Genomic DNA, 112,788 nt, shown 5'->3' with positions numbered 1-112,788 from the left:
CGTGCGGGACTTCCCCACTCTGGCAACCTACAAGGCCAACGTCATTGGGCTCGCGAAGATGGCCAAGGCGCTCTCCATCCCCGTGCTGGTCAGCTCGTCCAACGCCCAGTGGCAGAACGGGGACACCCTCCCCGAGCTCAAGGAGATCTTCTCCGACGTGCCGATCATCCGCCGCACGGGCATCATCAACTGCTATGAGGACCCGACCTTCAGGAAGGCCCTCGAGGACCTCCTGAGCACCACCGGGCGCACGCACATCATCATCTCCGGTGTCACCATCGGGACGTGCTGCTCGATGCCGACTCTGGCGATGCTCAACGACGGCTACCGCGTCTTTCCCGTGGTCGACGCCTGCGGTGCTTGGGACGACTACGAGGCCCAGGCCGCATCGGCCCGGATGTCCCGGGCCGGGGCGGAACTCGTGACGGTCTTCGCGCTCGGCTGCGAGCTCCAGGCCGACTGGAAGCTCCCCACCGGCGACGCGATGTTCGGCCCGTTCACCAATGAGCTCCCCGAGTACGGCTTCATCGTCCAAGGGTTCTGGAACAACGCCAACCAGCGGGCGGTCGAAGATCCCTTCGGCACTGTGAAGTGACCTGCGGTCATCCCGTACGCGACCTACCCGTTCGACCGCCGGCTCGAGCGCACCGACGACCCCCGCGACATCACCTGGACCAGCGCCCAGTAGGGCAAGTGGCGGCCCGCGGCGCGTTGGAAACTGCATCACTGGCGGCTGAAACCGGCCGCTCGGGAGCTGAAATGGCTCTGAGATGTGCAGTTCGGAACGCCTCAGCCGTGCTGGTGCGAGCTTGGCGCCCCTGAGCCCGCAGTGCCGGCGTCCTCCACCAGGAACTGCCCCATCATTCCCTCGTCCTCGTGGGTGAGCAGGTGACAGTGGTACATGTACGGGTGCTCGGCGTCGGCGTACGGAGGCATGCGGAAGGCGATCCGGTTCCGCTCTCGCGGCAGCAGCGGGATCGTGTCCTTCCATCCCGCGCGCTCGGGTGGGGGCGGGTTGCCGTCGATGTCCAGCAGCCGGAACTGGACGCCATGGATGTGCAGGTTGTGCTGGTAGGCGTTGACGTTGTCCACAAACCACACCTCGGAGCCACCGGGTGCCGCGGTGAAGTCGACCCGGTTCATGTCCATGGTCTTGCCGTTGATCTGCCGGCCACTGAACGTGAGAGACCGCGCAGTCGCGTGCGTCGTGTCGGCGGGAGCCGGCAGTGCGGCGAGCATCGCCGGGAGGGTGGCCGACGGCGCGAGGCTGGCGGCCGCGTCGAGCCTCACCACGTCGAAGTCCTTGCCCCCGCCGAACGCGTCCGGTGGATTGACCCGGCCGAGGTCCGGAGCGAATGAGCGCAGCATCACGGACTCACCGGGCTTCATCTCCACGACGATCTCGGCGCGCTCGGCGGGGGAGAGCTGCACGGCGTCGAGCTGGAGCGGGGCGGCGAGCAGGCCGCCGTCGGACGCCACCATGTGGAACCGCCGGTGGTCCGCGAAGCCGAACTTGAACCAGCGGCCCGCGCTCGCGTTGAGGATCCGCAGGCGCACGCGGTCCGTTGTCACGGGCAGGACGGCCCCGAGAGTGCCATTGGCCGCGATCGAGTTGCCGAGGGTGCCGAGGGAGTTGCCGGCAGGGTCGAACGTGATCTTGCCGTCGGCGTCGAGGCGGCGGTCCTGGACGACGAGCGGAATGTCGTCCACACCGTAGGTGTGGGGGAGGGCGGCGGCCGGGCCGTCCGTGGCGGGCTCGTCCAGGATGAACAGGCCGGCGAGGCCGTATCCCACCTGCTTCTCCGTGCTCCCGTGCGGGTGCGGGTGGTACCAGAGGGTTGCGGCAGGCTGCTTGACGGTCCACTCGGGGGCCGTTGAGGCGCCAGGCTCGATCATGGCGTGCGGGCCGCCGTCCGTCGCGGCCGGCAGCACCATGCCGTGGAAGTGCACGGTGGTTGCGTCGGGGAGCCTGTTATCGATGGCGACCCGGACGCGCTCTCCCCGCGTGGCGCGAAGGGTAGGCCCGAGGTAGGCGCCGTTGTAGCCCATGGTCTGCGCCGGCTGGCCTGGCACGAACTCGTGCGTCCCGGCCTGCGTGGCGAGGCGGAAGGTGCGGATCCCGTCGTCCAGCGCGCCCTCGTCGAGCGGCGGGATGGGGAGCCGAGCGCCGAACTGTGTCTTGGGGACCACCTCGCCGGGCGCACAGCCCGCCACGGCGGGCACGAGGGGGGCGATGATGGCGGCGGCTGCGGTGGCGCGGAGGAGCTGTCGGCGGGTCAGGGGCACACCGTCAAGAGTAGGCCGCGGGGCGCCGCTGCCGGCCACGCGGCTACATTGGGCGGTATGGCAGCGCATGTGAAACCGGTACCGAACCCCCCGGTCGACGGGGAGGCCGCGACGGTTGTGGTGCTCCGGGACGGCGTCGCGGGGCTCGAGGTCCTGCTCCTCGAGCGGCTCTCCACGGGATCCTTCGGTGGCGCCTGGGCGTTCCCCGGCGGGCGCGTGGACCCCGAGGACTCGCTGCCGGGTGATCCGGAGGAGGGGGCGGACGACGTCGGCTCCTCCAGGGGCGCGGCGGTCACCGCTCCGGTGCGCGTGCGGCGCGCGGCCGTCCGCGAGACGCTCGAGGAGACCGGACTTGTGCTGAGCGACTCCGGTCTCGTGGCGTTCTCGCGCTGGGTCCCGCCGGCACAGGTGCCCAAGCGGCTCGTGACGTGGTTCTTCCTCGCGGCGGATCCCGGCGGAGAGCTCCTCATCAGCGCGCACGAGCATGTCGACTCCATCTGGATGGAGCCCGCAGCTGCACTCGAGCACCACGCCAAGGGCAGCCTCACCCTGTTCCCGCCGACGTGGATCACTCTGAACGCGCTGCGCGGCGCCTCCTCGGTGGCCAGCGCGCTCTCCGCCGCGCCGCAGCCACCCGCCATCTTCGCCAGCGTCCAGCTGCGCGATGAGAGCGGCAGGATGACTGCCGTCCTCTGGGAGGGGGACGCCCAGTACGGCGACCCGGAGGCGCTCGGCACAGCGCGCCACCGACTCACCGTGGCTCGTCTGCCGTGGGTGTACGAGCAGCCGAAACTTCGGTGACAAGTTCTGAAATGCGCCTTCCATCGCGTGACAAGCGCCACTAATCTTTTGACACGTCATGGAGGCCGTGCAGCCCAGTCCGTACGCCCCTCGACCCACCACGGCGACCGGCCTCGGTGGAGTTCAGGCCGGGGGCCTTCACCCGGACCCCGGCGGGATGAAAGGCACACGATGCGATCACGCTCACTTGCCAGACCCTTGCTCTGCGCCGGCATCGCCGTAGGCATTGCCACGGCCAGCGCCATACCCGCGGCGGTCGCGGAGACACCGACCGCCGCACCCCAGACCGTCCAAGGGCAGCAGGCCCAGAACTACCTGGTGCTCTACAAGTCCGGTGGCAAGGCCGCGGGCGCATCCCTCTCGGCGATCAAGGCATCGGGGGGCTCGGTCGTGGCTGACTACAGCGCCATCGGCGTCGCTGTGGTGAGCTCGTCGACGTCGGACTTCTCTGCGAAACTCCGCGCCGCAGACGCGAGCGTCGACGCGGCGTCCGCGACCGCATCATTCGGCGTGGCACTCGAGAACGATGCTGCTGACGGTCTCACCGCGGACCAGGGCGTCCCGGCCGCGCCGGCCCCGGGCAACGACGCCCTCTCCGGCCTCCAGTGGGACATGAAGCAGATCCACGCGCCGGAGGCGCGGGCGGTCAGCGGCGGCAGCCCATCGGTGACGGTCGGCGACATCGACACGGGCCTCGACTGGAGCCACCCGGACCTCGCCCCGAACGTCGACTTCGCGAAGTCTGCCTCGTGTGTCGGCGGTGTGCCGAATCAGGACCCTGCCACGTGGCTGGATGACAACGGACACGGCACCCACACCGCCGGCACAATCGCCGCGGCCAAGAACGGTCTCGGAATCGTCGGCGTGGCCCCCAACGCGAAGCTCGCCGGGATCAAGGCGGGCAACGCCGATGGGCTCTTCTTCCCCGAGGCCGTCGTGTGCTCGTTCATGTGGGCAGCAGACCACGGCATCCAGGTCACCAACAACTCGTACTATGCCGATCCGTGGCTATTCAACTGCAAGAACGATCCCCAGCAGAAGGCCATCTGGGAGGCGGAGCGGCGTGCCATCAGGTACGCGCAGTCCAGGGGCACCACAGTGGTGGCGGCCCTCGGCAACTTCAGTGACGATCTCGCCCACCCGACGCAGGACGTCACGAGCCCGGACAACACGGCACCGGTGACCCGCGAGGTGACCAACGCCTGCGCCGTGGTGCCCGCCGAGGTTGCCGGAGTGGTCGGCGTGACCGCTAACGGCAGCAAGGGCTTCAAGTCGTTCTATTCGAACTACGGTTCGGGTGTGGCGGATCTGATGGCACCCGGCGGCGACAGCCGGAACGTGGCGCCGGGCGTGGCCAACGGCCGTGTGCTCTCGACCTGGCCGGCCGCACTCATGGGCCATTGCTTCCGCAAGGTGATCGACCCCTCAGGGGCCACATACTGCAACATCCAGGGCACGTCCATGGCCTCTCCGCATGTCGCAGGGGTGGCCGCGCTCATCGTGAGCTCGGGCGTGACGAACCCGGGCGCGGTCGCCGCACGGCTCGCCAACACGGCGGACCCGGTGCCCTGCCCCGCAGATATGAGCCCGTACGTGAAATTCCCGTCCTTGGACAACGGCGCCCCTCAGACCTGCACCGGCGGCGCGGGCTACAACTCGTTTGCCGGCAAGGGCCGAGTCAACGCCTTGGCGGCGGTCGGCGGCTGAGCTGGCCTTAGCGAGCACGCCCTCGCCCTAATTGGTGGGCTGAGCAGGGTCGGGCGCGCCCACACCCTGCTCAGCCCACCATGTGCGGGACCCTCAGCCCGCGTTCGCCTCCACCGCCGCACGGATCACCGGACCCAGGCGCCGCACGCCCTCGCGGATCCGCTCGGGAGCCACGCCCGAGAACGCGAGCCGGAGCTTGCTGCTCCGCCCGTCCCATGGCGTGAACGCGGCCCCCGGGATGAACACGACCCCCGCCTCGATTGCCTGGTACAGGAGCGGGTAGGTGTCGATGCCCGCCGGGAGGGTGACCCAGACGAAGAAGCCTCCGCTCGGCGTCGTCCATACCGTCTCGGCAGGGAATTCCTCTGCGAGGGACTCGAGCATTGCCGTACAGCGCTCGGCATACACCCGGCGGGACTCGGCGAGGTAGCTGCGCCAGTCGAACGTGCGGAAGAACTCGGTGACGAGCATCTGGGTGAGCATCGAGGGGCACAGCACCACGGCCTCGGCCGCGAGGTAGAAGCGGCGGTAGAGGTGCTTGGGCACGAGGGCCCAGCCGAGCCGGACCCCGGGGGAGAAGATCTTGGAGAACGAGCCGCAGTAGACGACGTCGTCCGGATTGTCGGCGCGCAGCGGAGTGAGCGGGTGCCCGTCGAAGCGGAGCATGCCGTAGGGGTTGTCCTCGAGGATCAGGATGTTGTGCGCGCTGCAGATGTCGACCACGCGCTGGCGCCTCTCGGCGGCCAGGGTCACTCCAGAGGGGTTGTTGAAGCTCGGGATCGTGTAGAGGAGCTTGATCCGCTTGCCTGCGGCCTCGAGTTCAGTGATCCGTGCCTCGAGCTGCTCGGGGATGAGTCCGTTCTCGTCCATCAAGACCGGCTCGACCTGCACCTGGTACGCCTCAAACGTGTTGAGTGCGCCAACGTAGGTTGGGTCCTCGACGAGAACCACATCGCCCGGGTTGCAGAACACCTTGGCCGCGATGTCCTGCGCGGACTGGGAACCCGTAGTCACGACCACGTCCTCGGGCGATGCCCCGAGGATTCCCTCTTCCGCCATGATCTCGCAGACGAGCTCGCGCAGCTCGGGCGTGCCCTTGCCGCCGCCGTAGTGCAGCGCCTCCATGCCGTGCTTGGCGATGACCCGAGAGGCTGTGGCGGCGACGACATCGAGGGGCAGCTCGCTCAGGCTAGGGGAGCCGCCCGCGAGCGAGATGAGCCCGGGACGGATCGAGATGTCGAAGACGTCCCGTACCGCTGATTGCTTGATGTTGTGCGCGCGCTCTGAGAACAGGGCTTCGTGGCGGTGGCTGGCCTCGGCACGCTCGAGTGCGGTCTGCGTCTCGGCGCTGAGGGCGTCCTGCCGGGGCGCAATATCCTGCTCGGGTTCGATGTCCTGTGATGTCACGCACACATCGTAGCCCGGAAGTTGTCAGATATGCACCCGATGTTGATCGGTAGTGGCTCGGGGGCCAGACAGGCGACGGCGGCGAGTCACCCTGGTGGGTGACTCGCCGCCGTCGTAGATCCCCTCAGGGAGGGGGCTGTTGACTCAGCGGTCGGTGACGTCGCGAGCGGCGTCCTTGACGTGCTCGCCGGCCTGCTTGAAACCGGCCTTGGCCTGGTCGGTCTTGCCCTCGGCCTGGAGATCCCGGTTGTCCGTGGCGTCTCCGACCTTCTCCTTGGCCTTGCCCTTGAGCTCTTCGGCCTTGTTCTCCATCTTGTCTCCGGCACCCATGTTTCTTCCTCCTGCGGAAAACGGAAGGGCCGGTCATGCCCTCCCTGCTGGCAGGTCATTGCCCGGGTCCACGATCCCTAAACGTGGAACTGTGTGATCCGTCCCGCGAGGGGCAACAAGTATGAATGAGACTCGAGATGGACACCACGGCAGCGGCCGTCGAGGTCAGCGCCTCGGCCGACAGTACTCTGCTCTCCACGACGGCGCTCTCTGCGAGGGCTTCCTCTGGAACGGCCACCCTTCCGCCCGGACCCGGGCGCCCTGACCCCGGAACCCCGCAGCCGGACCCCGGTACGATCCCGCCCATAGACCCCAACCCTGACCCCTTCCCGATCCCCGGGGAGCCCTCGCCTGGCGGGCCCGTTCCGGGCGAGCCCCCGCCGACCCCAGGGGAGCCGTCCCCGCCCGGCGAACCTGCACCGCCGGGCCGCGAACCCCAGCCGGGCGGTCCCTTCGACCGCAATCCGGATCCGGAGCATGAGCGCGAGCGGGCATCGGAACCCGAACCGCCGGACGGGCCCCTGCGCGAGCCCTCTGATCCGGGGCCCGCTGAGGGCCGCCCCGCGGATCCCTATACGCCGGTGGCGCTGCCCCCGGACTCGCAGGAACCGCTGAGCCCCGCGCGGGACGAATAGGCACGCATTTGAGAAGTGCTGTTTCACGGCGTGCGATCGGCCAATGAGCACGGCATGAATTCACTTCTCGTGATCGCCGGCATTATTGCGATCATCCTTCTCCTGTGGGCGGCTTCTATTCGCCTCTCAACTTCCTGCTCTGGGTTGGGATCATGAGGCACTGGTCGTCAGGGCCACTTCGGCTTACAGACGGCAGAGGCGGGCGCGCACATCACTGCGCGCCCGCCTCTGCCGTCTTTGACGCTGGCGCGCCTAGCATGGCTGCATGGCCGCCTACACGATTTCCCGCAGCGCTTTCATTCCAGCTCCGCCGGAGGCGGTTTATCCGCATGTGGTGGATTTCCACAAATGGACCGAGTGGTCGCCTTGGGAGCCGCTCGATCCAGGGATGGAGCGGACGTACAGCGGGCCGGACGCGGGCGTCGGGGCGGCTTACGCGTGGCGTGGCAACAGGAAGGCGGGCGCAGGCAGCATGCAGATCCTCGAGGCGGTCGAGCCCAAGAGCATCCGGCTCCGCCTCGTGTTCGTCAAGCCGTTCAAGGCGGTGAACCCAACCGGCTTCACGTTCGAGCCCGATCACGACGGCACGCGCGTCACGTGGGTCATGAAGGGCGAGAACAGGGGCATTGCAGCCTTGGTCTTCAAGGTCCTGAAGATGGACAACTCGGTGGGCAGGGACTTCGAGAAGGGCCTCGCCAACCTCGCCAAGGTCGCAGGCGAGGCGCATTGAGCGCGCGTCTTCGCATTACGACACCGGGATGTGCTGCAATTTGGTTTAGGTAAGGCTTACCTCTTACGCTGAGCGGGATGACCGCACAGCCAGACCTCGCTGGCGTCTCCTTCGCCTCAGGCCTGGCCCGGCACGGAGACCGCCCCGCCGTCCTTCTCCCCCCGGGTGCAGGCGGCCGCACCCTCACCTATCGCGACCTCGCGCGGCGCGTCGACGATGTCGTCCACGCGCTGGGCGCCACCCCACGGCTCGTCGCACTCCCGGCGGGCAATGACGTCGCCACCCTCACCGCCTATCTCGGCGCGCTCGCCGGCGGCCATCCGCTCATCGTGCTCCCGAAAGGCAAAGACGGCGCCGCCCAGCAGATCATCGACGCCTATGACCCAGACGTGGTCATGGTGAGCCGGCCTGGAACCGACACGCCGTTCCTCGACGAACGCCGCCCCGGCACGCGTCACGAGCTGCACTCGGACCTTGCACTCCTGACGAGCACGTCCGGGTCCACGGGCTCGCCCAAGCTCGTGCGGCTCTCGGGCGGGAACCTCGAATCGAACGCCGCCGCGATCGCCGAGTACCTCCACCTGCGGCCAGAGGACCGCGCGGCCACCACGCTGCCCTTCTCCTACTGCTACGGCCTCTCGGTGGTGAACTCCCACCTCAGTGTCGGCGCCTCGCTCGCGCTCACTGACCTCTCGGTCGTGGACCCGTGCTTCTGGGACCTCGCGCGTGAGCACCGCATCACATCCTTCGCGGCCGTGCCCTACACGTTCGAACTCCTCGAGCGGACTGGCTTCGAGGACGTGGACCTCCCGCACCTGCGCCATGTCACCCAGGCCGGCGGCCGCCTCGGCGCGGACCGGGTGCAGCACTACGCCCGGCTGGGTCGGCGGCGCGGGTGGGACCTGTTCGTCATGTACGGGCAGACCGAGGCGACCGCCCGCATGGCCTACCTCCCGCCCGATCTCGCAGAGGAGCATCCGAGCGCGATCGGCGTGCCGATCCCCGGAGGGTCGTTCCGGCTCGAGCCCGTCATTGGCCTCGAGGGACCGGATGGCGAGCCCGCCCATGAACTCGTGTACTCCGGACCCAACGTCATGCTCGGCTACGCCGAGACCCCGGCCGATCTGGCCCTCGGCCGCACTGTCGAGGACCTTCGCACCGGCGACCTCGCCCGCCAGAGCCCCGAAGGCCTCTACGAGATCGTGGGCCGGCGCTCGCGGTTCGTGAAGATCGTGGGCCTTCGTGTCGATCTCGGCCGCGTCGAGCGAATGCTGGCGGACGACGGCGCCATCGCGGCCGCCGCCGGCACGGACCGTGGGCTGGTGGTTGCCATAGAGACCGGAGAGGACGACGACGCCCTCCGCCTCACGGCCAAGGATCTCGCCTCCCGCCTCGGCCTCCCGCGCGCAGCCGTGGTGCTCCACGCCGTCGAGTCGATCCCGCGCCTGCCCAACGGCAAGACCGACTACCGGGCGATCCTCGCACTGGCCCATCAGCCCGCGGCCGCCTTTTCCCCCGAGGGGATCCGCGCAGCCGCAGGCCCCGAGGACAAGTCTCCCGCCGACATCGCCGGGATCTACGCCGAGACACTTGAGATCGACGCGGTGGGAGGCGATGACTCGTTCGTCTCCCTCGGCGGCGACTCGCTCTCCTACGTTGCTGCGTCCCTGCGTCTCGAGGAGGCCTTGGGCCAGCTGCCCGCGAACTGGCACCTCATGACCGTCTCGGAGCTCTCAGTGCTCACCACGCGGACCGCACGGGCCACCGCCGACGGCCACTCTGAGGACACCACAGGCCCCGGCGACCCGGCCCGCCCGGGCGGGTGGCGGCGTCGTGCGCGCCGAGCGGTGACGAAGGCCCTCTCCACGGCCACCGTCCCCATGGAGACAGGGATCGTCGTCCGGGCGATCGCCATCGTCTTCATCGCCGGCACGCATATCGACCTGTTCGTCTGGCCCGGAACGGCGCACGTGCTGTTCGCCCTCGCAGGCTTCAACTTCGCGAGATTCCAGCTTTCCGGCGACCGGCGGGCGCGCCTGCGGAGCCAGACCCGTTCGCTCGTGCGCGTGCTGGTCCCAAGCCTTGCCGTCATCTGGTTCGCGTTCGTGGTGACGGGGGAGTACACGGTCAACAACCTGTTCCTCGTGAACTCGGTCTTCGGGCCCGAGGCCTGGAATACGACCTCGCGGTTCTGGTTCGTCGAGGAGCTCGTGTACGTCCTGCTCGCGGTCACCGCGCTCCTCGCAGTCCCGTGGGTGGACCGCCTCCAGCGCCGTTTCCCGTGGGCGTTCCCGATGGTCCTGTTCGCACTCGCGCTGCTCACCCGGTTCAAGGTCCTGCCCGTCATCCCGCATCAGGGCGCGGTGCTGTGGCTGTTCGCACTCGGCTGGGCCACGGCGGCCGCAACGTCTTCCTCACGCCGCTGGACGCTCACGATCCTCACAGTGATGACCGTGCCCGGGTTCTTCACTAATGAGTACCGCAACGCGACGATCATCGTGGGCATCCTGGCGCTCGTCTGGCTCCCCACGCTCCGCGTCCCCCGTGGCCTGACGCGGATTATCGCGATTCTCGCAAGCTCTTCGCTCTACATCTACGTCTCACACTGGCTCGTGTTCCCCTCCATGATCGAGTGGGCACAGGGCGCCGGGATCGACACCTCGCAGGGAGCATGGTTCCTTGCCGCCGCGCTCGTGGCCTCCCTTGCCGTGGGCGCGGGCTACTGGGCGGTGGCCTCCCGGGCGATGCATGGTGTGGAACGGCGTTGGGCACAACACCGTGCTCGGCGCAGCGCACCACGACCCATGCTCGTCGAGGGCGCTCGCCTCGGTGGCGCGACCGTGGCCGCCGCCCGCGGCTAGTCGTCGTCGGGGCCCTCCGCCGGCAGCTCGGAGTGCGCCCGGACCTCCGCCACGTCAAGGTCGGGATCGCCTTCGGCAGGTGCCTCGCTGTGTACGCGGTCCTCGTTGTCGGGCTCGAATCCTGACATGTGCTTCTCGCCTCGGTTTCCTGACTGGGGCCGTGCTCCGCAGAGCGGAGTCCTTTCCGGCCCCGCTTCCAGCGTAGGCCTGGGGGTGCCCGAAGGCGACGGCCACGGAGCCTACTTGAGGCTCAGCGCCTCCGCGAGCGGGCGCCCATTGACGATCACGGCCGCGTCCCGCGCGCCGGCAGCGGTGGCAGCGGTGAGGTTGATCTGGGCCTCGACCCGCGGGATGTCGCACACGCCGCCCAGGGCGAACGAGCCTGTCAGGTAGACCGTGATCGTGATGCCGTCGAAGGAGCCGCCCTGATAGGTCAGGTCTGAGCTGTGCAGTGCGTTGACGAGCCCGGACTGGCCGATCATCTCATTCTTGTTCGCGAAGAGCCTGCTCAGGCTCGGGCCTACCTTGTCGCGGAACGTGACCGGCTCCGTGAAGGTCGCCACGGCGCTGTCGCCGCACCCCACGGCTGGCCCCGAGATGCCGCCATCGTTGGGCGCGATGTAGTAGAGCGTGAGGGGCGCGGTCTGCTCCGGCAGCTGGGCCCCCGCCTCGGCTGACCGCGAGGGCTCGGGTGACTGGCTGGCCCTTGGAGTGGGAGGCTGCGCAGGAGTGGACGACGGCGCTGGGCTCGCCGGCGCCGTGGTGCTCGGCGGGGCGCTCGGGCTGGCGCTGGTCGAGACGCTCGGGGGAGCGCTCGGCGGGGCGCTCGGGCTGGCGCTGGTCGAGACGCTCGGGGAAGCGCTCGGCGGGGCTGAGCCGGACGGCGACGGTGCGGACGAGGGCTGCCCGAAGCAGCCCGCGAGGGCGAGCGATGCCGCAAATGCGGCAGAACCTACAGCCAGCCGGATGGCCCTCATGGCGCAAGCGTAGGTGTGCGCCCCCAGCGGCGACTATGGTCCAAAGACCTCGCGAGGGGACGCCAGAGACCCCGCAACCGTGGCGCCGGTTGCGGGGTCTCTGGCGTGCGTTGCGAACGTCGTTCCGCTAGGCCGCGACCACGTGGCGCCAGTCCTCGGTGAGCGGCAGGTTCAGGGCCTCGGAGACCGACCGGTGGGTGACGTTCCCCGCGGCGATGTTGAGGCCGGCGGCGAGGACGGGGTCCTTCTCGAGGGCGGCCTTGACCCCGAGGTCTGCGAGCAGGATGCCGTAGCGCAGGGTCACGTTGGTGAGGGCGTAGGTCGAGGTGTTCGGCACGGCGCCGGGCATATTCGCCACGCAGTAGAAGATCGAGTGGTGCACACGGAACGTAGGGTCCTGATGCGTGGTGGGGTGCGAGTCCTCGAAGCAGCCGCCCTGGTCGATCGCGATGTCCACGAGCACGCTGCCGGGCTTCATCCGGGCCACCAGCTCGTTGGTCACCAGCTTTGGCGCCTTGGCGCCCGGGATCAGGACTGAGCCGATCACGAGGTCCGCCTCGACAAGGGACTTCTCGATCTCGTACTTGTTCGACGCCACCGTCTTGAGGCGCCCGCCGTACAGGGCGTCAAGTTCGGTGAGCCGGGCGATGTCGATGTCGAGGATGGTGACATCGGCACCGAGGCCCATTGCGACGACTGCGGCGTTCGTGCCCGCCACGCCGGCCCCGAGGACCACGACGTCTGCCGGGCGCACGCCCGGCACCCCCCCGAGGAGGATGCCCTTGCCGCCGTTCGGGGCGAGGAGCGACTGCGCGCCCACCTGGACGGAGAGGCGCCCCGCTACCTCGGACATCGGGGCGAGGAGGGGAAGCCGGCGTCCGTCCTGGACCGTCTCGTAGGCGATCGCTGTGACGCCGGCGTCGAGCAGGGCGCGGGTGAGCTCCGGCTCGGCAGCCAGGTGGAGGTAGGTGAAGAGGATGAGGCCCTTGCGGAAGTAGCGGTACTCGGAGGCGATGGGCTCCTTGACCTTCATGACCATGTCGGCACGGGCCCACACGTCTGCGGCGTCGGTGACCAGCTCCGCGCCGGCCACGTGGTACTCGTCGTCGGTGATGCCCGAGGCGACGCCCGCGCCGCGCTCGATCAGCACGGTATGCCCGTGCGCCACGAATTCGTGGACGCCCGCGGCGGTCATGGCCACGCGGAACTCGTTGTTCTTGATTTCCTTGGGGACTCCGATGATCACTTTCGTCTCCGTTGCTAGGGGGCCTGTTGGCGTGCTTCAAGCGTAGGCCTGCCTGTGAGGCGTGTTACATGGCGTCGAGACGTGGGAACGTCAACTTCCCCGGAATTCCGCGGATCGCGCCATGCTTCCTTGAACACATGTCGGACGATAGGGAGTCATTTGTCTCCTGGTGTGGTTGCGGGCAACGTATGCTTGTGACCATGCGGCACGGCGTCGAAGATCTGGTGGAAGCGGCGGCGGCCAAGCTCGGGCGCGGGCTGAGCGTCGAAGACCTCGATGGACTGCTCATCGCGTACTCGTCCAACCAGTCCCAGGCAGACCCGGTGCGAGTGAACTTCCTCCTCTCCAAGCGACTTCCCGCGGACGTCCAGGCATGGCAGCTCTCACACGGCATCGCGACAGCCGTGCGACCCGTGACAGTGCCGGCCAACCCGGAACTCGGCATGTACGGGCGCGTGTGCGTCCCACTCCTGGTGCGTGGATTTCGGGTCGGGTACCTGTGGGTGCAGCAGGGGGCAGACGAGGCAAGCTCCGCGGACGTGCTCGCGGCCCTCCCCGGCATCCAGCTCGAGCTCGAGCTCATCGGCCAGCTGCTGCTCGAGTCCAACACGGCCGAGTCCGATCACCGGCGCCGGCGCGAGGCGGAGTTCTTGGCTGCGGCGTCGGGCGACAAGTCCGCCCTCGCAGCGATCTCCGGGTGGCGGGAGGTGCACGGGCATGCGCCATGGCAGATAGTGGTGCTGCTCGACCCCGAGGGCGTCACGCCGCAGGACCCACAAGCCGCGGTAGTGGCGACAAGCTCCGCCGCGATGCAGGCCACAGCGGGCATCGATCCGGCGCTCTTCACAGCGGGCACCGAGACGCACGCCGTGGTCCTCTTCGCCGCCACGACTGCGCGGGCCAGTCACGCTGCCGTCCTGACCCACTACGAGCGCGAGCTCGCCAAACGCTCTGGACGGCCCGCTGGACGCGTGCTCGTGGGCATCAGTCAGCCATTCTCCACCCTGCGCGAGCTCGGGGAGGCGTACGCGCAGGCGCGGACCGCGGCGCAGGCCGCCGCGGTGGACCCAGAGCTGGGCGAACTCGTCGACGTGCGGAGCGTGGGTGCCTACCAGCTGATGGGCGCTCTTGCGGCCGAGCCGTCGAGCGTCTTCTTCTCGCTCCTGACGGCCGAGGACCGAAACGACGAGCTGCTCCCTGTGCTCGAGATGCTCTACGACTCCGACGGCGCCGTGCAGACCGTGGCCGACCGCCTCCACGTGCACCGTTCCACGGTGTACCACCGCCTCGCACGGGTTCGCAATATCATCCGTGCCGAGCCGCTGTCCGGGCGGGTGCGGCAGGAGATTCATCTCGCACTCAAGGCCCGCCGCTGGGCGGGCCGCCCGCGGTTCTAGTCCTGACTGCTGCGAGGCCCCTTCTGGTCTGAGACCCAGGCGAGTACGTCCTCGCGCCGGATCCGCCGGTGTGTGCCGCGGTACTGCACGGGCCATACGCCATTGGTGGTCAGCTTGCGCACGTACGAGTGGCTGATCCCTGCGAGCTCGGCCGCCTGCGCAACCGTGAGCACGTCCTCGGCGCTGCTCACCGTTACGGCCTCACCGCGGGCCAGTCTCGCTAGTAGGTCCCGCACCGCCTCATCCGCGGCGCCCGTGAGCCGATGCGCCGTCCCGTCGACGAACAGCGAGACGTCCTTCGCCGCGAGTGCTTCGGCGAGGCTCTCGGCCTCCGCAGGCTCGAGGGCGGGGGTGGTGTGCGGCGCGAATCGGCTCATGTGCCCAGCGTACTGGCGGCGCCCGCTGCTGGTTTATGCACGGCCTAAGCACGACGGCGGGTGCCCGGCTCGTGTGAGCCGGCCACCCGCCGTCGTGCGCTGCCCGGAGGCAGAATCTGAAGCCGCGAGGTCAGACGTTGACTGTTGCTTCTTCGCGCAGGGTCTCGCGATGATTCGCGATGCGTGCCTGATGCAGGGGAGAGCGCTTCACGAACTGCCACGCGACGCCGAGGACGACGAACCAGAGGGGTGTCACGAGCAGCGCCACGAGCGTGTCCAACTGGGTGGTCAGCGCCCAGACGAGGAATGCGAAGAACGCGAACACAACCCACACCATCACACGGCCGCCGGGCATCTTGTACTTCGACGCAGCATGGAGCTCGGGGCGGCGCTTGAGGAACACGAGGTAGCTGGCGAGGATGATCGACCACACGAACATGAAGCACACGGCGGAGACCGTGGTCACCATGTCGAAGGCCTCGCCGATGCTCTTGCCCGCGTAGAGGAGCACGATCCCGGAGAGCAGCAGCACACACGAGAGGAACAGGGCGTTCTGCGGGACCTTGCGGGAGGACAGCTTGCCGAACGCGGCAGGCGCGTCGCCCTCCTGGGCCAGCCCGAACACCATGCGCGACGTCGAGTAGATGCCCGAGTTGGCACTGGACATGGCCGAGGTGAGGACCACGAGGTTGACGATCGTCGCGGCGGCGCCGAGGCCTGCGAGCGAGAACATGCCGATGAACGGCGAGTGGCCGGCCTTGAACTCCATCCACGGCGTGACCGCCATGAGGATCACGAGGGCGCCCACGTAGAAGAGGCCCACTCGAACCGGGATGGCGTTGATGGCGCGGGGCAGGTTGTGCTCCGGGTTCTTGGTCTCGGCGGCTGCGGTGCCGACGAGCTCGATCCCGACGAACGCGAAGACCGCGATCTGGAACCCTGCCACGAAGCCCATGAACTCCTTCGGGAAGAACCCGCCGAACTGCCACAGGTTCGCGAAGGACGCCGTGCCCGCGCTCGAGGAGAAGCCCGTGACGATCATCCAGAGGCCGGTGCCGATCAGGGCGAGGATTGCGACGATCTTGATGAGCGCGAACCAGAACTCGACCTCGCCGAACGCCTTGACGGTGGGCAGGTTGAGTGAGAGGAGGATGAGGATCGTGGCGAGTCCAGGGACCCACAGCGGGATGCCGGGCCAGAGCTCGTTCGAGTATCCCGCGATGGCGACGACGTCCGCCACACCGGTGACGACCCAGCAGAACCAGTAGGTCCAGCCGGTGAAGAAGCCGGCCCAGGGTCCTAGCAGGTCGCCCGCGAAGTCGGAGAACGACTTGTAGTTGAGGTTGCTCAGGAGCAGCTCCCCCATGGCTCGCATGACGAAGAAGAGCATGAAGCCGATGAGCATGTAGACGAAGATCACGGAGGGGCCGGCCACCGAGATGGTCTTGCCGGAGCCCATGAACAGGCCGGTGCCGATCGCGCCGCCGATGGCGAGCAGCTGGATATGGCGGTTGGACAGGCCGCGGGAGAGATGGGGCTCCTCGATGTGGCTCGACGCTGAACCAGACGGGACCCGGGACGGGTTTGGGGTTGTCATAATGCGCAGACCTTCGCAGTGATGCCGGAAATGTGATCCCTCTAACAGGGCCATTCCAGACTACAGCGCTCCTCGTGTGCTCTTGACCATACAGAGTGTCTGGATGATCACACCGGAGCTGCGACAAATGTCGCATCACACCAAGCGAAGGCCAGTGCACGGCAAATTGTGAAGGAGTTCGTGCATTTGTTGGAGATGCGCGCGCCGAGTAGTGTCCTCTGTCAGTCTGAAGATTCGAGGAGATCCCCGTGTCCCGTGGAAAGCACGCCCATGAGGCCCTGACCGTCGTCGTCCGTTCAGCACACGAGCTCGATTCGGCGCTCGGAAGCGCCATCGGAACCCTCCAGCAGCACGCGGTTGCCAGCCGCTGCTGCGGGATCCTCGTCACACGTGAGGATGCAGGCCAGTACACCGTGACGCTCGATGAGAGCGTCCCGTTCGGCCTTACCCAGGAGCGCTGCGCCTAGCTACCCGCGCCCTCAACCGCGTGAGGGCGCTTGAGAGGAGCGCGTCACGTGGCACTTGTCGTGACTGTGATCTCCTCGACGTTCGGCAGTGCGCGCGTCAGCCGTTCCGCGGCGTCGTGGCGCACGACGTCGGCGCCCGCCACCGGAGTCTGCGCACCGATTCGCACCAGCGCCGAGCCGTGGAGCCGGTGGCCGATCCAGCGCAGTTGGACGCGGTCCACTCCGAGCACGCCGGGGGTCTCCGCGAGGGCGTGTTCGGCGCGGTGGACGAGCTCGGGATCGATCCCGTCCAGGAGCCGCTGACCGAGACTCTTGACGGTGCCCCATAGAAGGATGAAGATCGCCGCGCTGATGAGCAGGCCCACGATCGGATCTGCGAGGGGAAAGCCGAGCATGACGCCGGCGGCACCCACCACGACAGCGAGGGACGTGAAGCCGTCCGTTCGGGCGTGGATGCCATCCGCCACAAGGGCGGCCGAGCCGATCCGCCGCCCCACACTGGTGCGGTAGACGGCCACGGCCTCGTTCCCCGCGAAGCCAATCACCCCCGCGGCCATGACCCACCACAGGTTCCCGAGCGGCTGTGGGTGGATGATGCGGTCGATCGACTGCCACGCCGCGACAACCGCTGAAAGTGCGACGACGGCGATGATGAACAGTCCCGCGAGGTCCTCGGTCCTGCCGAGGCCGTACGTGTAGCGCTTCGTGGCGGGCCGCCGTGCGAGCAGGAACGCGACCCACAGCGGGACGGCGGTCAAGGCGTCCGAGAAGTTGTGGACTGTGTCGGCGAGGAGGGCAACGGAACCGCTGACGAGCACGACGGCGAACTGCAGCACGGTCGTGGCGAGCAGCGCAAACAAGCTGATCTTGAGCGCGCGGACGCCCTCCGCGCTGGCCTCAAGGGCATCGTCGATCGAGTCCGACGAGTCGTGGGTGTGCGGCACGAAGAATTCCTTGAGGGTCCCGAGGAAACCATGTGCGTGGTGGTGGTCTTCGTGCCCGTGGTGGTCATGCCCGTGGTGGTGGTCGTGCTCGTCGTGCCCGTGGTGGTGGTCATGCCCATGGTGGGGTGCGGCGTCGTGCGTCACCGGGTCGGCGTGGGAGTGATGGTCGTGGCTCATGCCCCTGCCCTCTCTGCGTGATGGTGGCGGGGATTGGCGTCGAGCGCGTGCTCGGCCTGGAAGATCGCGTCTGCGACGAGCGTGCTCGCGTGTTCGTTCTCGAGCCTGTAGAAGACGCGGGTGCCGTCCTGACGGGTGGAGACGACGCGCGCGAGCCGCATCTTGGCGAGGTGCTGTGAGACGGCGGCGGGGGACTTGCCCACGGCGTCGGCCAGGTCGTTGACGCTGCGCTCGCTGTCTCGCAGGGCCAGGATGATCCGGACCCGCGTAGCGTCGGCGAGCATCGAGAAGATTTCGACGGCGAGTTCAACGTACCCGCTGTCGACGTCGAGGCCGCACCCCTGCTTGTCTGCATGCATACGCAGATTATTTCACAAGCTCGCTGAGCACCGGTCTAGCCATACTGAAGTATTGCCGTTAGGATCGAATATATCTTCGAATATCGGAATTGCTTGGTTGGATGTCTAGTTGGAGGTGGGTCATGGAGGAGGTTCCCGACGTTCCCCTGCCTGGCTCGGGCGCATTGACTCGCTCCACCCCGCCAACTGGTTCCGGCACCTCTCTCGTCTTCTGCGCTCCGAGCGGGTCCAGTCTCATGGGTGAGCTGCGGCTGCCTGACGTGAAGGCGCTTGATCGCGAGGAGGGTCTCGTGGTCGCGCAGGCGGCAGCGGCGCTGCGATGCTACGCCGCTGCGCTCGAGGCGGTGGGCGCGGAGCGGGTGCTGGTTGGATTCGAGGGTGAGGTTCGCTCGGCCCAGGCCAACCCAGCCGTTGCGCCGGGTGGAGGGCCCGCGAGGTTCGGGGGAGACGTGGCGCGGGCGCTCGCCGTCGCAGAGATCGCGACCGCGCAGAGTGTGTCCGAGTACGCCGCATTCCGGGTCGTTGCGCTCGCCGAATCGCTCGCTGGGCCGCTACGGCAGGTGCGGGACCTGCTCGCCGCGGGTGCACTATCAGAGGGGCACGCGCGGATCATCGCACAGCAGACCGAGGGGCTGGCCGCGCAGGACGTTGACGAATTCGTGAGGCTTGCGGTCGCACGCCTTCGGACTCGCTCGGGTCGAATGCGCACGGTTCAGGAGTTTCGCCCCGTCGCACAGCGGCTTCGCGAGAAGTCCGATCCGGAGTCCTGGGCGCGGCGGCGCAAGCAGGCTACGCGGGAGCGCGGGGTATGGTTTCGGCCTGAGGCCGATGGAATGTGCACTCTCACGGCGTTGCTGCCCGCCGAGGTCGGCGTCGGCCTGTACGCAGCGGTCGATACGGCCGCGCGCTCGCACCGCGCGGTGTTCCCGGACGACCCGCGGACCTGGGCCCAGCTGCGCGCCGACGTCCTGACCCACGCCAGTCTTTCGGGCACGTCACTTCCTCGAGCGGTCCCCGCTGACTTCGACCCGTCCTCATCCATCCGGATGCGCCTGGGGGCCACGAATCACTCGGCGCTGTCCCGGACTGCTCTAACCCGGAGGCCGTGGCCGGATCGGGACTGCGGGCGCAGGTCGTAGTGCTGATCCCGGCATCGACCCTGCTGGGTGCTGGCGATGAGCCGGCGACGCTCGATGGGTATGGTCCGATCGCCCGTGATGTTGCCCGTTGGCTCGCGGCTGGTGCTCCATCTTGGGAGCGGCTCGTGACAGATCTGGACGGGATCCCAATGATGCTCGGACGGACGTCATATAGGCCTAGCGCCGCATTGCGGAGGTTCGTGCAGTGGCGTGACGGGAGCTGCATGTTCCCCGAATGCACGAGCCCGACGGCCCGAGCGGACCTGGACCACACGATCGAGTGGGCCTGCGATGGTACTACAGAGGCGGGAAACCTTGCGTCCCTGTGCGCCAAGCACCATGCGCTCAAGAGTCTGGGCCACTGGACGGTCGAGCAGGTCCGGGACGAGGGCCGTGCCTCCGGCGTCCTCACCGCACTGCTCGCCGGCCGCGATTCCGCCGACGCTCTCGATGACCGGGTGACAGTGGCCGAAGGGACGGGCTTCATGACCTGGACGTCCCCGACGGGCCGCACCTACACGACCGCCTCGGCGGAGTACGCCCACGGCCCGGAAGACGAACTGCTGGCCGACGCCCTAGACCTTCCGCCGGACCCGGCTGCAGGAGTTCACGGAGCTGGCGACCATCGGGACCAGATACCGGAGCCGATCCCTCCCAATTGGATCCATGAGGACCTGCTTGCTCCATGGTCTGGAAGCCCCATCGGGCCGCCCATCGGCGAGGCGTCCGAACCTTCCCCGTGGCTCATGGCTGCGTGGGAGCACGTCGAGGCGCTCGCCTATGCCCGCTCCGCAGAGGGTGGGGACCCAGACGTGGCCCCGCCGCCCTTCTGACGGGCCTACTCTTCTCCCGCTTGGGTACTGCGGTGTTGGGTACTGCTGCGCTGAGCACCGACCTGCTTGCTGGACGCCTGCTTGGCGGACGCCTGCTCGCGGGGCAGTGCACGCCGCATCACCTGGGCGAGCGAGGCAAAGCGTGGGCTGCTGGCAAGGTCCTCGAGGAGCACGGCCTGGCCGTCTGGTCCTGTGAGGGGGATCCGCCAATTGGGGTGCTCACGGTGGGTGCCGGGCTGATTCTGCGTCTGCCTCTCACCGACAGCGTCCACGAGCGCGACACCGAGCAAGGACGACGGCGTGAGGGCCGTGAGCGCGTAGAGGGCCTCGATGACCTGCTGTTCGTCGGTGAGGCTCGCATCCTCTTCGAGGAGGCCACGCGCGCGCAGGAGCTCGAGGACACCAGCGATCTCTGTCTCGGCAGCGGCCAGTTCCTCCTCGACGGGGCGCTCCAGCAGGCCGAGGGCTTGGCGTAGCCGCACGTGCTCGCCCGCGAGGTACCCGGCAGTCGGCGGCAGGTCGTGCGTGTTGACACTGGTGAGGCACGCCTGCCGGTACCGTTCGGGCGGCAGTGGCCGGTCGCCGTCGCGCTCGAACCACACAATCGAGGTGCCGAACACTCCCCGCTCGGCCAAGTAGTCCCTCACCCACGGCTCGAACAAGCCGAGATCCTCGCCCACCACGATGGCGTCCGCGCGCTGCGCCTCGAGTGCGAGAATGCCCACCAGCGCCTCGTGATCGTAGTGCACGTAGGTGCCCTCGCCCGGAGAAGCTCCCTCGGGGATCCACCAGAGCCGGAACAGCCCGAGGATGTGGTCCACGCGGATCCCGCCCGAATGGCGCAGGATCGTGCGCAGCATGTCGCGGTAGGCGGCGTAGCCCGATTCGGCGAGACGCGCGGGGTGCCACGGCGGCTGGCTCCAGTTCTGCCCCTGCTGGTTGAACATGTCCGGCGGGGCGCCCACGGTCACGCCGCGGGCCAGGACGTCCGAGAGCGCCCACGCGTCGGCGCCGTCCGGCCGCACTCCCACCGCGAGGTCGTGGAGCAGGCCGAGCTCCATGCCCGCCGCCTTGGCAGCGCGCTGGGCGGCCTCGAGCTGCTGGTCGCAGACCCACTGGAGCCAGCGGTGGAAGTCGAGACGATCGGAGAGGCCATCGCCGAGCCGAGCCGCGTCGGGGCTCCCGGGCTGAGGCCACTCGCCCGTCCCGGATGGCTCGCCTGTGCGGGGCCGCTCGGCCAGCGCGCACCATAGCGCGAAGTCGTCGAGCCCCGGCCCAGCGGCGTCGCAGAAACGCCGGTAGGCGTCTTCGCGGGCCGGACCACGCCGCACGCGCCACACGAGGTCCAGCGCGGCGAGCTTCGCTGCGAACGCCGCGTCCCGGTCCAGGAGCTCCGAGGATGAGTTCGCCGGGTGGAGCTCCTGGGCCAACTCCTCGACGTGGGCCCGGTCCTCGGCGGTGAGGTACGCGTGTTCGGGAATGTCCTCGACGCGAAGGTAGAGCGGGTTGACGAACCGGCGCGTCGCGGGGAGGTACGGCGAGTCCTCGATGGGCGGCATCGGCTCGGCGGCGTGCAGGGGGTTGACGAGCACAAAGCTCGCGCCCTCGGCCGCGCCAATGGCCGCGAGGTCGGTGAGGTCCGCGAAGTCACCGACGCCCCACGAGCGCGAGGACCGGACGGAGTACAGCTGGGCCATGAGGCCCCACCGCTGATTGTCGGCGAGCCTCTCGGTGGTGCGGAGCCGATCCGGGGTGACCACCAGGGTCGCCTCGGCTGCGCGGTCCTCGCTGCGGACGTGCAGTGTGTGCCATCCGAGCGGAAGGTCCTCGGGGAGGAGGAACGCCGCGCGTCCCGTCAGCACGCCGTCGACCGTTCGGGATTCGTCCGAGTTCTCGACCTGCCGGGCCGCATAGTGGCCACCGTCCTCGGAGACCACCCAGAGCGAGGCACTGCTTCCATGGGGGAGGTGCACGTTCACTGCGGCGTCTTGCCCCTCGCGAATCACTGTGACCGGGGGCAGTATGTGACGCCACGGGGCCAGATCGGCCTCCTCTAGGGCAGCGCGGATCGCCTCCGGCGTTTCCACAGGGATGCCGAGGGCGCCGAGCACGGCCTTGAGCGTCGTCGCCGAGACGTCCAACCGGGCGCCGCCCCAGCCCGAGAACGATGTCGCCACTCCGTGCCGACCGGCCAGCTCGCGCAGGAGCTCCTCTGCATCCTCCATGTCGCCCACCCTATGCGGCCAGCTCCGTTCGGCGCACGGCGGCTCGCGGCGGACGACGCCGGTCACCCACCTTTCGCATCCACGCGCGGGTATGGTGCGTGGAGGGTCGGACAAGGATGTACTGCGGCACTGTACCGCATTGACGTCTATACCCCCTAGGGGTATGGTGGAACCGCGCTGCCAGCGATGCACGCGGTCCGGGACGTCCCGCTACCGCCGATCGCCCCACAGCCCGAACTAGCCCCCCATGCGACTCCGAGCGGGGGAACGGGAAGAGACGGGTGGAACGGTGAACGAGCACAGCCACACTTTGCACGCAGAGCACGGCACAGGCCACGATATGTCCGCGCAGCTCCACGCGGGCCACGGCGATCCCCACATGGTGCACACACACGGCGAACACGCCGGCCATTCCGTGGCCATGTTCCGCGACAAGTTCTGGCTCACGCTGGGCCTCTCGGTCGTCGTCGTGATCTTCAGCCCTATGTTCTGGCACCTCTTCGGGGCGATGCCACCCTCCTTCCCGGGCAGCGAGTGGATTGGTCCCGTGCTCGGAACGGTCATCTTCTTCTACGGCGGCATGCCGTTCCTCAAGGGCGGCCTCGGCGAGCTCAAGGCCCGGCAGCCGGGCATGATGCTGCTCATCGGGATGGCGATCACGGTCGCTTTCCTCGCCTCGTGGGCCACGAGCCTCAGGATCGGTGGCTTTGACCTCGACTTCTGGTGGGAGCTCGCGCTCCTCGTCACGATCATGCTGCTGGGTCACTGGCTCGAGATGCGGGCGCTTGGTGCCTCTCAGGGCGCCCTTGCCGCGCTCGCGGCGCTGCTTCCCGACGAGGCCGAGCGGGTTGCGCCCGGCGGCGGCACCGAGACGGTAGCCGCGGCTGACCTCGTCCCGGGCGACCTCGTGCTGGTACGCGCTGGTGGGCGCCTGCCCGCGGACGGACGCATCGAGGATGGCACAGCCGAACTCGATGAGTCGATGATCACCGGCGAGTCCAAGACGGTGTCGCGCGGACCGGGCAGCCCTGTCGTAGCGGGCACTGTCGCGACGGACACGAGCCTGCGGGTGCGGGTCGAGGCCGTGGGTGAGTCAACGGCGCTCGCCGGCATCCAGCGCATGGTCGCCGACGCGCAGGCCTCCTCTTCGCGCGCCCAGGCCCTTGCCGATCGGGCGGCCGCGTTCCTCTTCTACTTCGCGACGGGCGCCGGCATCCTCACGTTCATCGCCTGGGCGCTCCTCGGCGACCTTCCGACCGCAGTCACGGCCACAGTCACGGTCCTCGTGATCGCGTGCCCCCACGCCCTCGGCCTGGCGATCCCCCTCGTCATCGCGATCTCGACCGAGCGCGCTGCCAAGGGCGGCGTCCTCGTCAAGGACCGCCTCGCCCTCGAGCGGATGCGCACGGTCGGAGCGGTCCTCTTCGACAAGACGGGAACGCTCACCAAGGGTGAGCCGGACGTCGTCGGGATCGCTGCTGCCGGCGCCGGACAGGGCGGGGATGACGGCGCGCTGCTCGCTCTCGCGGCGGCCGCCGAGTCTGACAGCGAGCACCCCGTCGCGCGGGCGATCGTCCGCGCGGCCCGCGAGCGTGGCCTGAGCATTCCGGCCGCGACCGGATTCCAAGCCAGCTCCGGCCGCGGGGTCCAGGCCCGGGTGGCCACCCAGGATCAGGGTGCTGACACCAGCGCTGAACTCGTCCACGTGGGTGGGCCCGCCCTGCTGGCCGAGCTGGGACTCGAGACTCCCGCGGAGCTCAGTGCCGCGGTGGAGGGCTGGAAGGCCCGTGGCGCCTCGGTGCTCCACGTGGTCCGTAATGGTCGGATCGCGGGGGCGCTCGCGCTCGAGGACTCGGTCCGCGAGGAGTCCCGGACAGCAGTGAAGGCGCTCCAGGACCGAGGCATCCGCGTCGCCATGATCACCGGCGATGCACAGCAGGTCGCGGACGCAGTGGCCCAAGACCTGGGCATCGACGAGGTCTTCGCCCAAGTGCTTCCGCAGGACAAGGACCGTAAGGTCGCCGAGCTCCAGCAACGAGGCCAGAGCGTCGCGATGGTCGGCGACGGCGTCAACGATGCTCCCGCCCTCGCACGCGCGGATGTCGGCATCGCGATCGGCGCCGGAACGGATGTTGCCATCGAGTCCGCCGGAGTGGTGCTTGCGGGGAACGACCCGCGCTCAGTCGTCTCCGTGGTCGAGCTCTCCCGCGCGAGCTATCGCAAGATGTGGGAGAACCTGGTCTGGGCGACGGGCTACAACGTCATCGCGGTGCCTCTCGCGGCGGGCGTCCTGGCCTTCGCCGGCATCATGCTGTCCCCCGCCGCGGGGGCCATCCTCATGTCCCTGTCCACCATCGTCGTGGCGCTCAATGCCCAGCTGCTCCGGCGGCTGAACTTGGACCCACGGGATGTTCGGTAGCGTGGGAGGCATGCCAGTCTGCACAACTCGCACCGGAATCCGGGCCGGAGGCCCCGTTTCCGCCCGCGAGTTGTGCCGTTTGGCACGCTGGGCACTCCTCGTGGCGGCCCTTGTGGTGGGCCTGTTCGGAATGCACACGCCCGGAACGCACGCGCTCGGGGCACACATCGCGGGGCAGCCCGCGGGGCACGCAGTCCATCCGCACGAGGCAGTCTCGGGTGAAGGAGTTGTCTGCGCCCCCGAACAGCCAGGCGTGCCGGCCCACGCGGACCACTGCATCCCCGCACCCGGCGGAATTCCCCCGGCGCCGCCCGGCGTCGTCGCCCTTGAGCGTTCAGACGCCCTCCCTCTGCCGCCGGTGGCCCATGCACCCGGCGCCGTGCTCGCACGCCCACCGGCCATCGACCTGACACAGCTCTCGATCAGCAGGACGTGACGGGGCGCACGCCCCGATTCCCCTCCCTGATCGAAAGAAGACCATGAACCTCAAGACCTTTGCCCTGCCCTCTGTTGCCATAGCCGCGATCCTTGCCCTGGCCGGGTGCAGCGGGACAGCCCAGAGCACCACGCGGCCCGACGGCTCGGGCGACCACAGCGGGCATTCGATGCCCATGGGCGCGCCCTCGGCGTCCTCGGCGCAAGGCGTATTCAACGCCGCCGATGCCATGTTCGCGCAGATGATGATCCCGCATCACGAGCAAGCCGTGGAGATGAGCGGCATCGTCCTCTCCAAGCCCGGCCTCGACGCCCGGGTTGCCGCGCTCGCTGAGCAGATCAAGGCAGCCCAGGCGCCGGAGATCGCAACCCAGCGCGGCTGGCTCGCTGCGTGGGGCCAGCCCACGGCGATGGCCGCCGCCGCCGGCCACGGCATGGAGGGCATGATGACCGCAGACGACCTGGGCGGCCTCAAGGCCGCGGGCGCCTCGGATGCGGCAAAGCTGTTCCTGACGCGCATGATTGCCCACCACGAGGGTGCCGTCACCATGGCGCGGACCGAGCTGAGCTCCGGCTCGAACCCCGAAGCCGTGTCCATGGCCACCTCGATCATCGGCTCCCAGACTCAGGAGATCGAGCAGATGAAGTCCCTGCTGGGACAGCTGTGAAAGCCCGTGTGACGTCGGTCCTCGCAGCGGCCGCAGCCGTAGGGGTGGCACTCGCCGGATGCTCAGCCAGCCCGGCCGGTACCGCCGCGCCCGCTGGGCAGAGCGCGTCGTCATCGGCGCCCGGACGCCATGTCCACGGCGTGGCGGCCACGGCCGACGGCACGCGCGTGCTCGTGGGCACCCACGAGGGCGTCTACGACATGAGTGGGGACAAGCCCGAGCGGATCAGCATCCCCCACGACTTCATGGGCTTCGTGGGCGACCCGCAAGGGACTCTGTGGGCCTCTGGCCATCCTGGCGCCGGGACCTCGAAGCCCAACCCGCTCGGGCTCCTGCGCTCCACCGACGGCGGCCAGACCTGGGCCACCGTCTCCAACGAGGGAGTATCCGACTTCCATGCGCTCGCCGTGACGAAGTCGGGGCTCGTCGGATTTGACGGGAAGCTCAAGCGCACCGCGACTGGGGATGCTTGGACCACCGTTTCCTCGGCAATCCACCCCGCAGTGCTGGCTGGCCACGCAACCACGGACACCGTCCTCGCCACAACGGAGAAGGGGCTCTTCGCCTCTCCCGACGGCGGAGGCACCTGGTCTGCCGTTCCCGGTGCACCTGTCATCCAGTTCGCCGCGTTCGCGGATGCGCAGCGTGCCGTCGGAATCACGCCGGACGGCAAGGTCTATGCGAGCGCCGACGCTGGCCTTTCATGGACCCCCGTCGGCACGGTCTCGGGCGGGGTCGATGCCCTGACCGCGGCCGCTCCGGAGGCGAACAGCCCGGTGCGCGTGTGGGTTGCCACCGAAGAAGGCCTGCGCGAGTCGACCGACGGCGGCGTGACCTTCGCCGCCTACACGCCGCGGAAGCCGTGATGCCCGGGCCTCCTTCGTGAGGTCCTGTGGCCAGGGGCGGGACTTCCGCCCCTGGCCACGCCTCACCTGAGCCTGCCAGCGTGGAGCTATTGCCTACACGTTGACCACCCAGGTTCCCCTGTCCTACCCCGATGCCGTCGAGGCGATCCGCGCGGCGCTCGCCGAGCAGGGATTCGGCGTGCTCACCGAGATTGACATCAGGAAGACGTTCACGGGCAAGCTCGGACCAGATGCCGGCGACGCCGTTGGCGACTACGTGATCCTCGGGGCATGCAACCCCAACCTCGCAAGCCGCGCACTTGCCGCCGAGCCCCAGATGGGCGCGCTCCTGCCGTGCAATGTTGTGGTCCGCCGCGCCCAGGGGGCTGACGCGACGACCATCGAGGCGATCGATCCGGAGACCATGGCGCAGCTCAGCACGAGCGACGGGGTCAAGGCGGTGGCGGACGACGCCGGCACGCGCCTCCGCGCGGCCCTCGCCGCTGTTTCCCAGAACTCCTGAGCTAGCGGCGCAGGCGCCGGCGGGCCATGCTCGTCACGCCGAAGTACCCGCCGAGGCCGCCGAGCGCGGCCATGCCGGTCCGCAAGAGCGGCTCGCGCCAACCGCGCCACCGCCGATCCGAGGCCACGACCTCGCCGACCCCCCGGATGAAGGCAGCGGCAATGACTCCGGCGAGGACCTTGTTGCCGATCCGTTCGGCCCGGGCCACGATCGGCTCAAGCTCCGCGGCCCGTAAATGGACCTCGAAGCCGCCGGAATCAAGGATCCGGCTCAGGCTGTCCACGAGGTCCGGCACGTCAGCTGCCAGATCCAGCGCGGTCAGCCCGGCAGCCTTGAGCCCGCGCACGAGCGCGGCAGGGGAGTACTGCTCGAGCAGGAGCCGGCGCACGTGCGGCTCGAGGACCCTGGAGATGCGGAACCCGGGATCGAGCACCCGGCCGAGGCCCTCGGCCATGACCATCATCTTGATGATCATCGCCGCCTCGGCGGGCATGAGCAGGCGATGGCGCCGGATGACCCCTAGGAGCCTCTGCGCGAGCCGCGTCACGTTGACGTCGGCGAGGTCCACGCCGTCGTACAGCTGGATGAACTCGGCCACGTCCGCCGCGAGCCTGGCGGGGTCGGAGACGGGACCGGTGAGTGACATCGCCTCCAGCGCGCGTGCAAGGCGGCGCGGGTCCTTGCGTGCGAGCGCAATGAGGAGGTGGCCAAGGTCGCTGCGCAGCTGGTCGCTGATCTCGCCGACCATGCCGAAGTCGATGACCGAGATCCGTCCGCCCGGCTCCACGAACATGTTCCCCGGGTGGGGGTCTGCGTGGAAGAAGCCGTCCTCGAAGATCATCTGCGCGAGGGCCGCGGCAGCGTGGTCGGCGAGGGCACGCCGGTCGAGCCCCGCGGCGTCGAGCGCGGGGAGGTCGTTGATCTTCAGGCCCTCCATATACTCGAGGGTGAGCACTCGGGACGTCGTCGTGTGCCAGAACACGCGAGGGAACCGGTAGCGGGTGTCGCCGTCGAAGTTGGCGGCGAATCGCTCGGCATTGCGGCCCTCCTCGAGGTAGTCGAGTTCCTTGGTCAGTGTCCGGGAGAACTCGCCGACGAGGCCTACCACGTTGTAGTCATCGAGCACGGGCCAAGCGCGGCTTGCCGTCGCCGCGACGTTGCGGAGGATCTCAAGGTCCTCTCGGATCCGCTCGACCGCCCCGGGCTTGCGGACCTTGACCACCACCTTGGTCCCGCCGGCGTCGCCGGCGTCGCCCAAACCGTCTGCTAGCCGCGCCACGTGGACCTGGCCGATCGAGGCGCTCGCGAGCGGGACGTCGTCGAACTCCACGAAATCCGCGAACGCGTCCTCGCCGAGCTCTTCGCGGATCACCGCGCGGATCGCCTCGACGGGGACGGGCGGCGCCGCATCCTGGAGCTTCGCGAGCTCCGCCTGATACGCCTCGGGGATCAGGTCGGGGCGCGTCGAGAGGATCTGGCCGAGCTTCATGAACGTGGGCCCGAGCTCCTCGAGGGCGAGGCGCACGTGCACAGGCCCTCCGGTTGGGGCGCCCGGTGGCGTCTCCGCAGAGTTCCTTCCGCGGGGCAGGAGCCGTCCGAATCCGGCGCGGGCTAGGACCTGGCTCAGGCCGTGGCGGGCAAGGACGTCGGCGATCTCGCGGTATCGCCGTGCGTGGGCAGTCCAAGGGCTGGGGGCCATGGCACGAGCCTAGCCTGAAGATCCCCTCCGGCGACGAGCACTGCTCGAGAGGAACCGCTACTCCATGAGAACGCGTGCGAGCCCTTCGATGACTGGCTTGCGGCCAGCTTCGACGTGGGCCGCGGAGAGGGACTCCGCGAGATGCGCACGGCCCGTCAGGATGGCATCGGCGAGTTCGTCGTGCTCGTGGGCACTGACCGCGAGCGGACGGTTGACCGACAACCCGAAGATCCACCGGTTGAGGCCCCTGAGGGGCCGCATTGATCGTTCAAGGAGGGCGTTGCCCGTGAGCACCACGATCTGGTCATGGAACGCGGAGTTCAGCTCAGACGTGCGCGTGACATCGCCCGATTCGAGGGCGGCCTTGGCCTCTGCCAGCGTCTGGGTGAGGATCGAGCCGTCGGTGCCCTGCCGGACCTTCTCGGCCGCCCCCGCCGCGGCAAAGGACTCCAGGAGCACGCGCAGGTCGAAGAGCTCGTCGACGTCCTTGAGCGTCAGCTTCCGCACCACGGCACCGCGGCGGGGCGCGGTGACGAGGAACCCGTCCTGCTCGAGACGATGGATAGCCTCGCGGACCGGAATGCGGGATACGCCGAACTGTTCGGACAGCTCACGCTCGCGCAGGCGCTGGCCCGGGAGCACCTTCCCGGAGAAGATCTCGTTGCTGAGCTGTTGGTAGACCACCGCGGCCATCGCCTCATCGGGTGCCGACACCTTGCTTTCCACCCCTGCGACGATACCCTCCGGAATGCCCCACCACGGGGTACCTGGGCGAGTCACGTCGTGGTGCGCGCCGCCAAGGGCCCTGCACGCGTGGGAAGGGCTGAAACTTCTGCCCTGATTCGGGGATCTGCCGTAATCTGAGAGCACCAGTTCCGCCCCCAGCCGGAGGTCCTTTTGGCGCTGCCCGATCGCTCTGCCGCGCCCAGTGACGCGCCTGCTTCCCTCGCCGTGCCCACAGCCCCTGTGCGGTTCCCCTGGGTCATGGGCGTGATCCTCGTCAACGTCGGCATCAACGTCGCCTTCTTCGGCCCGATCCAGGTCCTTCTCGCACAGCAGGCCGCCCACTTCGAGCCTGGTCAGAAGGAGGCCATCCTCGCGCTCGTCACGGGTGCGGGGGCCGCGGTATCGGTGGTGGCGAACCCGCTCTTCGGGGCGTTCTCCGACCGCACGGGCAGCCGCCTCGGCAGGCGGCGCCTGTGGGTCCTCGTGGGAGTGATCCTTGCAGCGACAGCGCTGATGGGTCTTGCCGGGGCGCCGAACATCGCGGTCATGACGGTCCTGTGGTGCCTCGTGCAGGCAGGGTGCAACGCCGCCTACGCCGCGATCACTGCCGCCGTCCCGGACAGGGTGCCGGTTGCCCAGCGGGGCACTGTGGGCGGACTCGCAGCGATGGGCGTCAACGTCGGGATCCTCATCGGTGCGGTGATCGGGGCGGTCGTGGCGGGCAACTTCTCCCTCGGCTACGTGCTCTGCGCGGCGGCGCTCGTGGTCGGCATGGTCGTCTACCTGTTCAGGGCTGACGACGATCCGCTGCCGCGCTATGCGCTGCGACGCTTTGCGCTGGGGACGTTCCTCGCCTCGTTCTGGGTGAGCCCTCACCGCTACCCCGACTTCGCGTGGGCCTGGATCACCCGCTTCCTGGTCAATGTCGGGAACCACATGGTCCTCGTGTACCTGCTGTACTTCCTCGTGGACGCCGTGCACCTTGAGCCGACCACCGGGATACCTCCGGCCACGGGGGTGCTCATCCTGACCGGCCTCTACGTGGTCATGGTGATCATCACCGCTGTGACCGGCGGGTGGCTCAGCGACCTCATGGGCAAGCGCAAGCCCCTCGTCATCGTCTCGTCGGTGATCATCGCGGTTGCCTCGCTGATCCTTGCGTTCTCGCCGACGTGGTCCGGCGCCATCGTGGGTGCGGGCGTCCTCGGCGCGGGATTCGGGACGTACCTCGCGGTCGACTACGCGCTCATCACTCAAGTCCTCCCTACCGCGACCGACAGCGGCAAGGACCTCGGCGTCATCAACATCGCGAACTCGCTGCCCCAGGTGTTCGCGCCGGTGATCGCGTACACGTTCGTCGTCCACGTCGCCGGCTACGTGTCCCTCTACGTTGCGGCGGCGGCCGTTGGGCTTCTCGGAGCGGTGCTCGTCACGAGGATCCGGGGCGTCGCCTGAGCCCACGGACGGGCTGGGCCCGCTCAGCCCCGGGCGGCGCGGGGGCGAGCGACGATCTCGCACGCGGCCTTGAGCTGCTGCTCCGCCTCGTAGGGCATGAGCCGGCCGGTCCGGACCGCCGAGACGAGCCCGGACACTGTATGCACGATGCACCGACCGCGCTCCGCGTCCCCGGCGAGCCGGCCGAGCACTGACCACGAGAGCTCGTCGACTTCGCCGATGAGGCCCGAGAGCTCATGCTCCACGGGGACGACGAGCTCATCCAGGCAGGAGTTCACGGCGGGCTGGGACAGGCGCATTGCGAACAGTTCCACCGCCGCGCCCGCAAGCTGCCGGACGCGCTGCCCGTCCGTGCGGGCGGTATTCGCGCGCTCCTCCACACGGGCGCGGAGCTCGAGCAGCTGGCGCCGGTGCAGGGCAAGGAGCAGGTGGGCCGTTGAGGGGAAGTATCGGTACGCAGTGCTCGAGGAGACACCAGCCTCGTTCGCCACCTCGGTGACGTCCAGGTCGGGGAACTCGCGTGTTGCGAAGCGGGCTGCCGTGTCCAGGATCTGACGGTAGCGGGCGGCCATGCGGGGCGTGGCCGGAGGCGGGGCCGGGGTCACCAGATCGTGGGGCAGTTCAAGCACAGCGCAGCAACCTCTTTCCGGACGCTTCCGCACCCTTCCGGCATGCCGGGATGGTGCGTGTGCCGGGGGACTGTCCAACTATACGACAGCGAGTTCGTCGGAGGGGGGACCTCCTATTGCCAGTGCGTCGATGCACTCGTGAGCGTAGAGCACGGAGACCTCGAGGCCCCCGCGGGCGCGGTTCTCGAGATCACGGGGTGCTGAGCGCGTCTCCGAAGTAGGCGAGGACGAGGGCCCCGGTGGCTCGCGACGCGCCATGGCGCGCGGCTGTCCGGGTCGGGCTGCCGAGTCACCCCAGAGGCCCTGGGGGGATGCCCGAAGGTTGGATGGGCTCGTCGGTTCGGTTTAGGACGGATGGCGGCTGAGAACCAGCGAATCGCGGCATTGACGTGATCTGCAACACAAATTTACGATCGGTCATCACAAAGAGTTCTCGCTCCGATGAGGACTGCGCCTGCCAGCGGCGGGGACATGGGGGAGCGCGGGGCGCAACATGATTCGGCAAGGGTCAGGAGGCCCACCATGCACTCCATCGAATCAGGGCACATCGCCTCAGGTCCCATCACCTCAGGGTTGACACGGCGGACGTTCCTCCGCGGAACACTCGCCGCCGCCGTCGTCGTGCCTGCGCTCTCGTCCGCTGCCTGCAGCGTCAACACGAGCGGCAGCGGTGAGGCCGGCTCCGTGAGCTTCCTGTCCACCCAGTTTTCACCTGTCGAGGAGCGGCAGAAGTACGAGTCGACGCTCAAGAAGGCCGTTGGGGACAAGCTCAGCGTTGCCTACAACCCTGTGGACACGGGCGTCTTCAACACCACGATCCGGTCGCAGCTGAACGCGAACAAGGTCGAGGTCGGGCTCATCGGCGGGCTGCACGGAGACCTCGTCCCCTTCGCCGACAAGCTTGAGGATCTGAGCTCCCTGATGGACGAGCTCAAAACCCGCGGATACTCCCAGGACCTCCTGACTCTCGCGAAGCTCGGCACGGACAAGCCGCGTTACATCCCCTGGATCCAGGCGACCTACGTGCTCGCCGTGAACAAGAAGGCGCTCCAGTGGTTGCCGCCCGGGGCGGACGTGAACAAGCTGACCTACGACCAGTTCCTCGCGTGGGCGCAGGCGGCGAAGGCGGCCAACGGCGGCAAGGCGGTCTTCGGCATCCCCGCTGGGCCCAAGGGCCTACACCATCGCTTCTACCAGGGCTTCCTCCTCCCGAGCTTCACGGGCGGCCAGATCACCACCTTCCGCAACAACGACGCCACGACGGCCTGGACCTATATGCGTGATCTGTGGGCGAACATGAACCCGGCGTCGACCAACTTCGACTTCATGCAGGAGCCGTTGGGCAATGGCGAGGTCCTCGTGGCGTGGGACCACGTGGCACGGCTCATCAATGCTGTCTCGGCCAAGCCGGACGACTTCCAACTCGTCCCGGCTCCGTCGGGCCCGAAGGGCCTCGGCTACCTCCTCGTGGTCGGCGGGATGGCCGTTCCACAGGGCTCGCAGAGCAAGGACAGGGCCTTTGACGTGATCCGGGCCCTGTCCAAGCCGGAGGCCCAGATCGACACCCTCAAGTCGAACGCGTTCTTCCCGGTGGTCAACGCCGAGATCGGCTCTGACCTCCCCGCTGGCATAGCACTCGAGGCGAAGGCCGTCAAGGCCCAGCAGAACGCCGCCAACGCCATCCTCGCGCTGCCGCCGGTGGGACTGGGCGACAAGGACCCGCAGGTCTCCCAGCTGTTCAAGAACTGCTTCCAGCAGATCTGCCTCAACGGTGCGGACGTCAAGGCCACCCTCGCGGCCCAGGGCGCCGCGCTCGCCGACATCATGGCGGGGCTGAAGGTCCCCTGCTGGGCGCCTGATCGCGCCGCTCAGCAATGCACGGTGGCGTGATGGCGACGGCGCCCAGACGCCCGCCCACCGCGAAGCGCCGCAGCACGTCGGCGGCGATGCTGCTCATCGCGCCGTCAATCGTCTTCATGACGCTCCTGTTCGGCTGGCCGATGGTCACCGGCATCCTGCAGGCGTTTGGGGGGCCCACGGGCTTGACCACGGACAACTTCGCCCGCATGGCCGCCGACCCTTACTTCTGGCCGTCAGTCCGCAATACGGTGCTGCTCATCGTGGTCATGATCCCCGTCCAGTTCGTGCTCGCGCTGACGATGGCCCTGCTCATCCGCGCGAAGCCGAAGCTCTCCTCGCTGTACTTCTACATCTGGGCTATCCCGCTTGCAGTGAGCGATCTCGCAGCCGGCCTGGTTTGGCTCGTGGTGTTCACCGACCGCGGCTACCTCAACTCGCTGCTGGCGAATCTCGGGCTCCAGCCGGTCTCCTGGCTTGCTTACGACAACTTCGCCTCGATGTTCATGGCTGTCCTCGTCGCCGAGGTGTGGCGCGCCACGAGCCTGGTGTTCGTGATCGTCGTCGCAGGCCTCCAATCCATCCCGAAGGACTACGAGGAGGCAGCTGGGGTGTTCGGCGCGGACTTCTGGGACCGGCTGCGGCACGTCACGCTCCCGCTCCTGCGGCCGAGCCTGCAGACCGCCCTCATCCTGCGCACCATCCTCGCATTCCAGACGTTCGCCGTGGCGCTGGCACTCACGGGCCAGAACTACCCGCTCATCGTCGGCGAGACCTACCGCTGGTACACGGGCCTCCAGGACGCGAACGTCGCGTCGGCCCTCGCCCTCGTCGTCATGGTCGTCTCGATGATCACGGCGGTCGGGTACCTGCGGCTCCTGCGTGACCAGACGGAGGCATCGCGATGACCACTACCCGCCAGACCGACGCGGCGAGTTCCGAGCGGGGTGCGCACGACGACGTCGATCGCCGCCCGCTGGCCGCCCGCCGCCGCCAGCGCTTGCTCCTGCAAGCCGCGTGCGTCCTCATCACCCTGTTCATGGCGGTCCCGATCTATCTCATCGCGCTCGCGGCCATGTCGAGTCGGGAGTCCCTCCAGAAGTTCCCGCTGAGCTTCATCCCGGACCACATCTCGCTCGAGACGATGCAGACGTTCCTTGCCTCGACCGGCATTCTGGGCGCACTCATCAACTCGGTGCAGGTGGGCATCTTCACGCTCATCTTCTCGCTCCTGGTCGGGGTCCCGGCCGGCTACGCCGTGGCCCGGTACGCGTTCCCTGGCCGCGAGCCCTACCAGCTCTTCCTGCTGTTCACCCGCGCCCTGCCGATCGTCGTCCTGTCGGTCCCGCTCGCCCAGCTGTTCCTGCAGACTGGACTGTACGACTCCGCACTCGCCGTCGTGCTCCTGCACACTGCCCTCGCCCTTCCGACGACGATCCTCATCACGTCCTCCGTGTTCCTCGGGGTCCCGCGGGACGTCGAGGAGGCTGCAAGGATCTTCGGCTGCTCGCCCGTGCAGGCGTTCCTCAAGGTTGTCCTTCCAATGGCCATCCCGGGCATTGCGGCTGCGTCGATCTTCACGTTCGTCATGAGCTGGAACGAGGTTCTGGGCGCCTCGATCCTGACCCTGAACCAGCGCACCCTGCCGGCCCAGGTGCTCAGCTCCCTATCGGAATCGCCGCTCGCGTACCGGTTCGCCGGCGGCTTCCTGCTCGTCATCCCGGCGCTCATCTTCATCTTCTTCATGCGCCGCTACCTCACCAACATGTGGGGAACGACCATCCGCTGAGCGAGAGGCGCACGCCATGGCCGACATCCAGATCAGCCACCTCCACAAGACCTACCCCGGCAGCACCGAGCTGGCCACGAACGATGTCTCACTCCATGTCGACGAGGGCGAGTTCATGGTCCTGCTGGGGCCCTCGGGGTGCGGCAAGACGACGCTCCTGCGCATGGTCGCGGGCCTCGACCTGCCGGACCAGGGCAGCGTGCAAATCGGCGGGCGGGACGTGACGTACCTGCCGCCGCAGGAGCGGAACCTGTCCATGGTCTTCCAGTCGTACGCGGTGTTCCCGCACCGCAAGGTCCGGGCGAACATCGGCTTCGGGCTCGGCATGAAGAAGAAGTCCCGGGACGAGATCCGGCGCAAGGTCGACTGGGCGGCCGAGCTCCTCCAGCTCACGCCGTACCTCGACCGATACCCGGCCCAGCTCTCGGGCGGCCAGCGGCAGCGCGTCGCGGTGGCCCGCGCGATCGTCATGGACGCCGACGTGCTCCTCATGGACGAGCCGCTGTCCAACCTGGATGCGCTCCTGCGCCTCGACTTCCGTGCCGAGCTGAAGAAGATCGTCCAGCAGCTGGGCACGACGACGGTCTATGTGACCCACGACCAGATCGAGGCCATGAGCCTCTCCGACCGCGTCGCCGTCATGCGCGAGGGCCAGATCGTCCAGCTTGGCCATCCCATCACCGTGTACGAGGAACCGGCCGAGCGGTTCGTCGGCGGGTTCATCGGCTCGCCGCCCATGAACTTCCTCGACGCGACCGTCACGGCCGTGGGACGGATCACGATCGGCGGGCAGTCGCTCGCTGCGCCCGCGTTCCTCGCAGAGGGCGCCCGGGCGGGCGCGGATGGCGGCATGCCGGTGACGGTTGGGATCCGGGCTGAGAACATCGCACTGACCGACCGGGGCCAGGACGGGGCGCTCGACGCGGTCGTCGAGGTCGTCGAGCCGCTGGGCCACGCGACGCTCCTCACGGTCACGCTCGAGGGCCAGCGCATCAAGGTCGAGGTGCCGTCCACGGTGCGGCTGTCCCCGGATCAGGCCGTGGGGCTCCGCCCGGACCTCGAGGCGCTGCGCTTCTTCGACACCGAGACGCAGCTGGGGCTCACGGCATGAGCTTGCCCTGGCAGAATCCGGAACCGCCGATCCGAGACCCCGCCGGGTTGCGCACACGCGCCCGCGCGGTCCTCGCGGCCAACGACACCGGGACGATGGTGACCGCCGCGCCGAACCTCTACCCCCACATGTGGAGCTGGGACGCGGCGTTCGTCGCCTCGGGCCTCTCGACCGTGAGTGTGCCCCGCGCGCTCGCCGAACTCTCGATCCTGCTCTGTGCCCAGTGGGCGTCGGGCATGATCCCGCACATCGTGTTCTCCAGCGCCGCGGGCTATTTCCCCGGCGTCGACCGCTGGCGCACCGAGGGGGCATCACCGCCCGGAGTGAAGTCGAGCGGGATCTGCCAGCCCCCCGTCCACGCGACCCTCCTGCGGCGGATCGTCGAACGGGCGACGGCGCGTGGCGGCGACGTCGCTGCGCTCGCGGCGGACTTCGCCCACCAGAGCCTGCCGAAGTGGATTCGTTGGCACGGATGGCTGCGGAACGCCCGTGCGGGCGACGGGAGTGGCCTCGTGACGATCTACCACGGCTGGGAGTCCGGCATGGACAACTCGCCGCGCTTCGACGGCCCGTACTCCAGGGTCCATCCGGGCGACCTCGAGCCGTTCGTGCGGACCGACACGCGCATCGTCGAGGATGTGAGCCAGCGGCCCAGTGACGAGGAGTATGCGCGCTACCTGTGGCTCGTCCAGCAGATGGCGGACGCCCGGTTCGACGACGCCCGGTTGCCAGACGTCGTCGACTTCCAGGTGAAGGACGTGTTCATGTCCGCGGCGCTCGCGGCGGCCAACGAGGACCTCGCCGTCCTCGCGGAGCGGCACGGGCACGGCGGCGAGGCTGCGCGGCTGCGCGAGTGGGCCGCGGAGTTCCGTGAAGGCGTGGACGGGACAGTGGATCCGGCTACCGGGCTCGCCCGCGACCGTGACGTCCTCACGGGGGAGTGGATCGGGCTGCCCACGATTGCCGGCTTCGCCCCGCTCATCTCGAGCGCCGACCCAGAGATGCGCGCACGCCAGTCTGCGCTCGTCGACAGCGAGGCCTGGACCGGGGACCCGCGGCTCGCCTTCCCCCTGCCCGCCTCGACGTCGACCGTGTATCCGGACCTGCGCCCCCGGCAGTACTGGCGCGGGCCCGTGTGGCCGGTCATGAACTGGTACCTGGCCACCGCGCTGCGCCGGCACGGGGACAACGAGCGCTACGCGCGATGGCGCGAGGCCTCCCTTGCGCAGCTGATGGAGGGCCACTTCGGGGAGTACTACGAGCCGTTCACGGGCGAGCCTCTCGGCAGCTGGAACCAGTCGTGGACCGCCGCTGTAGCCCTCGAATGGCTTGACGACGCGCCCGGGATCGGCGAGCGGTAACCGGCGAACACGGGCACACAGGCGCCGGCAGATGACTGCGGATCCCGGCAGGCGGACAGGCGGCCGCGGAGGGGGCCGGGCGCTCCCGCGCGGTCATCGGGATCGGGCCCGTCGAGCATCTAGGCCTGCCAGAGCGGACCTTCCAGACCACGCTGGCGGAATTCCGTCTTGCGGAAAGCACTGACGTTTCCCGTATGATGGCTGATATCTCATTCCCAGAGGTCGGCGCTCGGCGGTCATCCCCGCGCACCAGCTGGCCCCCGGAAGTGCCGAACCCGGCAATGACCCCGGATCCCCCTTGAGACCGCGCCCTGCGGATGCGCCGTGCCCGACGAAGCGGTCGGCGCGCGTCCCAGCGCGAGGCCCCCCACGCCGTCGTGCGCCAGGCCCTCCCGCGCCACGCCGGCACAGACCCAGGAGACAGTGCCGTGACCACTTCAACCGACAGCCCCATCCAGACCCAAATCAGCACCCAAGAGATCTTCGCCGCACATGAGGGCGGGAAGCTCTCCATTGGCGTGGACCGCCCGCTGGCCACCAAGCGCGACCTCTCGATCGCCTACACGCCCGGCGTGGCGCAGGTGAGCCGCGCGATCGCGGAGGATCCGGCCCTGGCCCGCACGCACACGTGGGCGTCGCGGCTCGTCGCCGTCGTCTCGGACGGCACCGCGGTGCTGGGCCTGGGCAACATCGGCGCGTCGGCGTCGCTACCCGTGATGGAGGGCAAGAGCGCCCTGTTCAAGACGTTCGGCGGGCTCGACTCGATCCCCATCCTGCTCAACACGACCGACGTGGACGAGATCGTCGAGACCCTCGTCCGCATCGCGCCCAGCTTCGGCGCCGTGAACCTCGAGGATGTTTCCGCGCCGCGCTGCTTCGAGCTCGAGGCGAAGCTCATCGAGGCCCTGGACATGCCCGTCATGCACGACGACCAGCACGGCACCGCCGTCGTAGTCCTTGCAGCGCTCACCAACGCCGTCAAGGTGGTCGGCAAGGAGTTCGCGGGGCTGAAGACCGTGATCGCCGGCGCCGGCGCGGCCGGCATCGCGATCGCCGAGATTCTCCTCGCATCGGGGGTCGAGGACGTGATCCTGCTCGACTCCAAGGGTGCCATCCACGCAGGCCGCCAGGACCTGTCGGAGCCCAGGAACGCCATGAAGCTCGAGTATGCCGGGCGCACCAACCCTCGTGGCGTGGCGGGCGGCACCGCGGAGGCCCTCGCGGGGGCGGACGTGTTCATCGGCGTGTCCTCGTCCACGGTCCCCGAGGAGCACCTTGCCGGCATGGCCGAGGGCGCGATCGTGTTCGCGCTGTCCAACCCCGACCCGGAGGTGGCACCCGACGTCGCGCGCCGCCACGCCGCCGTCGTGGCCACCGGGCGCAGCGACTTCCCGAACCAGATCAACAACGTCCTCGCGTTCCCGGGCATCTTCCGTGGCGCCCTCGACGCCGGCGCCCGCCGGATCACGCCCGGGATGAAGCGCGCCGCCGCCGCGGCGATCGCCGATCTTGCCCAGGACAAGCTCTCCGCGGACTATATCGTCCCGAGCCCGCTCGATCCCCGCGTTGCCCCGGCCGTGACCGCAGCCGTCATGGACGCGGCGAATGGCTGACACCATCGCCTGACGCACCGCCCCTAGGATGGCCGCGTGGACACCAGCATCCTCGCGGCCCTCCTGTGCGCACTTGCCCTTGCCGTCTCGCTCGCAGGCATCGTCATTCCGGTGCTTCCCGGGAGCATCCTCGGCCTCCTCGCCCTGCTCGAGTGGGCCTTGTTCGGCGACGCCGGATGGGGCGGCTGGCTGGTGTTCGCGATCGGCGGGGTGCTGTTCGCCTGCGGGATGGGAGCAGCCGCGTTCCTCACCGGAAAGCGGCTCAAGGCCAGATCCATCCCGAGCAGGTCCGTGGTGGCCGGGGTCATCCTCGCGATCGTGGGCATGTTCATCATCCCGGTCCTGGGCCTCGTGCTCGGCTTCGCCGCCGGGCTCCTGCTGAGCGAATGGCAGCGTACGGGCCGCCTGCAGAGTGCCGCAGCATCGTCATGGGCTGCCCTCAAGGCCACGGGCCTGGGGATCCTCGTCGAGTTCGGCTTCGCCTCCGCGGCGGCGACGGTGTGGGTGATCGGAATGTGGGTGCACTTCGCCACCCGCTAGCCCGGCCTCGCTAGCATGGTGGGCATGGCTTCCGGCGAGCTGGGCCGCCAGCCCTCCTTCCAGGACACTCGGGACCTCACGCCCTTCCGCGGGGCGCAGGTCTACTCGCCCGTGCACGGGATCGGGCGGCGCATCGCCCATCGGGTGGCGGGCAGGGCCCGGGCGCCGCGGCTGCGGCCGTTCGCGCCCAAGGTCGAGAGACAGGTCCATTCCGCCGTCTTCGCCTATGGAGAGCCCGAGCGCCTGGTGCTGCTCGCGAGGGCCTACCCCGGCTGGTCCGGGCTCTGTTACATCATGGCCGGCCTGCACGCGTACCGGCTCCACCACCACGCCCAGGCCGCCGAGCTCCTCTCACGCGGCCTCGCCGGTACAAGCGAACCCGCGGCCTCTGCCTTCGCGAGCGGCTACCTGGGCGGCGTCCGGCACTGGATCGAGGTGTCCGAGGGAGTCGAGGTCGAGGTCCTGTTCAGCGAGGAGGGCGTGTGCCTCGCACTGGCCCACAGCCTCCGCGAGATCGGCCGGCCCGAAGAGGCCATTGGCGTCCTGGCGCAGCTCCCACCCTCGATCCCTTCGGCCCTGGCCTCTTGCCGCATCGCCGAGATGCTGGGACGGCCGCACGAGGTCATAGCCCGCACCCAGGGGCTGACCAACGCGAGCGACCTCGCGGCGGCCCTCCTCGTGCTCCGCGCCAGGGCCCTGCGGGAGCTGGGACGGCGGGACGAGGCGCATGCGGCACTCCGCGAGGCCCTGCGGCGGCGTAGGACGGCGTTCACCGTCAAGAACGCCGCCACGACCGAGCGCGCGCTGCTCATGCTCGGCGTGGGGCGACCCGGTCGTCACCGCCTGCGGAACAGCATGCGGCCCGATGCGCCGTCGTCCGCGTTCGAGGAGCTGAGGGTGCTCACCCAGGCCCGCCGAGCCCGGGACGCGGAGGCCCGCGAGCTGTGGCTTCGGGACTTCGAGCGGTTGGAACGTGGGGCAGAGGAGTAGCGGTTGGCTACTTGCGAGGTCCGTACCCGAGACGGCGGCTAGGTGCGTCGCCGCTTCGGCGGGGCGGACGACGGCGCCGCCCCGCCGCCGTCGTCCGCCCCGAGAAGCGCCGTGGTCCTGTACGGGATGACGGTGCGCAGGATCATGCGGGTCGAGGTGCGGCGGATCCCGGGGCAGAGGCGGATCTCTTCGGAGACGCGGTAGAGGTCGTCGGGGCTCGTCGCGACGACGCGGATCAGCAGGTCCGTGTCTCCGGCCGGGGCCAGGCATTCGAGGACCTCGGGAATCCCGCCCAGGGCCGCGACCGCCTCGTTGATGTGGCTCTGGTCGAGTTCGGCGCTGACCTCGGCGAGGACTCCGCGGCCCAGGCCCTCGGGGTCCACACGGGTGCTGTTGGCGCGGAGCACGCCGCTCGCCGTCATCCGCTCGATGCGCGACTGCACGGTGCCGCGGGCGAGTCCCAGACGCTGGGCGAGCACCATGGTCGGCGCCCGGGGGTCCTCGTCGAGGGCGAGCAGGATGCGGCGGTCTGTGGGGTCAAGCTGCTGCGATCTGATCACTCCTCGCATCGATATCGGAATTTCTTTGATCAGATTGACCACTCTACCGCGAGGTTGTTGTCATTGGTGCCTGTGAGTTGCTTTCCTAGTGGCAGACAGCCCGACGGGTCCACCGGCCCCGACGGCGCGGAGACGGCCCGTGCGGAACACCCACCGCCCGGGACCAGAACGGGACCCACCAGTTCCTGGCCGCACCACTGAAGATTATGCACTCCAGGTGCACGAGGGCCCCGCGGCGCTACGCCGCGGGGCCCTCGCTGCGTGGGTCTGGGTCAGCTCGCTCGGCTGACGACGAGGATCGGCTGAGTCCCCGTACGGGGCCCGGTCCGGGCCGGCACTGTGGGCGTGGGCCGCATATGGGTGACGACGGGTGCAGGCTTGACTGAGGCGGCGACCGGTATCGCCACCTCCTCGTCGGTGGTCTCGCCATCCTCGGACTCGGCACCCGTCCTGGTGGGCGCCGCCGCGGCAGCCTTCGCAGCCGCGGTCAGCACCGTGCGCTGGGCGGCGAGGATTGCGTCCGCCTTCGCGACCACGGCCTGGCGCGTGTACTCGGCGCGAGCGGCCTCGGCGGCCAGCGTGGGCGGCTCGAGGACAGCGCCGCGGAGGGCCCGGACGGTGGCCATGAGGACGGACGCGACGGCCTGGCCGGTCCCGGCAACGACGAGCGTGATGACGGTGGCCACGGCGAGGAACACGAGAAGGACGCCTCCGATGACGAGCGTGCCGAAGTACACCAGATTGGCCACCATCAACGCATCGTCCACAGCAACTCCTCCCCGAAAGGTCGGCGGGCCCCCGCACCAGCCACGACCTCTCTATTCTTCCCAGAGAGCCCTGTGTAGGGACAAGTCACTTCGGCCCATTTTGTGCAATAGCAATGCAGCTGTTATAGAAGGTGGCATCCACCTCACACTTATTTCGGGAACATCTCGGAGCGTCCTCCGGTTGCCGCCCTTGTGACCGCTCTCTCGATCCTGGACCTCGCCCCCGTCGTGGAGGGCTGTTCCGTCTCAGACGCCCTCGTCGCCGCAACCCGCCTCGCGAAGCTCGCGGAGGAGGCCGGCTACAGGCGCCTCTGGTATGCGGAGCACCACAACACGGACGCCCTCGCCTCCAATGCCACGGCTCTCCTCATCGCGAACGCCGCCGCCAACACCTCCACCCTGCGCGTCGGTTCCGGCGGGATCATGCTCCCCAACCACGCGCCCCTCGCGGTCGCGGAGGCGTTCGGCACACTCGCGAACCTCTACGGCGACCGGATCGACCTCGGGCTCGGCCGGGCACCCGGTACCGACCCGCGCACGGCCGCCCTCCTGCGCCGCGGCGCGCGCGACGACGGCGAGGCCACGTTCGCGGCGAACATCCGGCTGCTCGCCTGGTTCTTCGGCGACCAGACCGACGACGCCGAGAGCGTCCAGCTCTCGCAGGGCGTCCACGCCGGGGTCGCACGCGGCACCAAGGTGCCGCTGTGGGTCCTCGGAAGCTCGACGGCGGGCGCGGCCATCGCGGGCCAGCTCGGCCTGCCCTTCGCGGCTGCAAGCCATTTCGCCCCGTTCCAGCTCACCGAGGCGATCTGGACGTACCGCCAGATGTTCAACCCCTCGGCGCCCACGGCCCAGATCTCCGAGCCCTACGTCATGGCGGGCGCGAACCTCATGGTGGCGCCGACCCGCGAGGAGGCCGAGTTCCTCTTCACGACCCACCTGCAGATGTTCGTCGGCATCCGCCGGGGCACGCGCAGCCCGCTCATGCCGCCCGTGCGCGAGATGGACTGGGCCCCGCACGAGGAGCAGATGGCCACCTCGGCCCTGCGCTTCTCCGCCGTCGGGACGCCAGCTGAGGCCGTCGAGTTCCTTCGGACCTTCGCGGCGTCCTACGGAATCGACGAGATCATCCTCACTGGCTACGCCCACGACCCGGCCCTGCGCGAGCGCTCCTTCCGGCTCATGGCCGAGGAGTGGGCGCAGGACTCTTCCGAACCCTCCGCGATTGCCGGCTAGGTGCGGGTGGCGAGGCTTCGCACCCTCACCGACTCGACAATTCCGCTGGCCACACGGAGGAGTTCCTCTCCGGCCTGGACGCCTCGCGATTCCGTGATCCGCAGCCCTGGCCTCACGTACCCCGATTCCTCGAGTTCGCCGTGGCGTGGGCGCAAGGCGACGTCGGCCATCTCGAGCAGGCCGCGGTCCAGGAGCGAGTCGCCCGCCGCGACGAGAGTCTCCCCGCCCACCCGGCGCATGATCTCCGCGACCGCTGCCTCCTTCGTCACAGGTGCAGGGACGCAGTACAGCTTGCGTCCCTGCAGGGACACCACCCAGCCGCGCTGGCCGCACCACGCCGTCAGCTCGTCCACGTAGCCCTCGGGCAGCCCGGTGCGCTCGACGATCGCGTAGGCGAAGAGGTCCTCTGCTGTGCGGATCCGCTGGACGCCCGGCACGGGCGCCCGGCCCAGATGGGCAAGCACATCGCTGATCGGTGCCGATCCGCGCACGACGGCGCCGCGCACCTGGCCCGCCCACTCGCCGTCGGCCTCACCGTCCACGAGGAGGACGCCGCCGTTGGTCGTGATCGCGTAGCGAGTGGCCGGGAGCCGGACACGCCGGAACTGGGCCCGCGTGCGCGTGGTGACGGGGACGAACACCGCCCGTGCCGTGAGCTCGTGCAGGAGGTCCTCGGCCCGGCGGGTCATGTAGCTCAGGGGCGCCCCCTCGTACAGTTCGCTCACCACGAGCGGCGGGTGCTCGTGGCCTTCGAGTCGGTCATCGAGGAATAGCGCCTTGGCGGAGTAGATGAGGGTGCGGTCTAGGTCGCAGGCGACGACAGTCTCACGCATCCGCGGCCGCCTGTCGGATGAGGCCCACGCAGCTGTAGGGCAGGCCCTCGGCCGGCTCGACCGGCACCCCACGCTGCTCGGCGAGGAGCAGCACGTGGGCGAGGTTGCCGCTGCGGAGGCGGCCGGCGCGATCCGTTTCGAGGAGCTCCGGGCGGGCCAGTACCTTCCAGGGAACCCGGCGCAGCAGCACGCGTGTTGTCTCGCCGACGCCCGGCTTGACGAGGTTCACCGAGCCGATGCCCTGCTCCACCGCAATGCGTTCCACCGCCGCCCACCCGGCCCACGTGGGTTCGGGTTTCGACTCCGCTCCGCTTGGCCCGACAAGCGTGTCCCCGAAGCAGCCCGCGACAGTGTCCACAAATTGGTTCGAGACGTCCCGGCCCGCGAGTTCGCCGTAGAACTTGGCGCCGTGGAAATCGTGGGGGCGGACCAGTTCGCGGTTGAACACCGTGCGGGACACCAGGCCCGAGACCGTCGAGTTGAGGCATGCGGACGGGATGAGGAAGTCCTCCCGTGTCCCGAACACGCGCACACAGTGCCCCGGATCGGCGAGGACGGCGAGCTCCGGGGAGAGGTGGGCAGGGTCTCCGGCGAGCTCGGTCGCGTTGAAGTCCGTCACGGCGGCCGCCAGCTCGCGGGTGATCGCACCCTTGCCCGTCCAGCCGTCAACGAACATGATCTGCTCTGGCCGGTGCTTCGTGAGGAGGTACCGGAGGGCATTCCTGTCGATGCCGAGCCCGCGCACGATGCTCATCGTGTAGTGCGGCACGTCCAGTCCGTGTGCCTGCATGGCCCAACGGCGCATGAGGATGCCGACTGGGGTCCCGGCCCGGGCGAGCGAGACGAGGACCGGTTCGCCGTTGCGCAGTGCGAGGACCTGCTCGATCACGTCCGCGACGGCCTGCGCGATGCGGTGCTTCGACTCGGCCAGCGCCGCGTGGAACAGGGCCTGGTACTCGGGGCTGGGCTCGTACTCCTGTGGCAGCGACTCGGCGTAGCTCGCGCGCCCTGACTGGATCGCGGCCTCGCGCTCGTGCGCCGGCGCTTCGAGGGCAGCCCCCGAGAGGTCCTTCAGCAGCCACGCCGCGTCCTCGGGCCGGTACGAACCGAAGCTGCCCGGGCCACCGCCGCCGCGCAGCGGCTCCGGGTACGGCGGCGCGGCGTCGAGGCGGAGCACGACGACGGTCCGTGCCTGCCGCGCTAGGGCTTCGGTGACGCCGGGCGCGCCGGCTCCGAGGTCTTCGTGCGACGTGCCGGGCTCCGGGACGTAGACGATCGCGTCGGGTCCCCCGAGATCCGGCGTGACGAGGTTGTACGCGTAGCGGGTGCCGGAGCCAGGCCCGCCGTCCACGGCGTGGCCATGGGAGGCGAAGGCGACGGCCGAGCGGATGGCATAGCCCGCCTCGTCGAGGACGTGCACGGGGGAGCGAGTCGTCGAGGAATAGAGGGTTCCCGGGAAATGTGACCCCAGCTCGGCGGCGATCGCCAGCGGGAGTGCCAAATGCTCCTCGGAGCCGAGGACCACGACGTGCGCATCGCGGCCGAGCCCAGCACGCGTGAGGGCCTCCGCAACTGTCCGAGCAGGGGACTGCGCGAGCTCTGAGAGCCGGGTGCCAGTGCTCGCGGTGTCCACGCCGAACCTCGCGCTCCGGAGGGGGCTGGACTCCGCTGCGCTGACCTCAACCACCGTCCCGCCGAGATCAGTCCGTGTCACCGGGACGTCGGGTCGGTCCGACTCCGCGAGCCACTCGGCGGCGCGTTCCAGGACATCGCCCGGGAGCTCGATCGTCCCCGCGCCGAGCGCCACGACGCCCAGCTCGCAGCCGAGCTCGCGGGCGAGGGCGTCGAACTCGGCACGGTCGTCGCCGGACCGGAGGTCCACCAGGGTGGCGACCACGTACCGCCGCCGAGCGAGACTGCCGCCAGCGGGCGCGCCGCGGTACGCCGCCTGCAGCTCGCGCACGGTGTTGAGGATCGTCCGGCCTGTGGAGAGCTCATCGTCGACGAGGACCACGGTCTGCGCGCTGGCGAGCCGTGTGGGGTCGGTGGGCACGAGCACGTGGCCCGTCGCGTGCGAGTGCTCCTCCTCGAACCCGCCGAACGGCCGCACTGATGTGGCCTCCCGGGTCGAGTGGACGTAGTACGAGCCGAGGTACTCGGCAACGAGATGCCCGAGCCCGGTGGCGGTCTCCGCGTAGCCCAGCGTCGCGATGGCCTCGCCGAGGGCGGGCGGGACCGTCGGCAGCGGCAGGACCTCGGCTGGCGACGGCGCGTCCCCCTCGAGGCCGCGCAGCAGCGCCTCGGCCGGGGCCGTCAGATCTCGGGCAGTCACATCCCGGGCAAACAGCCCGAGCCTCTGCGCAACCGCTGCGCCAAGCAGCCGGCCCGCCCCGATGGCAAGCGCCGGCGGCGTCGGCACGTGCTTCGCCAGCACGCGCGAGACCAGCAGCTGGGCACGCTTCGGATTGCGCCGCACGGCGAGCCCCACGAGGGCGTCGACGGGTAGGAGGCTCCCAGGCGAACTCGCGAGCCGGATCCCGAGGCGGTCACGCACCACGGCGCCACTCCGCTCGCCTGCAGACGCTCGGGAATCGACCTCAATGCCAATCTCAGCAGTGCCTGTCACTTCATGCTCGCTTCCAAGAGGTCTACGAAGGTCACGTCCGGCCGGGCGACGCCGAAGGCTTCGGCGCGCTGAAGGGCCCGCTGCGCCCAAGCGCGATGCGGCTTGGCCTCGTTCATGCGGTTCCCCGACTGGGAGGCGACGGCACCGCCGCCCGCGGCGTCGGCAGCCAGGATGTCGAGGGCATCGAGGTACTCGTCGTGCGCAACGACGTGCAGCGCGTGCACCAACGGCACATGCGAGGGATGGATCACCGTCTTCCCCAGGAGCCCGTTGGCGAGGTCGAGCTCGATTTCACGGATGAGCCCGTCCAGGTTGGCGCCGAGCAGTTGCTCCCGCAGGACGGCCGAGTTGGCGGCGGTGAAGGGGGTGGCGCGCAGGAGCGGGCGCAGGATGCGCTCGGTATTCGAGTAGTGCTCCCACACCGGTCCGGAGATGATCCAGCCGTCCTCTGGGCGGCCGAGGATGCCCACCACATCCGCGATCACGTTGGCGACGACCGCGATGTCGTAGATCGTCAGGTCCCGCGAGCGGCGCAGCCCGTACGCGGAGGACATGTCCGTGGCCCCGAGCCGCACGGACAGGATCAGCTCTCGGTGCACGCCCAGCAGGTCGCGGACCTTCAGGAGTGCCCCAGCCCGCGTCTCGCGGTGGGTAGTCACGGGGTGCTCGATGATCGGCATCGCCCGCAACGGCGTCCCGCCGGGCCGGACTTCGGCAAGTTCCTCATTGAGGAGTGCGAGGGCCTCGAGGAACCGTTCGCCCCGGCCCGAGGCATTCTCGAACTTCGGCAGCACGAACCCCGTCAGCAGCCGCGCCGCGGGCCCGAACCGGCGGCCGACTGCCAGGAGCTGCTCGGGGGTGCGGGGCCGGACGAACACGAGGGGGAACGCTGGCATGGCGGCGTCGTCGCGCCGGGAGAGCTCGGTCAGCGCAGCCACCACGTTGTCCTCCGCGTGCTCCACGGCCGAGTCCGCAACCGCATCCTCGAGGCACAGCACTGTGCTCGCACAGCCGGAACGGGCGCGTTTCATGATGGAGTCGGCGAGGCTCGGCCTCGTGCCTGGCTGGTACAGGGCGGCGCCCAGCCCGATCGCGAGCGTGCGTGGATCCGAGTCGGCGCCGAGTTGCTGCGGCGGCTGCGCGAAGAGACGGTCGCGGCCGCTGTCGGTCAGGAAGGAGTAGTGCAGCACGGGTCCCCCAAATGTGTGTGCGTGCGTGTGGTACGTGGTCAGTGCAGGGCTAACGCCGCGGGGTTCCCAACCCCACGGTCATGGTGAACGCGAACTCACGCCAGATCTCGCCGTCGTCCCATTCCTCGGGGACCGACTCGGCGCGCAGCTCGAGGAGCGCACCGATGCGGGTCGCGGTCAGCACCGTGCGCTGCCGTGGCCCCAGCGTGCCTTGGACGGCGATGGCCGAGCCGTCGAACGTCTGGACCGTCATAGTCCCGCCGGCCCCGATGAACAGGGCCCGGCGGAGCATGCGCACATGGCGCAGCACCACAACGGCGTCCCGGTTAACGAAGCTCACGAGCGGCCGGTTCCCTGCCGTCGGGACCGGGGTGCCGATCTGCTCGCGGTGCACGCTCTGCGCTCCCGTGGTGCGGTCTTCGCCCTCCCATGCGGTGCCGCGCGCGCCCGTGACGAACAGCGAGCCGATTCCCGACTGCCGCGGGTTCAGACGCACGACGGCGCTGCTCGCCGAGAGCTGGCGGAGCCCGCCGAACGCCGGAGCCGGGTAGAGCCGCGATTCGACAGACGCGGGTTCCGTCGCCGCCGGCCCAGAGCTTTGGCTGGGCTCGACCGCCGATCGTGGGGACAGGTCGAGGCCTGAGGACCGCGGCTGGACGGACGGCGGCTGAGCGGAGCCGGGCCGGCCCTGGACGCGGGATTGCCCGACCGCCGGTTCCCTCACGCGCCGGGTCATGAAGGGCACGTCGGAGCCGCGCAGCCCCTTCATCAGAGATCGAGCCCGAAGTCGCGGGCCACCCCGGTAAGCCCGTTCTCGTACCCCTGTCCGAGTGCGCGGAACTTCCAGTCGTCGCGGTGCCGGTACAGCTCGCCGAACATCATGGCCTTGATGCGCTCGCCCTGGACCTCGGGGACATCGAAGCGCAGCAGCTCGGAACCGTCCGGCCGGGCGAGCCGGATGTAGGCGCTGCGCACGGCACCGAAGGTCCCAGGGCCGCGCACCTCCGGGTCCACGTAGGCCAGGAAGGCGATTTTGGAGACCTCGGCCGGGACACGCGAGAACTCGACGTCGACTTGTTCCACGTCATGTGCAGCGGTGGCGCCAGCGCCGGCGTCACCGTCGAAGCGGACGCCGCCGCCCGCCGTCGTCAGCTGGTTGAAGAACACGAGGTGCTCGGGGGAGAGAGCCTGGCCGTTCTCGCCGCACAGGATCGCCATGGACGTCAGCTCGGACTGGGGGCCGTTGCTCGGGACCATCTGCCAGCCCATGGCGACCATCACTCCGCCGAGGCCGGGGTTCTCCGCGGTGAGCGGTGCGTTGCTGCCCGCGACCATCGTGGCCATCAGTGCATCTCTCCTTCTCCGGGGGCGAGGCGGATGCCTCCGACGTCGAACTTGTCCTGCAGGAAGCGGCCGTGGACGCTCAACTCGGCGATCGCACCGGTGCGCACCTGGTGGTCGAGGTCCAGGGCCGTCGAGTGCAGGATGTCGAGTTGCTCGAGCAGCTTCTCCGACTCGGGGCTGGTGTCCGTGTGCGTCTCGGGCGGGAGCGCCCGGTACACGCGCAGGGACGTGGGCAGGTAGTCGGTGATGATCGCATTGAGGAGGACGCGCTGCTCGGTCGAGGCCCCGTTCTCGGCGATGTAGTCGATGAGGTTGGCGAGGATGTCATCGGTCTGGCGCACTCGCGAGGAGGCGAGCGTCGGCAGGAGGGCGCCCGCACGGCGGACAGCGCTGCGCAGGACGCCGAGAGCGGCGCGCGTCTGCTCGAGCTCTTCCGCCTGTGTGAGCGGCAGCTGCTCGTCGAGGGCACGCTCAGGCTCGCGCCCGGCACCCCCGAAGAGTGACCCGAAGAACTTCCCGACCATGCCCTCCAGCCTAATCGCTGGGTGCGACAGTACGAGGCCCAATGCCGTGGGCCGACGTGCCGCCGCCTTCCGCCGTCATTCTCCGTTCATCAAAAGTTCAGGAGTCATTCCCGTCACGCCTGTACGGTCCCAGAGCGTCCAGCTACCAGTCGAGCGCTGGCCAGCGCGCGCCTTCGATGAAAGGTCCCCGGCATGGGCAGACGAAGCACTTCTCCCTCGCGCCGACGAGCCGCGCGCCGCCGTCGCGCAGCCCGGCCCTGGAGCCGCATCGCAATCATTTCCGGGATCGTCGCAGCCCTGGCGCTCTCAGGAGTCCTGTGGCTGCCCTCGCTCTACGATTCACTGACGGTCAACCGGATCCCGAAGGCCACGACGGCCAAGCTCACCGCGACCCAGCCAGCAGCGCCGCTGACCCGGGACACCCTCCCGAGTTCACCGGGTGCGGGCCCCTGCACGCGGCTCAACGTGCTCGCCTCACCCGAGAACGCCGGGATGGTCCAGGCCGTTGCGAATGCCTACCAGGGCGCGAAGCGCGATGCGGGCGGCCGCTGCGTGGACGTCAAGGTCACGTCCCGCAAGTCCGGCCTCGCTGCGGACGACGCCGCGCGCGGCTTCTCATCGACCCCAGCCGACCAGCAGCCCGCCGTCTGGGTACCGGATGCGTCGATGTGGCTCTCGGCCGCCCGGGCAGCTGGGGGCCAGGGCGCGACGATCGTGCCCGATTCGGGCTCGAGCATCGCCTCCACCGCCGTAGCACTGGCCATGCCCGCGGACATGGCTGCCGCACTGGGGTGGGACTCCAAGGCCCCGACGTGGGCGGACGTGTACAAGGCCGCTTCGGATGCCCGCGGCTGGGAACGCGCGGGGAAGCCCGAGTGGGGATACTTCCGTATTGCCAAGGCGAACGCGTCGATGGCCAGCTCAGGCCTCTTCGCGCTTGCCACCGCCTATTCCGCTGCCTCCGGGCACGACGGCCTCCTCACCACGGCCGATCTCACCTCGACCTTCGCGACCTCCCAGGTGCGGCTCGGCGAGAGCGCCACGAGCAGCTACATGACCACCGCGGCACACTTCCTGGACTCCATCCGCAACGCGCCGGACATCAAGGCCGTCTCCGCCACGCTCTCGGCGCTCATCACCGACGAGAAGTCGGTGTGGGAGTACAACCGCGGCATCACGAGCCCCGATGGGAGCACTCTCGCCAACGGCGCACCGCCCAAGGTCCAGCTCACCCCGTACTACCCGTCCGACGGGGTCTACACGGCCGACTCCCCGGCGGCCGTCCTCTCGGCAGGCTGGGTGGGGGACGCGCAGCGCGCCGCGGGAGAGGACTTCGTGCGGTTCGCGCGCACCGCGGAGGGCCAGACCGCCGTGCGTGCCTCGGGGTTCCGTGACATTCGGGGCGAGGCGGACCTCGCGGTCGCCGACGCCGGCCACTTCGGCACCGCGTCCACCATCCTCGAGGCCCCGTCCGCCGAGCTCGTCAAGGGCCTGCAGAAGGGCTTCGCGGCGGTGCGCAAGCCCGCCCGCGTACTGTTTGCCATGGACGTCTCCGGGTCCATGCGGGACGAGATCCAGCCCGGCGTGACCAAGATCCAGGCCGCGAAAGACGCCGTCGAGGGCGCGCTCGGGCTCTTCGGGTACGACGACCAGGTGGGCATCGAAGGCTTCTCCAACAAGGACGGCGGCGGCCTCGAACCCGGGATCGTCCAGCCGCTCGCGAGCGTCAAGTCCCAACGCGAGTCGATCGCAGCCAAGGTCCGCGGCCTCACCCCCGTTGCCTACACGCCGCTGTACGAGGCCGTTGGCCTCTCCGTGGACACCGTGGCCGGCGGCTACCGTTCCGACGCGCTCAACTCGGTGATCCTGCTCAGCGACGGAACCAACGACACGGCCCGGCCCGGCACACTCGAGGACACGGTCGCGAAGCTCTCCCAGCAGTCCGCGACCGGCAAGCGGATCAAGGTCTTCACGCTCGCCTACGGATCCCGGGCGGATACCGAAGTCCTGCGGAAGATCGCCGCTGCCTCCGGAGGGCAGTACTTCGACGCGACCGATCCCACGCGCATCCGGGACGTGCTCAAGGACCTCGCCGGCAGCCTGTAGCCCGCCCCAGCGTGAGCGAGCGCGGGACGTGGGTGGGCCGCGCCGTCGTGCGCCGGAAAGCGTAGGCTCGTCTCATGCCGAAGAGCCGCACGCGCAAGCCGAAGAACACCCGCCCGGGCTCCGCCACGTCCCTGGGGGACTATGAGCGCCGGCGTCGCAGTGTGGACCTCATGGTGGACGGCCTCACGCCGGAGTACATCGCGTGGGCCTCACGCGGCGAGGATGACCTCTCCGCGTTCGCGGCGGGGCAGCTGCTGGTGGTGAAGATGTTCATCACAGTCGTCACCAGCCTCGGCAAGGGCGCGCCGTCGCTGCGCCTCGACCCTGACCACGTAGCGGGCTTCCTGACGCCGTTCCTCGACGACGTTGCCGGGGCCGCAGAGGACGAGGCCAGCGCGGTGGACGACCAGCGGTACGTGGTGGGCACCCTGATCGACTGGCTGAGCTTCCTCGAGGAGACTGGGCGCTGGCAGGGGACCGCCCAGGAGCTCGAGGCCGTGGCCGAGGTGCTCGACGCGGAGGCGGAGGCCCTCGGGGGGATTGTGGACAGCGGCCCGCGCGCCGACCTGCCCCAGCCGAGCGAGGAAGAGGCCGCCGAGTTCGCTGCCAACGCACCATTTGTGGGCCACGCTCTGGCGCTGCTCGACTGGCTCGGTCCTGAACGGGAGACGACGCCTGACGCCGGTCTCGACCCGGACGCGCTGGCCGCCGCCGCGGAGCGCGTCGGGTCCGAGGCGCGTGCCGCACGACTCTGGGAGGCCATGGCCAACGCGGAGCTCATCGATGTGACCGGCGGGGTGGCCCGCCCCGGTGAGGGGGCGGCAGACCTGGGCAAGAGCGACGGCCTCGGGCGCCTCGAAGCGCAGTTCCTCGGGACCGAGATCGTCGTGGCTGCGTGCACGGACGGAGCGCCGGGCACCCCTGAAGGAGAGACCTCCGCGGTCCTCACCACCATCCTTGCCGCTGCGGTCCGCCAGGAGCCCTTCCCCCTCGCGGATGTCGCCTCCCTGGGCGAGGGGCGCACCGAACCCGGTGAGGACCTCGGAGTGGAGGAGGAACTTGGCGCCGACGCGTCCCTGCAGCTGAAGGGCCTCTCCGAGGCTCTCGTGGCCCAGATCCGGGAACTCGAGGCGCTTGGCCTCGTCGACACGGGCGACGGCATGGTCAACGTCCCCGTCGCCGCGCTCGACTCCGTCTACGACGCGGTCGTGGACTATGACGACGAACTCGTCGAGGAGGACGTCGAGGACGAGGACCTCGTCGAGGACTGAGGTCTCAGCCCGCGTTGCCCTCCTGCTTGCGGACGCGCTCGATGTACGGGCGGGACCGCTCGAGCCCCGTCTCGAGTGCTTGCACCGTACTTTCCATGTTCTTGGCCGCCTGCGACCTGAACGTGTCGATCGCGTCCATCGTCTGGTAGATGTTCGCGAAGGCCTTCTCGAGCGTCTGCACCGACACGCCCGAGCTGGCGGCCTGCTGGTGGATGCGCCCGGTCTGGTCCTTGAGCATCTCCGAGGTGCGCATGATCATGTTGTTCGTCGTGGTGTTGATGGCGTCGATCTGATCGAGCACGAGCTTCTGGTTGGCGAGCGCCTGCGCGACGATCACGGCCGTGCGCAGGGCGCTGATCGTGGTCGTGCGCGCGCGGTCTACGCCCTTGATGAGCTCGCTGTTGTTCTTGCGGATGATGTCGATCGCGAGGTAGCCCTGCACCGACACCGCGAGCTGGGTCAGGATGTCCTGACGGCGCTGGCGCACCGGGAACAGGACGTCTGACTCGAGCTGCTGCGCGTGCTCGGTCTGGCCCCTGCGCCGGACCTCGTCGATTTTCTCCACGGTCGCCTTGTCGAGTTCCTGGGCGAAGACAGCGTACTCCGAGAGCTGCTGCATGGTCTCCCACAGGTTCGCCTTCTCCTGCGCGAGCGCCGCGTTGTCCTTCATGAGCTCGTCCTGGCCGGCCATGAGGGACTTGATGATCTTGTCCAGCTGGGTCTGGGCAGATTCGTAGCGCTGGAAGTACCGCGCGAGCTTGTTGCCGCCGGGGATCACGCCCAGGATCTTCCGCCCCACGCTCAGGTCCGCCTGGTTCGGCGTGAGGTCCTCCACCGTGGTCCGCAGCTCACCGAGCGTGGAGGCCACGTACATCTGTGCGCTGTCGCCGGCCTTCTTCGCGCCCGCGCGGGACGTGCTCGAACGCTCGAGCATGCGGTTCGACGCGTCCGACGACGAGATCATCTCCCGCCCGGCGAAACGGTTGAGGCCCTCGACCTTCTGCTGGAACTCGGGGCTGCGCGAGTCCATCGCCGCGATCTCTGCTACGAAGGCCTTGGCCTGGCTCGCGATCTCAGTTTGGCGCTCGCTGCCGACTGGGACCATGCCGGGTGCCTGCTCCTCCTTGATCACGGGGGCAGGCTCGGGCGCTTGGAGCACGAGGGCATTCTCGGCCTCGGTCGGGTCCGGAGGGGTCAGGGAGATGGACATCGCGAAAGCTCCTAAGGGTGGGTGGGTGGGCTGCTGTGGGACGTGGGGCTGCTGCCGGGGGTGCTGTGTCAGCCGAGGTTCACGCCGAAGTCCGCGGCAACGCCGGCCAGCCCGCTCGCATAACCCTGGCCGACGGCCTTGAACTTCCACTCGCCCGCGTTGCGGTACAGCTCGGCGAAGATCATGCAGGTCTCGGCCGCGGCGTCTTCGGAGAGGTCGTAGCGGACCACCTCGGCGTCGGTGCCCTCGTTCACGATGCGGCAGTACGCGGAGCGGACCATGCCGAAGTTCTGCCGGCGCGCGTCCGCCTGATCGATGCTCACCACGATGACAATGCGCTCGATATCCGAGGAGACCTTCGTAAGGTCGACCTTGATCTGCTCGTCGTCGCCCTCACCCTCGCCGGTGCGGTTGTCGCCCTGGTGCGTGACCGAGCCGTCGGGCGTCTGCTTCTGGTTGTAGAAGATGAAGTCGGCATCCGAGCGGACCTTGCCGCTCGCGCCCACGAGCAGTGCCGAGGCGTCGAGGTCGAAGGCGTCACCCGTCGTCGTGCGCGGATCCCAGCCCAAGCCCACGATCGCCTTGGTGAGGCCGGGGTCCGTCTTGGTGAGGGAGAGGTTGCCGCCCTTGGAGAGGGTCAGTCCTGCCATGTCAGTGCTCCTTCTCTGCGGTCAATCGAGGACGATGCCGAAATCGGTGGCGACGCCATGCAGGCCCGACGCATAGCCCTGCCCGACGGCGCGGAACTTCCACTCGCTTCCGTTGCGGTAGATCTCGGCGAAGACCATGCACGTCTCACTCGCGGCATCCTCGGTGAGGTCGTAGCGGACGATCTCCTGATCAGTCGCTTCGTTGACCACCCGGCAGAACGCGCCGCGGACCATGCCGAAGTTCTGGCGGCGGGCCTCCGCCTGGTCAATCGAGACGACGATGACGACCTTCTCGACATCGGCCGCGACCTTCGTGAGGTCGACGAGGATCTGTTCGTCGTCCCCCTCGCCCTCGCCGGTCCGGTTGTCACCCTGATGGATGACGGAGCCGTCCTTGGCCTCGAGCTGGTTGTAGAAGATGAAATCGTCGTTGCTGCGCACCTTGCCGCGCGCCGAGACGAGCAGGGCGCTCGCGTCGAGATCGAACATCTCGCCCGCGGTGGTGCGCGGGTCCCAGCCCAAGCCGATCATGGCCCGGGTGAGGCCAGGGTCCGCTTTGGTCAGGGAGAGGTTGCTGCCCTTGCTGAGGGTGAGGCTTGCCACGGTGCTCCTTTGTCGTCGCGTGTGCTACAGAACGGCGGCCGAGGCCCCGACGAGGTCGCCGACCGTGCGGCCGTTGGCCGGCTGGCCAACGGCTGTGAACTTCCAGCCTGCACCCTCACGGGACAGCTTGGCCATGATCATGCCCGTGTACGGGCCCTGCTCGGTGAGCGTGTAGCGCGCCACCTCCGGGCTGCCCGCCACCGAGTCGTCCACCACACGGCAGAAGGCGTTCTGAACCTGGTTGAAGGTCTGCTGAGAGTAGCTCGTGATGACGAAGACGATGTGCTCGACCGCGCCGTTAACCCCGGGCAGGTTGACCATGATCGTCTCGTCATCTCCCTCGCCGGCGCCGGTGAGGTTGTCTCCCGTGTGTCGGATGGACCCGTCCTTGCTGGCGAGCTGGTTGAAGAACACGGTGTCGAGGGCCTGGCGGTTGGCGTTGTAGAGGATGGCCGAGGCGTCGAGGTCGATCTCAGCGGCGCCGCCGCCGAAGAGGCTTCCGAGGAAGCCCTTGCGCGGCTGCTCCACGGCATCCCAGCCCAGGCCCAGACGGACCTGGGACATGCCCGAGCCGTCCTGTTTGGTCAGCGAGAGGCCCTGGCCCTTCTGCAAGCTCAGTCCCACAGTGTTGCTCCTTATGTTGTCCCTATGGGGGTGCGGTTGGTGCGATTCGGTCAGGTAGTGTGCGCGTGTTCCGGTTCGGCCACCTTGCGCCTGTTCCGCCGGATCGAGCCGATGAAGGCGGCGCCGATGAAGAACACTCCGATGAGGCCGGTGACCACCTCATTGACCTCGACCCCAATCGTGATGAGGAGGATGACGGCGAGGGCACCGATGGCCCAGTGGGCGCCGTGGTCGAGGTACTCGAACTCGTCGAGGGTGCCTTGACGCACCAGGTAGACGGTCAGTGAGCGGACGAACATCGCGCCGATGAGGCCGAGGCCCAGGGCGATGATGATCGGGTCCGACGTGATGGCAAAGGCGCCGATGACGCCGTCGAAGGAGAACGAGGCGTCGATGACCTCGAGGTAGAGGAACAGCATGAAGGCTGCCTTGCCCGCAACCTGCACGGCCTTGCTCGAGCCCTTGCCGTGGGTGCCGCCAGCCGCGGTGGGGATGTCCTCGGCGTCGATCTCACCGCTGGCATCCGTGTCGAAGAGCTCGCCGAGGCCCTGGACGAGGAAGTACGTGACCATGCCGAAGATTCCGGCCATGAGCACGCTGCCCTGCAGTTCGGGCCCGGAGAGCTGGCCGATGACGGCGAGGGCGAAGAGCCCGACCACGAGCGAAGCGCCGTTCATCCTCCCGACCTTCGCGAGGGGCATCTCGAACCACCGCAGCCAGGTGATCTCACGTTCCTCGAAGAAGAAGTCGAGGAAGATCATGAGCAGGAAGATGCCGCCGAACGCCGCGATCTGCGGGTGGGCGTGGTGGAGGATGTAGGCGTAGCTCCCGGGCTCGTCGATGGGGCCCTTGGCGAGTGCGAGCTGCACGGCCTCGACGGGGTTGAGCTTGGCCGTGAGCCCGACGATGAGCAGTGGGAACAGCACGCGCATGCCGAACACGGCGATGACGATGCCCACGGTCAGGAACATCTTCTGCCAGAACGGGGTCATCCGCTCGAGAATGCGGGCGTTCACCACGGCGTTGTCGAAGCTCAGGCTGACTTCGAGGACACCGAGGACGAGCGCGAGGAAGAGGGCCTGCGGCCCCCCATAGAGGAAGGCTACGACGAGTGCCACGGCGCTCACGCCGAAGGACCAGCCGAAGGTTCTCAGAAACACGTAGGGCGCAGAGCTCCTGGTTCGGGCCCGGGGTGCCGGGCGGCAATCTGTAGGCTGCACAACCTTCAGGAGCGGTTCCCCCGAGACCAGCCACGGCCATTATGTCGCGGGCCGCCGACAATACTTAATCCCCGTCCCTGTGGACCAAGCAGCCTCTGGTGGTTCAACGGGGGATGGGTGCCGGCGGTTCCCGCCGAGACCCGGCGGACATCGTGCTGCGCTGATTTGGTGGTGCTCCTCCGCCTCCTGTAAAGTCGTTGCCGCAAGGCGCCACTTGTTAGCTGAGGCTCCTTCGCGGACACAGGCCAGCGACCCGGAACGTCGAGAGACGCCAAGGGTCAGGACAGGCCATCCCGGATTAAGGGATGGTTCCGATTGGCTCCCCGTCGTCAACACTGCGTACGGGGTCACGACGCGAAGTGCCGAAGGTCTTACGAGGAGAGGTACCCGCGGACCGAACGGCCGCGCTTCTCGCGCCGGATGCACTCGATCTGAGCCCGAGGTACTCGCCATGCTGTTCATCATTGCCCTCGTGCGCGCAGCCGTCGTCGGACGCCGCCGCACTGCAATCCTCATCGCTCCGCCGGCGCTGCTCGTGCTCGGGCTTGTGATTGCGGCCCTCGCGGTCCGGGACCTCTCGGCCGCCCACGTGCTCGCCCCCGGATTCGCGCCGCATGGTCCGAGGGCCCACGCCGGCGTCGCAGGCCGCGAGGCCGACCTTCTCGTCCGCGCTGTCGCTGCTCTCGCCTCGGAGGCCACCCTGTTCGCCCTCGTGGCGGGGATCGTCGCGGTCCTGGCGTTCGCCGTCGCGGGGGTAGCGTTGGCCGTCGTCGAGGAGACCGCGGGCCGCGGCAACGCGCTCGTGCGCGGTACCGTCCGCGCCCTGCGCTCTGAACGGGGGCTGCCCGTCACCGTGCGCGCGGTCGGGGGTTGGTGTTCAGGCGCCCTTCAGCAAGTTCCGAGCTTGGCCCGCTACGGTGGGCCAGCGCGTCCCCAGGGGCGCCCCAACCACCCGGGAGGTACGCCGCATGCGCAGCTCTGACGACGCGCCCTACCGCAACCTGTACCAGAAGTCACTGGCCTACGACCGCCGGTGGACTTACCGCCGACGCCGCGTGGCCGTCCTGGCAGGGATCGTCACTGTGGCGCTCGTGCTCGGCGCGGGGATCTGGGTTGTGGCGACTTACTTCAGCTTCGACAACGGGATCCGCCGCTCTGAGGCGCTCAGCGGCGGGGTGGGCCTCGACCAGGACGTCAATATCCTGCTCATGGGCCTCGACTCCCGGCTCGATGAGAACGGCAAGCCGCTCGGCCAGGAGGAATACGACGCACTGCACTCGGGCTCGGCCGACGACGGCGGCTACAACAGCAACGCCCTCATGGTCCTGCACGTGCCCAAGGACGGCAGCCAGGCCACGGTCATCTCCATCCCGCGTGACGACTACGTGGACCTCGCCGGGGCGCCCGACGGCATGAAGCAGGGCAAGGTCAAGCAGGCCTACGGCTATGCGATGGACCAGGCCCTGCACACCCTGAGTGCGAACCCGGGCGGGAAGGGCCAGGACCAGATCTACCAGGCCGCGCGCGACGAGGGCCGGAAGGCCGAGATTGCCACAGTCGAGGACTTCCTGAACATCAAGGTCGACCACTTCGTCGAGGTCACGATGTCCGCGTTCCTCTCGGTCGCCAAGGCTGTCGCGCCGATCACGGTGTGCCTCCAGGAGGCCACGAAGGACTCCTACTCGGGAGCCGACTTCAAGGCGGGCCAACAGCAGCTCAACGCGCAGCAGGCCGTGGCCTTCGTGCGGCAGCGGCGGGACACGTCCGGCGACGGCGTCGAGCTGAGCGACCTCGACCGCTCACGGCGCCAGCAGGCGTTCATCTCCTCGCTTGCGACCCAGCTCAAGCAGAAGGGCACCTTCACGGACATGGGCAAGGTCACGGGCATCATCGATGCGCTCAAGGACAAGATGGCAGTTGACCAGGGCCTCAACCTCATCGACTTGGGGCTCAAGGCCAAGCAGCTCACCGAGAACAAGACGAAATTCGTGACCCTCCCGATCGTCGAATTCGGGTGGAGCGATACGGGCGAGTCGGTGAACATCGTGGACAAGAAGGCGATCCAGGCCCAGGTCGCCGACCTGCTGAACCCGAAGCCAGCTCCGGCACCGGCGTCCTCGGCCCCGGCGTCCTCGGCCCCGGCATCCTCGGCGGCGGCGCCCGCTCCGCAGGCGTCCGAGGCCGCGCGTGCCCCGGGGCCCGGCGGCGCCGCTTCGCCCCAGCAGGCCGAGTCCAAGCCTGCCCCGGCTCCTGCGCCGCCCTCGCCGTCTCCGTCATCGACCTTCAATGCCGGTGACTGGTCCGACGCCCTCGTTGGCGGCGGCATCCCGTGCGTCAAGTAGCCTGAGCCAAGATGGGGCGCCGCTGGGCCGGGGGACCCCATCGTCAACAGGTGTTCACCCGATCGTGGCCTGCCAGTGGCGTCCCATCCGTAGACTCGCGAGGTGGATGGCAGCAGTCGCGGGAGCCAGAAGAGATTCGTCGCCCTGGGCGACTCCTTCACTGAAGGCGTCGGGGACTGGAACCCGATGCTGCCCAACGGCGTGCGCGGCTGGGCGGACCGCGTGGCCGAGAAGCTCGCCAAGTCCGAGAAGGGCTGGGAGTACGCGAACCTCGCGGTCCGCTCCAAGAGGCTGCGCCAGATCGTCGCGGACCAGCTCGGCCCGGCGCTCGCCATGGAGCCCACACTGGTCACCCTCTATGCGGGCGGGAACGATATCCTCGACGTCGGCACGGACATGGACGCGCTCCTGACCCAGTACGAGGAGCTCGTCCGCGCCCTCGCCGACACGGGGGCAATGCTCGTGCTGTTCACGGGATACGACGTCAAGGTCAACCCGTTGCTCGAGCCGCTGAAGCGCCGCAACCGGCAGTACAACGAGCATGTGCGGGCTCTGGCCCGCGAATTCGACGCGGTCCTTGTGGACTACTGGTGCTTCGACGAGTACGCCGATCGGCGCATGTGGGACTCGGACCGGCTGCACATGTCCAAGGCGGGCCACAAGTTCCTTGCCCGGCAGGTACTCGACCAGCTCGGCTACACCCAGGCATTCAAGCCTCGCCAGTGGGAGCCCCCGCTCCGGCGTGGTCCGCGGGAGTGGATCGCGGCCCAGCGCACGTGGCTCAACGACTGGGTAGTGCCTCTCATCGGACGCAAGATCCGCGGGGTGACGCTCGGCGACCATCTCCTGCCCCGCTGGCCCGAGCCCGTCAGGGTCCCGCGCAAGGGCGGCCTCCGCCGGTACGTCCAGGAGCATCCCGACGCCCTCGCCAATACCCCTGACTGGGCGCGGTAGTATGCGGAACCCGTAGTCTAGGCAGATGCCTGACGTCTCAACCGTTCCGCCATGCCCGTCCGCGCTCTGAACCGGCAGGGCGGACTGAGGGCGCCGTGGGTTCTGGTCCTGGCGTTCCTCGCGACTATCGCCCCGCTCGCCACCGACCTCTACCTGCCGAGCTTCCCGCGCGTCCAGCAGGAGTTCGTCGCCAGCGCGTCCGGAGTCCAGCTCACGCTCACGGGGTTCCTCGTCGGCATGGCCGCAGGCCAGCTGGCGTTCGGGTCGCTCTCGGACAAGTTCGGGCGCCTGAGGCCGCTCCTCGTGGGTACCGTTGGGGCGATCATCTCGTCTGCGGTCGCGGCGCTGGCGCCGAACCTCGAGGTGCTCATCGGGGCGCGTTTCGGGCAGGGGTTCCTCGGCGCGGCGGGCATCGTGATCGCGCGGGCCATCATCGTGGACCTCACCCATGGCGCAGAGACTGCCCGGACCATGAGCCTCATGATGACCGTGGCCGGAGTTGCCCCCGCGATCGCGCCGTCGATCGGCGCGCTGCTCGAGGACCCCATCGGGTGGCGCGGCATCATGTGGACCCTTGCCGCGCTGTTCCTGCTCATGACAGTCAGCGTCTTCACGGTGTTCCGCGAGACGCTGCCCCCCGAGCGGCGCGGCGAACACGGCATCCTCGGCGGCTTCGCCCAGTTGTTCCGCGTCCCGCGCTACCTCGGGTACGCCGGGCTCTTCGCCACCTCGTTCGCGGCGATGATGACGTACATTCCGGCCTCGCCGTTCGTGTACCAGGTGGTGATGGGCCTGTCTCCGCTCGTGTACGGCATGCTGTTCGGATTCAATGCGGTGGGCCTCATCTCTGCGGGGTACATTTCGTCGCGCCTCGTGCGGCGCGTCCCAGCCCAGCGGATCGTTGCGCTAGCAGCCCCGGCGCTCCTCGTCTTCTGCGTCGCCATCCTCGCCGTGGCGCTCCTGCCCGTGCCGCACTGGCTCCTCGCGATCCCGATCTGGTTCGCCGTGACGAGCGTCGGCTTCCTCATGGGCAACTCCTCGGCCCTCGCCCTCGATGCCGTGCGGCACGTCTCCGGCAGCGGCTCGGCGCTGCTGGGCGCCGCCCAGTTCGTCTTCGGTGCGGTGGTCTCACCGCTCTCGGGCCTCGCGGGGGAGCACACCGCCGTGCCGATGGCCCTCGTCATGACCTGCGCTGCCGCGGTCGCCGCCGTGCTCGCCCTGGCCCTGAGACGCCGGCACGGCTGACCGCCACGGCTGAGCGGGGCCCCGGACGAACCGCGCGACGTGCTCGTGCGGACGGGCAGGTTCAGCCGGCCACCACGAACGCCACGAGCCCGACCAGCGGAAGTACCGCCTGCCCGATCGCGCTTCCCCACAGCCGCCGCTCGGTGATGCCGAGCCACGGCCCGAGCAGGAGGTTCGCCCCGAGCGCGTACAGGACGATCCCGATCCCCGCCGCGTGCGCGGCGCCCGATACGGCGTTGGCCATCCAGAGCCCTGCAGCGATCCCCGCGGCCGTGACGATGTTGACGGCCCCGATGTTCTGCGCCCACATGCGGACTGCGCCCTCGGTGCCTGGGTCCACGTAGAAGATCGGCCGGAAGCGCTGGTCTCCGTGGAAGAAGATCTCGAGGATCCCCACGGAGATGAGCGTCAGGGCGAACAGGCCCGCGGCGAGCTGGGTGATGAGGTTCATGGCGGCCTCCTCGGGCAGCCTCAGGGTTTCAGGGATGCTGAGCCCGGACCCGCCAGGCGGCTGAGCCACGCCCGGCGCCCGGTGAGCAGCAGGAGAAGGGCCTCCATCGGCCCCTCGACGGCAGGCCCGTTCCCGGACTGCCAGTCCACGTCGGTGGCCCGCAGGCCGAAGCCGGCTAGCCGCCGTCGTGCGTTGAACGGGAAGGCGACCCGCCACACCTGGTCGGCGCAGGCTGCGGCGGCGTCGACAGGCATGCGGTGCTCGAGGCCGAGCGGGATCGCGATGTCCTGGGTGTGGACGAGGACGTCGAGGAGAGGGGTGGTGCCGCCGGTTCCGGGCGCACGACGCCGCGTGGTGGCCAACCGCCGGTAGTCGCCGAGGATCTCGGTCACCGGCCGCGATCCGCGGCGCTGGGCCTCGATGAGGACCATCCGGTTGAAGTCCGCGCGCCCGCGCATAACGGCCGCCGCGGCGCCCCACGGCGTGGTCTGCGGGGCCGAGATGATATGCGCCGCGACATCCCGGACCCGCCAGCCGGGGCAGAGGCTCGGGACGTTCCACTGCTCGGGCGGGAGCCGCCATAGGAGGCTCGCGAGCGCCGCGCGTTCGGTGTGGATGTGGCCCCAGAGCTCGTTGCCGTCCATCGGGCACCCCCTGGAAGACGTCATTCTGGAAGGAGTGAAAAGAAGTACGAAGTCCTGACTGATTATGGTCAGGGAGACTGACTAGAATCAAGGGGTGGCGTTCAATATCGGCCTGCTGCTGTACATTCCCTACCGTGCCCTCGAGGACCGCGTGTACGAGGCGGTGGCCGCCGCCGGTTTCACGGACATCACGATGGCCCAGTCCCGCGTCTTCCAGCGGATCTCGCAGGCCGGCTCCCGGGTCACTGAGCTGGCGGACCGCGCCAAGGTGACCAAGCAGACCGCGAGCGCGCTCGTTCAGGCTCTCGAGGACGGTGCGTACGTGGAGCGCGTCCCAGACCCCACGGACGCAAGGGCGAGCCTCGTCCGGGTGGCACCGCGCGGCGCGGCCGCGACAGCCATAGCGGCCGCTGAGATCGCACGAATCGAGGCCGAGTGGCGGCGCGAGCTCGGCCCAGCCCGCTACGACCGTCTGATCCGGGACCTCGAGGTGCTACGGCGGCTCACCGATGAGTGAACCTACTTCCCGAGGTCCGCGGGCTCGAAGCTCCACAGCTCGGCCGAGACGCCCACGGGACGCTGGCCGGCGGCAGGTGCGGCGGCGCCGTCGGCCGCGTCGGAACCGTGGGCGGCGGAACCCTCTGCGGCGCCCGGACGCCCGTGCCCCTGTCCGAACGAGGCCGAGTTCTTCCAGGCCTCGAAGCTCTCCTCGTCCGCCCAGCGCGTCACCACAAGCCACACGTTGCGCCCGTCCGTGGGCTGCAGCAGCTCGAAGCCCTCGAAGCCGGGGACACCGTCCACTGCGCCGGCGCGCGCGGCGAAGCGGCGGGCAAGCTCGTCGCCCGAATCGGCGGGGACGGTGATGGCGTTGATCTTCACGATGCTCATGGCCCGATCCTCGCAGGTCCGGCTGGCCGGCGCCTGAACATGACGGACGCCTGAGCACGATTAGGCTTGTGTGCGAGGCGTCATGGGGGCGCTGTCAGCACGGCGAAGGGGACCACCGTGGATTTCATGACCGGCCCGCTCAGGGCACGCGTCGCAGGGCAGGCCGTCATGGTCGAGACGCTCCGACTCCAGTCCGGCACACCGCGCCGCCGGGGCCTCGCGAAACTGTTCGGAGCCAACCCGCTAGCGCCCGAGGCCCGCAGCTGGTACGCGGGCGCCGTCGGGGAGATGCGCGTGGCCCGGGCACTGGCCAAGCTCGGTCCCGAGTGGCACGTGCTCCACTCGATCCCCGTGGGCACGCGCGGCGCGGACATCGACCACCTCGTGGTCGGTCCCGGCGGCGTCTTCACCCTCAATACCAAGAACCACGCAGGCAAGGACGTCTGGGTTGCCGGGAGCGTCCTCATGGTCAACGGCCAGCACCAGAAGTACCTGCGGAATTCGGCCCACGAGGCGCAGCGCGTCTCGAAGATCCTCGGGGATGCGGCTGGACGGGAGGTCCCGGTGCGGGGCGCCGTCGTGCTCGTGGCCCCGCGCCGGGTGACGATCCGCCGTCCCGCCGAGGGCGCCGCCGTGGTCACGGACGGGCAGCTGCGCCGCTGGCTCACCAAGCAGGCCAAGGCGTTGGAGGAGGCCGACGCCGAGCAGCTGGCAGCGCTCGCGGCGGAGCCGGCCACGTGGGGCCACGCGAGCGCCCCCGCGGATGACCCGTCCGCGACCCGCATGTCCTTCGGCACCCTGCACACCGCCGTGATGCGGGCGCACGGCCGCCGACTCCTGTGGGCGGCCGGCGGCACGCTCGCGCTGTTCGGCACCGCTGGCGCCTGGCTACGTTAGCGGCGCGACGGCCGTCCGTTCCTGCTCAGCTGGGCGCGTGAAGCACTGCCCAGCGCGGCGTGTTGCACACGACGCGCTGGGACGGAATGCCCGTCACGGGAACGAGCGGACGCTGTTCGCAACCTCCGCGCCACCTGCCGTCGCTAGACTCGCCTCAGCATCCATGACGCGCGAAGGAGCCCCCATGACCACGTGGCGGATCAGGGATTTCCACCCCTCGGACCTCGACGGGATCCTGCTGCTCTGGAGTGCAATGACGGCCTCGGGGATCGAGCCCGTGTACTCGCTCTCGGAGGTGCTCGCATCCTGCCAGAAGGACGTCGCTGTCGTGGCCCTGCACGGCGAGGACGTGGTCGGAGCGGCGGTGGGACGCGCCGCGCACGAGCAGGGCTGGATCGTCTTCCTGGCCACGCTGCCTGAGTGGCGCTCGCGGGGCATTGGGACCGCGCTGCTCGCTGCGCTCGAGAACCGCATGGCCCCGCTGGGCCTGACCAAGCTCTCGGCCCTCATGCCGGACACCGAGACGCGGCTCGAGGCGTTCCTCTCCCGCGGGTTCAAGGACGTGCAGAACCTGCGCTTCTTCGAGCGGCAGATCCCGGTGGCCCGCACGGAGCTCGAGCCGCTCGCACAGCTGGGCGGCCGCGTGCTGCCGCGGGACCTGTGGGACCGGGTGGCGGGCATGAAGCGGGAGAAGCAGCTGCTCGAGCGCCGGCTCGTCCTGCCCCTGGCCCAGGCGGAGCTCGCGGACGAGTTCGGGGTGGTGCCGCCGCGCGCCGTCGTGCTGTTCGGTCCGCCCGGGACGGGCAAGACGACGTTCGCGAAGGCGATTGCGTCCCGGCTGGAGTGGCCGTTCGTCGAGGTGTTCCCCTCACGCCTCGCCGGTGATCCCGAGGGGCTCGCGGGGGCCCTGCGGAAGACGTTCCTCGAGATCTCCGAACTCGAGCACGCCGTGGTGTTCCTGGACGAGGTCGAGGAAATCGCCTCCCACCGCGCGGGAGACCCGCCGAGCCCCAACCAGGGCGTCACCAATGAGCTGCTCAAAATCATCCCCGCGTTCCGCGAGCAGCCGGGCCGGCTCCTGGTCTGCGCGACGAACTTCATCCGGGCGCTCGACTCCGCGTTCCTGCGGCACGGCCGCTTCGACTACGTGATCCCGATCGGCCTGCCGGATGCGGAGGCCCGCCGGTCCATGTGGGAGCGGTTCATCCCCGAGGCGGTCCTTGCGGAGGTGGATGTGGAGGCGCTGGTGGCCCGCACCGAGGGCTTCTCCCCGGCGGACATCGAGTTCGCCGCGCGGTCGGCGTCCCAGCGTGCCCTCGAGAAGGCCGTCTACGCGGCGGAGCCCGCGCCCGTGCTCGGCATGGCGGGCTCGCCAGCGGCGGGTGGCGCCCTGCACCGGGAGCCCGCGGACGACGCCGGTCTGGTCGCCCAGGGCGTCTCCGGCGCCGCTGCAGGGGAAGCCTTCGTTAGTGGTGTGCGGCGCGGCCCCAGCACGGAGGACTACCTCGAGGCCATCGCCGAGACGAAGACGACCGTGAGCGAGGACGTCGCGGCCGCCTTCCTCGAGGACATCGAGGAACTTGCGCGCGCGTGAGATATGAGCGGGCAGTGTGATCTACGCACCTCCGCCGTGGGAGAGTGGACCCATGACAGCGCAGTACTCCCATGGCGTCCTCCACGCCCCCGGCCCTCAGACTTCTGACGTCGAGGACGCCGATGCCGCGGCCGAACGGGCGGGCACCCCGCGGCTCAAGCCCCTCTTCCATGTGGCGCGGCGCCTCGGACAGGCGTGGAATGACCTGCGCACGCGGCAGGCGAGGCATGGGGACTACGTGGCGCAGGTTGTCGCCTACCGCGGATATGGTTCCACGCGCCGGGTGCGGGTGCTCGGCCGTGTCCTCTACTCGAGGCCGGGCCTACACGGGGCGCAGGACGCGTTCAACAACTTCCGCGGCTGGGTCTCGTTCACGTCGGTGCCGATCCAGCACGCCGAGGTGAGGGTCGAGATCGGGGCGAGCCGCGCCGTCGTGCGCGCGGACGGGGGCGGCGTCGTGGACGCGCTTGTGGACGTTGAGCTCGAGCCGGGCTGGCACGAGGTGCGCATGAGCGCCGACGGAGCGGAGCCGTCTACCGCCCAGGTCCAGATTGTCGATCCGGGCGCACGGTTCGGGATGGTCTCGGACATCGACGACACAGTGATGGTCACCGCCCTCCCGCGCCCGTTCCTGGCACTGTGGAACACGTTCGTGCTGAGCGAGCGGGCCCGCACGCCGACGCCGGGCATGGCCGTGCTGCTGGACCGGCTCGCCGCGGAACATCCCGAGGCGCCGATGGTGTACCTCTCCACGGGGCCGTGGAATGCGGCCCCGACCCTCCAGCGCTTCCTGGGCCGCAACCTGTACCCGGCTGGCCCGCTCCTGCTGACGGACTGGGGGATGACTCCCGACCGCTGGTTCCGCTCAGGCCGTGAGCACAAGCGCGAGAACCTCATGCGGCTCGCTGCCGAGTTCCCGGACATCCGCTGGCTCCTCATCGGGGACAACGGCCAGCATGACGAGTCCATCTACGCCGAGTTCGCCGCCGAGCATCCGGAATCGGTCGCCGCCGTCGCGGTGCGGGAGCTGTCCCCGGGGCAGGCGGTCTTCGCGGGCGGTACCACGCACGACGGCGACGGGGCCACCCCCCGCCCGGACGTCGTCTGGACGTCGGCGCCGGACGGTGCAGGACTCGCGGCGCAGCTCGAGGCCGCGGGGGTGCTCTAGCCGCCGCCCGCCCCTGGATGCGGCTGCGCTCTGAAGGCTTCTGCGTAACCCCTTGTTTCCCCACCCCAATCTGGGGGAAGAATGGCCCATGCCTGTCCTGGTGAGGTCCCTCGAAACCGCAGTGCCGTCCACCGTGCTCAAACAGCCCGAAGCGCGTGAGGTGTTCGCCGCGCAGGAGGGCCTGACACGCCTCGGGCAGCGTCTGGTCAAGACGTGCTTCGACGCCGCCGCGATCGACACGCGCTACTCCGCCGTCGCCGAGTTCTCGTGGGACCGTCCCGACCACGACCCGGACTTCTTCGACTCGTCCACAGGCACGATCCTGACCCCCAGCACCAAGACCCGCAACGACCTCTTTGTCCGCGAGGCCACGCCCCTGTTCACGGACACCGCGCGGCGCGCCCTTGAGAACGCCAGCGGAATCGCGCCTGAGGACGTCACCCACGTCGTCACCGTCTCCTGCACGGGCTTCTTCAACCCCGGCCCGGACTACCGCATTGTCCGCGACCTTGGCCTGAGCCCCTCCGTCCAGCGGTTCCACTTGGGGTTCATGGGCTGCTACGCAGCGTTCCCGGCCCTGCGCATGGCCAAGGCGTTCTGCGACGCGGACCCGAACGCCGTGGTGCTCGTGTCCATCGTCGAGCTGTGCTCGCTCCACGTCCGCAGTTCCAACGATCCTGACACGATCCTCGGTGCGTCCCTCTTCGCCGATGGCGCCGCGGCGGCGGTCATCACAGCCCGTGACCTCCCGCTCGCCCGGCCCGCGCTGAGCCTCGACGCGTTCGAGACCACGCTGACGCCGGTCGGCGAGGACACCATGGCCTGGAACGTGGGCGACCAGGGGTTCGAGATGGTCCTCGGCACCTACGTCCCGCACATCATCGACGACCACATCACCGGCGCCCTCGAGCCGCTGCTCGCGCGGGACGCGGCCCTTGGGGGGCGCCCGCACGCGGAGATCGAACACTGGGCCATCCACCCCGGGGGCCGCAGCATCGTCGACAAGGTCGCTGCGCGCCTGGCACTCTCCGACTCCCAGACCGCGCCCGCCTATGACACGCTGCGTGAGTTCGGCAATATGTCCAGCGCTACTGTCATGTTCGTGCTCGAAAGGATCCTCGCGCTCCCGCCGAACGGCGACGAACGCGTGTGTGCGATGGCGTTCGGCCCGGGCCTGACCGTGGAGACGGCACTCATGACGCGGGTCCTGTCCTAGCCGGGGCAGGAGTCGTGGAGCATGACGCCGTCGTGGTGGGCGGCGGCCCCGCGGGCCTGTGTTTCGCCGTGCTGCTCGCCCAGGCCGGCCTCGACGTCCGCGTGCTCGAGGCCCGCACCGAACGGACGAGGCACTCACGGGCTATCGGCATCCACCCGCCGGGGCTGCGTGTGCTTGACCGTGCCGGTGTCGCGGGGGCCCTCTTCGAGCAGGGCGTACGGATCCGTGAGGGGGTTGCGCGGTCTCGCGCTTCAGGCCGGACCCGTGAAGTAGCACGCCTGTGCTTTGATCCGCCCGTGCTCGCTGTGCCCCAGTGGGCCGTTGAGGACGCGCTCGAGGCCCGCCTCGCCGAGCTCGCTCCTGGGGCCCTGCGGCAGGGCGTGCGCGCGGTGCGGGCAGAGCGGAAGGAGGACGGCGCCGTCGTGCGCTGCGAGGGTGGGGCGCGGATCGGCGGGCGTTGGCTCGTCGCGGCGGACGGCGCGCGCTCGGCGCTCCGCGCGAGTCTGGGAGTCCCCGTCTACGGCACCTCCCTGAAGGACGCTTACCTCATGGGCGACTTCACCGATGCGACAGAGGACGGGCCGCGAGCGGTGCTGCACCTTGAGCCGGGCGGCATCGTGGAGTCGTTCCCCCTTCCAGCGGGGGTGCGAAGATGGGTCCTGCACCTCGACGCGCCGGCCGTCGACCCCTCCGCTCGGGACCTTGCCCGGATCGTCGAGGAGCGCACAGGCTCGCGGCTCGACCCCGCTACGTGCACGATGCTCAGCGCCTTCACCGTCACGGAGCGGCTCGCCGCGCGGATGCGCCTCGGCCGCGTTCTTCTCGCGGGGGACGCCGCGCACGAGGTCAGCCCGATTGGCGGCCAGGGCATGACGCTCGGCTGGCTCGACGCGGAAGCCTTCGCGCCGCTCGTTGCCGCGGAGGTGAGGGTTGGATCTGGGGGCCGCCCGGGCTCCACCTGGCCCGAGCTGTGGGGGGCTGCCGAGCGCGAGCGGCTGGGCGCCGCCCGGCTCGCCGCGCGCCAGGCCAGGCTCAACATGGCCCTCGGACGGGGGCTTCCGGCGGGGCTCATGGCCGCCCGCAACGCCGCGTTCAGCGCGCTGTACCGTGTCCCGTGGCTCGGCGAGCGCACGGCAGCGCGGTTCACGATGCAGAGCTGAGCTCAGAGGTCACGTCCTGGGAGTCAGCTCCTGCGGGTCCAGGATCCACGGCTCGCGGGGGAGCGCTCCGGGCTGGAATGCCCGGAGCGCTCCCTGCGGCGTGGGTGGCAGCCCGAGGGACTCGAGCAGCAACGCCGTCACCCGCTCGGCACCTACCCCTGCGCTGGTCAGGGCGGCCAGGGTCACGGCGCCGTCGCGCTTGGCCAGCCGTTTGCCCGCGGGGTTGAGCACTAGGGGAACATGCGCGTACTCGGGCACCGAGCCGCCGAGAAGGCTGGCGAGGTAGGCCTGGCGCGGAGCAGAGGAGAGGAGGTCGTCGCCGCGGACTACCTGGTCGACGCCCTGGGCGGCATCGTCCACGACCACCGCGAGGTTGTACGCCACCACACCGTCGTTGCGGCGCAGCACGAAGTCGTCCACCACGCCCGAGTACTGCCCGTGCAGTACATCCGTCACAGTCCACTCGGTGACCGAGGCGCGTAGGCGCAGGGCCGCCGGCCGTTCCGCGCGGCGTCGTGCGCGCTCCGCCTCGGTGAGGTCGCGGCATCTCCCGGGGTACGCGCCCTGCGGCGCGTGCGGGGCGCTCGGGGCCTCTTGGATCTCGCGTCGGGTGCAGTAGCACTCGTAGGTGAGGCCTGCGGCGGAGAGCCGGGCGATTGCGTCCTCATACAACGCGCCCCGCTCGGTCTGCCGGACCACCTCGCCGTCCCAGTCGAGGCCGACGGCGGCGAGGTCGCGCAGTTGGACTTCCTCGGCCCCCGCGCGGGCGCGGTCCAGATCCTCGATCCGCAGGATGAACCGGCGGCCCGTGGAGCGGGCGAAGAGCCAGGCGAGCAGCGCCGTGCGGAGATTGCCCACGTGCAGCTCCCCGGACGGGCTGGGGGCGAAGCGTCCGGCGCCTGAAGTCATGCCGTCTACGCTAGCCGCCTCAGTTCTCGCCGAGGGCCTTCTTTACCGCGGGCACAATCTCGGTGGCCAACAACTCCACGGAAGCCGCGGTCTCGGCGAACGGCAGTGTGCCGAGGCCCACCTGGGCCATGAACCGGCTCGTGCCGAGCGCCTCGTGCGTCGCGAGGATCCGTTCGGTGATCTGGGCGGGGCTGCCTACGAGCAGGCCGCCGCCCGGCCCGGCCCACGCCTCGAAGTGCTCGCGTGGGAACCTGCCTGCGGGTCGCGGCATGTTCTGTTCAATGTACGCGGCGTAGTGCGGGTAGAACGTGTCATGCGCTTCCTGGGACGTGGGCGCCGCGAAGAAGTGGCTCCCGGTTCCGACCTTGAGGGTCGACGCCGCGTGGCCGGCCTGCGCTCCGGCCGTGCGGTAGAGGTCCACGAGGCGGGCGAAGTGCTGGTGGCCCGAGAGGAGCGCGAGGAAGAGCGGGAGGCCAGCCTGGCCGGCGCGGACAAAGCTCGAGGGCGTGCCGCCCACGCCGCGCCAGATCGGCAGGCGCTCCTGGACAGGGCGCGGCGCGATGGCGGCATCGCGTAGCGCGTGGTGGGCGCGCTTGGCGGCGGGGGAACCGTCCGCACCATTGGCCGGCCAGGTGACGTTCGGCTGCTCGCGCATCTGCAGCAGCAGCTCGAGCTTGTCCTCGAAGAGCGCGTCGTAGTTCGCGGGGTCGTAGCCGAAGAGCGGGAACGACTCGGGGAACACGCCGCGCCCGGCGATGATCTCGGCGCGGCCGCTCGAGACGATGTCCAGCGTCGCGAACTGCTCGAAGACCCGGGCGGGGTCCTGGGTCGAGAGGACGGTGACAGCTGTGGTGAGCCTGATGCGCTTGGTCTCCCGGGCGATCGCCGCGAGGACGATCTCGGGCGCAGAGAACGCGAAGTCGTGCCGATGATGCTCGCCGAGTCCCACGATGTCGAGGCCGGCCTCGTCCGCGAGCTTGGCCAGTCGGATCGTCTCATCGATGCGTTCTGCCGCCGGGCGCGTGTTGCCGGAGGGATCGCGGGTGAGCTCGCCGAAGGTGAAGATACCGAAGTCCATACTCACTTGAACATTCAAGCATCGCTTCTGCATTCCCGCGCGTTCCATCCCGTGCGTGCCTTCCTGCTCGGACGGGCGTGGGGGATGGGCGTGCCGTCGGCGAGTCGAGCGATGACACGCCGAGGCCGCGCCCCCATCCGAGCAGGAAGGCACAGGGCCGGGTGCTGCGGAGCCAGAACGTCGGACGCACGACGGCGAGCGGGCGCCGTCGTGCGCCCCTCACCCTTCTGACGCGGATGGCGCGAACCGTGCCGCAAGCTCATCCCGCACCTCTGCCAGATGCGACGGCGTGGCCACGAGCGCGGCGGGGATGGGCGGCGCCGGGGGCGCCGACACCCCGGCGAGCGGGTCGTCCGTGCGGGGAGCCGAGAGCGTGAGGGCGGCGCCGATGTCGGGTGCCGCGGCATCGCGACGGGTCAGGGGCGGGATCCCGAACCGGCGTTCGACGGTTGCGAGGATACTCGTGTGGTCAAGCGGCATCGAGCCCGTGGGCACGCGGAACACGGTCCCGGCCGGGATGAGCGGGCTCACGAGGACGGCGGGGACCCGCGGGCCAAAGCGGGTGAAGTCGAAGCCGAACTCGCCCGGGGAGGGGTCTGGCGGGGTTGCGCCGGAGGGCGGGGGGACGTGGTCGTAGCAGCCGCCGTGCTCGTCGTAGGTCACGATCAGCAGGGTCTTGCCCCACGCTGGCCCAGAGCGCAGCGCGCGGTACGTGTCGAGGATGAGCTGTTCTCCGGCGGCCATGCTGTAGTTGGGGTGCTGGCTGTTGCCGGCGGAACTCCAGCTCGGCTCGACGAAGGCGAACGCGGGGAGCGTGCCAGCAGCCGCGTCCGCCTGGAAGTCCTTGAACAGGCCGATGTTGGGGGCGACCGCCTTCTGTGTGTCCGGGAAGTTGAGTCGCGTGAGGGGAGGCTTGCTGTAACCGTAGATCTTCCATGCGAGCCCGTGCTGGGCGAGGGCCCCGAAGATGCTCGGCACAGTGTAGGACTTCGTCACGTCGTCCATGTGGCCTTGGCTCGTCGCCGCGCAGGTGAAGGCCCGGTTTGGCATGGTTTCCGTGGGCACGGAGCTGAACCAATGGTCGCAGACCGCGAAACCGCGAGCGAGGCCGCTGAGCACCGGCAGCGTCTCAGGGGCGAAGCACCCCATGATCCAGCCGGGCGCCGTGCCTGGGACCACGTACCACTTCTTGGCCTGGTTGTCCTTGATGGCCTGGGCGTAGTCGGTCACGAATCCGGTCATTGAGGGAACCGCACCGGGGCTGGGGTTCGTGGTCCCGAAGAGCTGGTTGTTGGCCTTGGCGAAGCCCTCGCCCGGATCCGCGCCGGGCATGAAATTGGCGTTCGGCGTTGTCGGGGTGATGGGGTAGACGGACACGGGTTTGCCGTCTGGGCCGGGGCAGTTCTCCGAGCCCGTGAGGCCTTCGAACGGTGATCCGCTCGGCGAGATGTTCCCGGCGGAGTGGTAGAGGTACCCGAGCATGTGGTCGAACGAGCGGTTCTCGAGCATGAGGACCACGATGTGGTCGACGCCCGCGAGTCCTGGGGCCATGGCCTGTCCTAACCTGGTGGGAATGCGTGGAGACCGTCGGGGACAGGCTAGGACGATCCGGGCTGCTAGGCGAGGAGCGACTCGACGCCGGGGTGCCGCCGGGTGGTGCCCCTTGCGGTTGGCGTCGACTGCATCCATGGGCACCGTGCAGGTCGGCGAACCGATGGCATCCGGACAGCCTATGCTTGGTATCCGTGACTGAACCCCGCTGGCTCAGTGCCCAGGAACGCCGCGCCTGGCTTGCCCTGCTGAGCGTGAACACCCTGCTGCCTGCCGCGCTGGACGCGCACCTGACGCAGCTGAACAAGCTGTCCCTGTTCGACTACAACGTGCTTGCGATGCTCTCGGAGGCCGAGGGCCGCATGCTGCCGATGAAGGAGCTCGCGTCCCGGACGTCGGCGTCGCTCTCGCGGCTCTCGCACGTGGTGACGAAGCTCCAGGCGCGCGGCTGGATTGACCGCCAGCCCTCGCCCGACGACGCCCGCGTCACCACCGCGCATCTCACCGACGCCGGCTGGGAGACGATCGTGGACCTCGCCCCGGAGCACGTGGAGCGAGTGCGGCAGCTCGTCTTCGATGCCCTCGGTCCGGAGGATGTGGCGCGGCTCTCCGCCATCGGGGAGAAGATCGTGGGGCGCCTGCAGGACGAGAGCTGGATCTTCCGCGACCCCTCTCGCCAGCGCCTTCTGGGTACGGCAGCGCACGACGGCGGGGAGGCACCGTGAGCGAGTCCTTCACCTCCCGCTTCGTGGCCCTCGGCGATTCCTTCACCGAGGGCGTGGGCGACGCCGACCCGTCGCGCCCCAACGGCGTGCGCGGCTGGGCGGACCGGGTGGCCGAGCAGCTCCAGCGGGCCGATCCGGATCTCGGGTACGCGAACCTCGCGATCCGAGGGCGCAAGATCCGCCAGATCCTCGCCGAGCAGATCGAGCCCGCTCTCGCGCTGCGTCCCACCCTCGTGACGATGTACGCGGGGGCGAATGACATTCTCCGGCCGAAGGTGGACATCGACGCCCTCATGGAGGAATACGACGTCGCGGTGGGACGGCTCGCTGACTCGGGAGCCCGGGTGCTGCTCTTCACCGGCTTCGACGCGGGCTCGTCCAAGGTCTTCGGCGCGATGCGGGGCCGCACGGCCATCTACAACGAACAGGTCCGCTGGATCGCCGACCGCCGCGGGACACCAATCGTGGACTACTGGCGGTTCCACGAGTTCCAGGACTGGCGCATGTGGGACGTGGACCGTATGCACATGTCCGCGTTGGGCCATGCGACGATGGCCAACCGCGTGCTCGAGCTGCTCGAGCACGAGGGCCTCGCCGAGGTCCCCGAGGCTGTACCGCTGCCGAAGCTGAGCCGCATCGAGCGGTTCCGGGCCAATGCAGCCTGGACGCGGGAATACGCGTGGCCGTGGATGGTGCGGCGCGTCACGGGCCGCTCCTCGGGCGACGGGCTGAGCCCCAAGTATCCGCAGCCCACCCGCCTCTGATCCGCGCCTCGCCCTGTCTCAAGGCCTCTGTGGCATGGGACGCGAGGCGCCGCCTGAGGCCTTCTCGCCCTCGACGATAGACTCGCCACATCCGCCGTCACGCTTTGCACGAAGGGCTTCCATGAGCGCATCAGACCAGGACTGGGAGGACAGCGAGGTCCAGGCTCCGCCAGGGCGCCGTGAGGGAGGGCGTGACCTGTCTCCTGGAGTGAAGCCCCTGCTCGTGCTTGGGAAGATCCGGGGAATTCTCGACGCCTTCTCGCTGTCCCGCCCGGCGCTAACGCTCTCGGAAATCCATGCCGTGACGGGCTACCCCACCTCGACCGTGCAGCGGCTCGTTGCCAATCTCGTGGCCGAGGAGTTCCTGGACCGGGAGGGGGACAGGGTCCGTGTCGGTGTGAAGCTCGCCTACTGGGCCGCCCCTGCCACCCGGGGCCTCGACGAGCTCGAGATCATCAAGCCCGTGCTCGAGGACCTCCGCGACGAGACCGGCGAGACCGCGGCGCTGTTCCGCCTCGAGGGAGAGGTGCGGGTGTGCGTCGCGATGGCGGAGACCCGCCATGCGCTCCGCCGCGAGATGCACGTCGGCAAGATCCTGCCCCTGCATGCCGGCTCGGCGGGCAGGGTCCTCATGGCCTGGGACCCGCGGGCGGAGCGGGCCGCCCTCTCGTCCCGGCTCGAGCGGCTCACGGAGCACACGATCACCGATCCGGCCCGGCTGCGCGGCGATGTCGAGCAGACGCGCCGCGAGGGCTACTCGGTCACCTCCGACGAGCGTGACGAGGGCGCCACTGGGCTCGCCGCCCCGGTCTTCGACTCGATGGGTGACCTCGTAGGCGCGCTGAGCGTGAGCGGGCCGTCGTTGCGCGTCACTCCGGAGAAGTGCCGCTTGTGGGTGGATCACCTCGTGGAGGCGGCGGAACAGGCCACGCGGCTGCTCGGAGGGCGCCTTCCCACGTAGCGCCCAGGAGCTCTCGCCCGAGGTGGAGGCGGACTCCTTCCTGGCCAGGGCCGAGGGCGTGTTGGCCTAGGGGCGCATCGCCGCGCAGGGAAGCTGCACCGCGCTCGGGGCGCGGAATCCCGGCGTGGCGAGCAGCGCGCCGTCGTGCGCCATGGCCAGCACCTCCACGTCCCAGCGCGAGGTGACGGCATCAAGAGTGGCGCGGCCGCCAGCCACGATTGCGGTGGCGAGCACGTCCGCGGTGACGATGTCCTCGGCCGCCACGCTCACTTGGACGAACTCGGGCCGGGCTGCACCGCCCGCACGGCCGGGACCACCGCGCATGCCGACGGTCCAGATGTGGTCGCCGCGCTCGGCCGAGCCGGACGTCGCGAGGGCCAGTCGATGGGCTGCTGCGCCTCCGAGGGGATACGCGCCCACCAGCGTCCTGCGGTCTGCGGGGTCCACAATGCCTGCGAGCCATGCGGGGGCCGAGGAGCCCGACGCCGCCGGCGAGCCGGAGACGAGAACGTCGCCACCGGCATTGAGGCACCAGTCGTGCAGCCCCGAGGCCGCGAGGGACCTCCCTGCCTCGGCGATCGCGTACCCCTTGACGAGCCCGCTGAGATCGAGCGCGCCGTCGGGCCGCTCGGGGGTGAATGCGCCGTCAGTGCGGTGCCGCCAGCCGACCGCATCGTTGTACATCTCCTGCATGAGGGGGCTCGCCTGCGTCAGGGAGAGCTCACCGCGCACGATCCGGCTCGCCTCCGAGGCAGGGACGAACAGGCTGAACTGCGCCTCGAGCGCCCCGAATTGATCCTCGACGACGGAGACTGCGGTGTCGAGCCGGTGACCAGCCGTTCCGGCCTCGTCGGAACCGTGCGGCACAGGCACCGTCAGGCTCACGACCGTGCCCATGCAGAGGAAGGTCCGGGCGCGCAGGGCGGGGGCGCGTGTTTCAGAGGTGGGCAGCATCGAGGGCCGCTTGAAGGGACGTGAGATAGGCATCGGAGGTAACGGTGGCGCCGCTGACCGTGTGGACGTTGGCCGACTGCGCTTGGAGCACTTCGGAGCGCAGGATCGGGGCCGCCTGGGCGCTGATCATCTGCGACCGCCGCTCGGCATCGGTCAGATGGAGTGCGGTCACCTCGGTGATCTTGCCGTTCTGGACCGTGATCTGGACTTGGACGGTGCCGAAGCGGGTCGAGACGGACTGACCGGCAAAGGTGCTCTGGGCCCTGGCCTGTGCGCCGGTGGCGGCCTGGCCCGAGGCGCCGGACGCACCCGAGGCGCCGCTCGGCGTCGTGCTTCCCGTGCCAGCGCCCGCGGTGCCGGTTCCCGCGGCTCCGGTTCCCGCGGTCCTCTCGGGTGCCCCGGTTGCCTGGGCCTGGAGGGCGTTGGCTCCCGCCTGCCAGCCGACGGCAAGGATGCCCAGCGAGGCGAGGGAGGCGGAGATGGCTGCTCGTGTTCTCACCAGTCGAACCTTTCGCGATGGAGCTGGGCGTCGCGGGCGCCGGCGGCCTTGGCGTCGGCAAGTACCGCATCGGACCAGTTGCGGGGGCCGCAGACGTAGAGGTCGGAGTCGGCGAGCGGGGGAGCCCCGGGCGGGAGGTAGTCGGTCAGGTGCAGGCCGGACTGATGGCTGGGGAGCCAGGCGGAGGCCCGCGCCCGGTGCCCCACAAGCTCGTACAGCACGGCTCCGCGGGCTCGGCACAGCCCGGCGATCTCTTCGCGCAGGTACAGCCTGTCCTGTGCCCCGGCCCTCAGGATCACGGTCGCGTCCCCGGGGGCGAATTCGGCCCGCTCGAGCAGTGCGCGGATCGGGGTGATGCCGATGCCCGAGCCGACGAGCACCAGACCCGGACGCGTGCGGGACGAGTGGGTGAAGTTGCCGTACGGGCCAGCGATGGCCACCTTCGTGTCCGGGCGCATCCTCCTGAGGGCGGCGCTGCCGCTGCCGAGGCCGCGGACGGTGATCCTGAGGCCGTGCTTTACGGCGTTGCCACCAGGATCCGCCGAGAGGCTGAAAGGATGGGCATGCCACCACAGGCCGGGGGCCAGGAACCGCCAGATGAAGAACCGGCCGCCCTCGCCCGTGAGCTCGGCCAGGCGCAGGCCGCTCATCTCGATGCTCGCGACGCCGGGGGCCTCCTCGACCACGCGGGTCACCGTGAGCTGGTGACGCCACGTCCGGACCAGCGGCGTGATGACGCGGAACCAGGCCAGAGTCACGACCACACCCCAGTAGGAGGCTTCCCAGTAGAGCCGCTGCCAATGGCCCTCGGCGAACAGCCCGCCGACGCTGAACTGATGGGGCAGGCCGGTGAGTACAGCGGCATAGGTGAGGAGGTGGATCACGTGCCAGAACTCGTATGGCATCCTGCGCCGCACGGCGACGAGCGAGGTCACCCCGACCGCAATGAACACTGCCATCGAGATGAACGCGAGCCACATGTCCGGCACGAGATTCCACAGGGCCACGCCCTCGGCGACCGGGTTGAGGCCCTCGGATGCGCCGTAGCCGAGGAGGAGGAAGGCCATGTGGGCCAGGAGCAGGTACAGCGCGGGCTTGCCGAGGGTGCCGTGGACGGCCATGGCGCGGTCGTGCCCTATCGCGCGGTCGACCCACGGCAGGCGCGCCGCTAGCAGCAGCATCACGAGCACAAGGTCGGTGCCGATAAGCCCGGCGACGATCCCGATCGCGGTGAGCGCCTGGGGCACGGTACCGAACTGCCCGGCCGCACCGTCCGCAAGGTAGAGCGCGGCGGCTGCGGCGGCCGAGCTCCACGCCGCGACCGTGAGCACGTCGGCTCCGCGCAGACGACGCCGCCCGCGCGCCTCGAGTTCCCGGGCGAGGGCTTCTCGCGGGGTCACCGCAGGGAGCGCCGGGGTGGGTGGCTGCGGAGAGGGGAGAGTGGCCGTCATGTGTTCCACTCTCCCGAGGGAGCCTGTCGATTTGCTGTGGTCGGGCTTGCCGTCAGCCTTGTGTCGCTTGAATCCTCAACGTTAGGCCTACTTCCCCGCGAACACTGCCTTTCGCTTCTCGAGGAACGCCGTGGTGCCCTCGCGCATGTCCTCGGTTGTGAAGGCCTCGCGGAAGGCCTCCGCCTCGACCTCGAGGCCTTTTGCGGTGCTGCGGCCAGTCGCCCCGGTGATCGACTGCTTCGCGAGTCCGACGGCGGCCGGGGCCTTCCCGGCGATCTCACCCAGGGTGGCGCGTGCCGCGTCGAAGAGCGCCTCCCGGGTTGGCAGGACCCGGTTCACGAGGCCGAGGCGCAGGGCCGCCGCCGCGTCGATCCGCCGGCCCGTGTAGATGAGCTCGCGTGCGGGACCGAGTCCTACGCGCTGCGGGAGGCGTACGGAGCCGCCGAACCCCGGCACGAGGCCCAGATTCACCTCCGGCTGCCCGAACTGGGCCGCCTCCGAGGCATAGATGAAGTCGCAGGCCAGGGCGAATTCGCAGCCGCCGCCGAGCGCGAAGCCGTCCACCGCGGCGATGACCGGCACGGGGAGCTTCTCGATGAGCAGGGTCACGGCGTGCATCGAGCGGCCGTACCCCGAGGCGGCCTCCGGGTCCATCGAGGACATCTCCCGGATGTCGGCGCCCGCCACGAAGGCCTTGCCCCCCGCCCCGGTGACGATGACCCCCCGAACCGGCCACCCGGCGTCGTGCGTGCACGAGTCCTGGATCGCTGTGAATGCCTTCCACAGGTCCGCGACCACCTGCTGTGAGAGCGCGTTGAGGGCCTCCGGCCGGTTCACGGTGAGCGTCAAAACGCCGTCCGCGAGGTCCAGTTCGAGGGTCTGGTAGCTGCCGAGATCGGGGATGGTGGAGTTCATGGTCACGTCCTCGCCGTTGATGGTGTGGTCCGGGTCCCACGCTAGCGGCCAGCGGGGCTCCATGAAACCGAGTATCACCCTGCGGTCTGACACCTCTGGTCGATCAGGCTCGATGCGGGCCGGTGCAGTCCTGTCCATGCGGCTCCTCGCGGGTCACTGCGGCGGCGCGGGCATGTGCTCGGCCGTCGCGGACAGGAAGGCGAAGAAGAGGATCTCGCCGTAGACCGTGACGCGTTCGCCCAGGCCGATCCCCAGAGGCCAGAGGGCGAACGAGCCGATCAAGGCGATGGTCAATACGATGCGTGCTCGCCGCGAAAGCCAGGTGGCTGTTGCCACGGCGATGGGGCCGGCCAGGAACGCGGTGAGCGCCGCGACGTTGTGGTTAACCGAGGTTGGCGTTGTCAGGCCCGCGACCGCGGTCGCAACCGCGTAGAGAAACAGCACCGACGACGTCGGCCGGCGTCCGAGGCGCCAGCAGGTCTGGCCCAGCAGTGCCACGCCGGCCGCCAGGATGAGGAAGGCAGCGATAGCGGCTTTGGACCAGTCGCCCACCAGCAGGTCACTGATTTGATTTCGCCGCAGGGACAGATCTGGGCGGACCACCGGGAGCGCCATCGTGGCGACCACGAAGGCGCTGAAGCAGGAGAGGCTGAAGACGCGCCGAGACCGCATGCGCCCTGCTTTCCGGATCGTCGTCGTGATGGGCTTCCGTACCAGCAGGGGTGTCGATTCCGGCATGCCTCTCGAGAAGCACAGGAGTCAGTGCTTGGCGACAGGAGGGTACTCGACGGCGACTAGCATTGGCAATCATCCCCGGAGCCGTCGAGACGCGAATTCGGTGGATCCGCCCTGCCGCACGCGCGGCCGGCGGTCGAGCGATAGGAGGAATCGGCGTCGAGCGTCGCGACGGCTGCCTCGGGACGTACGGTTCCACGCGGACGTTGCGGGGAAATGGGTCTGGCAGCCGCGACGACCGAGAGGGCCTCGATTGTGCTGCCGATGCGGTGGTCGTCAACGTTCGTCACCCTCCCTTGGGCCACGAGGGCCGCCGGGCGGTCGGATCAGGTAGGAAATGGCGAACGTGGCGAACGTCAGGATCAGACCGAGGGTGCTGTCCGTTCAGCCGCGGACGTGGGCGATGACGCTGTCGAGGAACTCCTCGCACTTGGCAATCTGCGCGAGCTCCACGAATTCGTCGGGGGAGTGAGCTTGGGCGATGTCCCCCGGGCCGCAGACCACGGTGGGGATCCCGCCCTGGTCGAAGAGGCCGGCCTCGGTACCGTAGGCCACCTTCTCAGGGCTCGGCTCACCGCCCCACTCGGCAGCGAGCCGCACCACGTCGGCGTCCTTCCCGGTGTCGAGGCCGGGCGCCGCTGCGACGACCGTGACATCGATGCCTGCAGCGGGGTTCTCCGCCTTCATCTGGGCCTCGATCCGGTCCAGCTCGGACTGGAAGCGGCCGAGCAGCGAACGGCTGTCAACGCCACCGATGGTGCGGAACTCGAACTGCAGGCTGCACTCGGCAGGGATGGTGTTGACGGCGATGCCCCCCTCGATGAGGTTCACCGTGCAGGTTGTGAACGGGACGTCGAAGGCGTCGTCGTGCGGGCCCTGCTCCCTGAATTCATCGGCGATGCCGCGCACGAACCGGGCGAACGCTGAGGCGTACTCGATCGCGTTGACGCCGTACGGTGTGCGGGAGGAATGCGCCGCGACGCCCCGGAAGTCCAGGCGCACGAGGTTGATCGACTTGTGCCCACGGATCACCCGCATGCTCGTGGGTTCCCCGACGATGCACGCACGCGGCCGCAGGCCCCGGCCCACCATGTCCTTGACGAGATCCTCCGCACCGAGGCAGCCGATCTCCTCGTCATACGAGAAGGCCAGATGGAGCGGTTCGCGCAGGGGCTGGGCGGCGATCTCGGGGATCCGGGCCACGACCGCTCCCACAAACGCCTTCATGTCGCAGGCCCCGCGTCCGTAGAGGCGGCCGTCGCGGACCTCGGGTGCGAACGGCTCGCTCGACCACTCCTGCCCGTCCACGGGGACCACGTCGGTGTGGCCCGACAGGATGATGCCACCGTGCACTGAGCCGTCCGAGGCGGGGAAGGTGGCAACGAGGTTGGCCTTGCTGCCGTCTGTGTTCGGCACGAGGACGGGTTCGACGCCGCTGCGGCGCACCTCGGCCGCGACGACGTCAATGAGCGGAAGGTTGCTGCCACGGCTTGTGGTGTCGATTTCGATCAGGCGGGTAATCCACCCCATGGTCTCATCCGAGACCGCCGGTTCAGTCGTTTCCACGTCCAGGTCCTCGCATTCACAGGGGTTTCAGGTTCTCGAACGTGCCCCGTCGTCGCGGGTCCAGACGTGTAGGCGCAGACGCGGCGGCGGATTCCATTTTCCGCGCCTTTCCGCGTCGTGCCTACACCATGGCGGAAAGCGTGCTTAGACTGGCGCCCCGGAGACCGACAGGGGTTTAGGCCCACCACTGGTGGCCCGCATTGACGGGCCAGACGTCATGGAGGTACTGCCATGGATCGGATCGAAACGGCTGGGCTCCAGCTCAGCAGGAGGAGGCTCCTCGGCCTAAGCCTTGGGACCCTCAGTGCTGGAGCGCTCGCCGCGTGCTCGAGCAGTCCTTCGCTCCCGGCATCCTCAGGCTCGGCGAGTTCCGGGGGGAGCCCCGGCTCGGGCTCAGGCTCGGCGATCGACCTCGCGGCGTTTGACGCCGTCCTGTCCAAGGGTGCTGTCGCGGATGCCTCGCTCGTGGACGGGAACGAGTGGGCCAAGGCCATCAAGGCCCGCGGGTCGATCAACCGCGGCGGCACGGACACGTCGTCGCTCTTCTCACTGCGGGACCCGGCCACCGGGAAGGTGGCGGGCTTCGACGCCGGCATCTCTCAGCTCCTCGCGAAGTACATCACGGGGCAGCCCAAGGAGAACCTCAGCCAGGTCACGGTGGACACCCGCGAGACGCTCCTGCAGAACCAGTCCGTGGACCTCATCATTGCGACCTACTCGATAACGCCCGCGCGCCAGCAGAAGGTCGATTTCGCCGGGCCGTACTACGAGTCGAAGTCCGCGATCCTGGTGAAGTCGACGAACTCGAACATCAACTCCGTCGATGACCTCGCTGGCAAGAACGTCGCCACACAGGGGGCCAGCACCGGCGTTGCCCTTCTGCAGAAGTACGCGCCGAAGGCGAATGTGCAGACCTTCGACGACAACCCGAAGTGCCTCGCAGCCGTCCAGCAGGGCCGCGTGGACGCCTACGTGATCGACCAGTCGATCCTGCTCTCGAATGTGGCCAAGAACAAGGACGTCAAGATCGTCGGCGACCCCTTCGGCAACGCGGACCCGTATGGGATCGGCCTGCACAAGGGCAGCGACGCGCTCGCGTTCGTCAACACGTGGCTCAAGTCCATCGAGGCGGACGGCTCGTGGGCGGCGCTCTGGAAGGCCACGGTGGGGCAGGTCGTCAAGACAGATCCGCCCAAGCCGCCGGCCATCGCCTCCTGACCCACGCCATGGAGGAGCTGTTCACCACCTACCTCCCCGAACTGCTCGACGGCCTGTGGATGACGGTCAGGCTCACGGCAGTCGGCTTCGTGGGCTCGCTCGTGCTGGGCACGCTCATGGCTGCGTTCCGCATCAGCCCGATCGTGCCGCTGAGGGCGGTCGGGCGGCTGTACGTCGAGCTGTTCGTCAACATCCCGTTGATCAGCCTCCTGGTCGTCATCACGTTCGGACTGCCGGACATCGGCCTGACCTTCGACCTCTTCACGTGCGCGGCGCTGTCCATGACCCTGCTCGGGGGAGCGTTCACGTGCGAGGCCATCCGCACCGGCATCAACGCGGTCGCCGTGGGGCAGATCGAGGCCGCGCGCTCCATCGGCCTTGACTTCTTCGGGGTGCTCCGGCACGTCCTGTTCCCACAGGCCTACCGAAGCGTCGTGCAGCCGCTCGTGAACGTGTTCATCGGCATCCTCCTGAGCTCCTCGCTCGCCGGGGTGATCGGCGTCAAGGACCTCACGCTGCAGGTCTCCGAGATCAACAACCAGGCCGCGCTCGGCCTCACGGCGTACATCATCGTCGCGTTCGCCTATGTCATCATCTCGCTCCTCGCCGGCGGCGTAGGGGCGCGGCTCGAGAAGCGGTGGAGGGTCCAGCGGTGAGCACCCAGGAACACATCTTCGACGCGGCTGGCCCCCGCGGGAGGCGCATCATCCGGATGGTGACTGCCCTGAGCATCCTCGCGATTGCCGCCGTCATCATCCTCGTTGTCCTGCGCTTTGGCCAGGCCGGGCAGCTGGCCGCGGAGCGTTGGGCGGAATTCACCCAGTGGCCCTACATCCAGTTCCTCCTCGCGGGCTTGGGCAACACGGCCCTCGCGGCGGCCATGTCTGCGCTCTTCGCGATCCCGACCGCACTCCTCATGGCCTTGGCGCGCACCTCGCGGCGAGCGTGGCTCCGCATTCCCGCCGTCGCCTACATCGAGTTCTTCCGTTCGGTGCCGCTCCTGCTCGTCGTCTACATCTTCGTGAGCGGGCTGCCCACCTACGGCATCAACCCCGATATCTTCTGGAAGCTCGTCATCCCCATCGTGCTGTGCAGCTCGGCGGTGATGGCGGAGATTTTCCGGGCCGGCATCGTGGCGCTTCCGGCGGGGCAGGTCGAGGCGGCTCTGAGCATCGGGCTCCAGCACTCGCAGGCCACCCGGTTCGTGGTGCTGCCGCAGGCCGTCCGAATCGTGGTCCCCTCCATGGTCGCCCAGCTCGTGGTGCTCCTGAAGGACACCACGCTCGGCTACGCCGTGAGCTATCCGGAGCTGATGAAGACGTCGAACAACCTCACCGCGTACACGGGCCACCTGATCCAGACCTTCCTCGTCATCGCCGTCGTGTACGTGGTCACCAACATCCTCATCTCGCACTTCGCCCGCTATCTCCAGGGCCGCGCTGCTCAACGGACCGCGCGGGCAGGCCGCCGGGTCGCGGAGCGGGAGGCGACGCCGGCCACGATCGGCTGATTGGGTCCACCGCCTGCCACCGCCTGCCGCGGTGTCGGAGCCCCGGGTTAGGCTGGCCGTATGGCTGACAGCAGCGGATTCAGCACCAAAGGCGCCTATGTCCACACGGGCGAGGAGTTCACTCGGGACACGAACTACATCGAGGACCGCATCACGCGGGACGGCACGTTCCCGCCCGGGACCCCCGAGCCCGAGGGGGCGAAGGCATGGCCAGCCGAGGCCGGCCGCTATCGGCTGGTCGCGGCGCGAGCCTGCCCGTGGGCCAACCGGACGGTCATCGTCCGGCGGCTGCTCGGGCTTGAGAATGCGATGTCGCTCGGGCTGCCAGGTCCCACGCACGACGTGCGGTCATGGACTTTCGACCTCGATCCGGACGGCCGCGACCCGGTCCTCGGCATCGAACGCCTCCAGGAGGCCTACTTCCAGCGTTTCCCCGACTACCCGCGCGGCATTACGGTGCCGGCCATCGTCGAGGTGGCCAGCGGCGCCGTTGTGACCAACAACTACCCCCAGATCACCATCGACTTCGAACTCGAGTGGATTGACTTCCACCGCGAGGGCGCCCCGGACCTCTACCCCGAGCCGCTCCGCGCGGAGATCGACGAGGTGAACGAGCGCGTCTTCAAGGACGTCAACAACGGCGTCTACCGCTGCGGCTTCGCGGGATCCCAGAATTCCTACGACCGCGCCTACGCCAGACTGTGGGAGGCCATGGACTGGCTCGAGGACCGCCTCAGCCGTCAGCGCTACCTCGTCGGGGACACCATCACCGAGGCGGACGTCCGCCTCTTCACCACGCTCGCGCGCTTCGACCCCGTCTACCACGGGCACTTCAAGTGCAACCGGAACAAGCTCACAGAGATGCCCGCGCTGTGGGGCTACGCGCGGGACCTGTTCCAGACGCCGGGATTCGGCGACACGATCGACTTCGTGCAGATCAAGCAGCATTACTACATCGTGCACGAGGACATCAATCCCACGGGGATCGTCCCGGACGGCCCGGACCTTTCGAACTGGCTCACGCCGCACGGCCGGGAGAGTCTCGGCGGGCGTCCCTTCGGCGACGGCACCCCGCCCGGTCCGCCGGTTGAGGGTGAGCGGGTTGCCGCGGGTCACAACCCGCTGTATCCACGGCACGCCACAGACGCATGAGCGGCGGGGCCCCGCGCATCGCCGTCACGTGGGCGATCACCGCGCCGTCGCACGAGCCCTGGTTCCACTCCGAGCTGGCCACGCTCACCGCCAATGCGGCGACCGGCCTGCGAGAGGCAGGCGCCGAGCCCATGGTCCTCGACGCAGCGGCGGGCGATCTCCCGGACGCCGTGTCATTGAATGCCCAGTTCGACGGCGTAGTGATCATGGGCGGCGGCGATGTAGACCCGGCGGTGTACGACGGCGATGCGGCACACCCCACCGTTTCGGGAGTGGACCGGGCTTCCGACGACGCCGAAGCTCGCCTCGTGCGGGACGCCCTCGCATCGGACATGCCAGTCCTCGGAATCTGCCGGGGCCTCCAGATCATCAACGTGGCCCTGGGCGGCACACTGCACGAGGACCTCCCGCGGACAGCGCCCAGCGGCGCAGCTGGTATCCACCTCAACCACGACGATCCGAAGGGGCCCATGGTCCTCCACGACGTCTCCATGGAGCCGGGCACGCGGCTGGCCGAGATTCTTGGGCCCACTGCCCGGGTCGTTTCCGGACACCACCAGGCCGTAGCGCGCGTCGGCGACGGGCTGCGCGTCGCCGCGACAGCGCCGGACGGGGTCGTCGAGGCAGTGGAGCTGGCGGATCCGAGTGATAGCACCGGCTCCGAAGGTGTGACGCCATGGCTCCTGGCGGTGCAGTGGCACCCCGAGGACGGCCAGACCCGGGCGGCCGCGCCCGGCCAGCTCGAGGCGATCCTGGCCGCGTTTGTGGCTGCCTGCCGCGAGTGAGCCGCGCAGCGCCGCAGCACCCGGCGCGAGGGCGCGCGATGAGCTTCAACATGCGATGAGCTTCAACATCGGCGGGCACTAGGCCGCGACGAACTGCGTGATCTCCGTGAGCACGCGCTCGTCGGCCAGAATCCGCTGATGGCCGAGGCCGCGGGTCGAGAGCTGTGAGGCGTGGCCGGCGTTGGCGGCGACAAGCCGACCGGCTTCGGTGGAGGGCACGCGGCGATCGGCGACGTCGTGCACGACGAGCAGCGGAACAGACTCGGGGAGAGGATGCCGCACCGCGGAGAACCGCCCGTAAACGTCGGGTTCGAGCGGGAAGATCCGCCGGGCGAAGCGCTCGCGGAGGGCGGCCGCCGCGGTCGGCCCCAAGCCAGCGGCAGTGGCGAAGGACGCGACCAGATGGTCGGCGTCGCCCATCCCGGAGACAGTGACGGCGCGATCGGCCACCAGCCCCTCCGAGATGGCTACGAGGGCGGCGAGGGAACCGAAGGAGTGGGCGACGACGGCGCGGAACGGGCCGTGCCTCCGTTCGAGCTCCGCCATGGCTCCGATGAAGTCGAGGATGTACGTGCCGCGACCGGGCGCGTCGCCGTGAGCCGGTGCGTCAAAGGCGACTGCGGCCACCCCGGCATAGCGCAGCTCCCGTACGAGCGGCGCGAATTGCGAAGCGCGGCCGGCCCAACCGTGGACGAGGAGCACGGGCCGGTCGCCCGAGCCCCACGCGTACGCGACGGCCTCCCCCCCTTTGCCCTGCAGCCCCGGCACCCGTATCCGGGACCGTTGGGAGATGAGGTGGGTGTGCTCCTCCTCGGTTTGGACTATGCGACGGGGGCCGACCCTCATGAAGAACGGCAGGGCCGCTGCGGCCGCGGCCCTCGGCGGGAGTTGGCGGATCGCGCCCAAGGCCGCCCCGAGCGCTGCTTCCCGGACCGTAGGGAGTCTGCGGCCGGTCGCTGGGCTTGCTGCTGTTCCGGCGGCGGCTTGAGCGGACATAACACCCTCCCGGGTTGAAAACTGCACCGACACGAAAACTATATGGACGGTCGTGCTAATTTATTTCTGTACGGCCGATCGTACTCTTTAAGTACGGATGGTCAAGAGCAGGATCCGGCGATGGGCGGGGAGGCTGACGGTGACAACGGTTAAAGGCACGGTCCACGTGGACGGGCGCAAGGCGCGCGGCGAGCAGTCGCGCCGAGCGGTCCTCGCCGAGGCGATCAACTTAGCCTCGGTCGAGGGCCTCGAGGGCCTGTCGATCGGGCGGCTGGCGACGGCCGTCGGGGCTAGCAAGAGCGGCGTCGGCGCCCTGTTCGGGACGAAGGAGGCGCTGCAGCTCGCAACGGTCGTTGCGGCGCGCGGGATCTTCGTGGAGCGCATTCTCACCCCCGCCCATGGCGAGCCCCGCGGGCTCAGGCGACTGTGCGCCGTCGTGCGCCTCTGGCTCGACTACTCACGGAGTCGAGTATTCGCTGGCGGCTGCTTCTTCCAGACCACCGCTGTTGAGTTCGACGCACAGCCAGGGCCGGTTCGCGACGCGCTCGCCGATGCCCTCCGGGACTGGGACTCCTACCTCGCCCATGCGGTCCAGACGGCGATGGATCTTGGCGAGCTGCCCGGTTTGGACGACGCCGCGCAGCTCGCCTTCGAGATCGACGCGGTGTTCAACGAGGCGAACAACCGCTCGCTGCTCCTGGACTCGAACGCGCCCTATGGGCGTGCGCTGAAGGCGATCGAGGCGCGGCTCGCCTCGGTTGGTGCCGACCCAGCCGTGCTCACACAGCTGCGGGGCACCTAGCGGCGGCCCCGGGGCCCGGACGAGGAGTCCGAGGGTCGGGCGGTTCGCGGATTCGTGGGGATCAGTCCACCGGGGCCGCTTGGGGTGCGGTGGTCACGGGGACTGGTGATTCCGGTCTCGCGGTAGAGCGACGCGTTGCGGCGAGAGCCTGAGGAGGCGCGCACCGCTGTCACCGCGGATTGATATACATGCACCGTGACTGATCCCCAGCTCGCCCGGCGCCTCGGGCTCGCCGACGCCGTCGTGATCGGCGTGGGCTCCATGGTCGGCGCGGGCGTGTTCGCGGCGTTCGGACCCGCTGCCCGCGCCGCTGGAGGGTGGCTGCTGCTCGGGCTCGCCCTGGCCGCCGTAGTGGCCTACTGCAACGCCGTGGCGTCCGCACAGCTGGCCGCCGTCTACCCCGTCTCCGGCGGCACCTACGTGTACGGGCGCGAGCGGCTCGGCCCGTGGTGGGGGTTCACCGCCGGGTGGGGCTTTGTGATGGGCAAGACCGCCTCCTGCGCGGCGATGGCTCTGACGTTCGCGAGCTATGCGGTGCCCGCTGAGGTGCCCGGGGCCGGCTGGCTGCAGAGGCTCGTCGCCGTGGCGGCCGTCCTCGCCCTCGCAGCCCTCAACTACCGCGGCGTCACCCGTACGGCACAGCTCACCCGCATCCTGGTGGCCATCACGCTCGCGGCGCTCGCCGTGCTCGTCGTGGGGTTGTGGGCCAGCGGGCACGCGAGCCTCGACAGCATCGCGGGTGATCAGTCCGCGGGCGGCCCGGCCACCGCGTACGGCGTCCTGCAGGCCGCCGGGCTCCTCTTCTTCGCGTTTGCGGGATACGCACGCATTGCGACGATGGGCGAGGAGGTCCGCCATCCCCGCACCACGATCCCACGAGCCATCCCGCTCGCCCTGGGCATCGCCGTGGTGGTGTATGCGGCGGTGGGGGTGACGGCGCTCGCGGCCGCAGGTCCGGCGGTCCTAGCCGGATCGCAGGCTCCGCTCGCGGACGCCGCCCGTGCCGTTGGGCTCGACGGGCTAGGCCCAGTAGTACGTCTAGGCGCGGCCGTCGCGAGCCTCGGGGCGCTGCTGGCCCTCATCGCCGGGATCGGCCGGACAAGCCTGGCCATGGCCCGTGAACGTGACCTTCCCCGGTGGCTCGCCGCCGTGCATCCTGTGCACAGGGTGCCGCATCACGCGGAATTGGCGCTCGCCGTCGTGGTGAGCGTGCTCGTGCTGGCCACGGACCTGCGCGGGGTCATCGGGTTCTCGTCGTTCGGGGTGCTCATGTACTACGCCGTGGCCAACGCATCCGCCTTCACACAGCCTGCCTTAGACAGGCGCTGGCCCCGCCCGCTCAACGTCCTCGGTGCGCTCGGGTGCCTCGTGCTGGTCGGCGCGCTCCCCTGGCAGTCCGTCGTGGCGGGCGTGGTGATGTTCGCGATCGGGCTGGCTGGGCGCGCCGTCGTCCTCCGGCTGCGGCGGCCAGAGGCCGCCTGAAGCAGTTCGGAGGACGACGGCGCACGCGCGGCTCACCCCCGCAGGTACACGGTGGTGGTGTGGGTGAAGAACTCCTTGGCGGCGGCGCCCTGCTCCTTGGGCCCGTAGCCGGACTTCTTCGCGCCGCCGAACGGGACGTGCGGATCCGCTCCTGCCGACTCCGAGTTGACGTGCAGGATGCCGACGTCGAGCGCGTCCACGGCATCCAGCGCTGTCGCGATGTCCCGCGTGAACAGGGCCGCGGAGAGCCCGAACTCGGAGTCCTCCGCCAGCTCGAAGGCCTCCTCCATAGAGGCCGCACGGTGCACCGCGAGCACCGGTCCGAACAGCTCCTCGCGCCATACGAGGCTCTCGGCGTCGACCTCGAGGACCGTTGCCGGGACGAACGCCCCGCCCTCGGGGACCTGGCCCCGGTACAGCACGCGGGCGCCCTCGTTCTCGGCAGTGGCGACGGCGTCGCGCACCCCCGCCGCGGCCGACTCTGTCACGAGCGGGCCCATGTGCGTCTCCGGCTCGCTGGGATCGCCCACGCGCCAGCCGTCGAGGCGTGCGGCGAGCTTGGCGAGGAACTCGTCCGCGACCTCCTCGGCCACCACGAGCCGCGACGTCGCGGTGCACTTCTGCCCCGTGGAGCGGAACGCCCCGAACAGGACCTGCTCGGCGGCGAGGTCCAGATCGGCGTCCGCGAGGACGATGGCTGCGTTCTTCCCGCCCATCTCGCCCTGGAACGGCACCCCGCGCGAGGCGGCCTCGCCGGCGAGAGTGCGGCCCACGCCGGTCGACCCGGTGAAGGAGAGCCCGTCGAGATCCGGGTGCCGCACGAGTTCCGTACCGAGGGCGCCCGGCCCGATGAGGAGGTTGAGCACCCCGGCCGGCAGTCCGGCCTCTGTCAGCGCCTCCGCGAACCGCATCGCGAGCAGCGGCACGGTCGACGCCGGCTTCCACACCACCGCGTTCCCGTACACGAGCGCGGGCGCGATCTTCCAGGCCGGGATCGCGATGGGGAAGTTGAACGGCGTGACGATGCCGACGACGCCCAGCGGCTTGCGCGTGACGAGGATCTGCTCGCCGCGGCGCGGGGAGGTGAAGTGCTCCCCGGCCACGCGGTCGCCCTCGCCGCCGTAGTAGCGCAGGATCTGCGCCGCACGCAGCACCTCGCCGCGGCCTTCCCCTAGGGTCTTGCCCTCCTCGCGGGCCAGCTCGAGCCCGTGTCGGTCGGCACGCGCCTCGAGGACGGCCGCGGCTCGGGCGAGCACCGCGCCGCGCTCGTGGATCGGCGTCCGGCCCCACTCGCGCTGAGCGGCGCGGGCGGTGCTCATGGCACGGTCGATGTCGGCTGGCACGGCTTGGGCGCCCTCCGCCACCACCTGCTCGGGGTGGGCAGCGTTGCGGGAGGTAAGCGGAGCGCCGCCGCCCGCCACCCACTCGCCGCCGATCAGGAGGCGCAGCGGGACGGGACGGCCCGTGCCCGGGGCGACCGGGGCGTCGTCGTGCGCCGTCGCAGTTCCCGCCGTCACCGGAACGCCGCCTCGCCGGTGAGCTTCTGGCCGAGGATGAGGGTGTGGACCTCGTCGGTGCCCTCGTAGGTGCGCACGGACTCGAGGTTGTTGGCGTGGCGCAGGGGCGAGTAGTCCAGCGTGATGCCGTTGCCGCCGAGGATGCTGCGGGCCTCGCGGGCAATCTCGATGGCCTCGCGGCAGTTGTTGAGCTTGCCCACGGAGATCTGGTGGTGCACCAGGGTGCCGGCGTCCTTGAGGCGGCCCAGCTGCAGGGCCAGGAGGAAGCCCTTGTTGATCTCGAGGGCCATGTCCACGAGCTTGGCCTGGGTGAGCTGGTAGCCGGCGAGCGGCCTGCCGAACTGGAGGCGCTCCTTGGAGTAGGCCAGGGCGTCCTCGAACGCGTCGCGGGCGGCGCCCATGGAACCCCAGATGATGCCGTAGCGGGCCTCGTTCAGGCACGAGAACGGGCCCTTGAGGCCGATCACGTCCAGGGCCGCGCTCGCGGGGACGCGGACCTCGTCGAGCTCGATCTCGCACTGGATCGAGGCGCGCATGGATAGCTTGGGCTCGATCGGGGTGGCGGTGTAGCCGGGGGTCGCGGTGGGGACGACGAAGCCGCGCACGCCGTCGTCCGTCATGGCCCAGATGACGGCGACCTTGGCGACGTTGGCCAGGCCGATCCAGCGCTTGGTGCCCGTGATCACCCAGTCCGCGGTCGCCCCGGAGCCGTCGCGGCGGGCGTACGTGGTCATGGCGCCCGGGTCGGAGCCGGCGGTGGGCTCGGTGAGGCCGAAGCAGCCGATCGCCTCTCCCGCGGCCATCTGCGGCAGCCACTCGGTTTTCTGCTCCTCGGAGCCGTGCTTGTGGATCGCGGACATGGCGAGGGACCCCTGGACGGAGACGAAGGTGCGCAGGCCGGAGTCGCCCGGCCTCGAGCTCGGCCCCGGCGAGCCCGTACTCGACCGCGGAGCGGCCCGCGCAGCCGTAGCCCTTCAGGTGCATGCCCAGCAGGCCCAGCTTGGCCATCTCGGGGACGATGTCCAGCGGGAAGGTCGCCTGTTCGTACCAGCGGGCGATGTTCGGCTTGATCTCGGCCTTCACGAACGCGCGCACGCGGTCGCGGAGGGCAAGCTCCTCGGGGGACAGGAGCGAGTCGAAGGAGATCAAGTCTGCGGGGTCAGAGACAGCGGCGTCCATGTCCGCAAGGCTAGCGGTGGCAGTCATCGGCGGATCCTTTCATCAAGATGGCGTTGAGGGGTCATGTCCCTGCGTTGAGGGGTCAGGCGCGGAGCCAGCGGACGACGTCGGCCGTGTCGGCTCCCAGCGCGGGCGGGGCTTGGGCGCGGGGCGGGAGGGGCGGGGTCCAGGTGATGGGGTGGCGGACCTGCCGGCCCACCACGGCGCCGGTGCGGTCGTGGACCTCGACGGTGGGCTCGAGGCCGAGGGACTCGGCGTAGTCGATGCCCTCCCCGATCCCGGCCACGCGCCCGCACGGGATGCCCAGCGCGGTGAGCTTGTCCTGCCAGACCTCGGCGGAGGCCGTGGCGAGGCCCGCCTCGAGCAGCGGTACCAGCGCACCACGATGCGCGACCCGGGCCTTGTTCGTCGCGAACCGGGGATCCACGGCGAGCTCGGGAGACCCGATGGCCTCGCAGAGCCGGGCGAACTGCCCGTCGTTCCCCGCGGCCACGGCCAGGGGTGCATCGGCGGTCTCGAGCAGCTGGTACGGCACGATCGAGGGGTGGTCGTTGCCCATCCGCTTCGGCGCCACCCCGGCGCCGAGGTACGCCTGGGCCTGGTTCGCGAGCGACCCCTGCAGCGAGGAGAGCAGGTTCACCTCGACCCGCCGACCGCGGCCGGTACGGGCCCGTTCGGCGAGCGCGGCGAGGATCCCGATCGTCGCGTCCTTGGCCGTGAGCACGTCCACGAGGGCCACACCGGCCTTCATCGGCCCCGCACCCGGCTCCCCGTCCGGGGCGCCGGTGATGGACATGAGGCCGCCGAGGGCTTGGACGATGAAGTCGTACCCCGGCAGGTCACGCCCGCCAGCGGAGCCGAATCCCGAGATCGATGCGTACACGAGTCCGGGATGATGCGCGGCGAGGGCGTCGTAGCCGAGCCCCAGCCGCTCGAGGCCGCCAGGCCTGAAGTTCTCCACGAGCACGTCGGTCCGCAGGGCGAGCTCCCGCGCGAGGGCCAGGCCCTCGGGATCGGTCAGGTCCAGCTCCACGGACTCCTTGTTCCGGTTCACGCCCTCGAAGTACGTGGCTCCCGTCGCCGAGAACGGTGGCCCCCAGTGCCGGGTGTCGTCCCCGCTGCCGGGCCGCTCGACCTTGACCACCCGCGCCCCGAGGTCCGCGAGAGTCATGGTTGCGAGCGGCCCCGCGAGCACGCGGGAGAAGTCCGCGACCAGGACGCCCTCGAGGGGTGCGGTCCCTGTGGTGGTCATGCGAGGGCCCCGCTGATCGCCGCCTCAAGCACCGCGAGCCCCTCGTCGAGGACCTCGGGCTCGATGCCGAGCGGCGGCAGGAGGCGGATCACGTTGCCGTGGGTGCCGCACGTGAGGGTCAGGACGCCGGCGGCGTTCGCGGCGGCGGCAGCGGCCTTCGCAACGTCACCGCGCGGCCCGGACGCGTCGCCGAACTCGATGGCCATCATCGCGCCGCGCCCGCGGACGGAGACGATGCCGGCGGAAGCCAGCCCTGCGGCGTCATGCGCCAGGAGCGGCTCGAAGCGGTCCCGCACCGCCTTCTCGATCGAGCGGGCACCGGCGAGGAGCGAGCCGTCCTCGAGGAGTTCGAAGACGGCGAGCGCGGCCTCGCAGGCCACGGGGTTGCCGGCGTACGTGCCGCCGAGGCCGCCCGCGTGCACGGCGTTCATGAGCTCGGCGCGGCCAGTGACGGCAGAGAGCGGGAGCCCGGCGCCGAGGGCCTTGGCGGAGAGGGTGATGTCCCCGGCCACGCCGTCCTGCTCGGAGGCGAACAGCGTGCCCGTGCGGCCCATGCCGGCCTGGATCTCGTCGATCACGAGCACGATCCCGTGGCGGGTCGCGATCTCGCGCAGCCCCGCGAGGAACCCGGGCGCGTGGACCACGAAGCCGCCCTCGCCCTGGATCGGCTCGATGACCATGGCCGCGAAGGTCTCGGCACCGGCCTCGGCGAGGACCGCCTCGACACCTGCCAGGGCGGAGGCGACCAAGGCCCCCGTGTCCGAGGCTGGCGCGAGGTGTGCGGGCGCCGTCGGGCCCCGGAACACCGAGCCGGGCAGCGGGCCGAAGTTGAGGCTGTAGGGGTTTTCCTTGGCGGTCATGGCCATGGTGAGCTGCGTCCGGCCGTGGTACGCCTCGTCGAACACGAGGACATTGGGCCGGCGCGTTGCGGAGCGGGCAATCTTGACCGCGTTCTCGACGGCTTCCGCGCCGGTGGAGAAGAGTGCAGTGCGCTTCTCGAAGTCCCCCGGCGTGTGCTCGTTGAGCCAGCGGCACACCTCGACGAAGGAGGAGTACTCGGTGACCATGAAGCACGTGTGCGTGAACCGGCTCAGCTGGGCAGCAGCGCGCTCGGCCACTCGTGGGTTCGCGGCGCCGACGCTGGTCACGGCGATGCCGGAGGCGAAGTCGATGATGCGGTTGCCGTCCACGTCCACGAGCAGGGAGCCCTCGACCCGGTCGATGAACACCGGCAGGGTCACGCCAAAGCCGTCGGTGACGTGGCGCCGGCGCTCGGACTCGAGCTCGCGCGAGCGCGGCCCGGGCAGCTCGGTCCTCAGGAGCCGGGCTCGTCGGGGCACCCCGGCAGGGTCGGTAGGGGCGAGGACGGCGGTGTCAGTCGCGGCGGTCATGGGTCCTCCAGAGCGGTGGGATCTGTGTGGTTGAGACCACAGTAGGGGCCACTGGACTCTCCCGTCCTTGGATGATCTGGCCCATAATGGGGCCTGATGGGACCCAATGCACAACCGATGCACGCTCCGAGCGGGGGCCAGCCGTGATCACGCTCGCCCAGCTTGCGGACGCCGCTCACGGGGACCTGGTCCCCTACTGGCCGGTGCCGCTCCCGCGCGTCGAGCTCACGGGCGTGCACGTTTCCGAGCTCGAGGACCCCACGGTGTTTCTCGACGGCGGTGAACTGCTCCTCACGGTGGGGATGCAGCTCACGGGAACCGACGCCCAGACGCGCGCGGAGGGCGCCCGCTCCTATGTGCAGAGGCTCGTCGAGGGACGTGTCGCGGCGCTCGGACTCGGTCTCGGCTCGGGCCACAGCATGGTTCCGGACGAGCTCCGGGCGGCCTGCGTCGATGCGGGCCTTCCGCTGCTGACCGTCCCACGCGAATCGCCGTTCCTCGCCGTGTCCCGCGCCTACTGGGAACTCGTGCGACGCGGGGGAGCGGCCGAGCTGACCGCGCTGCTCGGCCTCCAGGTCGCGCTCACCCGCGCCGCTGCGAAGGACGACGCTGAGCCCGCCATCGTGCGCGAGCTCGCCCACGCTCTCGGCACCTGGGTGGCATACCTCCCGGAAGGCGGCGCCGCGCCGTCGTGCGCGGGACCCGGCGCGGCAGGCGGCCCCGCAGACGGTCGGGGCGTCCCCGCGGGGCTCGTGGCCGAGCTGCTCGGTGAGGCTGCGGCGCTGCGGGCCGGTGGCCGCGGCGCGACGGCCACGGTGCAGCTCGCGTCCGGACCTGCGGCCCTCTACCCGGTGTCGGACGGGGCCGGACCCGTCGCGTACCTCGCCCTGGGGCGCGGCGGCCAGCTGGCTCCTGCCGAGCGGCACCTGTTCCTCACGGCCTCGACGCTCCTCGCGAACCGCGCAGCTGGCCTGCGCCGGGCCGAGGAGGAGCGGGCCCGGAGCGGGGGCATGCTCGTGGCCCTTGTGCTCGCCGGGCACGACGACGCCGCGCGCCTCCTCGCGGGACAGCTCGGCTGGGCGCTCCCCGAGACCGTCTACCTCGCGGTCCTCGTTGAATCGGCGGCTGCCCCTCAGCCGTCGGGTGCCACCGCGGAGGGACCGCTTGGCTTCGAGCTCGGCGGCCGCGTCTACATGCTCCTGCCCGCTGACACCTCCAGACCCCGGCTGGCCCCTGGTGTGCGCGGGGCGTGGGGCGGGCCGGTTCCGCTGCGCCGCGTCCGCGAGATTGCGGGGCAAGTGGCCGACGCCGCAGGGCAGGCGCCATCAGGCAGGGTGGTCCGGGTGGGGCATGGGCTTGAGCTTCCGGCCGATGAGTGGGCCGCAGCGCTCGCAGACGCCGGTGGCGAAATCCTGCCCACCGTGCGCGCGTACCTCAAGAACCGCGGCCAGTGGGAGGCCACCGCCCGTGATCTCGGAGTGCACCGGAACTCAGTGCGGCACCGCATCGCGCGGTCCGCAGAACTTTTGGGCGTCGACCTCGACGATCCCGACGTGGCGGCGCACCTCTGGCTCGCACTCCGAACCTAGTGGGATGAGCCAATGTGTCGAAGTAGACACAACTAGGCGCAAAAACTGAACGTTTCGACAGCAAGACAGGCGCATCATAGATATATAGACATAACCGATGCTAGTTTTCTCCTTTGAGGAATGGTCATGGCAAGTACAGCTGCTGCCCCCGCCCCCACAACGTTCCGAGGCAACGACAAGCTCCTTCTGGGCATCGTGCTCGGCGTCCTCACGTTCTGGCTGTTCGCCGGTTCCATGGGTACCGTCGCGCCGAACGTGCTCAACGAGATCAACGGGGCCTACTCCGACCCCGCCAAGAAGGTGTGGGCCAACCCACTCGTCTCGGCTGACGCGATGAACTTGGCCGTCTCGATCACCGCACTGTTCTCCGGCATGTTCATCGTGATCGCGGGCGGTCTCGCGGACCGCGTGGGGCGCGTGCGGATCAGCATCATCGGCAATGCGCTCGGCATCCTCGGCGCGTTGCTGATCGTGCTCGCCACCGGCCCCGCTGCTCTCTCACTCATGCTTACCGGCCGCGCCATCCAGGGCCTGTCTGCCGCATGCATCATGCCCGCAACCATGGCGCTCGTGAAGACCTACTGGGACGGCCCGGGGAGGCAGCGCGCCGTGTCGATGTGGTCCATCGGCTCATGGGGCGGGTCCGGGTTCGCCTCGATCCTCGGCGGCTACATCGCCACGTTCGCCGGCTGGCGCTGGATCTTCATCGCCGCGATTGTCGTCTCTGCGTTTTCGATCGTGCTTATGTGGGGCACACCGGAGAGCAAGGTCGTGCAGGCTGGGCCGCGGAAGTTCGATCTCCCGGGCGTCCTCGTGTTCGTCGGCGCGATCCTCGCCCTCATGATCGTGCTCATCTTCGGGTCGAAGATCGGCTGGGGCAGCCCGATCACGATCGGTCTCCTTGTCATCGCTGTCGTCGGGATAGCAGTCCTGCTGCGGATCGAGCGGCGGACCGCGAACCCGTTCATCGACCTCGCCCTCTTCAAGAACCGCACGTTCACGGGGGCGACACTCTCCAACTTCCTCCTCAACGGCAACATCGGCATGCTGCTGGTCACCCAGCAGCTCCTGCAGCTCGCGGGCGGCATGAAGGCGTCCGACGCCGGCCTGCTCACCTTGGGGTATGCGGTCACCATCATCGCGTTCATCCGCGTCGGCGAGAAGCTGCTCCAGCGGTTCGGGCCGCGCCAGCCCATGATCTGGGGCACCGGGATCGTAGGCCTTGCGGTCATCCTGCTCATGCCTACCAACCTCCTGCTCGTCCAGTACCAGTGGTGGGCGGTGGTGGCCTATGCGCTCTTCGGGCTCGGCCTCGCGTTCTACGCGACCCCCTCGACCGACGCCGCGCTGGCGAACCTTCCCGCAGACAAGGCCGGATCGGGGTCGGGCATCTACAAGATGGCGTCCTCCCTGGGCAGCGCCATCGGTGCGGCGATCTCGCTCGCCATCTTCACGGCGCTCGGGACCACGGGCGTCCAGTTCGTGGGCGACGTCCTGACCAATCAGGGCCGCACGGACAACATGGACCTCCGGCAGGCGGCCGTTGTCGCGCTCGTCTTCAACCTGCTCATGGTCGTCACCGCGATCATCTCGATTATGGTTACTGTCCCCAAGAGCAAGGAAAGCGCAGGCACCGCGAAGTAGGCTCACGCGCCTAGGCTCGGATCACTGAATGGATCACCGAAGGAGTACGGCATGACCTCCACCGAATCGGCCCGCAGCATCCTGTCCGACCAGGATGCCATCCGAGGATGGCAGGAAGACCTCTACAAGGATTTCCACCGGCATCCAGAGCTGAGCCATCAGGAGGAGCGCACCGCGGGCATCGTCGCGGACCAGCTCACGGAGTTCGGATACGACGTCCAGACGAAGGTGGGCGGCACCGGCGTCATCGGCGTCCTCGCGAACGGCAGCGGCCCCACGGTGCTGGTCCGCGCCGACATGGACGCGCTGCCCGTGAAGGAGGCGACCGGCCTCGAGTACGCGAGCACCGCCGTTTCGACGGACGCCTCAGGCAACCAGACGCCCGTCATGCACGCGTGTGGCCATGACTTCCATGTCAGCAGCCTGCTCGGCGCGGCCAAGCTGTTCGCGGAGCAGCGTGACGCATGGTCCGGCACGCTCATAGCACTGTTCCAGCCGGCCGAGGAGCTCGGCGACGGGGCGAAAGTGATGGTCAGCGACGGTCTCGCCGGCGTCATCCCGAAGCCTGACGTCGCGCTCGCGCAGCACGTTCTCGTGCATCCCGCCGGGACCGTCGGCACCCACGAGGGCCCGTTCCTGTCCATGGCCGACAGCATCCGCATCACGCTGTACGGGCGCGGGAGCCACGGCTCCATGCCGCACCTCTCGATCGACCCGGCAGTGCTCGCCTCGATGGTCGTGGTGCGGCTCCAGGGGGTCGTGGCCCGCGAGATCCAGCCCGGCGAGTTCGCCGTGCTCACGGTGGGGAAGATTGCCGTGGGCGCCAAGAGCAACATCATCGACGACCACGCCGTCCTCGAGCTCAATATCCGCACTTACAGTAAGGCCATCCGGGACCAGATCCTGGCCGCGATCGAACGGATCGCGAAGGCCGAGTCGGCGGCGTCGGGCTCGCCCAAGGAGCCCGAGTTCGAGGTGTACAACAGCTATCCGCTCACCGACAACAGCGCGGATGTCACCGCGAAGGTCACGGCTGCCTTCGAGGACTACTTCCCCGCCGGCGCCGTCCAGGACTACGGCCGTCAGACCGCGAGCGAGGACTTCAGCGACGTCCCGACCGCGTTGGGCACGCCGTACACCTACTGGGGCGTGGGTGGCACCGATCCCACGACGTACGCCGACGCTGAGGCCGCGGGCACGGTCAGCTCGATCCCGGCGAACCACTCTCCGATGTTTGCGCCAGTGATCCAGCCGACGCTCACCAACGGCACGGCCGCCCTCGTGGTGGCGGCGTCGGTGTGGCTGGGCAAGGCGTAGTCGAGGGATGATCCGTACCGGATACGAAGGCTTTCCGGTGCGGATCATCCATCGCATCATGTGACCTGGATCCCGCATCCTGACGGGGCACTTGTGATCGGCACCACGCCGATCGCCCCGGATGGAACGGAGATCCGCATGCAGGCACCAGACAACCTCGCAGCGCCCACCCGAGACGACGCAGTCCCCGAGGCCCGGACAACGGAGTCCGGCCCCCGCGGACAGCTACGGCCTCGGCATCTGACCATGATCGCCCTCGGCGGCATCATCGGCGCGAGCCTGTTCGTGGGCTCGGGCTCGGTGATCCGCAGCGTGGGCCCCGCCGCGCTGCTCTCGTACGCGATCGGGGGAGCCCTCGTCGTCCTCGTGATGCGCATGCTGGGGGAGATGTCCACGAACCGGCCGGTGGTCGGTTCCTTCATGGAGTACGCCCGGGACGGCCTCGGCAATTGGGCCGGATTCACGATCGGGTGGCTCTACTGGTACTTCTGGGTCGGCGTCGTCGCCTTCGAGGCCGTCGTGGTCGGCCGGATCTTCCACGAGTGGTTCCCCACTGTTCCCGACTGGACATTCGCGCTCGGCGGCATGCTCGTGTTCACGTTCACGAACCTCATGAGTCTGCGCTCGTTCGGCGAGACGGAGTTCTGGCTGGCCTCGATCAAGGTCACCACGATCGTCGTGTTCCTCGGCGTCGGCACCCTCTACGTCCTGGGCATCATCCCCGGCTCCACCGGGTCTATCTCCAACATCACCGACCACGGGTTCATGCCCCACGGCTGGGCCGCCGTGTTCAACGGGGTCGCCGTCGTGATCTTCAGCTACTTCGGCACCGAGATCGTCACGATGGCCGCTGCTGAATCGGACCAGCCCGCCAAGGGCGTCGCGAAGGCCACGAATACCGTGGTCTGGCGCATCCTCCTCTTCTACGTCGGTTCGGTCGCGATCCTGCTCATGGTCGTCCCGTGGGACGAGCTGCCGGCCAAGGTCAGCCCCTTCGCTTTCGCATTCGGCCGCTTCGGGCTCCCGGGCGCCGAGCAGATCATGAACGCCGTAGTGCTCACCGCAGCCCTCTCCGTGCTCAACTCGGGGCTCTACTCGGGCTCGCGCATGCTGTTCGCCCTGTCCAGGCACGGCTACGCCCCGCGCTGGGTCGAGGACCGCAACCGCGCGGGTGTGCCGTGGAAGGTCATCCTGCTCTCGACCGTGGTGGGCTACCTGGCGATCGCGGCGAACTACGTTGCGCCCAAGGACGTCTTCGACTTCATCATGAACTCCGCCGGCTGCGTGGCGCTGTTCGTCTACGCTCGTCGCGGTCACCCAGTGGCGCCTCCGCAACCGCATGAGCGCAGCCGAGCGGGCCGGGCTGACCCTGAAGATGTGGCTGCACCCGTGGCTCAACGCCATTGTCCTTGGTGCGGTGGCGCTCATCGTCGTGCTCATGGCCTTCGATCCCGACGCCGCTCCTCAAGTCTGGCTCAGCCTCGGCGCCCTCGCGCTCCTGCTCGTGGTCTACCCGTTCGTGAATCGGAGGGCCGCGCGCCGGGTCGTCCCCGCGCACGACGCCGGCCACGCGCCCGCGTGACCGTCGCTCTCACCCTTGCACCACGGAGGCGAGCCTCGAGGCCATGCCCGCCGCGGTCGCGCTCGCGCAGCAGGCCGGCGCCCAGATTGAGTTGTGCATCGCCACGTCCTTCACGTGCCCTTTCGACGGCCCGGTGCCTGAGGAACGGGTTCTGGCGATTGCGAACGACCCCCGCACCGAAGGTGCCCAGGGCATCGTCATCTGCGACACCCTCGGTCAGGCGATCCCCGCCCAGGTGTCCGGCCTGATCTCGCGGGTGAGGGAGGAATCTCCCCAGCGGGAGATCGTCTTCCACGGCCACGACACGTGGGGCCTCGGAGTTGCCAACACCCTCGCCGCGATCCAGGCCGGTGCGGCGATGGTCGACGGTGCGCTCGGTGGCCTCGGCGGGTGTCCGTTCGCGCCCGGGGCGAGCGGGAACACCTCGAGCGAGGACATTCTGTTCGCCACCCGACCGGGCTGGTTCACGCCGGAGGTCCTCGCCGACCTCGTCCGCATGTCGGAGTCGCTCCTGCATGACCTCGAGGAACCGAACCGCTCACGTACCGCCCAGGGGGCCCGCTCCCGTGCGCGTGCCTTCGAATGGGTGATGACGGAAGACGGTCCCCGCGGTGAAGTGGGCTCGGCGCACGACGGCGGCCACTCGCCGTCGTCCGCCACGCTCACCTGAGGCGTGGCGGGACCCCAGCGCGGAAGGGGGCGGCGGCGCCAGCGTGGGGCTGCCGCCCCTCGCCATGAAAAAATGCTCCTGACGTAGGGGTGCACACATGGATTTTCTGCTGCTGGTGGTCGGCCTGCTGTTCGGGACGGTGCTCATCGTGGGTGTCGGGGAGCGCATCCGCCTGCCCTATCCGATCCTCATGCTCGTGTTCTCCGGGCTCGCGGCCTCGCTGCCGTTCGTGCCCACCGTCCACATCGAACCGGACCTCATCCTGCCGCTCTTCCTGCCGCCGCTCCTCTTCGCTGCCGCGCAGCGCTCGAGCTGGAGCGTGTTCCGGCTTCGCTGGCGGTCCCTTGTGCTCCTGGCGGTCCTGCTCATCGTCGCGACAGTCGCCGCCGTCGCCGCAGTGACATGGTGGCTTGTGCCGGTGATCGGGCTGCCGCTCGCGATCGCCCTGGGCGCGGTGGTGGCGCCGCCGGACCCGGTCGCGGTAGAGGCGATCGCGGGCAAGGTGAAGATGCGCCGGCGGCTCATGACCGTGCTCCAGACCGAGGGCCTGTTCAACGACGCCATGGCGATCGTGATCTTCCAGACGGCCGTGACGGCGACCGTCAACCACGGCCAGATCGGCTGGGACGTCGCTCCGCGCTTCCTCGTCGGCGCGGCAGGCGCGGTGCTGCTCGGGTTCGCGATGGCGTGGCTGGTTGGCGCGCTCAACCAGTTCGTGCCCAACCTGGTGGCTCGGAGTGCGGCGACGCTGGTGGCGCCCTACGCTGTGTACCTTCTGGCCGAGGTGGTCCACTGCTCGGGAGTTGTCGCCGTGGTGGTCACCGCTGTCGAGCTCGGGCGCCGTGCCCGTCCGCAGGATTCCGGGGAGCGCCTCACAAGGCAGGCCTTCTGGGAGGTGCTCGAGCTCCTCACCACGGGGGTCGCGTTCGGGCTGGTGGGGATCGAGATGCGCTCCGTGGTCGACGCCGAGGGCGCCAATCTGCTCACGTTCGTCCCCGGAATCGCGGCCATCTGTGCCACGGTCATCGCCGTGCGCTTCGCCTGGATGTACGCCATGTACACGATCGGCGGCACCGAGCGCCGCGAGAAGACCCCTGCCTCGCTCAAGGAGGTCGTGGTCCTGACGTGGTGCGGGATGCGCGGCCTGGCCACGCTGGCCCTGGCGCTCGCCCTTCCGAGCACGCTCGCGGACGGCTCGCCCACTCCGGGGCGGAACTTCGTGGTGGCGGCGGCGGTGTCGGTCCTCGTGGCCACCCTCGTGCTGCCGGGTCTGACCCTTCCATGGCTCATCCGTGTACTCGACCTGCCCGACGACCATGGAGCAGAGGAACGCGCCCAGCGTGCCTTGGCGCGTCGGGCCGAGCACGTGGCGCTCGAGGCCCTCCGCTCCTCGCCAGCCGCGCAGAAGCTCCCGGAAGGGCGCCGCAGGGCACTGGCCCGCCGCATGTCCTCGCTGCACACCATCCTCGAGTCCGACTACGCGGAGGACCCCGAGAAGATGCGCAGAGTCCAAGCCGTGCTCGCGGTGATGGACCGCGCGCAGCGTGATGCCCTGGACGCGGCACGCCGAGAGATGCTTGCCGCGCGCAACGAGCCCGGCAACGACCCGGAGCTCGTCGACCGCGTGCTGCGCCGCCTCGACCTGCGAACGGTCACCCTCGACCGCTGAGCCGGGCGCCCTGCCTGCGCGCTTTCACGGCTACCGCAGGTCGCGGTGGAGGTTCGGTTGCGTGCTCCGCCCCTCCGGGCGCGGCGCGATCCACGGCCCCGTTCCCTCGGACGGGTCGAGCACGCCCTCCTCGAGCCACGTGAACTCCTTGTCGAGGACGCGGCGCGCGAGGCGCCGGTCGGCGTCGTCCGTGTTGTCCCAGAGCGCGTTGAAGAGCGCCTCGATGCGACGGCGGGACTGCTCGCAGAACGCCTCGGCGAGGTCGCGGGCGGTGTCCGCCCCGTCGGCGCCGACGTTCCGGAGGTGCTCGGACCAGGAGCAGGCGGCGGCCATGGCGAAGAGCTCCGCGCCGATGTCAACGCTCCGGCCAAGGAACATCTGCCGGCGCTCGAGCCCCGCCTGCCAGCGGCCCATGCCCCCGAACATGTGGCGCGCCAGGCGCCGGGACGTCCGCTCGATGTAGCGCAGGTGCTTCGCGAGGGTGCCGAACTCGCGGTACGCGCGGGGGTCGTTGCCCTCGCCTGCGAGGAGGCTGGGGAGCCACTTGGCGTAGAAGCCGGAGGCATCCCTCGCCGCGCGCGCCTTCTCGGCCAGCGTCGCGTCCGCCCGGGCCAGGTCTCCGGCGGCGGCGAGGTGTGCGTCCACCGCCTCGCGGGCGATCAGCAGCCGCATGATCTCCGTGGACCCCTCGAAGATGCGGTTGATCCGCAGGTCCCGCACGAGCTGCTCCACGGGAACGGCCCGCTCCCCCCGGGCCCGCAGCGAATCGGCGGTCTCGTAGCCGCGGCCGCCGCGGATCTGCAGGAGCTCGTCCGCCACTGTGTACGCCATCTCGGAGGTCCACAGCTTGGCGAGGGCCGCCTCGATGCGCACGTCCTTCATCCCGGCCTCTGCGGTAGCCGCGTACACCTCGAAGACGGACTCGAGGGCGAAGGCCGTCGCCGCGATGAACGCGATCTTGCTCGCCACGGCCTCGTGCTCGCCGACCGGATGCCCCCACTGGACGCGGGCGGCGGACCATTCGCGGGCGATCTTGAGCGACCACTTGCCGCCGCCCGCGCAGAGCGCCGGGATCGAGAGCCGGCCCGTGTTGAGCGTGGTGAGGGCGATCTTGAGCCCTTGGCCCTCGCGCCCGACCCTGTTCTCGGCGGGGACACGGACGGCGTCGAATCTGGTCACGCCGTTCTCAAGGCCCTTGAGCCCCATGAACGAGTTGCGGTTCTCCACCGTGATGCCTGGGCTGTCCATCTCGACCACGAACGCCGTGATCCCGCCCTTGCCCGCGGGCACCTCGCCCATGGCCTCGTGGGGGAGGACCTTGGCCATGATGACCACGAGCTCGGCGATGACGCCGTTCGTGGTCCACAGCTTCGACCCGTCGAGGATGTAGCTGGAACCGTCCTCGGACAGCCGGGCCGTGGTGGTGAGCCGGGCCGGATCGGAGCCGACATCGGGCTCGGTAAGGAGGAACGCGGTGATCGCGCCCGCGGCACAGCGGGGGAGGAAGGCCTTCTTCTGCTCGGCGGAGCCAAACATCTTCACGGGCTCGGGGACGCCGATCGATTGGTGTGCAGAGAGGAGCGCGCCGATTGAGGGGTGCACCGAGCCGAGCAGCATGAGCGCCCGGCCGTAGTGTGCGAGTGGGAGCCCGAGGCCGCCGTACTCCGTAGGGATCTTCATTCCGAACGTGCCGATGTCGGCGAGCGCGCGGAGGTACTCGTCCGGGATCCGGTCCTCGGCCTCGATGCGCTGGCCGTCCATCGTCTCCGTCAGCTGACGGAGCCGGATCAGGAACGCCTCACCGCGCTCGGCCGCGTGCTGGTCGGTCTCCGGCAAGGGGTGGATGAGGTCCCACTGGAAGTCCCCGAGGAAGAGGGCCTTGGCGAAGCTCGGCCGCTCCCACTCGGTCTGCCGGCTTGCCTCAGCGACCGCGCGTGACTTCTCCCAGCCGGCTTCGGGCGAGGCGGGCGGCGCCGAGGGGGATGGTGTCGAGGTCGGGGGTGTAGTCGAGACTGCGGTCGGGTCGATGTCGGTGCTCATGGCGGTTCCCCTCGCGTCCAAGGGCCGCCGCGGGCCGGTAACCCTTCAGCTGTCTTTTCATGGTACTCCGGGTACCTACTCGCTGGTAGGGGCCTAAGGTCCCGCGGGCACGGCCCCCGCGAGGGCGATGAGCGCGGCGGCGCACTCGTCTGGCGCCTCCCACTGCACCATGTGTCCCGACTCCTCCACGACCGTGCGCATCCACTCTGGGTGGTCCGCGAGAAGCCGCTCGACCTCCTCGGGCGGCCGGGTACGGTCGCCTCCACCGAGCACGACGCCGACCGGTACGGCGATCTTCTCCGTCACCTCGCGCGGAACCCCGGTCAGCGCGGCCCGGAGGGAGCCGCGGAACACAGGCTGGGGAACGCGGAACGCCGCCTCCAGCTCGGCGACCGTCCTCGGATCCGCGGGGCGGTCGCGGTACCACGCCTCAAGGCACGCCTCGACGTCACCGGGCGAGGGCGGGCCGTCGGCGTCGAGGAACATGCGCCTCAGGCGCCCAGCCGTGACCTCGCTCGGTGCCACGGGGACCATGCCGACGAAGGCGACCGCGGCCACGAGGTCGGGTCGCACGGCCGCGAGGGCCGCGGCCACGGACCCGCCGAGTGAGTGTCCAGCCACGACGGCCGGTGCGTCGAGCCGCTCGAGGACGCGTGCGGCGTCGTGCGCCGCGGCTTCAAGCGTCCACGCACGCTCCTCCTGGATCGTCTGGCCGTCGCCGTAGCCCAGCAGGGGAGGAACCTCAACGCGGTGGTCCAGGGCGGCAAGGCATTCCGCGACCGGTCGCCACGTCGCGGTGGGGCAGGCCCAGCCGTGCAGGAGGACGAACGGCGCCGCCGCGGTGCTCATGGGCCAACCTTAAGTCACGCGACCTGGCGCCCCCCGACGTTGAGGGGTCATATCCCAATGAGTGGTCAATGTCCGCACCGTGACCGTTGGAATGCTTGACTGGCAGAATGACTGATTCTCCTGAAACACGTGTGGTGAGCTATGAGTCCGAGCTCCGCGCGCCGTCGGACGCCATCTTCGAGCTCATCGCGGATCCCGCCGCCCAACCGCGCTGGGACGGCAACGACAATCTGCGCGAGGCCCCGCAGGGCCAGCGGGTCACCGCCGTGGGCGACGTGTTCCGCATGACGCTGATGAAGGGCGCTGTCCGCGAGAACCATGTGGTCGAGTTCGAGGAGGGCCGGCTCATCGCGTGGATGCCGGCCGAGGAGGGCAAGCCCCCGATTGGCCAGCTGTGGCGCTGGGAGCTCGAGCCGAGGAGCAAGTCGCAGACCCTCGTGCGGCACACGTACGACTGGACCCAACTGGATGATCCGCAGCGCTTGCCGCGGGCGCGAGCCACCACGGCGGACAAGCTCAAGGCATCCGTGGACCGCCTTGCGGCGCTCGTTGAGGGCGGCAGCTGACGCCGCGGTTCACGGCGCCGTCCCCCTCGCTACTGGTACCAGATGGCTACGCCGCCATGGTGGGAACAGGTCCCGCTGTGAGTGGCTGAGGAGGAGTATGTCCCGTCCATGCACTTTGCCGTGGCTCCTGCTGGGGTGCTGGCGGGTGCGGGAGCGGGAGCGGGTGCCGGCGCGGGAGCTTGGCCAGTTGCCGGCGCTGGGGGCGGTGCCGAGGAGGGCGCGAGATACGTCTTGTAGGCGGTCCACCAATTCGTGGCGATTGCCTGTTGCGCCGTCTGCAGATCAAGCCGGCCAGCGCAGACCAGCGCGTGCAGTTTGCCCTCGAGGTCGTCCTTGGCTTTGGCCCCGCCGACGCTCAGGGTCGACGGCTCGGGCCAGAGGTTCTTTGTGTCGGATGGCGCGCCACCGAGCTCGAGGGGGATGAGGTGGTCCTCCTCGTAGTCAGCCGGGTTGGTATCGCCGTTGTAGGTGTACCCGGCCCGGAGCTGATCGCGCTTGAGGGCGGAGGTGTAGCTGTCCGGCGGCCGCACCGTGGTTGTCCATCCTTTGACGCAGATGGTCGAGCCGATAGTGGTGGCCGTGACGGTCGGGTTGATGGCCCCCGGAGTGGTTTGCCTGTCGGGCAGAACCGCGCCGTCGCTTGGGGCCAGGGCCCCAGGGAGTGCGGTTCCTCCGTGGGGGGAGGTAGCCGTCGATGTGGCTGAGGGCGTGGCTGAGAGAGGTGGAGGTGGCGTGGCCTTGGCCGAAGGAGACGGGGGCGTAGCGGCGGGGGCACTGCTGGCCGTTCGCGCCGCGGTGGCACTGCTGGCCGTTGGCGCCGCGGGAGCACTGCTGAAGGATCCGCCCGCGGTGGGCGGCGCGTGAGGAAGGGGCGTGACTGCTGCGGCGGTCCCCATCGCGGCGAAGCCCAGGACCACCGACGCCGCGACGCCGAGGGCAGCGATCTTCCGACCGGCGAATCGGAGCCAGGAACGGCGTCCCGTGATCAGCGCGTAGAGGGCCGTCAGCGTGATGAGCGCGAAGAGGAAGGCCACCCAGACCAGATGTGCTGGCGTGAGCAAGGCCAACAGGAGCAGAAGACCTGCGATCGACGCCCCGATCAATGATGATGGGCCCCACGCCCGAGGAGATTTCATACCTGGCCCCAAGAAATGCACAAGCGACACGCCAAATATAGCGCTGTCCGGGCCGCATGGATCTTCCGGAGATCACAGAAAGTCCGCGCCGCAGCCGATGATCGGCCGCGGCGCGGACTCTGGTGCGGTGATGCGGGTGCGGCTCAGACCGCCGGGAGGAACTTCAGGGCCGAGTTCCACTGGTACTCGGGAAGCGCCTCATTGGCGGAGAGCAGGATGTTCAGGAAGCCGGTCTGCTCGAGCTGCTGGGCGCGGCGCAGCGGGCCGACGTTGATGGCGTTGAGGCCGGCGGCGGAGGCGAAGTCGGAGACGGCCTTGACGGAGGCCTCGTCGTCGCCCGCGATGAGCACGTCAAGCTGCTGGCCGGAGACCTCGCCGGAGACGAGTGTGCCGGCGAACGTCGTGTTGAAGGCCTTGACCACGGTGGCCGGCGTGAGCTTCTGGAGCTCCTCGGCGGCGGACGAACCGGCCGAGACGGCGAGGCTGTCGAAGGTCGAGAAGTCCACCGGGTTGGTGATGTCCACGTAGACCTTTCCGGCCAGGGTGTCGCCGTACTGGGTGACGATGGCCTTGGAGGCGTCGAAGTAGACGGCCGGGATCACGATGGAACCCTCGATCGCATCGCCGAGCACTCCCGCCGACGCGCTGCCGCCGAGCTTGGAGGCGAGGGCCTCGGCCTTGGCCTTGTCCTCATGGGCCAGGAGCTGGACGCTCTTGCCCGCTGCGAGGGCGCGGGACGCGAGGCCGCGGGCCATGTTGCCGGTGCCGATGATGGTGATGTCGCTCATTGTGATGTGCCTTCCGAAGTCTGTCCGAACCCTTACTTGAAGCTACAACTGTGATGCCCTCCCAAGTATTCCCCCTGAGCCCCCCGGGTGTCTCGCTGGCCCGAGTTGGATTGACACGTAGGATTTTTCCTACTTAAAATGGAGGGTGCCCCGCCAGTCCAAGGAAACGCCAACCGACCACGTGTTCGCGGCGCTCGCGCACCCGGTGCGGCGTGACCTCCTGGCCGCGCTGCTCGACGGCCCCGAGACGGCCCAGGCGCTCGCGGACCGCTACGAGATGGCGCGCCCGAGCGTCGCCGAGCATCTCAAGGTGCTCCGCGGCGTCGGCCTCGTCGACGAGCGGCAGGCGGGGCGACACCGCTACTACTCCCTCACCGCCGAGCCGCTGGAGCTCCTCCGCACGTGGCTCGAGCCGTACGAGCAGTTCTGGCGGGGCCGCCTCCCGCGCCTCGCAGCCCTACTGGAGAAGGAACAGCACCATGACTGACACCCCAGATCTCACCCAAGTCCGCGTCGAGGATTTCCTCCCGCAGCCGCCGGAAGCCGTGTGGCGCGCCCTCACCACGCCGGAGCTCCTCGCGCAGTGGCTCATGCCGAACGACTTCGCACCGGCGGTGGGGCACCGGTTCCACTTCCGGACCGAGCCCATTCCCGCCGCACACTTCTCGGGGGTCATCGCCTGCGAAGTGCTTGAGCTCAGGAAGCCCGAACTGCTCGTCATCTCCTGGGCGGACGAGTCCGCGGAGAACGACATGGCCACGACCGTCAGCTTCCAGCTTGAGGCGCACGACGGCGGCACCCGCCTCACGGTTGTCCAGGCCGGCTACCGCGCGGACCACCCCGGGGACCAGATGGCGCGTACCATCATGGGCAGTGGCTGGGCAGGGCGCATCGTGCCGCGGCTCAAGGAAGTCGCCCATGTAGTGGCGCCGCAGGCCAGCTGATTTGCGGGGACCGTGCGTGGCGCCTAGTATTTAAGGCTGTCGTAGCAGTGGAGTCCACTTCTCGGCACTGAAGTCACCGTCTTGCCCGCGGCGAGGAACTTCGGCTGGTTCTCACCCCGCCTGGTCACCCTCCGGAAAGCTGCAGAACGAACGGTGCATCGAGGTGGCGGGGACGCATCTGCGGACCGCCATTTTTACTGCAACTGTTTGACTACACCTTGGAGGAGCGAAACATGGCAGCGCATTGCCAGGTGACCGGGGCGTCGCCCGCGTTCGGTCACAGCATTTCCCACTCGCACCGCCGCACTAAGCGTCGGTTCGACCCCAACATCCAGAAGAAGCGCTACTGGGTCCCGTCGCTGCGCCGCAACGTCACGCTGACCGTGTCGGCCCGTGGCATCAAGACCATCGATGTCCGCGGCATCGACTCGGTCGTCGCTGAGCTGCTTGCGAAGGGCGTGAAGCTCTGATGGCAAAGAAGGACAAGGACGCTCGTCCGATCATCAAGCTCAAGTCCACGGCTGGTACGGGCTACACCTACGTGACCCGGAAGAACCGCCGCAACGACCCCGATCGTCTCGTCATGAAGAAGTACGATCCGGTGGTCCGCAAGCACGTCGACTTCCGAGAGGAGCGCTAAGACATGGCCAAGAAGTCCAAGATTGCCCGCAACGAGCAGCGCAAGGCCGTTGTTGAGCACTACGCCGCTAAGCGCGCCGAGCTGAAGAAGACGCTCGTCGACCAGAACGCGTCCGACGAGGACCGCGAGGCCGCGCGCCTCGGCCTGCAGAAGCTGCCTCGCAACGCTTCGCCGGTCCGTCTGCGCAACCGCGACCAGATCGACGGCCGCCCGCGCGGCACGCTCCAGAAGTTCGGCATCTCCCGTGTCCGCTTCCGCGAGATGGCGCACAAGGGCGAGCTTCCGGGCGTTACCAAGTCATCCTGGTAAGGCTCGCTCACACTGGTTGAACGAAGACTGAACCCGTCCGAAGGGGCGGCGCCCAGCATGGGTGCCGCCCCTTCGGCGTCTCCGGCGGTTGGGCGGAGCGCAGAATCCGGCTGTTGGGCCGAGCGCAGAATCCGGCGGTTGGGCGGAGCGCAGCGGAGTCGAAACCCCCAGCGCTGGGTGCTGGCGGCGACCACGAAGACGTGATGCCATAGTCCCGTGGAGAGCGTGTATCCGGGGGTCTTCCGGCTTCAGAGCAGTTTCGGCTCGAACACCTACGCGGTGCGCGCCGGCATGAGCACTGCCGTGATTGATCCTGGCATGGCGTTGAATGCCGGGCGGATCATCGAGGAACTGCGGGCGGCAGGCCTACTTGCGTCCGTCACCCACATCCTCGTGACCCACCACGATTTCGACCATGTCGGTGCGGCGCCTCGCCTCCAGGATGAGACGGGCGCCGTGGTCAGGATTGGAGCCGCTGACGCCGAGGTGCTCGCAGGCAGGCGATCACCCGGAACGTGGCCTCGCCGGCTCATGGCGCGGGTACCGGCACCACGGCTGCGCGGCGTCGTGGAGGGGATCGTCGGCACCGAGGAAGTGTTTCCTGGAGTGAGGTCCGTCCCGACGCCCGGCCACACTGACGGGCACATGGCCTTCCTTGCGGGCGAGGTACTTTTCGCTGGCGACGCCATCCGTGCCACGTCCGCTCGGTCGTCGGGTGGGGAAGAAGGCGTCCAGTTCCGGCTCTTCCCGCGAGCCCTCACGAACGATCGCATGGCCGCGCTGCGATCGGCGGAGATCCTCCGCGGACTTGCGGCACGCTGGCTGTGCCCCGGCCACGGTCACGTCCGCGAGATGGCGACATAAGCGAGAGCATGCGCCCAGCGAGGCGAGTGGCAAGCGGGAAGAGCGGCAGCGGGACCGATCCACGACGGGACAGGATGCCCAAGGGGCACGGGCGACACGCCCGGGTGACAGTCGATTTGCCCGGCGCACCCCGTCCCGGTAAAGTTTTCTGAGTTGCCGGGACCGCCGCGGAAACGCGGAGGGCAGAGGCGGCCGAACCCCAATCAAACCAACCGGAAACGGAAGCGCTGCCGCGTCTACGAAAACGGTGGGCAGCGACCTCTAACCGAAGCGAATTCCGATAAAGGAATTTGTGCGGGAAGAGAGGCTCT

The 112,788-nt window shown here is 69.4% G+C and carries 105 protein-coding genes, 5 pseudogenes and 1 riboswitch (1 of these 111 only partly in view); of the genes and pseudogenes, 62 read left to right on the top strand and 48 right to left on the bottom strand.

Features of this window, described 5'->3' with window-relative positions; translation table 11 throughout:
• Positions 1-595, top strand: partial view of an isochorismatase family protein gene (locus LF262_RS08050; RefSeq protein ID WP_235779781.1) — the 3' portion only. Its footprint begins 167 nt before the window's first position; only the last 595 of its 762 coding nucleotides appear in the window; its start codon lies beyond the left edge, outside the window; its stop codon occupies positions 593-595.
• A 194-nt stretch (positions 596-789) separates the two neighbouring features.
• On the opposite strand, the gene LF262_RS08045 is transcribed toward LF262_RS08050, so the two are convergent.
• A complete protein-coding gene (locus LF262_RS08045; protein ID WP_235779780.1) occupies positions 790-2,286 on the bottom strand; it encodes a multicopper oxidase family protein in 1,497 nt (498 codons plus the stop codon).
• Positions 2,287-2,343: 57 nt separating this feature from the next.
• On the opposite strand from LF262_RS08045, the gene LF262_RS08040 reads away from it, so the two are divergent.
• On the top strand, positions 2,344-3,087 hold the full coding sequence (locus tag LF262_RS08040; RefSeq protein ID WP_235779779.1) for an NUDIX hydrolase: 744 nt from the start codon (positions 2,344-2,346) through the stop codon (positions 3,085-3,087).
• Between the two features lie 171 nt (positions 3,088-3,258).
• Positions 3,259-4,794, top strand: coding sequence for a S8 family serine peptidase (locus LF262_RS08035; protein WP_308190509.1), 1,536 nt, complete (start codon positions 3,259-3,261; stop codon positions 4,792-4,794).
• A gap of 93 nt (positions 4,795-4,887) precedes the next feature.
• On the opposite strand, the gene LF262_RS08030 is transcribed toward LF262_RS08035, so the two are convergent.
• Positions 4,888-6,201, bottom strand: a complete 1,314-nt coding sequence (locus tag LF262_RS08030) for an aminotransferase-like domain-containing protein (RefSeq protein ID WP_372462755.1) — start codon at positions 6,199-6,201, stop codon at positions 4,888-4,890.
• A 144-nt stretch (positions 6,202-6,345) separates the two neighbouring features.
• Positions 6,346-6,531 carry a CsbD family protein gene (locus LF262_RS08025; protein ID WP_235779778.1) on the bottom strand — a complete coding sequence of 62 codons (186 nt, stop codon included), beginning with the start codon at positions 6,529-6,531 and terminating at the stop codon, positions 6,346-6,348.
• A gap of 137 nt (positions 6,532-6,668) precedes the next feature.
• Between LF262_RS08025 and LF262_RS08020 the strand changes: the two genes are divergently transcribed.
• The 3 genes from LF262_RS08020 to LF262_RS08010 all read left to right on the top strand — a co-directional run bounded on the left by LF262_RS08020 (position 6,669) and on the right by LF262_RS08010 (position 10,757).
• On the top strand, positions 6,669-7,166 hold the full coding sequence (locus LF262_RS08020; RefSeq protein WP_235779777.1) for a hypothetical protein: 498 nt from the start codon (positions 6,669-6,671) through the stop codon (positions 7,164-7,166).
• Positions 7,167-7,431: 265 nt separating this feature from the next.
• Positions 7,432-7,896, top strand: coding sequence for an SRPBCC family protein (locus tag LF262_RS08015; protein WP_235779776.1), 465 nt, complete (start codon positions 7,432-7,434; stop codon positions 7,894-7,896).
• A 77-nt stretch (positions 7,897-7,973) separates the two neighbouring features.
• Positions 7,974-10,757, top strand: coding sequence for an AMP-binding protein (locus LF262_RS08010; RefSeq protein ID WP_235779775.1), 2,784 nt, complete (start codon positions 7,974-7,976; stop codon positions 10,755-10,757).
• Here the strand turns inward: LF262_RS08010 and LF262_RS16920 are convergent.
• Positions 10,754-10,885, bottom strand: coding sequence for a hypothetical protein (locus tag LF262_RS16920; RefSeq protein ID WP_268933692.1), 132 nt, complete (start codon positions 10,883-10,885; stop codon positions 10,754-10,756). The two genes, LF262_RS08010 and LF262_RS16920, sit on opposite strands and share 4 nt — an antisense overlap.
• Positions 10,886-10,996: 111 nt before the next feature.
• On the bottom strand, positions 10,997-11,320 hold the full coding sequence (locus LF262_RS08005) for a hypothetical protein (RefSeq protein ID WP_235779774.1): 324 nt from the start codon (positions 11,318-11,320) through the stop codon (positions 10,997-10,999).
• A 67-nt stretch (positions 11,321-11,387) separates the two neighbouring features.
• Here LF262_RS08005 and LF262_RS08000 point away from each other — a divergent pair, with 67 nt between their 5' ends.
• Positions 11,388-11,747 (top strand): hypothetical protein, encoded by a 360-nt coding sequence (locus tag LF262_RS08000; RefSeq protein ID WP_235779773.1) that lies wholly within the window; start codon positions 11,388-11,390, stop codon positions 11,745-11,747.
• A gap of 114 nt (positions 11,748-11,861) precedes the next feature.
• Here the strand turns inward: LF262_RS08000 and ald are convergent, their stop codons facing one another.
• A complete protein-coding gene (gene ald / locus LF262_RS07995) occupies positions 11,862-12,980 on the bottom strand; it encodes an alanine dehydrogenase (protein ID WP_235779772.1) in 1,119 nt (372 codons plus the stop codon).
• A gap of 200 nt (positions 12,981-13,180) precedes the next feature.
• Here ald and LF262_RS07990 point away from each other — a divergent pair, with 200 nt between their 5' ends.
• Complete coding sequence (locus tag LF262_RS07990; protein ID WP_235779771.1) at positions 13,181-14,377, top strand: PucR family transcriptional regulator; 1,197 nt, start codon at positions 13,181-13,183, stop codon at positions 14,375-14,377.
• Here LF262_RS07990 and LF262_RS07985 read toward each other — a convergent pair.
• On the bottom strand, positions 14,374-14,754 hold the full coding sequence (locus tag LF262_RS07985; protein ID WP_235779770.1) for a helix-turn-helix domain-containing protein: 381 nt from the start codon (positions 14,752-14,754) through the stop codon (positions 14,374-14,376). The two genes, LF262_RS07990 and LF262_RS07985, sit on opposite strands and share 4 nt — an antisense overlap.
• Before the next feature lie 130 nt (positions 14,755-14,884).
• Positions 14,885-16,351, bottom strand: coding sequence for an amino acid permease (locus LF262_RS07980; protein ID WP_235779769.1), 1,467 nt, complete (start codon positions 16,349-16,351; stop codon positions 14,885-14,887).
• Positions 16,352-16,599: 248 nt separating this feature from the next.
• Between LF262_RS07980 and LF262_RS07975 the strand changes: the two genes are divergently transcribed.
• Positions 16,600-16,818, top strand: coding sequence for a hypothetical protein (locus tag LF262_RS07975; protein ID WP_235779768.1), 219 nt, complete (start codon positions 16,600-16,602; stop codon positions 16,816-16,818).
• Positions 16,819-16,862: 44 nt separating this feature from the next.
• Here the strand turns inward: LF262_RS07975 and LF262_RS07970 are convergent, their stop codons facing one another.
• On the bottom strand, positions 16,863-17,939 hold the full coding sequence (locus LF262_RS07970) for a cation diffusion facilitator family transporter (protein WP_235779767.1): 1,077 nt from the start codon (positions 17,937-17,939) through the stop codon (positions 16,863-16,865).
• Complete coding sequence (locus tag LF262_RS07965; RefSeq protein WP_235779766.1) at positions 17,936-18,298, bottom strand: ArsR/SmtB family transcription factor; 363 nt, start codon at positions 18,296-18,298, stop codon at positions 17,936-17,938. The genes LF262_RS07970 and LF262_RS07965 overlap by 4 nt, the downstream gene beginning before the upstream one ends.
• A 122-nt stretch (positions 18,299-18,420) precedes the next feature.
• Here LF262_RS07965 and LF262_RS07960 point away from each other — a divergent pair, with 122 nt between their 5' ends.
• The 3 genes and pseudogenes from LF262_RS07960 (at position 18,421) to LF262_RS07955 (ending at position 20,270) form a co-directional block, all read left to right on the top strand.
• Positions 18,421-19,437, top strand: a complete 1,017-nt coding sequence (locus LF262_RS07960; RefSeq protein WP_235779765.1) for a DUF222 domain-containing protein — start codon at positions 18,421-18,423, stop codon at positions 19,435-19,437.
• Positions 19,404-19,592: pseudogene (locus tag LF262_RS17220) on the top strand (HNH endonuclease signature motif containing protein); the annotation flags it as partial. The gene LF262_RS07960 and the pseudogene LF262_RS17220, both read left to right, overlap by 34 nt.
• Positions 19,593-19,661: 69 nt before the next feature.
• A complete protein-coding gene (locus LF262_RS07955; protein WP_235779764.1) occupies positions 19,662-20,270 on the top strand; it encodes an HNH endonuclease in 609 nt (202 codons plus the stop codon).
• 5 nt (positions 20,271-20,275) lie between these two features.
• Here LF262_RS07955 and malQ read toward each other — a convergent pair whose 3' ends face one another.
• Positions 20,276-22,495, bottom strand: coding sequence for a 4-alpha-glucanotransferase (gene malQ / locus LF262_RS07950; RefSeq protein ID WP_235779763.1), 2,220 nt, complete (start codon positions 22,493-22,495; stop codon positions 20,276-20,278).
• Between the two features lie 340 nt (positions 22,496-22,835).
• Between malQ and LF262_RS07945 the strand changes: the two genes are divergently transcribed.
• The 5 genes from LF262_RS07945 (at position 22,836) to LF262_RS07925 (ending at position 27,385) form a co-directional block, all read left to right on the top strand.
• On the top strand, positions 22,836-24,914 hold the full coding sequence (locus LF262_RS07945) for a heavy metal translocating P-type ATPase (protein ID WP_235779762.1): 2,079 nt from the start codon (positions 22,836-22,838) through the stop codon (positions 24,912-24,914).
• A 79-nt stretch (positions 24,915-24,993) separates the two neighbouring features.
• A complete protein-coding gene (locus LF262_RS07940; protein WP_235779761.1) occupies positions 24,994-25,350 on the top strand; it encodes a DUF6153 family protein in 357 nt (118 codons plus the stop codon).
• A gap of 43 nt (positions 25,351-25,393) precedes the next feature.
• Complete coding sequence (locus LF262_RS07935; protein WP_235779760.1) at positions 25,394-26,017, top strand: DUF305 domain-containing protein; 624 nt, start codon at positions 25,394-25,396, stop codon at positions 26,015-26,017.
• Positions 26,014-26,883 carry a F510_1955 family glycosylhydrolase gene (locus LF262_RS07930; protein ID WP_235779759.1) on the top strand — a complete coding sequence of 290 codons (870 nt, stop codon included), beginning with the start codon at positions 26,014-26,016 and terminating at the stop codon, positions 26,881-26,883. The genes LF262_RS07935 and LF262_RS07930 overlap by 4 nt, the downstream gene beginning before the upstream one ends.
• A gap of 88 nt (positions 26,884-26,971) precedes the next feature.
• Positions 26,972-27,385 (top strand): DUF302 domain-containing protein, encoded by a 414-nt coding sequence (locus LF262_RS07925; RefSeq protein ID WP_235779930.1) that lies wholly within the window; start codon positions 26,972-26,974, stop codon positions 27,383-27,385.
• A 1-nt stretch (position 27,386) separates the two neighbouring features.
• Here the strand turns inward: LF262_RS07925 and LF262_RS07920 are convergent, their stop codons facing one another.
• Both LF262_RS07920 and LF262_RS07915 read right to left on the bottom strand, forming a co-directional pair.
• Complete coding sequence (locus tag LF262_RS07920) at positions 27,387-29,084, bottom strand: ABC1 kinase family protein (protein ID WP_235779758.1); 1,698 nt, start codon at positions 29,082-29,084, stop codon at positions 27,387-27,389.
• Between the two features lie 57 nt (positions 29,085-29,141).
• Positions 29,142-29,810 (bottom strand): GntR family transcriptional regulator, encoded by a 669-nt coding sequence (locus LF262_RS07915; protein ID WP_235779757.1) that lies wholly within the window; start codon positions 29,808-29,810, stop codon positions 29,142-29,144.
• A 177-nt stretch (positions 29,811-29,987) separates the two neighbouring features.
• Here LF262_RS07915 and LF262_RS07910 point away from each other — a divergent pair, with 177 nt between their 5' ends.
• Entirely contained in the window at positions 29,988-31,265 is a 1,278-nt protein-coding gene (locus LF262_RS07910) for an MFS transporter (RefSeq protein ID WP_268933711.1), read from the top strand.
• A 23-nt stretch (positions 31,266-31,288) separates the two neighbouring features.
• Here the strand turns inward: LF262_RS07910 and LF262_RS07905 are convergent, their stop codons facing one another.
• The gene (locus tag LF262_RS07905) at positions 31,289-31,894 is read right to left on the bottom strand and encodes a TetR/AcrR family transcriptional regulator (RefSeq protein WP_235779755.1); all 606 of its coding nucleotides are present in this window, start codon (positions 31,892-31,894) and stop codon (positions 31,289-31,291) included.
• Between the two features lie 522 nt (positions 31,895-32,416).
• Between LF262_RS07905 and LF262_RS07900 the strand changes: the two genes are divergently transcribed.
• The 8 genes from LF262_RS07900 to LF262_RS07865 all read left to right on the top strand — a co-directional run bounded on the left by LF262_RS07900 (position 32,417) and on the right by LF262_RS07865 (position 41,155).
• Positions 32,417-33,784, top strand: coding sequence for an ABC transporter substrate-binding protein (locus LF262_RS07900; protein ID WP_235779754.1), 1,368 nt, complete (start codon positions 32,417-32,419; stop codon positions 33,782-33,784).
• On the top strand, positions 33,784-34,659 hold the full coding sequence (locus tag LF262_RS07895; protein WP_235779753.1) for a carbohydrate ABC transporter permease: 876 nt from the start codon (positions 33,784-33,786) through the stop codon (positions 34,657-34,659). The genes LF262_RS07900 and LF262_RS07895 overlap by 1 nt, the downstream gene beginning before the upstream one ends.
• Entirely contained in the window at positions 34,656-35,540 is an 885-nt protein-coding gene (locus tag LF262_RS07890) for a carbohydrate ABC transporter permease (protein ID WP_235779752.1), read from the top strand. The genes LF262_RS07895 and LF262_RS07890 overlap by 4 nt, the downstream gene beginning before the upstream one ends.
• A 16-nt stretch (positions 35,541-35,556) precedes the next feature.
• On the top strand, positions 35,557-36,651 hold the full coding sequence (locus tag LF262_RS07885; protein WP_235779751.1) for an ABC transporter ATP-binding protein: 1,095 nt from the start codon (positions 35,557-35,559) through the stop codon (positions 36,649-36,651).
• Entirely contained in the window at positions 36,648-38,012 is a 1,365-nt protein-coding gene (gene ggh / locus LF262_RS07880; RefSeq protein ID WP_235779750.1) for a glucosylglycerate hydrolase, read from the top strand. The genes LF262_RS07885 and ggh overlap by 4 nt, the downstream gene beginning before the upstream one ends.
• A gap of 428 nt (positions 38,013-38,440) precedes the next feature.
• The gene (locus LF262_RS07875; RefSeq protein WP_235779749.1) at positions 38,441-39,625 is read left to right on the top strand and encodes an NAD(P)-dependent malic enzyme; all 1,185 of its coding nucleotides are present in this window, start codon (positions 38,441-38,443) and stop codon (positions 39,623-39,625) included.
• Between the two features lie 36 nt (positions 39,626-39,661).
• Entirely contained in the window at positions 39,662-40,165 is a 504-nt protein-coding gene (locus LF262_RS07870) for a DUF456 domain-containing protein (protein WP_235779748.1), read from the top strand.
• Between the two features lie 24 nt (positions 40,166-40,189).
• Positions 40,190-41,155, top strand: coding sequence for a hypothetical protein (locus LF262_RS07865; RefSeq protein ID WP_235779747.1), 966 nt, complete (start codon positions 40,190-40,192; stop codon positions 41,153-41,155).
• Positions 41,156-41,193: 38 nt separating this feature from the next.
• Here the strand turns inward: LF262_RS07865 and LF262_RS07860 are convergent, their stop codons facing one another.
• Both LF262_RS07860 and LF262_RS07855 read right to left on the bottom strand, forming a co-directional pair.
• Positions 41,194-41,724 (bottom strand): Lrp/AsnC family transcriptional regulator, encoded by a 531-nt coding sequence (locus LF262_RS07860; protein WP_372462754.1) that lies wholly within the window; start codon positions 41,722-41,724, stop codon positions 41,194-41,196.
• 263 nt (positions 41,725-41,987) lie between these two features.
• Positions 41,988-42,482 carry a hypothetical protein gene (locus LF262_RS07855; RefSeq protein WP_235779745.1) on the bottom strand — a complete coding sequence of 165 codons (495 nt, stop codon included), beginning with the start codon at positions 42,480-42,482 and terminating at the stop codon, positions 41,988-41,990.
• Positions 42,483-42,674: 192 nt separating this feature from the next.
• Between LF262_RS07855 and LF262_RS07850 the strand changes: the two genes are divergently transcribed.
• Complete coding sequence (locus LF262_RS07850; protein ID WP_235779744.1) at positions 42,675-43,718, top strand: LLM class flavin-dependent oxidoreductase; 1,044 nt, start codon at positions 42,675-42,677, stop codon at positions 43,716-43,718.
• Here the strand turns inward: LF262_RS07850 and LF262_RS07845 are convergent.
• From LF262_RS07845 to LF262_RS07820, 6 genes are all read right to left on the bottom strand, one after another.
• Positions 43,715-44,551, bottom strand: a complete 837-nt coding sequence (locus LF262_RS07845) for an HAD family hydrolase (protein WP_235779743.1) — start codon at positions 44,549-44,551, stop codon at positions 43,715-43,717. The genes LF262_RS07850 and LF262_RS07845 overlap by 4 nt on opposite strands.
• Positions 44,544-47,108, bottom strand: coding sequence for a phosphoribosyltransferase domain-containing protein (locus LF262_RS07840; RefSeq protein WP_235779742.1), 2,565 nt, complete (start codon positions 47,106-47,108; stop codon positions 44,544-44,546). The genes LF262_RS07845 and LF262_RS07840 overlap by 8 nt, the downstream gene beginning before the upstream one ends.
• A gap of 65 nt (positions 47,109-47,173) precedes the next feature.
• A complete protein-coding gene (locus LF262_RS07835) occupies positions 47,174-48,367 on the bottom strand; it encodes an HpcH/HpaI aldolase/citrate lyase family protein (protein ID WP_235779741.1) in 1,194 nt (397 codons plus the stop codon).
• A 49-nt stretch (positions 48,368-48,416) separates the two neighbouring features.
• Positions 48,417-49,136, bottom strand: coding sequence for a hypothetical protein (locus tag LF262_RS07830; protein WP_235779740.1), 720 nt, complete (start codon positions 49,134-49,136; stop codon positions 48,417-48,419).
• The gene (locus LF262_RS07825; protein WP_235779739.1) at positions 49,136-49,711 is read right to left on the bottom strand and encodes a TerD family protein; all 576 of its coding nucleotides are present in this window, start codon (positions 49,709-49,711) and stop codon (positions 49,136-49,138) included. The genes LF262_RS07830 and LF262_RS07825 overlap by 1 nt, the downstream gene beginning before the upstream one ends.
• Positions 49,711-50,235, bottom strand: a complete 525-nt coding sequence (locus LF262_RS07820; protein ID WP_235779738.1) for a hypothetical protein — start codon at positions 50,233-50,235, stop codon at positions 49,711-49,713. The genes LF262_RS07825 and LF262_RS07820 overlap by 1 nt, the downstream gene beginning before the upstream one ends.
• Positions 50,236-50,427: 192 nt before the next feature.
• On the opposite strand from LF262_RS07820, the gene LF262_RS07815 reads away from it, so the two are divergent.
• Positions 50,428-52,341 carry a vWA domain-containing protein gene (locus LF262_RS07815; protein ID WP_235779737.1) on the top strand — a complete coding sequence of 638 codons (1,914 nt, stop codon included), beginning with the start codon at positions 50,428-50,430 and terminating at the stop codon, positions 52,339-52,341.
• Between the two features lie 74 nt (positions 52,342-52,415).
• Positions 52,416-53,612, top strand: coding sequence for a hypothetical protein (locus tag LF262_RS07810; protein WP_235779736.1), 1,197 nt, complete (start codon positions 52,416-52,418; stop codon positions 53,610-53,612).
• A gap of 4 nt (positions 53,613-53,616) precedes the next feature.
• Here the strand turns inward: LF262_RS07810 and LF262_RS07805 are convergent, their stop codons facing one another.
• The 5 genes from LF262_RS07805 to LF262_RS07785 all read right to left on the bottom strand — a co-directional run bounded on the left by LF262_RS07805 (position 53,617) and on the right by LF262_RS07785 (position 57,859).
• On the bottom strand, positions 53,617-54,822 hold the full coding sequence (locus LF262_RS07805) for a toxic anion resistance protein (protein WP_235779735.1): 1,206 nt from the start codon (positions 54,820-54,822) through the stop codon (positions 53,617-53,619).
• Positions 54,823-54,890: 68 nt separating this feature from the next.
• Positions 54,891-55,472, bottom strand: a complete 582-nt coding sequence (locus LF262_RS07800; RefSeq protein WP_235779734.1) for a TerD family protein — start codon at positions 55,470-55,472, stop codon at positions 54,891-54,893.
• Positions 55,473-55,493: 21 nt separating this feature from the next.
• The gene (locus LF262_RS07795; protein WP_235779733.1) at positions 55,494-56,075 is read right to left on the bottom strand and encodes a TerD family protein; all 582 of its coding nucleotides are present in this window, start codon (positions 56,073-56,075) and stop codon (positions 55,494-55,496) included.
• A 24-nt stretch (positions 56,076-56,099) separates the two neighbouring features.
• Entirely contained in the window at positions 56,100-56,699 is a 600-nt protein-coding gene (locus tag LF262_RS07790; RefSeq protein ID WP_235779732.1) for a TerD family protein, read from the bottom strand.
• A gap of 50 nt (positions 56,700-56,749) precedes the next feature.
• Complete coding sequence (locus LF262_RS07785; RefSeq protein ID WP_235779731.1) at positions 56,750-57,859, bottom strand: DUF475 domain-containing protein; 1,110 nt, start codon at positions 57,857-57,859, stop codon at positions 56,750-56,752.
• Between the two features lie 266 nt (positions 57,860-58,125).
• A riboswitch (M-box (ykoK) riboswitch) is annotated at positions 58,126-58,307 on the top strand.
• 63 nt (positions 58,308-58,370) lie between these two features.
• Between LF262_RS07785 and LF262_RS07780 the strand changes: the two genes are divergently transcribed.
• The 4 genes from LF262_RS07780 (at position 58,371) to LF262_RS07765 (ending at position 62,460) form a co-directional block, all read left to right on the top strand.
• On the top strand, positions 58,371-58,901 hold the full coding sequence (locus LF262_RS07780; RefSeq protein ID WP_235779730.1) for a hypothetical protein: 531 nt from the start codon (positions 58,371-58,373) through the stop codon (positions 58,899-58,901).
• Positions 58,888-60,261, top strand: coding sequence for an LCP family protein (locus LF262_RS07775; RefSeq protein WP_235779729.1), 1,374 nt, complete (start codon positions 58,888-58,890; stop codon positions 60,259-60,261). The genes LF262_RS07780 and LF262_RS07775 overlap by 14 nt, the downstream gene beginning before the upstream one ends.
• A gap of 102 nt (positions 60,262-60,363) precedes the next feature.
• On the top strand, positions 60,364-61,215 hold the full coding sequence (locus tag LF262_RS07770) for an SGNH/GDSL hydrolase family protein (protein ID WP_308190508.1): 852 nt from the start codon (positions 60,364-60,366) through the stop codon (positions 61,213-61,215).
• Positions 61,216-61,266: 51 nt separating this feature from the next.
• Positions 61,267-62,460 carry a multidrug effflux MFS transporter gene (locus tag LF262_RS07765; RefSeq protein WP_235779728.1) on the top strand — a complete coding sequence of 398 codons (1,194 nt, stop codon included), beginning with the start codon at positions 61,267-61,269 and terminating at the stop codon, positions 62,458-62,460.
• Between the two features lie 61 nt (positions 62,461-62,521).
• On the opposite strand, the gene LF262_RS07760 is transcribed toward LF262_RS07765, so the two are convergent.
• Together LF262_RS07760 and LF262_RS07755 are read right to left on the bottom strand one after the other, a co-directional pair.
• Complete coding sequence (locus LF262_RS07760) at positions 62,522-62,911, bottom strand: DUF1304 family protein (RefSeq protein ID WP_235779727.1); 390 nt, start codon at positions 62,909-62,911, stop codon at positions 62,522-62,524.
• Positions 62,912-62,931: 20 nt separating this feature from the next.
• Positions 62,932-63,555 (bottom strand): maleylpyruvate isomerase family mycothiol-dependent enzyme, encoded by a 624-nt coding sequence (locus LF262_RS07755; RefSeq protein WP_235779726.1) that lies wholly within the window; start codon positions 63,553-63,555, stop codon positions 62,932-62,934.
• 94 nt (positions 63,556-63,649) lie between these two features.
• Between LF262_RS07755 and LF262_RS07750 the strand changes: the two genes are divergently transcribed.
• Positions 63,650-64,072, top strand: coding sequence for a MarR family winged helix-turn-helix transcriptional regulator (locus LF262_RS07750; RefSeq protein WP_235779725.1), 423 nt, complete (start codon positions 63,650-63,652; stop codon positions 64,070-64,072).
• A 2-nt stretch (positions 64,073-64,074) separates the two neighbouring features.
• On the opposite strand, the gene LF262_RS07745 is transcribed toward LF262_RS07750, so the two are convergent.
• Complete coding sequence (locus tag LF262_RS07745) at positions 64,075-64,443, bottom strand: antibiotic biosynthesis monooxygenase family protein (protein WP_235779724.1); 369 nt, start codon at positions 64,441-64,443, stop codon at positions 64,075-64,077.
• Positions 64,444-64,569: 126 nt separating this feature from the next.
• On the opposite strand from LF262_RS07745, the gene LF262_RS07740 reads away from it, so the two are divergent.
• The 5 genes from LF262_RS07740 (at position 64,570) to LF262_RS07720 (ending at position 70,478) form a co-directional block, all read left to right on the top strand.
• Positions 64,570-65,340, top strand: coding sequence for a nuclease-related domain-containing protein (locus LF262_RS07740; protein WP_235779928.1), 771 nt, complete (start codon positions 64,570-64,572; stop codon positions 65,338-65,340).
• 184 nt (positions 65,341-65,524) lie between these two features.
• Positions 65,525-66,934: an ATP-binding protein gene (locus LF262_RS07735; RefSeq protein WP_235779723.1), complete on the top strand. Its 1,410-nt coding sequence runs from the start codon at positions 65,525-65,527 to the stop codon at positions 66,932-66,934.
• A 52-nt stretch (positions 66,935-66,986) separates the two neighbouring features.
• Positions 66,987-68,102 (top strand): App1 family protein phosphatidate phosphatase, encoded by a 1,116-nt coding sequence (locus LF262_RS07730; protein ID WP_235779722.1) that lies wholly within the window; start codon positions 66,987-66,989, stop codon positions 68,100-68,102.
• An 88-nt stretch (positions 68,103-68,190) separates the two neighbouring features.
• The gene (locus tag LF262_RS07725) at positions 68,191-69,318 is read left to right on the top strand and encodes a type III polyketide synthase (protein WP_235779721.1); all 1,128 of its coding nucleotides are present in this window, start codon (positions 68,191-68,193) and stop codon (positions 69,316-69,318) included.
• A gap of 14 nt (positions 69,319-69,332) precedes the next feature.
• A complete protein-coding gene (locus LF262_RS07720; RefSeq protein WP_235779720.1) occupies positions 69,333-70,478 on the top strand; it encodes an FAD-dependent oxidoreductase in 1,146 nt (381 codons plus the stop codon).
• Positions 70,479-70,487: 9 nt separating this feature from the next.
• Here the strand turns inward: LF262_RS07720 and gluQRS are convergent, their stop codons facing one another.
• The 3 genes from gluQRS to LF262_RS07705 all read right to left on the bottom strand — a co-directional run bounded on the left by gluQRS (position 70,488) and on the right by LF262_RS07705 (position 74,016).
• A complete protein-coding gene (gene gluQRS, locus LF262_RS07715) occupies positions 70,488-71,387 on the bottom strand; it encodes a tRNA glutamyl-Q(34) synthetase GluQRS (RefSeq protein ID WP_235779719.1) in 900 nt (299 codons plus the stop codon).
• Positions 71,388-71,406: 19 nt separating this feature from the next.
• A complete protein-coding gene (locus tag LF262_RS07710; protein WP_235779927.1) occupies positions 71,407-72,465 on the bottom strand; it encodes an LLM class flavin-dependent oxidoreductase in 1,059 nt (352 codons plus the stop codon).
• Positions 72,466-72,684: 219 nt separating this feature from the next.
• Complete coding sequence (locus LF262_RS07705) at positions 72,685-74,016, bottom strand: alkaline phosphatase family protein (protein WP_235779718.1); 1,332 nt, start codon at positions 74,014-74,016, stop codon at positions 72,685-72,687.
• Positions 74,017-74,210: 194 nt separating this feature from the next.
• Here LF262_RS07705 and LF262_RS07700 point away from each other — a divergent pair, with 194 nt between their 5' ends.
• From LF262_RS07700 to LF262_RS07690, 3 genes are all read left to right on the top strand, one after another.
• Positions 74,211-74,741 (top strand): MarR family winged helix-turn-helix transcriptional regulator, encoded by a 531-nt coding sequence (locus LF262_RS07700; protein ID WP_235779717.1) that lies wholly within the window; start codon positions 74,211-74,213, stop codon positions 74,739-74,741.
• The gene (locus LF262_RS07695; RefSeq protein WP_235779716.1) at positions 74,738-75,505 is read left to right on the top strand and encodes an SGNH/GDSL hydrolase family protein; all 768 of its coding nucleotides are present in this window, start codon (positions 74,738-74,740) and stop codon (positions 75,503-75,505) included. Before LF262_RS07700 ends, LF262_RS07695 begins: the two co-directional genes overlap by 4 nt.
• Before the next feature lie 121 nt (positions 75,506-75,626).
• Positions 75,627-76,466, top strand: a complete 840-nt coding sequence (locus LF262_RS07690; RefSeq protein WP_235779715.1) for an IclR family transcriptional regulator — start codon at positions 75,627-75,629, stop codon at positions 76,464-76,466.
• A 66-nt stretch (positions 76,467-76,532) separates the two neighbouring features.
• On the opposite strand, the gene LF262_RS07685 is transcribed toward LF262_RS07690, so the two are convergent.
• From LF262_RS07685 to argE, 6 genes are all read right to left on the bottom strand, one after another.
• On the bottom strand, positions 76,533-77,363 hold the full coding sequence (locus LF262_RS07685; RefSeq protein ID WP_235779714.1) for an FAD:protein FMN transferase: 831 nt from the start codon (positions 77,361-77,363) through the stop codon (positions 76,533-76,535).
• Positions 77,364-77,403: 40 nt separating this feature from the next.
• Positions 77,404-77,919 carry an FMN-binding protein gene (locus LF262_RS07680; RefSeq protein ID WP_235779713.1) on the bottom strand — a complete coding sequence of 172 codons (516 nt, stop codon included), beginning with the start codon at positions 77,917-77,919 and terminating at the stop codon, positions 77,404-77,406.
• Positions 77,916-79,370, bottom strand: a complete 1,455-nt coding sequence (locus LF262_RS07675) for a ferredoxin reductase family protein (protein WP_235779712.1) — start codon at positions 79,368-79,370, stop codon at positions 77,916-77,918. Before LF262_RS07675 ends, LF262_RS07680 begins: the two co-directional genes overlap by 4 nt.
• A gap of 87 nt (positions 79,371-79,457) precedes the next feature.
• Positions 79,458-80,348 carry an enoyl-CoA hydratase/isomerase family protein gene (locus LF262_RS07670; RefSeq protein ID WP_235779711.1) on the bottom strand — a complete coding sequence of 297 codons (891 nt, stop codon included), beginning with the start codon at positions 80,346-80,348 and terminating at the stop codon, positions 79,458-79,460.
• 90 nt (positions 80,349-80,438) lie between these two features.
• Entirely contained in the window at positions 80,439-80,912 is a 474-nt protein-coding gene (locus LF262_RS07665; protein ID WP_235779710.1) for a DUF998 domain-containing protein, read from the bottom strand.
• Positions 80,913-81,404: 492 nt separating this feature from the next.
• A complete protein-coding gene (argE, locus tag LF262_RS07660; protein ID WP_235779709.1) occupies positions 81,405-82,586 on the bottom strand; it encodes an acetylornithine deacetylase in 1,182 nt (393 codons plus the stop codon).
• Positions 82,587-82,817: 231 nt separating this feature from the next.
• Between argE and LF262_RS07655 the strand changes: the two genes are divergently transcribed.
• Genes LF262_RS07655 through LF262_RS07635 form a run of 5 tightly spaced genes read left to right on the top strand, consistent with a single transcriptional unit; the run spans position 82,818 to position 87,251 of the window.
• The gene (locus tag LF262_RS07655; RefSeq protein WP_235779708.1) at positions 82,818-83,804 is read left to right on the top strand and encodes a glutamate ABC transporter substrate-binding protein; all 987 of its coding nucleotides are present in this window, start codon (positions 82,818-82,820) and stop codon (positions 83,802-83,804) included.
• Positions 83,805-83,812: 8 nt separating this feature from the next.
• A complete protein-coding gene (locus tag LF262_RS07650) occupies positions 83,813-84,460 on the top strand; it encodes an amino acid ABC transporter permease (protein WP_235779707.1) in 648 nt (215 codons plus the stop codon).
• The gene (locus LF262_RS07645; protein WP_235779706.1) at positions 84,457-85,314 is read left to right on the top strand and encodes an amino acid ABC transporter permease; all 858 of its coding nucleotides are present in this window, start codon (positions 84,457-84,459) and stop codon (positions 85,312-85,314) included. The genes LF262_RS07650 and LF262_RS07645 overlap by 4 nt, the downstream gene beginning before the upstream one ends.
• Positions 85,315-85,374: 60 nt before the next feature.
• On the top strand, positions 85,375-86,466 hold the full coding sequence (locus LF262_RS07640; protein ID WP_235779705.1) for a glutathione S-transferase family protein: 1,092 nt from the start codon (positions 85,375-85,377) through the stop codon (positions 86,464-86,466).
• On the top strand, positions 86,463-87,251 hold the full coding sequence (locus tag LF262_RS07635) for a gamma-glutamyl-gamma-aminobutyrate hydrolase family protein (RefSeq protein ID WP_235779704.1): 789 nt from the start codon (positions 86,463-86,465) through the stop codon (positions 87,249-87,251). Before LF262_RS07640 ends, LF262_RS07635 begins: the two co-directional genes overlap by 4 nt.
• A gap of 78 nt (positions 87,252-87,329) precedes the next feature.
• Here LF262_RS07635 and LF262_RS07630 read toward each other — a convergent pair whose 3' ends face one another.
• A complete protein-coding gene (locus LF262_RS07630) occupies positions 87,330-88,247 on the bottom strand; it encodes an alpha/beta hydrolase (RefSeq protein ID WP_235779703.1) in 918 nt (305 codons plus the stop codon).
• A 139-nt stretch (positions 88,248-88,386) separates the two neighbouring features.
• Here LF262_RS07630 and LF262_RS07625 point away from each other — a divergent pair, with 139 nt between their 5' ends.
• Complete coding sequence (locus tag LF262_RS07625) at positions 88,387-89,049, top strand: TetR/AcrR family transcriptional regulator (RefSeq protein ID WP_235779702.1); 663 nt, start codon at positions 88,387-88,389, stop codon at positions 89,047-89,049.
• Positions 89,050-89,310: 261 nt separating this feature from the next.
• On the top strand, positions 89,311-90,531 hold the full coding sequence (locus tag LF262_RS07620) for an APC family permease (protein WP_372462756.1): 1,221 nt from the start codon (positions 89,311-89,313) through the stop codon (positions 90,529-90,531).
• Between the two features lie 32 nt (positions 90,532-90,563).
• On the opposite strand, the pseudogene LF262_RS07615 reads toward LF262_RS07620, so the two are convergent.
• The 4 genes and pseudogenes from LF262_RS07615 to LF262_RS07600 form a co-directional block, all read right to left on the bottom strand.
• A pseudogene (locus LF262_RS07615) lies at positions 90,564-91,934 on the bottom strand (aldehyde dehydrogenase family protein); the annotation flags it as partial.
• A 110-nt stretch (positions 91,935-92,044) separates the two neighbouring features.
• Positions 92,045-93,254, bottom strand: a pseudogene (locus tag LF262_RS07610) (acyl-CoA dehydrogenase family protein).
• A gap of 55 nt (positions 93,255-93,309) precedes the next feature.
• Positions 93,310-94,479 carry a CaiB/BaiF CoA transferase family protein gene (locus LF262_RS07605; RefSeq protein WP_235779699.1) on the bottom strand — a complete coding sequence of 390 codons (1,170 nt, stop codon included), beginning with the start codon at positions 94,477-94,479 and terminating at the stop codon, positions 93,310-93,312.
• Positions 94,476-95,870 carry an aminotransferase class III-fold pyridoxal phosphate-dependent enzyme gene (locus LF262_RS07600; RefSeq protein ID WP_235779698.1) on the bottom strand — a complete coding sequence of 465 codons (1,395 nt, stop codon included), beginning with the start codon at positions 95,868-95,870 and terminating at the stop codon, positions 94,476-94,478. Before LF262_RS07600 ends, LF262_RS07605 begins: the two co-directional genes overlap by 4 nt.
• A gap of 143 nt (positions 95,871-96,013) precedes the next feature.
• Between LF262_RS07600 and LF262_RS07595 the strand changes: the two genes are divergently transcribed.
• From LF262_RS07595 to LF262_RS07570, 6 genes and pseudogenes are all read left to right on the top strand, one after another.
• The gene (locus tag LF262_RS07595; RefSeq protein ID WP_235779697.1) at positions 96,014-97,459 is read left to right on the top strand and encodes a PucR family transcriptional regulator; all 1,446 of its coding nucleotides are present in this window, start codon (positions 96,014-96,016) and stop codon (positions 97,457-97,459) included.
• Positions 97,460-97,585: 126 nt separating this feature from the next.
• Positions 97,586-99,103, top strand: a complete 1,518-nt coding sequence (locus LF262_RS07590) for an MFS transporter (protein ID WP_235779696.1) — start codon at positions 97,586-97,588, stop codon at positions 99,101-99,103.
• Positions 99,104-99,154: 51 nt separating this feature from the next.
• Entirely contained in the window at positions 99,155-100,420 is a 1,266-nt protein-coding gene (locus tag LF262_RS07585; protein ID WP_235779695.1) for an amidohydrolase, read from the top strand.
• Positions 100,421-100,558: 138 nt separating this feature from the next.
• Positions 100,559-101,665: pseudogene (locus LF262_RS07580) on the top strand (amino acid permease); the annotation flags it as partial.
• A gap of 356 nt (positions 101,666-102,021) precedes the next feature.
• A pseudogene (locus tag LF262_RS07575) lies at positions 102,022-102,672 on the top strand (hydroxymethylglutaryl-CoA lyase-like TIM-barrel protein); the annotation flags it as partial.
• Between the two features lie 97 nt (positions 102,673-102,769).
• Complete coding sequence (locus LF262_RS07570; RefSeq protein ID WP_235779694.1) at positions 102,770-104,341, top strand: cation:proton antiporter; 1,572 nt, start codon at positions 102,770-102,772, stop codon at positions 104,339-104,341.
• Between the two features lie 30 nt (positions 104,342-104,371).
• On the opposite strand, the gene LF262_RS07565 is transcribed toward LF262_RS07570, so the two are convergent.
• Both LF262_RS07565 and LF262_RS07560 read right to left on the bottom strand, forming a co-directional pair.
• The gene (locus LF262_RS07565; RefSeq protein WP_235779693.1) at positions 104,372-106,381 is read right to left on the bottom strand and encodes an acyl-CoA dehydrogenase family protein; all 2,010 of its coding nucleotides are present in this window, start codon (positions 106,379-106,381) and stop codon (positions 104,372-104,374) included.
• A gap of 93 nt (positions 106,382-106,474) precedes the next feature.
• Positions 106,475-107,230 carry an alpha/beta fold hydrolase gene (locus LF262_RS07560; protein WP_235779692.1) on the bottom strand — a complete coding sequence of 252 codons (756 nt, stop codon included), beginning with the start codon at positions 107,228-107,230 and terminating at the stop codon, positions 106,475-106,477.
• 107 nt (positions 107,231-107,337) lie between these two features.
• On the opposite strand from LF262_RS07560, the gene LF262_RS07555 reads away from it, so the two are divergent.
• Positions 107,338-107,796 (top strand): SRPBCC family protein, encoded by a 459-nt coding sequence (locus LF262_RS07555; protein WP_235779691.1) that lies wholly within the window; start codon positions 107,338-107,340, stop codon positions 107,794-107,796.
• Between the two features lie 29 nt (positions 107,797-107,825).
• On the opposite strand, the gene LF262_RS07550 is transcribed toward LF262_RS07555, so the two are convergent.
• Positions 107,826-108,857 (bottom strand): DUF3761 domain-containing protein, encoded by a 1,032-nt coding sequence (locus tag LF262_RS07550; protein WP_235779690.1) that lies wholly within the window; start codon positions 108,855-108,857, stop codon positions 107,826-107,828.
• Between the two features lie 218 nt (positions 108,858-109,075).
• A complete protein-coding gene (locus tag LF262_RS07545; protein WP_235779689.1) occupies positions 109,076-109,720 on the bottom strand; it encodes an NADPH-dependent F420 reductase in 645 nt (214 codons plus the stop codon).
• A 145-nt stretch (positions 109,721-109,865) separates the two neighbouring features.
• Here LF262_RS07545 and LF262_RS07540 point away from each other — a divergent pair, with 145 nt between their 5' ends.
• The 6 genes from LF262_RS07540 to LF262_RS07515 all read left to right on the top strand — a co-directional run bounded on the left by LF262_RS07540 (position 109,866) and on the right by LF262_RS07515 (position 112,477).
• Positions 109,866-110,207: an ArsR/SmtB family transcription factor gene (locus LF262_RS07540; RefSeq protein WP_235779688.1), complete on the top strand. Its 342-nt coding sequence runs from the start codon at positions 109,866-109,868 to the stop codon at positions 110,205-110,207.
• Positions 110,200-110,664, top strand: a complete 465-nt coding sequence (locus LF262_RS07535; protein ID WP_235779687.1) for an SRPBCC family protein — start codon at positions 110,200-110,202, stop codon at positions 110,662-110,664. The genes LF262_RS07540 and LF262_RS07535 overlap by 8 nt, the downstream gene beginning before the upstream one ends.
• A 233-nt stretch (positions 110,665-110,897) precedes the next feature.
• Entirely contained in the window at positions 110,898-111,134 is a 237-nt protein-coding gene (rpmB, locus tag LF262_RS07530) for a 50S ribosomal protein L28 (protein ID WP_208710540.1), read from the top strand.
• Positions 111,134-111,304: a 50S ribosomal protein L33 gene (gene rpmG, locus LF262_RS07525; RefSeq protein WP_043122011.1), complete on the top strand. Its 171-nt coding sequence runs from the start codon at positions 111,134-111,136 to the stop codon at positions 111,302-111,304. The genes rpmB and rpmG overlap by 1 nt, the downstream gene beginning before the upstream one ends.
• Positions 111,305-111,307: 3 nt before the next feature.
• Positions 111,308-111,613, top strand: a complete 306-nt coding sequence (gene rpsN / locus LF262_RS07520; protein WP_235779686.1) for a 30S ribosomal protein S14 — start codon at positions 111,308-111,310, stop codon at positions 111,611-111,613.
• 216 nt (positions 111,614-111,829) lie between these two features.
• On the top strand, positions 111,830-112,477 hold the full coding sequence (locus tag LF262_RS07515) for an MBL fold metallo-hydrolase (protein WP_308190507.1): 648 nt from the start codon (positions 111,830-111,832) through the stop codon (positions 112,475-112,477).
• Positions 112,478-112,788 lie beyond the last annotated feature (311 nt).

It is taken from the genome of Sinomonas notoginsengisoli (assembly GCF_021554725.1).
In the GTDB taxonomy this organism is placed as follows: Bacteria; Actinomycetota; Actinomycetes; order Actinomycetales; family Micrococcaceae; genus Sinomonas; species Sinomonas notoginsengisoli.
This window is presented reverse-complemented; position numbering and strand designations above follow the sequence as displayed.

What these genes read in the sequence shown, in the direction of transcription:
- LF262_RS07985 (WP_235779770.1), bottom strand. Translation starts at nt 14,754, where the DNA reads ATGAGCCGATTCGCGCCGCACACCACCCCCGCCCTCGAGCCTGCGGAG.
- LF262_RS07970 (WP_235779767.1), bottom strand. Translation starts at nt 17,939, where the DNA reads ATGAGCCACGACCATCACTCCCACGCCGACCCGGTGACGCACGACGCC.
- LF262_RS07670 (WP_235779711.1), bottom strand. Translation starts at nt 80,348, where the DNA reads ATGGAGCCCCGCTGGCCGCTAGCGTGGGACCCGGACCACACCATCAAC.
- LF262_RS07960 (WP_235779765.1), top strand. Translation starts at nt 18,421, where the DNA reads ATGGAGGAGGTTCCCGACGTTCCCCTGCCTGGCTCGGGCGCATTGACT.
- LF262_RS08015 (WP_235779776.1), top strand. Translation starts at nt 7,432, where the DNA reads ATGGCCGCCTACACGATTTCCCGCAGCGCTTTCATTCCAGCTCCGCCG.
- LF262_RS07710 (WP_235779927.1), bottom strand. Translation starts at nt 72,465, where the DNA reads ATGGACTTCGGTATCTTCACCTTCGGCGAGCTCACCCGCGATCCCTCC.
- LF262_RS08010 (WP_235779775.1), top strand. Translation starts at nt 7,974, where the DNA reads ATGACCGCACAGCCAGACCTCGCTGGCGTCTCCTTCGCCTCAGGCCTG.
- LF262_RS07650 (WP_235779707.1), top strand. Translation starts at nt 83,813, where the DNA reads ATGGAGGAGCTGTTCACCACCTACCTCCCCGAACTGCTCGACGGCCTG.
- LF262_RS07830 (WP_235779740.1), bottom strand. Translation starts at nt 49,136, where the DNA reads ATGAAGGGGCTGCGCGGCTCCGACGTGCCCTTCATGACCCGGCGCGTG.
- rpsN (WP_235779686.1), top strand. Translation starts at nt 111,308, where the DNA reads ATGGCCAAGAAGTCCAAGATTGCCCGCAACGAGCAGCGCAAGGCCGTT.
- LF262_RS07555 (WP_235779691.1), top strand. Translation starts at nt 107,338, where the DNA reads ATGACTGATTCTCCTGAAACACGTGTGGTGAGCTATGAGTCCGAGCTC.
- LF262_RS07630 (WP_235779703.1), bottom strand. Translation starts at nt 88,247, where the DNA reads ATGTCCGCTCAAGCCGCCGCCGGAACAGCAGCAAGCCCAGCGACCGGC.
- LF262_RS07945 (WP_235779762.1), top strand. Translation starts at nt 22,836, where the DNA reads ATGTCCGCGCAGCTCCACGCGGGCCACGGCGATCCCCACATGGTGCAC.
- LF262_RS07685 (WP_235779714.1), bottom strand. Translation starts at nt 77,363, where the DNA reads ATGGGCACGGTCGTGAGCCTGACGGTGCCTGTGCCGCACGGTTCCGAC.
- LF262_RS07705 (WP_235779718.1), bottom strand. Translation starts at nt 74,016, where the DNA reads ATGGCCCCAGGACTCGCGGGCGTCGACCACATCGTGGTCCTCATGCTC.
- LF262_RS07735 (WP_235779723.1), top strand. Translation starts at nt 65,525, where the DNA reads ATGACCACGTGGCGGATCAGGGATTTCCACCCCTCGGACCTCGACGGG.
- LF262_RS07800 (WP_235779734.1), bottom strand. Translation starts at nt 55,472, where the DNA reads ATGGCAGGACTGACCCTCTCCAAGGGCGGCAACCTCTCCCTCACCAAG.
- LF262_RS07585 (WP_235779695.1), top strand. Translation starts at nt 99,155, where the DNA reads ATGACCTCCACCGAATCGGCCCGCAGCATCCTGTCCGACCAGGATGCC.
- LF262_RS07725 (WP_235779721.1), top strand. Translation starts at nt 68,191, where the DNA reads ATGCCTGTCCTGGTGAGGTCCCTCGAAACCGCAGTGCCGTCCACCGTG.
- LF262_RS08020 (WP_235779777.1), top strand. Translation starts at nt 6,669, where the DNA reads ATGGACACCACGGCAGCGGCCGTCGAGGTCAGCGCCTCGGCCGACAGT.
- LF262_RS07805 (WP_235779735.1), bottom strand. Translation starts at nt 54,822, where the DNA reads ATGTCCATCTCCCTGACCCCTCCGGACCCGACCGAGGCCGAGAATGCC.
- LF262_RS07600 (WP_235779698.1), bottom strand. Translation starts at nt 95,870, where the DNA reads ATGACCGCCGCGACTGACACCGCCGTCCTCGCCCCTACCGACCCTGCC.
- LF262_RS07990 (WP_235779771.1), top strand. Translation starts at nt 13,181, where the DNA reads ATGCGGCACGGCGTCGAAGATCTGGTGGAAGCGGCGGCGGCCAAGCTC.
- LF262_RS07570 (WP_235779694.1), top strand. Translation starts at nt 102,770, where the DNA reads ATGGATTTTCTGCTGCTGGTGGTCGGCCTGCTGTTCGGGACGGTGCTC.
- LF262_RS07980 (WP_235779769.1), bottom strand. Translation starts at nt 16,351, where the DNA reads ATGACAACCCCAAACCCGTCCCGGGTCCCGTCTGGTTCAGCGTCGAGC.
- LF262_RS07820 (WP_235779738.1), bottom strand. Translation starts at nt 50,235, where the DNA reads ATGGTCGGGAAGTTCTTCGGGTCACTCTTCGGGGGTGCCGGGCGCGAG.
- LF262_RS07565 (WP_235779693.1), bottom strand. Translation starts at nt 106,381, where the DNA reads ATGAGCACCGACATCGACCCGACCGCAGTCTCGACTACACCCCCGACC.
- LF262_RS07845 (WP_235779743.1), bottom strand. Translation starts at nt 44,551, where the DNA reads ATGCGTGAGACTGTCGTCGCCTGCGACCTAGACCGCACCCTCATCTAC.
- LF262_RS07590 (WP_235779696.1), top strand. Translation starts at nt 97,586, where the DNA reads ATGGCAAGTACAGCTGCTGCCCCCGCCCCCACAACGTTCCGAGGCAAC.
- LF262_RS07620 (WP_372462756.1), top strand. Translation starts at nt 89,311, where the DNA reads ATGGTCGGCGCGGGCGTGTTCGCGGCGTTCGGACCCGCTGCCCGCGCC.
- LF262_RS07935 (WP_235779760.1), top strand. Translation starts at nt 25,394, where the DNA reads ATGAACCTCAAGACCTTTGCCCTGCCCTCTGTTGCCATAGCCGCGATC.
- LF262_RS07780 (WP_235779730.1), top strand. Translation starts at nt 58,371, where the DNA reads ATGCTGTTCATCATTGCCCTCGTGCGCGCAGCCGTCGTCGGACGCCGC.
- LF262_RS07545 (WP_235779689.1), bottom strand. Translation starts at nt 109,720, where the DNA reads ATGAGCGACATCACCATCATCGGCACCGGCAACATGGCCCGCGGCCTC.
- LF262_RS08040 (WP_235779779.1), top strand. Translation starts at nt 2,344, where the DNA reads ATGGCAGCGCATGTGAAACCGGTACCGAACCCCCCGGTCGACGGGGAG.
- rpmB (WP_208710540.1), top strand. Translation starts at nt 110,898, where the DNA reads ATGGCAGCGCATTGCCAGGTGACCGGGGCGTCGCCCGCGTTCGGTCAC.
- LF262_RS07890 (WP_235779752.1), top strand. Translation starts at nt 34,656, where the DNA reads ATGACCACTACCCGCCAGACCGACGCGGCGAGTTCCGAGCGGGGTGCG.
- gluQRS (WP_235779719.1), bottom strand. Translation starts at nt 71,387, where the DNA reads ATGACTTCAGGCGCCGGACGCTTCGCCCCCAGCCCGTCCGGGGAGCTG.
- LF262_RS07810 (WP_235779736.1), top strand. Translation starts at nt 52,416, where the DNA reads ATGCCGAAGAGCCGCACGCGCAAGCCGAAGAACACCCGCCCGGGCTCC.
- LF262_RS07860 (WP_372462754.1), bottom strand. Translation starts at nt 41,724, where the DNA reads ATGCGAGGAGTGATCAGATCGCAGCAGCTTGACCCCACAGACCGCCGC.
- LF262_RS07760 (WP_235779727.1), bottom strand. Translation starts at nt 62,911, where the DNA reads ATGAACCTCATCACCCAGCTCGCCGCGGGCCTGTTCGCCCTGACGCTC.
- LF262_RS07730 (WP_235779722.1), top strand. Translation starts at nt 66,987, where the DNA reads ATGACAGCGCAGTACTCCCATGGCGTCCTCCACGCCCCCGGCCCTCAG.
- LF262_RS07775 (WP_235779729.1), top strand. Translation starts at nt 58,888, where the DNA reads ATGCGCAGCTCTGACGACGCGCCCTACCGCAACCTGTACCAGAAGTCA.
- LF262_RS07815 (WP_235779737.1), top strand. Translation starts at nt 50,428, where the DNA reads ATGGGCAGACGAAGCACTTCTCCCTCGCGCCGACGAGCCGCGCGCCGC.
- LF262_RS07655 (WP_235779708.1), top strand. Translation starts at nt 82,818, where the DNA reads ATGGATCGGATCGAAACGGCTGGGCTCCAGCTCAGCAGGAGGAGGCTC.
- LF262_RS07865 (WP_235779747.1), top strand. Translation starts at nt 40,190, where the DNA reads ATGGCTTCCGGCGAGCTGGGCCGCCAGCCCTCCTTCCAGGACACTCGG.
- LF262_RS08035 (WP_308190509.1), top strand. Translation starts at nt 3,259, where the DNA reads ATGCGATCACGCTCACTTGCCAGACCCTTGCTCTGCGCCGGCATCGCC.
- LF262_RS07605 (WP_235779699.1), bottom strand. Translation starts at nt 94,479, where the DNA reads ATGACCACCACAGGGACCGCACCCCTCGAGGGCGTCCTGGTCGCGGAC.
- LF262_RS07560 (WP_235779692.1), bottom strand. Translation starts at nt 107,230, where the DNA reads ATGAGCACCGCGGCGGCGCCGTTCGTCCTCCTGCACGGCTGGGCCTGC.
- LF262_RS07920 (WP_235779758.1), bottom strand. Translation starts at nt 29,084, where the DNA reads ATGGCCCCCAGCCCTTGGACTGCCCACGCACGGCGATACCGCGAGATC.
- LF262_RS07965 (WP_235779766.1), bottom strand. Translation starts at nt 18,298, where the DNA reads ATGCATGCAGACAAGCAGGGGTGCGGCCTCGACGTCGACAGCGGGTAC.
- LF262_RS07900 (WP_235779754.1), top strand. Translation starts at nt 32,417, where the DNA reads ATGCACTCCATCGAATCAGGGCACATCGCCTCAGGTCCCATCACCTCA.
- LF262_RS07765 (WP_235779728.1), top strand. Translation starts at nt 61,267, where the DNA reads ATGCCCGTCCGCGCTCTGAACCGGCAGGGCGGACTGAGGGCGCCGTGG.
- LF262_RS07535 (WP_235779687.1), top strand. Translation starts at nt 110,200, where the DNA reads ATGACTGACACCCCAGATCTCACCCAAGTCCGCGTCGAGGATTTCCTC.
- ggh (WP_235779750.1), top strand. Translation starts at nt 36,648, where the DNA reads ATGAGCTTGCCCTGGCAGAATCCGGAACCGCCGATCCGAGACCCCGCC.
- LF262_RS07825 (WP_235779739.1), bottom strand. Translation starts at nt 49,711, where the DNA reads ATGGCCACGATGGTCGCGGGCAGCAACGCACCGCTCACCGCGGAGAAC.
- LF262_RS07740 (WP_235779928.1), top strand. Translation starts at nt 64,570, where the DNA reads ATGACCGGCCCGCTCAGGGCACGCGTCGCAGGGCAGGCCGTCATGGTC.
- LF262_RS07955 (WP_235779764.1), top strand. Translation starts at nt 19,662, where the DNA reads ATGTTCCCCGAATGCACGAGCCCGACGGCCCGAGCGGACCTGGACCAC.
- LF262_RS07675 (WP_235779712.1), bottom strand. Translation starts at nt 79,370, where the DNA reads ATGACGGCCACTCTCCCCTCTCCGCAGCCACCCACCCCGGCGCTCCCT.
- rpmG (WP_043122011.1), top strand. Translation starts at nt 111,134, where the DNA reads ATGGCAAAGAAGGACAAGGACGCTCGTCCGATCATCAAGCTCAAGTCC.
- LF262_RS07640 (WP_235779705.1), top strand. Translation starts at nt 85,375, where the DNA reads ATGGCTGACAGCAGCGGATTCAGCACCAAAGGCGCCTATGTCCACACG.
- malQ (WP_235779763.1), bottom strand. Translation starts at nt 22,495, where the DNA reads ATGGAGGATGCAGAGGAGCTCCTGCGCGAGCTGGCCGGTCGGCACGGA.
- LF262_RS07690 (WP_235779715.1), top strand. Translation starts at nt 75,627, where the DNA reads ATGAGCGCATCAGACCAGGACTGGGAGGACAGCGAGGTCCAGGCTCCG.
- LF262_RS07895 (WP_235779753.1), top strand. Translation starts at nt 33,784, where the DNA reads ATGGCGACGGCGCCCAGACGCCCGCCCACCGCGAAGCGCCGCAGCACG.
- LF262_RS07635 (WP_235779704.1), top strand. Translation starts at nt 86,463, where the DNA reads ATGAGCGGCGGGGCCCCGCGCATCGCCGTCACGTGGGCGATCACCGCG.
- LF262_RS07755 (WP_235779726.1), bottom strand. Translation starts at nt 63,555, where the DNA reads ATGGACGGCAACGAGCTCTGGGGCCACATCCACACCGAACGCGCGGCG.
- LF262_RS07885 (WP_235779751.1), top strand. Translation starts at nt 35,557, where the DNA reads ATGGCCGACATCCAGATCAGCCACCTCCACAAGACCTACCCCGGCAGC.
- LF262_RS16920 (WP_268933692.1), bottom strand. Translation starts at nt 10,885, where the DNA reads ATGTCAGGATTCGAGCCCGACAACGAGGACCGCGTACACAGCGAGGCA.
- LF262_RS07745 (WP_235779724.1), bottom strand. Translation starts at nt 64,443, where the DNA reads ATGAGCATCGTGAAGATCAACGCCATCACCGTCCCCGCCGATTCGGGC.
- LF262_RS08025 (WP_235779778.1), bottom strand. Translation starts at nt 6,531, where the DNA reads ATGGGTGCCGGAGACAAGATGGAGAACAAGGCCGAAGAGCTCAAGGGC.